A 114698-nucleotide genomic window follows, 5' to 3' on the forward strand; every position below is an offset into this window, starting at 1 on the left:
CACAAGGGTCGTCTATGTCGTCGACGAGACCCGGCGGGCCGGATTCGCCTACGGCACACTCGCCGGTCACCCGGAATCCGGGGAGGAGTCGTTCGTGGTCGAACACCGATCCGATGACTCCGTCGTCTTCGCCGTTCGCGCCTTCTCGCGGCCCGGCAGCCTGCTCACCCGGGTCGCCGGTCCGCTGGGGCCCGTCGCCCAACATCTCGTCGCCGGGCGGTACCTGCGGGCCGTCGCCGGTCTGCCCGACTGATCGCGACGCATCCTCGCGCGGCGGCCACGCGACTGCATAGGGTCTGCGCATGACTGTGACGCGAACCGATGTGGGCTTCACCTCCGCAGGCGAACGATGCGCGGGCTGGCTCTACCGGCCCGACCGCCACGACTCCGCATCGGGGCCGGTGCCGATCGTCGTCCTCGGCCACGGGCTGGGTGCGGTGAAGGAGATGCGACTCGACGCCTTCGCCGAGCGCTTCGTCGATGCCGGCTACGCCGCGCTGGTCTTCGACTACCGCCACTTCGGCGACAGCGAGGGCACCCCGCGCCAACTGCTCGACATCGACAAGCAGCGCGCCGACTGGCATGCCGCGATCGCCTACGCCCGGGGACTCGACGGGATCGATCCCGATCGCGTCGTCCTGTTCGGTACGTCCTTCGGCGGCGGTCACGTCCTGGCCGTCGCGGCCCGGGACCCGCGGGTCGCCGCGGTCATCTCCCAGTGTCCCTTCACCTCCGGCATCGCCTCGGCGCTCACGCTCGGCGTCGGGCCGTCGATCCGCGTGACCGCGTTGGGCCTGCGCGACGCCATCGCGCACCTCACGCGCCGGTCGCGGGTGATGGTGCCGCTCGCCGGTCGCCCCGGTGAGGCGGCACTGATGAACTCCCACGACGCGCTCGGCGGATACCTCGGCATCGTCCCCGACGGCAACGACGACTTCGCCAACGCCGTCGCCGCCACCATCGGGCTGCAGATCCCGATGCAGCGGCCCGGGAGGTACGCCGCCGACATCGAGGTCCCGGTGCTGTTCGCGGTGTGCGAGAAGGACACCGTCGCACCGTCGGGGCCGACCCTGAAGTTCGCGGCGAAGGCCCCCCGGGGCGTGATCAAGCGGTATCCCGTCGGCCATTTTGACATCTACGTCGGCGAACCCTTCGAGATCGCCGTGGCCGATTACGTGCAGTTCCTGCGCGAGGCCCTCCCCGTCTGAGGCGGTGGCCCGCGTACCGTGGACCGCGCCGAGGGGCGTCACGCCGACTCGGCCCGGTAGCACTCGGCACCACGCGGTGTCGACACACAGGTAGGAGTTCGACGCGGTGGGAAAGCTCTCGAACAGGATGTGGCGGGCTCTGGGCGCGCAGTCGTCGCGCAACCAGTCGAAGTCGGTCGCACTGATCAAGCGGTCGACCGAACACGACTCGTGGGCGGCCGGCCTCGACGACGCCGAGTTCGCCGCGGCCGCCGAGAAGCTCGACATCACCGATCCCGCGGGCACCGATCGCGCGAAGTTCCTCGCCCTGGCCCGCGAGGCCGGCGACCGGGCCCTCGATCTGCGCCCCTTCGACGTGCAGCTCCAGGGTGCGCTGCGTCTGCTCGAGGGCGACGTCGTCGAGATGGCCACCGGTGAGGGCAAGACCCTCGCCGGCGCGATCGCCGCCGTCGGCTACGTCCTGCAGGGACGCCGCGTGCACGTCATCTCGGTCAACGACTACCTCGCCACCCGCGACGCGGAGTGGATGAAGCCGCTGTTCACCCTCTTCGACATCACCTCCGGTGCCGTGTCGGAGTCCTCGACCCGCGACGAGCGCAAGTCCGCCTACGACGCCGACATCACCTACGGCTCGGTGAACGAGGTCGGCTTCGACGTGCTGCGCGATCAGCTCGTCACCCACGCCGACGAACTGGTGTCCCCGCGGCCCGATGTCGCCATCATCGACGAGGCCGACTCGGTGCTCGTCGACGAGGCCCTCGTCCCGCTGATCCTGGCCGGCGCCACCACCGGCGAGGTCCCCGACCGCGTCATCCACGACGTCGTCGGCAAGCTCAAGAAGAACCACTACGAGATCGACACCGAGGGACGCAACGTGTTCCTCACCGACGAGGGCGCGCAGTTCGTCGAGGCCGAACTCGGCGACATCAACCTCTACGACGAGGAACACGTCGGCACCACGCTGGTGCACGTCAACATCGCGATGCACGCGCACATCCTCGTCGAGCGCGACGTGCACTACATCGTGCGCAACGGCGAGGTCCACCTCATCAACGCCTCACGCGGTCGCGTCGCGCAGCTGCAGCGCTGGCCCGATGGTCTGCAGGCCGCGGTGGAGATGAAAGAGGGCCTCGCGCAGACCGATTCGGGTGAGGTCATCGACACGATGACCGTGCAGGCCCTCATCGGCCGGTACCCCACGGTGTGCGGCATGACCGGTACCGCGCTGGCCGCGGGCGAGCAGTTCCGTCAGTTCTACGAACTCGCCGTCTCACAGATCCCGCCGAACGCCGACAACATCCGCATCGACGAGCCCGACCGCGTCTTCGACAGCAAGCACAACAAGTCCGAGGCCGTCGTCGCGTTCGTCAAGGAGATCCACGAGACCGGGCAGCCGGTCCTCATCGGCACCCACGACGTCGCCGAGTCCGAGGAGCTGGTCTACCTTCTCGAGCGGGCGGGCGTGACCAGTGTCGTGCTCAACGCCAAGAACGACGCGCAGGAGGCGGCGATCATCGCCGAGGCCGGTGCGCTCAACGCGGTCACCGTCTCCACCCAGATGGCCGGTCGCGGCACCGACATCAAGCTCGGTGGCTCACGGGGCGAGAAGGACGGGCGGTCCACCGGCGCGCGCGATCAGATCGTCGAGCTCGGCGGGCTGTGCGTCATCGGCACCGGTCGACACGACACCGAACGCCTCGACAACCAGCTGCGCGGTCGCGCCGGCCGTCAGGGCGACCCCGGCCGGTCGGTCTTCTTCTCCAGCCTGCAGGACCCGGTCGTCACCAAGAACCTCTCGTTCAAGCGTGACCCGGAGTCGGAGGAGGAGGACGGCTCGATGGGGGAGAAGGGGATCGAACTCATCGAGCAGGCCCAGCGCGTCGCCGAGGGCATCATGCTCGAGCTGCACGCCAACACCTGGCGCTACAACAAGCTGGTCAACCAGCAACGCGACATCGTCGTCAAACGGCGCATGGAGCTGCTGACCACCGAGGTGGCGCTCGACGAGTTCACCGAGTCCGAACCCGACCGCGTCGCGGAGCTGACCGGTACGGCAGCCTCGAAGAGCAGCGGTCGACACGGCGCCGCGTCGACCGAGGAGACCGACGACGCGGGGGAGAAGGCGGCGGGCACGGTGGCCGTACGCACCGAACCGGTGCCGCACGAGGTGCTGGTGCAGGCGGCGCGGGAGATCGCGCTGTTCCACCTCGATCGCGCCTGGGCCGACCATCTCGCGTTCGTCGCCGACGTCCGGGCCAGCATCCACCTGCGCTCGATCGGCCGGGAGAGCCCGCTCGACGAGTTCCACAAGCTCATCCTCGACGAGTTCTCGCGGCTGCCCGGCGACGCGGTCGAGAAGTCGCGCACCACCTTCCGCGAGGCGACGATCACCGCCGACGGTGTCGACCTCGACGCCGCCGATCTGCGTCGGTCGACCACGACGTGGACCTACATGGTCCACGACAACCCGTTCGCGGGCGGCGGCGCGAAGACGCTGCAGGGCATCATCGGCATCTTCCGGTGACCGGTGTCGCGGCGCTGTCTGTGACAGTCTGAGCGCATGGATCCCGACGGGCCCCTCGCCACCACCGACACCCCGTCGGATCGCATCCTGACCGTCCCGAACCTGCTGAGCTTCCTGCGCCTGCTGTTGGTGCCGGTGTTCGTGTGGTTGCTGTTGTTCGTCGAGGCCGACGGCTGGGCGTTCGTGGTGCTGCTGGTGTCCGGGTTCTCCGACTGGGCCGACGGCAAACTCGCGCGTCTGCTCAACCAGTCGTCACGCCTGGGCGCGCTGCTCGATCCGGCAGCCGACCGGCTGTACATGATCGTGATCCCCATCGGCCTGGGCATCCGCGACATCGTGCCGTGGTGGATGATCGCCATCCTGCTGGCGCGCGACCTGTTGTTGCTCGCCAGCGTGCCGTTGCTGCGCACCCGCGGCATGACGGCCCTGCCGGTCACCTACGTCGGCAAGGCGGCGACGTTCTCGCTGATGTACGGGTTCCCGTTCGTGCTCGGCGGCGAGCTCGACGGACTGTTCGGCGACATCATGCATCCCATCGGCTGGGCGTTCCTGGTGTGGGGGATCGGCATGTACCTGTGGTCGTTCGCGCAGTACTGGTGGCAAACGGTGCTCGTGCTCAGACAAATGCCACGGGTGGGGAGTCAGATGCCACGGGTGGGGGGATGACGGACCGCGATCCACGCTAAGGTTCTCCGCGTGAGTGAGACTGAGGTTCCCGAAAACCTGCGCTACACCGTGGAACACGAGTGGATCGAGCAGGTCCGCCCCGGCGTCGTGCGTGTGGGCATCACCGCCTACGCCCAGGACCAGCTCGGCGACGTCGTCTTCGTGCAGCTCCCCGCCGTCGACGATGCCGTCGACTCCGGTGAGTCCTTCGCCGAGGTCGAGTCGACCAAGAGTGTGTCCGACATCTACGGCCCGCTCGCGGGCACCATCGCCGCGGTGAACGACGACCTCGACGCGACCCCCGAACTGGTCAACTCCGACCCGTACGGCGCGGGGTGGCTCGTCGAGATCGCGGTCGCCGAGGACACCGATCTGAGCGTGATCCTGGAGGATCTGCTCGACGCCGACGGGTACCGCACCGCCATCGAGGACTGACCTCGGCGCCACGTCGGCGGTGTCGTTCCGAGGCACCTCGGTGCGGTTAGGATCGACCCGACGGGCGGGCCTCATCCGGCGTGACAACAGTGTTGACCGAACCCCACCGGGGCCGGACACCAGAAGAGCTTAAGGAGAAGTGGTGAGCGACAACGAGAAGGACCTCGACGCCCCCGTGGAGACGACGTCGGTCTTCCGCGCCGATTTCATCAAGGAACTCGACGCGAACAGCGGGTCCACCACCGAGTCCGCCGAGACCGCGGTCGAGCGGCTCTCGGCCGGCACCGCGCTGCTGGTCGTCAAGCGCGGCCCCAACGCCGGGTCGCGGTTCCTCCTCGATCAGACCACCACGTCGGCCGGGCGGCATCCCGACAGCGACATCTTCCTCGACGACGTGACCGTGAGCCGTCGTCACGCCGAATTCCGTCTGGGCGACAACGAGTTCCAGGTCGTCGACGTGGGCAGCCTCAACGGCACCTACGTCAACCGTGAGCCCGTGGACTCCGCGGTGCTGGCCAACGGGGACGAGGTGCAGATCGGCAAGTTCCGGCTCGTCTTCCTCAGCGGTCCGCACGCCGACGGGTCCTCGGCCAACGGGTAACGCGTGACCTCGCCGTCCTCGGGTCCGGGACCGAAGAACTCAGCAGACCGATCACCGGCCGAGGGCTCCATGTCCATCGGTTCGGTGCTCGATCAGCTGCGCGGCGATTTCCCGGACGTGACCATCTCGAAGATCCGGTTCCTCGAATCGGAGGGGCTGATCACCCCGCAGCGTTCGCCGTCGGGATACCGGCGCTTCAGCACCGGCGACTGTGAACGCCTGCGTTTCGTCCTCACTGCCCAGCGGGACCGGTACCTGCCGCTCAAGGTGATCAAGGAACAACTCGAGGCCATCGATCGCGGCGAGCGGATCGATCCGGGTACCCCGCGGCTGCTGTCCTCGGCGCGGTCGTGGGTGGCCCCCGCGGTCGATTTCGAACGCTCCGGTGGCCGCATCTCCCGCGAGACCCTCATCGAACGCACCGGCGCCGATACCGCGTTCGTCGCCGAACTCCAACGCAGCGGGCTGTTGACGCCCGGTGCGGGCGGGTTCTTCGACGAGGACGCCGTGCGCCTCGTCGAGGCCGCCTCGGCGCTGGCCGACTACGGACTCGAGGCCCGGCACCTGCGGGCGTTCAAGGTCTCCGCCGATCGGGAGGCCGGGCTGGTCGCCCAGATCGCCAACCCGATCGCGAAGGGCAAGGGCGCCGGTGCCCGCGACCGCGCCGAGGAACTGATCCGCGAGGTCGCCGCTCTCTCGGTCACCCTGCACACCCAACTGGTGAAGGCCGCCGTCCGCGACGCGCTGGACTGAAACGCCCGACGTCGCGGTACCGACGAACTGTGCACGCGCGCACGACCATTCTGATCAAGGCCTGCGCATGCGCAAGGTGGGCGCGTGCACGCCGGTGAGGTGTAGCGTCGAATCCGAGGTCAGGCGATATTCGATGCCGTTGGGAGAAGCGCATGGGTCAGATGCAGGTCGTGGGGATCCGGGTGGAGCCGCCCCAGGGACAACCCGTGCTGCTGCTGCGCGAGGTCGACGGCGAGCGCTACCTGCCGATCTGGATCGGACAGAGCGAGGCCGCGTCGATCGCCCTCAAGCAGAAGGGTGTCGAGCCCCCGCGTCCGCTCACCCATGACCTGATCGTCAACCTCGTCGCGGCGTTCGGCCAGGAACTCGTCGAGGTCCGCATCGTGGACATGCAGGAGGGCACCTTCTACGCCGAGCTCGTCTTCACCGGCGATCTCCGGGTGTCGGCCCGGCCGTCGGACTCGGTCGCCGTCGCCATGCGCGCCGAGGTGCCGATCATCGCCGACGAGGGTGTGCTCGCCGAGGCGGGTCTGTTGATCCCCGACGAGGACTCCGCAGACGGCGACGAGGTCAAGGAAGACGAGGTCGAGAAGTTCAAGGAGTTCCTCGACACCATCTCGCCGGACGACTTCAAGGCCTCAGGCGGAGCCTGATCGGTGTGACAGGGGAGTTGCCGCCCGAGGTCACGGTTGGGCCTCTGCCGGATCACAGTTGACCCTCAAGCTGACGTTGAGGTTGAGCCGCCCGCGAGTCGCATTGAAACCACGTGTCGGCGCACCTACCGTTCACCACGACGCCCGCGACGAGCGGGACGGCACCCAGGGTCGGGTAGACGGCGTAATCTGAGTGACATCGATGGTGTTCGCACCATCATTCCTCGGGTTGCCGGGGACTCCCCCGAGCATTCGAGGAGAACTCAGTGGGCGACGAGCCGACCACCCGCGACGATGCGGACACCGCTGCCGACGCGACCGACGCCGGGGCAGTGGCCTCGGTGCAGCAGGCCCGGCAGGGCACCCTCGACGACATCGCGCCGGGACTGTTCCCCAACGACACCGTGCCCGACGAACTCGTCGGCTACCGCGTACCGAGTGCCTGCCAGATCGCCGGCATCACCTACCGCCAGCTCGACTACTGGGCGCGCACCTCGCTGGTCGTGCCGTCGATCCGCGGCGCCGCAGGCAGCGGAAGCCAGCGGCTGTACTCGTTCAAGGACATCCTGGTCCTCAAGATCGTGAAGCGACTCCTCGACACCGGGATCTCGTTGCAGAACATCCGCGTCGCCGTCGATCACCTGCGCAAACGCGGTGTCGAGGATCTCGCACGCATCACCCTGTTCTCCGACGGCACCACCGTGTACGAGTGCACGTCGGCCGAAGAGGTCGTCGACCTGTTGCAGGGCGGTCAGGGTGTGTTCGGTATCGCCGTCGCCGGCGCGATGCGTGAGCTGTCGGGCACCATCGCCGACTTCCCGGGTGAGCGCGCCGACGGCGCCGTCGCCGAGACCGCCCCCGAGGACGAGCTCGCGGCTCGCCGCAAGACCCGCGCACGCCGTACCGGCTAGACTCTTCCTACGTCGCCGCGACACGGGAGAGCGTCGTGACCCGCGAGGGTCCCGGCCGCCGAAGGAGCAACACCTCTCCGCCAATCTCTCAGGCACAAGGACCGTGTCGTACGCCGGCGTCTCTGGAAAGTGGTGACCGAGTCACCCGCCCACGGTGAAAGGCCGCTCACGCGGTTGAATCTCTCAGGCGCCCGAGCCGACGCACGTCGTCGGTGACGGCAGGACAGAGGGGGAGGACCCACCTCAGTCCGGCGTGCCGCCGGACTCGGCGCAAAGGTTCTCCCGTGACCGAGCTGTTCTCCGATGTCTTCGCCGATCGCCATGTCGGACCTGATTCCGACGACCTCGCCCGCATCCTGTCGGTGCTCGAGATCTCCTCCCTCGACGACCTCGCCGACCGCGTCGTGCCCGCCTCGATCGCCGATCCGGCCGACGCCAACGGGCTGCAGACGCTGCCGCCCGCCGCCACCGAGGTCGAGGCGCTCGCCGAGCTCGCCGCACTGGCCGCGCAGAACACCGTGGCCACGTCGATGATCGGACTCGGCTACTACGGCACCCACACCCCGGCGGTGCTGCGGCGCTCCATCATCGAGAACCCCGCCTGGTACACCGCGTACACCCCGTACCAGCCCGAGATCAGCCAGGGACGCCTCGAGGCCCTCCTCAACTTCCAGACGATGGTGTCGGACCTGACCGGCATGGATGTCGCGAACGCGTCGATGCTCGACGAGTCGACCGCCGCGGCGGAGGCGATGACGCTGCTCCGCCGTGCGAACAAGAGCAAGTCGCCGCGCTTCCTCGTCGACACCGACGTGTTCCCCCAGACCGCCGCGGTCATCGCCACCCGCGCGGAGCCGCTCGGCATCGAGGTCGTCCGTGCCGATCTCACCGCCGGCCTGCCCGACGGCGAGTTCTTCGGGGTGCTGCTGCAGGTGCCCGCGGCCTCGGGCGCCGTCATCGACGCCGCCCCGATCATCGCCGCGGCCCACGAGCGTGGCGCCCTCGTGGCCGTCGGCGCCGATCTGCTGGCCCTGACGCTCATCACCGCTCCCGGCGACCAGGGCGCCGACGCGTGCTTCGGCACCACACAGCGTTTCGGTGTGCCGATGGGCTTCGGTGGCCCGCATGCCGGCTACCTCTCGGTGCACACCGCCCACGCCCGTCAGCTGCCCGGCCGTCTGGTCGGGGTGTCGAAGGACGCCGACGGCAACCTCGCGTACCGGTTGTCGTTGCAGACCCGCGAGCAGCACATCCGCCGCGACAAGGCGACCAGCAACATCTGCACCGCCCAGGTGCTCCTCGCCGTCCTCGCCGCCATGTACGCGAGCTATCACGGACCGCGGGGGCTGACTGGCATCGCGCAGCGCGTGCACGCCCGCGCGGCGTCGATCGCCACGGCACTGACCGCCGGCGGGGTCGACGTCGTGAAGGACAACTACTTCGACACCCTGCTGGTGTCGGTGCCCGGCCGCGCCGCCGAGGTCGTGTCCGCGGCGAAGAACGACGCGGGCATCAACCTGCGTCTCGTCGACGCCGACCACGTCGGTGTCGCCTGCGACGAGACGACCACCCCCGAGCATGTCGCCGCGGTGGTCTCCGCGTTCGGCGTCGCTCCCGCGGGCGACACCGAGTCGGCGGCGATCAGTCCGGCACGCACCTCGGAGTTCCTGACCCACCCCGCCTTCAGCCGCTACCACACCGAGACGGCCATGCTGCGCTACCTGCGGCGACTGTCCGACAAGGACATCGCGCTCGACCGCAGCATGATCCCGCTCGGCTCGTGCACGATGAAACTCAACGCGGCCGCGGAGATGGAGCCGATCACCTGGCCCGAGATCGCCGGGCTGCATCCGTTCGCACCAAAGTCCGACGTGGCCGGTATGCGGACCATGATCACCCGCCTCGAGAAGTGGCTGGCCGACATCACCGGCTACGACCGGATCAGCCTGCAGCCCAACGCGGGATCGCAGGGCGAGTACGCGGGCCTGCTCGCGATCCGCAAGTACCACCTGAGCCGGGGTGACGAGTCACGCGACATCTGCCTGATCCCGTCGAGTGCGCACGGCACCAACGCCGCGTCGGCGGTGATGGCGGGCATGCGCGTCGTTGTCGTCGCCTGCCGCGCCAACGGCGACGTCGACACCGCCGACCTCAAGGAGAAGATCGCCACCCACGCCGAGACACTGGCCGCGATCATGATCACCTACCCGTCGACCCACGGCGTCTTCGAACACGAGGTCCGCGAGATCTGCTCGGCCGTCCACGACGCCGGCGGTCAGGTCTACGTCGACGGCGCGAACCTCAACGCCCTGGTCGGCGTGGCCCGTCCGGGTCAGTTCGGCGGCGACGTGAGCCACCTGAACCTGCACAAGACGTTCTGCATCCCGCACGGCGGCGGCGGACCGGGTGTCGGGCCGATCGGCGTCCGCGAGCACCTCGCGGAGTTCCTGCCGGGTCACCCGCTCGACGACGACCTGCCCGGCGACATCACCATCTCCGGAGCCCCGTACGGGTCGGCATCGATCCTGCCGATCACCTACGCCTACATCCTGATGATGGGGGCCGAGGGTCTGCGGCGGGCCACGCTCACCGCGATCGCGTCGGCCAACTACATCGCCCGTCGCCTCGCCGACCACTACCCGGTGCTCTACACCGGCGCGAACGGCACCGTGGCCCACGAGTGCATCCTCGACCTGCGACCGATCACGAAGGCGACCGGCGTCACGGTCGACGATGTCGCGAAGCGGCTCGCCGACTACGGCTTCCACGCCCCGACGATGAGTTTCCCGGTGTCGGGGACCCTCATGGTCGAGCCGACCGAGAGCGAGAACCTCGACGAGATCGACGCCTTCATCGACGCGATGGTCGCCATCAAGGCGGAGATCGACAAGGTCGGGGACGGGACCTGGGCTCTGGACGACAACCCTCTGCGGGGTGCTCCGCACACCTCCGAGTGCCTGGTCGCCGAGTGGGATCACCCCTACTCGCGCGAGGAGGCGGCGTTCCCGAACGGGCGTCCGAGCGCCGGGGCCCGCGACAAGGTGTGGCCCTCGGTCCGTCGGATCGACGGCGTCTACGGCGACCGCAACCTGGTCTGCAGCTGCCCGCCCATCGAGGCGTTCAGCGAGCCCGTCGAGGCCTGAGAGGCGTCAACCACCCAGGACGAGCTGCGCGATCGCGGCGCCGGCGGCCGGTTCGGGCGCCGGCATCGGGGTCCGGGTGACGCCGAACGAGACCGCCGCGGTCCGCGCGGGAAGCGATGCGCCTCCGCGGAATCCGAGTGCGGTGATGGTCTGCAGCTGCTCCGGGGTCCGCGCGAACCGGAAGAACGCCCCCACCGCCTCGGCCTGTGTGGCGTTCACCTGCGGCCCGGTCAGGTCGACGACGGGATGATCGGCGACCGGTGTCGTGCCGTTCGGCCGTAGCTCGACGACCGACGGCTGCGCGCTGTCCTTGGTGGCGGCGTAGAGGGCCTGCTCGGTGATCGGTACGGCGTGGATCGCGGCCCCGGCGGGATCGCCGTCGCCCGCGATCGTCGTCACCGTCCGCGCCGCGCTCCCGTCGGTCGCGACGGGGGATCGTCGACGCAGGTCCTGGAGTGTCGAGGTCACCTGTGGTGACCGGGCGTCGGCCACGGTGAGCCCGTCGGCCGTCGCCCGACCCACCTCGGTGGCCACGGCCTGCGAGGCCAGCACGGTGGCGTCGCTGCCCGGTCCCGACGCCCGGGCCATCCGCAACGAGCCCCAACCCCGCAACCCGAACTCGGCGAGGCTGTCGTCGTTGCGTTGCAGGGTGGGCACCTCGATCCACGACACCCGGCCCGCGGCGGCACGCGCGAGCTCCGGCGCCACGGCCAGGACCACCGGCGACGACACGAGCGATTCCGGATCGCCGTCGACCACCGACGACCGCGCGGCCAGGAGCTGCGCACTCCACACCGACGACTCGGGCACCCACGCCGCGGGGAACTCGCCCATCGACGCGACGTCCCAGGTGCCGGTCAGTCCCTCGAGCGTGGTCTTGGGATCCGACGGCCGCACCGTCACCGTGACGCACGCATCGCGCACGACGGGCCGTGTCGCCGAGAAGGCCTGTGCGATCGCGGCGAGCGGTGTGGCGATGTCGGCGTCGGCGAGAACGGTGACCGTCTGCTGCCCCTCCACGCAGGTACGCGCGGCGGCATCACCGTCGTCGGAGAGACGCTCGCCCAGCAGGTTCCATCCCACGACGAGCGCCACCACCACGATCACGGCCAGGATCGTCAGCCACAGGCCTCGGCTGATGCCGCGTCGGCGGCTCTCGTCGGTGCGGTGCTGGCCCATAGGCGACGAGGATAGCCGCGCCGATCAGCCCTGCGCGGCCTTGTACTCCCGGCGACGGCGATGCAGGATCGGCTCGGTGTAACCGCTGGGCTGCGACGTCCCCGACAGGATCAGTTCCTTCGCGGCGGCGAACGCGATGTTCGACCCGAAATCGGCGGCCATCGGGTGGTAGGTGGGGTCGTTCTCGTTCTGGCGGTCGACGACCGGCGCCATCCGCTCGAGCGACGCGACGATCTCGTCCTCGGTGACCACGCCGTGGTGCAGCCAGTTGGCGAGCAGCTGGCTGGAGATGCGCAGGGTGGCGCGGTCCTCCATCAGCGCGACGTCGTGGATGTCGGGGACCTTCGAACACCCGACACCGTGGTCGATCCACCGGACGACGTAGCCGAGGATCGACTGGCAGTTGTTGTCGAGCTCCTGCTGCTTCTCCTCGTCGCTCCAGTCGGTGTTCGGGGCGAGCGGGATGGTGAGGATGTCGTCGACCGAGGCGGGCTCGCGCTTGGCGATCTCGTCCTGACGTTCGAACACATCGACCTGGTGGTAGTGCAGTGCGTGCAGGGTCGCGGCGGTCGGGGAGGGGACCCACGCGGTGTTGGCGCCGGCCTTGGGGTGGCCGATCTTCTGCTCGAGCATGTCGGCCATGAGGTCGGGCATCGCCCACATGCCCTTGCCGATCTGCGCGTGGTGCTGCAGACCCGCGTGCAGGCCGGTGTCGACGTTGAAGTCCTCGTAGGCCTTGATCCAGGTCTGCGACTTCATCTCGGCCTTGCGCACGACCGCGCCGGCCTCCATCGAGGTGTGGATCTCGTCGCCGGTGCGGTCGAGGAACCCGGTGTTGATGAAGACGACGCGCTCCGACGCCGCGGCGATGCAGGCCTTGAGGTTGACCGTGGTGCGGCGTTCCTCGTCCATGATGCCGACCTTGATGGTGTTCTCGGGCAGGCCGAGGAGCTTCTCGACGCGGCCGAACAGTTCGACGGTGAACGCGACCTCGTCGGGGCCGTGCATCTTCGGCTTGACGATGTAGATCGACCCGGTGCGGGAGTTCTGCTGGCCCTCGGGGCTCATACCGTGCACGCCGATGAGCGAGGTGAAGATCGCGTCGAGGATGCCCTCGGGGACCTCGGATCCGTCGGCGGTGACGACCGCGTCGTTGGTCATGAGATGGCCGACGTTGCGGACGAACAGCAGCGAACGACCGGGCAGGGTCAGATCGCCGCCGCCGGGCGCGGTGTAGACGCGGTCGGGGTTGAGGACGCGGGTGAACGTCTTCCCGCCCTTGCTGACCTCCTCGGCCAGGTCACCCTTGTTGAGTCCCAACCAGTTCCGGTAGCCGAGCACCTTGTCGTCGGCGTCGACCGCGGCGACGGAGTCCTCGAAGTCCATGATCGTGGTGATCGCCGACTCGACCAGGACGTCCTTGATGCCCGCGGGATCGGTGGAGCCGATGGGCGAGCTGGGATCGATTTGCACCTCGAGGTGCAGACCGTTGTGGCGCAGCAGGATCCCGGTGGGTGCCGAGGCCTCGCCGGTGAACCCGACGAACGCGGCCGGGTCGGCGAGTGCGGTGGTAGTGCCGCCCTCGAGGGTGATCGCGAGGACGGTGCCGTCGATCGCGAGGCCGGTCACCGACGTCCATGAGCCGCCCTCGAGCGCGACCGCACCGTCGAGGACGTTCTTGGCGTAGGCGATGACCTTGTCACCACGGACCTTGTTGTACGAGCTGCCCTTCTCGGCGCCATCGGTCTCGGGGATGGCGTCGGTGCCGTAGAGAGCGTCGTAGAGCGAGCCCCAGCGCGCGTTCGACGCGTTGAGCGCGAACCGGGCGTTGAGGACCGGGACGACGAGCTGTGGGCCCGCGGTGCTGGTGATCTCGGTGTCGACGCCGGCGGTGGTGATCTGGAAGTCCGCGGGCACCTCGACGAGGTAGCCGATCTCCTGCAGGAACGTCTTGTAGGCGCCGGCCTCGAAGGTGTTGTCGCGGTGCCATGCGTCGATCTGCTGCTGCAGCGAGTCGCGGACGTCGAGCAGTTCCCGGTTGCGGGGCGCGAGGTCGGTGATGATCTGCGCGACGCCGTTCCAGAACGCGTCGGTGTCCACACCGGTGCCGGGCAGGGCCTCGGAGGTGATGAAGTCGTGCAGAACGGACGCGACCTGCACGTTGTTCCCGCCTTCTCCGACTGTGACCCGCTCGGTCATGACTGCCTCGCTTCTCCTGGTGTGGACGTGTGCTCGGCGACCAGGTTACTCGGCGGTAGGCAGGCGTCGTCGCTCAGGTTGGGCTGATCAGCGCTGCACAACGGTCGATGAGACGCCGACGCAGCACCGCCGCCCGTCGGGCCGACGCCGCCTGCAGGCGTACGTATTCGGCGCGACCACGGGCCGACTCGATCTCGATCGGCGCGAACCCGAGCGCAGCGAGGTCGTAGGGGCTCGCGCGCATGTCGAGCTCGCGCAACGCGAAGGCGAGTTCGAGGGCATCGACGACGGTCTCGGAGTCGATGAGGGGCACCAACTTGTGGGCCCACTTGTAGAGATCCATCCCGGCGTGCACGCACCCGGGCTGCTCGGTCTCGACCTGGGTCGACCGCGACAGTGCCTCGACGTTGCGCCCGGTGGCGTCGTCGGTGAAGAAGCGGAACGCGTCGAAATGCGTGCAGCGGAGATCGGCGGCCTCCACGACGGCGTCGGTGTCGCTGTCGGACAGCCGCAGCGGTGCGAGGTGTCGCCGGTCGTCCTGCGAGCGGTAGACCATCGCCCACTCGTGGAGCCCGAAACAGTTCAGCCGGGGCGCGCGGGACTCGGTCGCCGCGAGCAGACGGTGCACGAACCCGACGGTGGTGAGCCGATCGGCGAGGTGGGCGGGGTCGACCGTCGTGTGGCCGGTGTCGGTGACCACGTAGTGCGGGTACTTCCGGTGCGGAGGGTCGCCGAGGAGTGCGACGCCGAATCCGGGGTGCCAGCGACGCAGGTGCGCCGGTTTGTGGCTGTAGTAGCGGAACAGGAATTGCCACACCGGGTGCGCCTCGCCCGCCGCCGTCTGCTGGGGGTGCGCCGCGAGCAGGGCGTCGACGCGGTCGCGGTGGGTTGCTGCGCGCTGTGCCCAGTCCTGCGGTGTGAGCACGCGGGCGGTGTCGGTGATCGACACGGTCACACCCGGTGGGTCTCGTCGCGCACGGTGCCGACGAACTCCTCCACGAGATCCTCGAGTGCGACGACCCCGATGGTGCGGCCGTTGCCGTCGACGACCGCGCCGAGGTGGGCGCTGGTGCGGCGGAGGTGCGCGGTGGCCTCGTCGAGCGAGGTGTCGCCGGAGATCACCGGCAGCGGACGGATCTTGTCGACACCGATGACCGATTCCTGGCCCACCTGGTCGTCGAGGATCTCGTCGAGGACGTCCTTGAGGTGCAGGTAGCCGGTGTAGACACCGTCGACGCCGCGGACCGGGAAGCGCGAGAAACCGGTGTCGGACACCGCCTTCTCGATCGATCCGAGCGTGGGACCGGACCGGCCGGTCCCCGCCTCGACGGTCACCTGCACGCTGCGGAGTTCGTCGAGGCCGATCGCCACCTCCGACACCGTGCGGCCGGTGGTGCGCAGGGCGCGGGTCAGGCGGTCGTGTTCCTCGGCGTCGATGAGGCCCTCCTCGCGGGACTCGCCGATCATCTCGGCCAGTTCGCCGGCCGACACCGTCGCGTCGAGCTCGTCCTTGGGTTCCACGCGCATCGCCCGCAGCGACAGGTTCGCTGCGAGGTTGTAGAACGCGATCAGCGGGTGGGCGACCCGGATGAACGCGAGGTGCGCGGGGACGAGCAGCATGGCCGAGCGTTCCGGGCCGGCGAGCGCGATGTTCTTCGGCACCATCTCGCCGAGCAGGATGTGCAGGATCACCACGAGTATCAGGGCGATGGTGAACCCGATGGGGTGCAGGAACGCGTCGGGGACACCGGCGAGATCCATCGGCTTCTCGATGAGGTGCGCGACGGCGGGTTCGCCGACACGGCCGAGGAGGATCGAGCAGATGGTGATGCCCAGTTGGGCGCCGGCGAGCATCAGAGACAGTTCCTGGCCGGCGCGGATCACCGTCGTCGCGCGGCGCTTGCCCTGATCGGCCAGCGCCTCGAGTCGGTCGCGGCGCGCCGAGATCAATGAGAACTCCGCGCCGACGAAGAACGCGTTGCCCGCGAGCAGCGCGACGGCGAACAGCACGCCGAGGATGTCGTTCACGACTGCGCCTCCCCGGACTCGGGGATCGGGGTCAACGACACGACGTCGATGCGCCGACCGTCCATGCGGACCACGCGTGCGCGCCACCGCGGGGCGACCGGCATGGGGTCACCGCCGGAGTCCTCGTCGTCGGCCCGGTCGCGTTCGGGCAGGTCGACCTCGTCGCCCTCGGCGGCGAGACGGCCCAGGGTCTGCATCACCAGGCCGCCCAGGGTGTCGTAGTCACCCTCGGGCGCGCGGTACCCGGTCGCCTCGGTGAGTTCGTCGATGCGCAACAGGCCGGCACAGGTGTAGCCGGCGCCGTCGGGTGCGACATCGGCCTGCTCGTCGTCGTGTTCGTCGGTGACGTCGCCGACGATCTCCTCGATGAGGTCCTCGGTCGTCACGATCCCGGCGGTGCCGCCGTATTCGTCGACGACGATGGCGACCTGCATCCCATCCGCGCGGATACGACCCATCAGGGCATCGCCGTCGAGACTGGCCGGCACGACCGGTACCGCGCGCGCCAGCACACCCAGTGTGGTGGTCTCGCGGTCGGCGAGCGGGACGGTGAACGCCTGCTTGATGTGGACGAAGCCGCGGATGTTGTCGAGATCGCCCTCGACGACGATCGGGAACCGGGAGAACCCCGTCTCGGACGCCGCGACGATGAGGTCGCGCACATTGGCGTCCTGATCGAGCGCGTCGACGGTGACCCGGGGGGTCATCAACTCCTCCGCGGTGCGTTCGCCGAACTGCAACGAGCGGCTGACCAGCAGGGCGGTGCCCTTGTCGAGTGCGCCCTCGCGGGCGGAGTTGCGGACGAGGGATCCGAGTTCCTGGGGCGAGCGTGCCGATCGCAGCTCTTCGGCGGGCTCGATGCCCAGCCGACGCACCAGCATGTTCGCGCTGCCGTTGAGGCCGTTGATCGCCCATTTGAAGGTCGTCGAGAACGCGGTCATCGGTCCCGCGGTACCCCGGGCGGTGGGCAGGGGTCGCGCGATGGCGTAGTTCTTCGGGATCAGTTCGCCGAGGATCATCGACAGCGACGTCGCGATGACCAGCGCCAGCACGATTGAGACGATCGAACTCACCTCATCGGAGGCTCCGACGGCGTCGAGCGCGGGCGAGAACAACTGCGCAAGCACCGGCTCAGCGATGTAACCGGTCACCAGGGTCGTGATGGTGATGCCCAGCTGGGCGCCGGAGAGCTGGAACGACAGGGTGCGGTGGGCGCGCGCGACCTGCCGCGCCCGCCGGTCGTCGCGACGACGGAGGTCGGATTCGACCGCGGAACGCTCCAGCGCGGTCAGGGAGAACTCGGCCGCGACGAACAGTGCGGTGCCCAGGGTGAGGGCGATGAAACCGAGGAGGCTCCCGACGAGGATCAGTGCCTGCACGAGCAGTTGTCCTCCATGAGCGCCGCGGGGTGGGATCGACCGGGCGCAGATCGATGCGATGTCTGTCGATCATCGTATCGGGTGACCGCGCTCACAGGTCAGACGAGCGGGGGCTCACCATCCGCTCGGCAGTGGCCGTCCCTCCGCGAAGCCCGCCGCCGACTGCACGCCGAGGACCACCTTCTCGTGCAGTTCGTCGAGGGTGCGCGCACCCACGTAGGTCGCGGTGCTCCGCACACCCGAACAGATGTGGTCGAGGAGGTCCTCCACGCCGGGGCGTTGCGGGTCGACGAGGATCCGCGAACTCGAGATGCCCTCCTCGAACAGTCCCTTACGTGCCCGGTCGAAGGCGCTGTCGGTGGCGGTGCGCGCGGCAACCGCTCGTTTCGACGCCATGCCGAAGCTCTCCTTGTACGGCCGGCCGGAGGGATCGTGCTGCAGGTCCCCGGGGGATTCGAAGGTGCCCGCGAACCACGAACCGATCATCACGTTCGACGCGCCCGCCGCGACCGCGAGAGCGACGTCACGCGGGTGTCGGACGCCGCCGTCGGCCCAGACGTGGGCGCCGCGTGCGCGCGCCACCGCCGCGCACTCGGCGACGGCGGAGAACTGCGGACGCCCGACGCCGGTCATCATGCGGGTGGTGCACATGGCGCCGGGGCCGACACCGACCTTCACGATCGAGGCCCCCGCGTCGAGCAGATCGGTGGTGCCCTGACCGGACACCACGTTGCCCGCGGCCAACGGCACCCCGAGCGAGGCCTCGGAGATGGCACGGACGGCGGCGATCATCTTCTCCTGGTGACCGTGCGCGGTGTCGACGACGAGGACATCGGCGCCGGCGGTCACGAGCGCTGTCGCCTTGCCCACGACATCGCCGTTGATCCCGACCGCCGCGGCCACCCGCAGGCGGCCCTGCGCGTCGGTGTTGGGCTGGTAGATGCTGGTGCGCAGCGCGCCGGTGCGGGTCAGGACGCCGGTGAGCTGGCCGTCGGTCCCGGTGAGGATCGCGACACCGAGATGGTGGTCGGTGAGCGCGTCGAACACCGCACGCGGATCGGAGTCGACGGGCATCGACACCACCGTGGTGTCGAGCACCTCACGCAGGCGTGCGAAGCGGTCGACGCCCGCGCATGCCGACTCGGTGACGATCCCCAGCGGTCGACGGTTCCCGTCGAGTACGACCACCGCTCCGTGCGACCGCTTCGGCAGCAGTGCCATCGCGTCCGAGACCGAGTCGTCGGGACCGAGGGTCACCGGGGTGTCGGCCACGAGATGGCGGCTCTTCACCGCCGCGATCGACGCGGCCGCGGCCTCGGCGGGCAGATCCTGGGGGAGCACCACCACCCCGCCGCGGCGGGCGACCGTCTCGGCCATCCGCTTGCCCGCGACCGCGGTCATGTTCGCCACCACGATCGGGATCGTCGTGCCTGTGCCGTCGCGGCTGGTCAGATCGACGTCGAAGCGCGAGGCGACATCGCTGCGGCCGGGGACGACGAAGACGTCGTCATAGGTGAGGTCGGTGGTCGGGATCTGTCCGTCGAGGAACCGCAAGGGATCAGGCCTCGACCTCGGACCGGTCCTCGCTCCACAGCGTGTGGAACGTGCCCTCCTTGTCGACGCGCTGGTAGGTGTGCGCGCCGAAGAAGTCACGCAGCCCCTGGGTGAGCGCGGCCGGGAGACGGTCGGCCCGCAGGGCGTCGTAGTACGACAGCGACGACGCGAACGCGGGCACCGGGATGCCCATCTGCGTGGCGGTCACCACGACACGACGCCAGCTGTCGACGGCCTTCTCGACCGCGTCGCGGAAGTACGGCGCCAGCAGCAGGCTGGGCAGGTCGGCGTTCTCGTCGTAGGCCTCGACGATGCGGTTGAGGAACTGCGCCCGGATGATGCAGCCGCCACGCCAGATGGTGGCCATCGCGCCGGGATGGAGATTCCAGTCGTATTCCTTGCTGCCCGCGGCGATCTGGTCGAAGCCCTGCGCGTAGGCGACGACCTTCGAGGCGTAGAGCGCCGAACGGATGTCGTCGATGAACTGCTCGGTGTCGGTCGGGGCGCTTCCGAGCTCACCCGACTCCAGCCCGTTGGCCGCCTTGCGCTGGTCGAGGGCGCTCGACAGGGCGCGGGAGAACACGGCCTCGCCGATGCCGGTGGTCGGGACGCCGAGGTCGAGGGCGGACTTCACCGTCCAGCGGCCGGTGCCCTTCTGTCCGGCGGCGTCGACGATCACATCGACGAGCGGCTTGCCGGTGTCGGCGTCGGTCTGGGAGAGCACCTCGGCGGTGATCTCGATGAGGTAGCTCTCGAGGTCGCTGGAGTTCCACTCGCGGAACACGTCGGCGATCTTGTCGACCGGGAGGTCGAGGGCCTTGCGCAGCAGGTCGTAGGCCTCGCCGATGAGCTGCATGTCGGCGTACTCGATGCCGTTGTGCACCATCTTCACGAAATGGCCCGACCCGTCGGGTCCGATGTGGGTGCAGCACGGGGTGCCGTCGACGTGCGCGGAGATCGACTCCAGCAGCGGGCCGAGCGACTCGTAGGCCTCCTTCGGGCCGCCGGGCATGATCGATGGGCCCTCGAGCGCGCCGACCTCACCACCGGAGATGCCCGCGCCGACGAAGTTCAACCCGCGGTCACTCATCTCCTTCTCACGCCGGATGGTGTCGGTGTAGAGGGAGTTACCGCCGTCGATGATGACGTCGCCCTCCTCCATGGCGTCGGCGAGTTCGCCGATCACCGCGTCGGTGGCGTCGCCGGCCTTCACCATGATCAGCACCCGGCGCGGCTTCTCCAGCGCGGCGATGAACTCCTCGATGGTCTCGGTGCGGACGAAGTCGCCCTCCGAACCGTGCTTGTCGATGAGTGCGTCGGTCTTGGCGATGCTGCGGTTGTGCAGCGCGACCGTGTGCCCGTGACGGGCGAAGTTGCGGGCGATGTTGGAGCCCATGACGGCCAGACCGGTGACACCGATCTGTGCGCGTGCAGTGCCCGAGGAGGTGTCGGCCGATGTGCTCTGTGTCATGTGACCCAGCCTATTCCGTCGCGCCGGGGACACGCCTCGCGAGGGTCAGGCCGTGAGCAGACGACTCAGCTCGGTGAGCCACGGGATGGCGACCGCGAGGGTGGGCAGCACCAGGATGCCGACGGCGCACACATAGGCGGCGAGGGCAGCGGCGCGGGCCGGCTCGTCGTGGGTGAGACGGCGGACGCGGGTCAGCGTGGTGGGGCCGCCGACGGCCAGGGCCCCGCGCGGGGCGACGGAATCGGCGCAGGCCACCAGGGCCCGGCCCAGCGGGGTCGGACCGGTGGCCCGGACGGCGTGGTCGTCGGCGAGGACCTCCACCAGCAACTGCACCGCGCCCAGCGCGGACTTGCTGCGGATGAAGCGGGGGAACGCGGCGTGGACGGCGATGAACGCCTCGAGGATCAGGTCGTGCCGGGCGCGCAGATGCGCACGCTCGTGGGTGATGACGGCCTCGAGTTCGTCGGGCCCCAGGCGCGCGATGACACCCTCGCTGAGCACGACGCGCTGCCGCAGTCCGGGCAGGCAGTAGGCGATGGGCTGCTCGACCTCGAGCATGCGGACATCGCGGGCCAGCAGTCGCCGATCACAGCGGCTGCGGTCGACGCAGTCGAGCAGATCGATCAGTTGGCGGTGCGCCGAACGACGCGCCCGGGTGCGCACGCCCACCCGCACGATCGTGTACATCAGGCGTGCGCCGATGACCAGGGTGAGGACGAAGACGCCGACGTAGACGAGCCACAGGGTGATGCCGAGCGAGTCGATCTCGTCGAGCGGGTTGGTCGTCGGGCGACCATCGGGTCCGACAACGAGGAGGTTGGAGGCGATGGCCAGCCCGCAACTGAAGGCGGAGAGCACCGCGGCCACGGCGACGGCCTGCCAGAGGGTCATCGCCGCACGTGGGGCGCGCAGTGTCCATCGAGCCCGGGAGAGCCACTCGGCAACCGGCCCTGTGAGGATCAGGGCGAAGAGCCCGAATACCAAGGCGGTCATCTGTGAGTCCTACGGGTGGCGGTGCGGGGCGGGTGACACCACGATTCTACCCGGGAGAACAGGCCTTCCAGGCACACATGCGCCGGTCCGATCAGCGGCTTCCGGAGTCGGGTCGGGCGGCCTCGAGCTCGTCGAGCGCGCGTCGCAGTGCGTCGGCCTCGTCGGCGCCCACCCGTCCGACGAAGGAGACCAGTGCCGCGTGCCGCGAGGTCGACTCGTCGGCCTCGCTGAGGGCGTCGACCATCAGGCTGGCGACGAGGTGCTCGCGCGGATGGGTGGGGGAGTACTGGTGGGCACGGTCGTCGCGGATCTGCGTGACCAGGTTCTTCTTGGCGAGGCGCTGCAACACGGTCATGACGGTGGTGTAGGCCAACTCGCGATCCCGCGAGAGCGCGGCATGCACCTGCCGCACCGTCTGCGGGCGGTCACTGGACCAGAGATTGTCCATGACCGCGCGTTCCAGATCACCCAAACCGCTCATCCTCCCGAGTTTACCGATGTACACGGCATGAGGCGTCACCGCAGGCCTCGCGATCGCGATACTGGCCGCCGCGTCCAGTTGGTCGGTCCGCTTGACGTGTCGAATAAGGGTAGCCTATCTTAAACGCAACGTCGGACCGCGCGAGCGTCCTGAGGGCTGCAGAGACCCCCGGTCCACGCCACGGCAGGCCCCACACCCCCCGGTGTGGGGCCTGTCGGTTTTCTCCCCCGATTCGTCGCCGCGGGCGTGGCATAGGGTCACGTCATCCGACCCTCGAAGGAGTTCCCGTGGCAGACGAACTGTCGATGACCGACATGGTGAGCAGCGGACTCGACGCCACTCTCGGCTTCGACTACTCGACGATCAGCGGTGACGGTTCCGTGGCCAGTTTCGAGGCCGGCGCCGTCCACCATCAGCCCTACGGGATCGTCCACGGCGGCACCTACTGCGCGCTCGTGGAGTCGTTGGCGTCGGTGTCGGCGGCGAAGTGGTTGCAGGACAAGGGCCTGCCGGTGAGCGTCGTGGGGGTCAACAACTCCACCGACTTCCTCAAGGCCGTCCGTACCGGGACGGTGACCGGCCGGGCGGTGCCCATCCACCGCGGACGCTCGCAGCAGCTGTGGCAGGTCGACATCACCGATGCCGACGACCGGTTGGTCGCCCAGGGACGCGTCCGCCTGCAGAATCTCGACACCCGACCCTCCTGAGGTGACGCCGATGTCCGGCCTGACCGATCGCGCCGCGGCGCGGATGGACGCGATCCTCGGCCCCGTCGACGCGCGGCTCGAGGCGATGTACCCCGATGTCCGGGTCGACGAGCAACCCGTACACACCGTCTACGTGGGCGCTGACGTCGTCGAGATCGACACCGTCGCGCAGTGGGCGGCTGCGGCAGCCTCGATCGCCGAGGCGAACCGGGACGTGCTCGTGGAACTGTCCGGCGACGCCGCGGTCGATGCCGCGATCGCCCGACTCCGCCGCGCCCCCGTCGACGACCTGCGCATCGACCTCGAGGACGGGTACGGCAACCGACCCGATGACGTCGAGGACGCCCACGCCCGCGCGGCGGGCGAGGTCCTGGCCCACTGGTCGCGCACCGGCACCGGCCCACGGCTGTCCTCGGGAGTGCGCTGCAAGGGGCTCGGACCGGCCGAACGTCGTCGTGGGCTGCGCAGCATGGAGGCGGTGCTCAGCGGTGCGGGAGGGGTGCCCGACGGTTTCGTGTTCACGGTGCCCAAGCTGCGCGCGGTCGAACAGGTCGACGCCGTCGTGGCCCTCTGCGAGGAGATCGAACACGCCCACGGACTGCGCGAGCACACCGTCCGATTCGAGCTGCAGATCGAGAGCCCGCAGGCGGTCATCGGATTCGACGGTGTCGCCACCGTGGCCGCCGCGATCCACCGGTCCGGTCCGCGACTGAGCGGATTGCACTACGGCACCTACGATTACAGCGCCGCGATGGGGGTGGTGTCCGCGCATCAGTCGCTCGAACACCCGGTCGCCGATCATGCCAAGGCGGTCATGCTCGCGGCAGCGGCGCAGACCGGGGTGTGGGTCAGCGACGGATCGACCCAGGTCGTCCCGACCGGTGATCCCGACCGCGTCGCCTCGGCCCTGCGGCGCCATCACCGGTTGGTGCGGCGTTCTCTCGAGCGCGGCATCTACCAGGGCTGGGACGTGCACCCGGGACACCTGGTGACCCGGTGGCTGGCCGTGCAGACCTTCTTCGCCGAGGCGATGCCGGCCGCCGTGGCCCGCCTCGGTGCGCACCTCGAACGCCTCGTCGGTGCCGACGCGCCTGCCCCGGGCGCCGAGAGCGGGGTGCTCGACGAGCCGGCCACCGCCCGGGCGATGGCCACCGTGTTGGCGCGGGGATGGGCGTGCGGTGCCTTCGACCACGACGACGTCGCGGCGCTCGCACCGGCGGTCACCGCGGCCCGTGTGGCCGCACTGGTCTCGGGCCGTCGGCCGGAGTGAGGCCACGCTCGTCACCGCGCCGGGCCGCGGGACGCGTGGCACTATGAGGTCTCCCCGGCCGGTGGGATCGGACGTGCCGGGGAGATAACCGACGTCGGTGAGGAGGGCACGTGCGCCTGTCGCTGCACGAGCAGGAACGGCTGATGATCTCCTACGCAGCTGAATTGGCGCGTCGGCGCCAGGGTCGTGGACTGCTCCTCAACCACCCCGAGTCGATCGCGATCATCACCGACCACGTGCTCGAGGGGGCCCGTGACGGCCGCTCGGTCGCGGAGCTGATGGCGTCGGGCCGCGAGGTGCTCACCCGCGACCAGGTGATGGACGGTGTGCCGGAGATGCTCCACGACGTGCAGGTGGAGGCCACGTTCCCGGACGGGACGAAACTCGTCACCGTCCACGACCCGATCTCATGACCGCCCACCCGATGGCAGGCGACGGCGTGATCCCCGGCGAGATCCTGTGTGACGACGGCGAGATCGAGATCAACGCCGGAGCGCCGGTCACACAGGTCGTCGTCGTCAACACCGGTGACCGTCCCGTCCAGGTCGGCAGTCATTTCCACTTCGCGCAGTGCAACCCGGCGTTGTCGTTCCCCCGGGACGAGGCACACGGTCGCCGCCTCGACATCCCCGCGGGCACCGCGGTGCGCTTCGAACCGGGCATCGAGATGACCGTCGATCTCATCCCGATCGGCGGGGCCCGGGTGGTCCCGGGCCTCTCCCTCGACCCGCCGGGAAGGCTGGACTGACATGGCCTCACTGCACCGGTCCCGGTACGCGGAACTCTTCGGCCCCACCGCCGGTGACCGCATCCGACTGGCCGACACCGACCTGCTCATCGAGGTCACCGAGGACCGCTGCGGCGGGCCGGGCCTGGCCGGCGACGAGGCGGTGTTCGGCGGCGGGAAGGTGATCCGGGAATCGATGGGTCAGGGCCGCGCCACCCGCGCCGAGGGTGCTCCCGACACCGTCATCACCGGCGTCGTGGTCCTCGACCACTGGGGGATCATCAAGGCGGACCTGGGAATCCGCGACGGCCGCATCGTCGCACTGGGCAAGGCCGGCAACCCCGACACCATGGACGGTGTGCACCCCGACCTCGTCATCGGGCCGTCGACGGAGATCATCGCCGGCAACGGCAAGATCCTGACCGCGGGCGGCATCGACTGCCACGTCCACTTCATAGCGCCGCAGATCATGGACGAGGCCCTCGGCAACGGCATCACGACGCTCATCGGCGGCGGCACCGGTCCGGCCGAGGGCAGCAAGGCCACCACCGTGACACCGGGTGCGTGGCACCTGGCGTCGATGATCGCCGCCACCGACCACTGGCCGATGAACATCGCGCTCCTGGGCAAGGGCAACACGGTCGGTGCCGACTCCATGCGCGAGCAGATCCTCGCCGGCGCTTCGGGATTCAAGGTCCACGAGGACTGGGGGAGCACCCCGGCGGCCATCGACGCCTGTCTGCGGATCGCCGACGAGACCGGTGTCCAGGTGGCCCTGCACTCCGACACCCTCAACGAGGCCGGGTTCGTCGAGCACACGCTCGGGGCCATCGCCGGTCGAGGCATCCACGCGTATCACACCGAGGGCGCCGGCGGCGGGCACGCACCCGACATCATCACCGTCGCAAGTCATCCCAACGTCCTGCCGAGTTCGACCAACCCCACGCGCCCGCACACCGTCAACACCCTCGACGAACACCTCGACATGCTGATGGTCTGCCACCACCTCAACCCCAGCGTGCCCGAGGACCTCGCCTTCGCCGAGAGCCGCATCCGTCCGTCGACCATCGCCGCCGAGGACCTGCTCCACGACCTCGGCGCGATCTCGATGATCGGCTCCGACGCCCAGGCCATGGGGCGGGTCGGCGAGGTGGTGCTGCGCACCTGGCAGACCGCACACGTCATGAAGTCCCGGCGGGGTTCGCTGGCCGGTGACTCCCGCGCCGACAACCACCGCGCCCGGCGCTATGTCGCGAAGTACACGATCTGTCCCGCGGTGGCCCACGGCCTCGACCACGAGATCGGGTCGGTCGAGGTGGGCAAGCTCGCCGATCTCGTCCTGTGGGAGCCTGCCTTCTTCGGCATACGGCCGCATGTGGTGGTCAAGGGCGGCGCGATCGCCTGGGCGGCGATGGGTGACGCCAACGCCTCGATCCCGACGCCCCAGCCGGTGCTGCCCCGGCCCATGTTCGGCGCCGCGGCACCCGTCGCGGCCGACACCTCCCTCACCTTCGTGACCCACCAGGCCCTCGACGACGGTCTGGCCGACCGTCTCGGTGTACGACGGCGTCTCGCACCGGTCGGTAACGTTCGCGCCGTGGGCAAGGCCGACATGCCGCTCAACGACGCCACTCCCGACATCGTCGTCGATCCCGACACCTTCACCGTCCGCATCGACGGAGAGGTGTGGGAGGAGCAACCGGCGACGTCGCTGCCGATGGCCCAGCGCTACTTCCTGTTCTGATGGCCACCGTGATCCCCCTGGCGATGATGCTGACCCTGGCCGACTCCCGTCTGCCCGTCGGCGGTCACGTGCACTCGGCCGGCGTCGAGCAGGCGGTGGCCGATCGACTCGTGACAGACGTCGCGAGCCTGCGCGCCCACCTCGAACACCGCGTACGCACCGGTGGGCTCGTCGCCGCGTCGATCGCCGCCGCCGTCGCCGACGAGCGGATCGACGTGATGCGGGCGCAACACGAGACCGACGCCCGGACACCGTCGGCCGCGGCGCGTGCGGCCTCGGTGACACAGGGGCGGGGCATGCTGCGCCTGGCCCGCAGACGGTGGCCCGACCACGACTTCACCCCGCACGTCGGCCGGACACACCTGCCGGTGATCTCCGGGACGGTGGGGCGGCTGTGTGGTCTCGACGCGCGACAGACGGCGCTGGTGTCGCTGTACACGGCGATGACCGGCTCGGCGACCGCCGGACAGAGGCTGCTCGCCCTCGACCCCGCCGACGTCGCGATGATCACGATGGATCTCGCCGGGGTGTGCGAGGACACCGCCGACCTCGCCGCGCGCGAGCTCGCCGACCTCTCCGACCCCCTCTTCGACGTCCTCGCTGAACGACACGAGCGGCGCGACATGCCCCTGTTCGCATCCTGACCCCCGACGACCCACCCACCCACACACACGAGGACGGTGACCATGCCCCCGCATCTGATCGACGGCGAACCCCACACCCACCACGACCGCCCGCGGCGGGTGCGCGTGCCCGGTGAGGCCCTGCGGATCGGCATCGGCGGGCCCGTCGGATCGGGCAAGACCGCACTCGTGGCGGCGTTGTGTCGGCAACTGCGCGAGGAACTCTCGGTCGCCGTGCTCACCAACGACATCTACACCACCGAGGACGCGGACTTCCTGCGTCGCAACGCGGTCCTGCCCGACGAGCGGATCACCGCGGTGCAGACCGGGGGGTGCCCGCACACCGCGATCCGCGACGACATCACCGCGAATCTCGATGCGATCGACGACCTGGTGGCGGCCAACCCGCCCCTGGACCTGATCCTCGTCGAGTCGGGCGGGGACAACCTCACCGCGACGTTCTCGACAGGACTGATCGATGTGCAGATCTTCGTCATCGACGTCGCCGGTGGCGACAAGGTTCCGCGGAAAGGTGGTCCGGGCGTGACGTTCTCGGACCTGCTCGTCGTGAACAAGACCGACCTGGCCCCGTTGGTCGGCGCCGATCTCGACGTGATGGCGGGCGATGCCGAGCGTGTGCGTGAGGGCCGCCCCACCGCCCTGATCTCCCTCACCGACGACCCGGCGGCGAGCGACGTCCTCGCGTGGGTCCGTACGCAGCTCGCCGAGGTGGCCGGCGTCGCGACCTGATGCACACCGACGTCCGCATCATCGCGCGCAGGGGCCGGGCCCCGGTGATCCGAGCCACGGGCGGACTCGCCGTGCGTCAGACCGGTGTCGACAGGGTGCACCTGATCTCGACCGCGGCGACCCCGCTGGGCGGCGATCGCATCAGCGTGAGCGTGCAGGTGCAGGCCGGCGCGCGGCTGCACCTGCACACCGTCGCGGCCACCATCGCCCTTCCCGCACGCGACGAGACGCTCTCCCACGCGGCGTGGACGTTCGATGTCGCCGACGACGCCGAACTCGTGGTGGACCCGCTACCCACGATTGTGGCCGCCGACGCCGACCACCGGACGCGGACCATCGTCACCGCGGCGTCGACCGCGTCGGTGACGATCGGGGAGGCCGTGCAGATCGGACGCCACACCGAGGACGCGGGCCGATGGTCGGGCGGCCTGCACGTCGACATCGACGGCGCCGCCGCCCTACGACACCGACTCGAACTCGACCGATCGCGACGCGCGCTGATCAGCCGGTTCGTCTACCCCGACCCACGTCCGTCGGCGGTCTCGGCGACCGCTGTCGCGGCACGCCTGGATCTGCGCTGCGGGGCCACGCTCACGACCGTCGTGTCGCCGTCACTGTCCGCTGCGACAACCGCTCTGGCCGCCCTCGAGTCGACCCCTGCGCTCGCCGCGCTCTAGCCGGCGTCGGCACGCTCCTTGCGGACCACCTCGGGGTCGGCCACGTTCTTCTCCGCCTCGGCCTGCGCGTCGGTCGTGCCCTGGGGCTCCTGACCGTCGGTGTCGGGAGTGGATGTCGCGGCGGGGGGAGTGGGTGACTCGGCGGCGGGGATGCCCGACGACTCGTCCACCTTGTTCTCGGCCTCGAGATGGTGCAGGTGGTCCATCGCCGTACGCGCGTAGACCTGCTGTTCGGTGACGGTCAGCTGCGACCGGTTGCGCGTGGTGAACGACACCGCCCAGTCGATGATGGTGCTCAGGCGACTGCGGAACCCGACGATGTAGACCAGGTGCAGGGCCAGCCAGCCCAGCCACGCGAAGAAGCCCTCGGTCTCGAATCGCTTGGAGGTGAACGGGATCGGCACACTCATCACGGCGCTGAACCGCGACACCGTCGCCATCGACCCCTTGTCGTGGTACTTGAACGGGGTGCGGTCCTCGGGCTTCTGGCCGTTGAGGCCCGCCTTGATCGCGTCCGCCGCGTACCGGCCGCCCTGGATGGCGCCCTGCGCCATGCCGGGGACGTCGTCGATGGACATCATGTCGCCGACGACGAACACGTTCGGGTGTCCGGTGATCGACAGGTCCGGCTGCACCTTCACCCGACCGGCGCGGTCGAGTTCCACACCGCTCTGATCGGCGAGCTGCTTGCCGAGCGGGCTGGCCGCGACACCGGCCGACCACACCTTGCACTGCGACTCGATGCGACGGGTGGTCCCGTCCTTGTCCTTGACCGTGAGCCCGTTGTAGTCGAGGTCGACGACCATGGCGTTGAGCTGGATCTCGACGCCCATGCCCTCGAGTCGCTTGGCGGCCTTGGTGCCGAGGTTCTCACCCATCGGCGGCAGTACCGCGGGCGCCGCGTCGAGCAGGATCACCCGTGCGCTCGTGGGATCGATGTTGCGGAACGTGTCCTTGAGGGTCTTGTCCGACATCTCCGCGATCTGGCCCGCGAGTTCGACACCGGTCGGGCCCGCGCCGACCACGACGAAGGTGAGCAGCCGGGCCCGTTCCTCGGGATCCTGCGACAGCTCGGCCTGTTCGAAGGCGCCGAGGATGCGGCCGCGCAGCTCGAGCGCATCGTCGATGGTCTTCATGCCCGGGGCGAACTCGGCGAACTGGTCGTTGCCGAAGTACGACTGCGCGGCACCGGCGGCGACGATGAGGCTGTCGAACGGCGTCTCGGTGAGACGCGTCAGCAGCCGGGAGGTCACGACCTTGCGCTCGAGGTCGATCGACTCCACGTCGCCGAGCAGCACGCGTGCGTTGTCCTGTTTGCGCAGGATGACGCGGGTGGCGGGGGCGATCTCGCCCTCGGACACGATGCCGGTGGCGACCTGGTAGAGCATCGGCTGAAAGAGGTGGTGGGTGGTGCGGGCGATCAGGGTGACCTCGACATCGGCCTTGCGCAGGCGCTGTGTGCCGAACAGTCCACCGAATCCCGAGCCGATCACCACGACGCGGTGTGGGTGTCGTCCGTCCGTCGTAGCGCTCATGGGCTTCTCCTGTCAGTCGACGTGCGGTGGGGCTGCCGCAAACGATGGTCACGCGTGGGCTCGACCGAGTGGGGGAGATCCGACCGATCGGGTCGGTCTCCGCGACCGTGCTCGACGCCAACGGTAGTCAATCCGTCCGACTCGCACGCGACAAGGCTCACACGACTGCGTCGACACCGGTGGGTGGCCGCGGCGGCCAGGGGTCGGTCAGGTTCGGGTGACCCGGGAGCGACGAGCGCGGTAGGCGGCCACGCTGGCGCGGTTCCCACAGTTGCGCTCGGCGCAGAAGCGCCGAGAACGATTGCGCGACATGTCGATCAACACACAGTGGCAGTCTTCGGCCACGCACGTGCGCAGCCGGTCGAATTCATCGGCGCGGATGAGGTCGACGAACGCCATGGCGGTCTCGGCCGCGATGCGGTCGGCGAGGGGATCGTGCGAGTCGGTGACGTGGATGTGCCAGTCGGCGGTGTCGTGGCGCGTCACGAACGGCCGGGCGCCCGATTCGCGCAGTATGCGGTTCACCTCCTCGGCCGCGGCGTCGCGGTCGAGGTCCCAGAACCGGGCGAGGCGCTCGCGCAGGGCGTGCACCGCCTGCAGTTCGGCGTCGTCGCCGTCGTGTCGCCCGGTGTAGCCGTGGGTGCCGAGGAAGTCGCGGAGATCGCCGGTGGTGGCCAGCGTGTCGGTGTCGGTGCGCGCGGAGTTGACCAGCGCGGTCACCGCGAGCAGCGCCGGCTCGGTGTCATGAGTGAAACGCATCTTGACTCCTGACGTGTGGTGCCGTTTCCTTGTCATCAGCATAAGCCGTCGACACTCATGACATACGGCTCTCGCGACAGATCGGACGCCACGGCGGACGAGGAAGGGGGACCGATGTCGCGTGCAGACGGCGCATCGCGGACCGGACCCGGATCGGTGACGTCCGGTGTGGCGCTCGCCGTCGTCTCGGCGGTGTCGTTCGGCATGTCGGGGCCGCTGGCCTCGGCGCTGATCGACGCCGGGTGGTCCTCGACGGCGGCAACCCTCCTCCGACTGGGCGTCGGTGCGATGGTCCTGGTGATCCCGACCGCGATCATCGGACGGCACCGTCTCGCCACCATCGCGCGCGCACCCTGGTCGGTGCTCGCCTACGGCGTGATGGGGGTGGCGATGGTGCAGCTGTGCTTCTTCCACGCCGTCGAACATCTCGACGTCGCCGTCGCTCTGCTCATCGAGTACAGCGCGCCGGTGCTGGTGCTGGTCTACCGCCGGGTCGTCGGCGGACATCGCGCCGAACGCGTGACGCTCCTCGGTGCCGCCATCGCGATCACCGGTCTGGTGACCGTCGTCGTCGGCGGCGCCGAGGGGTGGTCGATCGACCCGATCGGTGTCGCCTGGGCGGCCGCCGCCGCGGTCGGACTGGCCGGGTACTTCCTGATCGCCGGCCCGAGCGCGCGGGTCGACGAAGACGGGAGACCGCGCGGCGACGTCGACCCGGTCGCACTGACCTGCGGTGGACTCGTGGTCGGGGCGGTTCTCGTCGCCGTGGCCGGCGCCGTCGGGCTGCTGCCGATGACGGCGAGCAACGCCGATGTCACCCTCGCCGGGGGAGACCTGCCGTGGTGGACCGCCGCGGTCGCCGTCGCCGTGATCTCGACCGCGATCGCCTACGTCACCGGGATCGCGGCCGTCCGTCACCTCGGTCCGACCCTGGCGTCGTTCGTCGCACTCATGGAGGTGGTCACCTCGGCGACGGCGTCGTGGATCCTGGTGGGCCAGTCGATGTCACCGGCGCAGATGGCGGGCGCGGTGGTGATGCTCGGCGGCATCGTGGCCGTGCGCCTGGGTACTGACCGCGACGAGACCGCCCGGACCGCTCAGGCCGTCAAGCCGGTGGCCGACCGGCGGACATCCCACGCGAAGCGTGCGCTCTCCCAGTCGGATCGGCGCAATTCGTACTCGACCTCACCGCGCTCGTAACCGTCGGTCTCGGCGTCGTCGCCGAGATGCAGTGCGGTCAAGCGCATCCCGGACTTCTCCATCACCCGCCGCGACGCGGAGTTCACCGCCATGGTGCCGGCGAAGACCCGTCCGGTGTCGGGGGCGTCGAACGCGACGCCCATCAAGGTCCGCGACCCCTCCGTCGCCAGTCCGCGGCCCCATGCCGCGCGCCGAAGGCGGTACGTCAGTTCGAGTTCGGGTTGTGTGCCGTGGCGGGGCGCCCGGAGCGAGAACCAGCCCACGAACTCGCCGCTCGATCGGTCGAGTGCAGCCCACATGCCGCCGCCCCGACGCGACGACATCTCGGCCACCGCGCGGGGCACCACCCATTCCTCGATCACCGCACGCGGGGTCGGGGCGCCGCCCGACACGTAGCGCATCACGGCCGGGTCGCTGTCGAGTTCCACCAGCGCCGACACGTCGTTCGCACCGACGGGCCGCAGGATCAACTGGGGCGTCTCGACGATCAACGCGCTCCTCGTTCTCCGCGGTCACGGTGGTCACCCGACTGGTCGTGACCACCGGCCGCCGGCCGGGCGAGTGCCCATGCCCGGCACCCGAAGTGCGCTCATGATACGGCCTGCGTGCTCACTTTCCGCACTGATGGGCCAACGCGTCGGCGAGTCGTGGCATCCGGAACTCGTGACCCAGGCGCTCGAGTTCGGTGGGGACCACGCGCTGGTCGGCCAGCGCCAACGAGTCGGCGCCGGTCTCGGTGAGCAACAGCTTCGGGGCGAACTCCGGGACGCGGAAGAACGTGGGGCGGTGCAGGACCGATCCCATCGTCGAGGTGAACTCGGCGTTGCGTACCGGTTCGGGCGACACGGCGTTGACCGGTCCGCTCACGCGCTCGTCCAACGCGGCGCGGTAGAACACGTCGCAGATGTCCTCGAGGCCGATCCAGGCCAACCACTGGCGTCCGTTGCCGATCGGCCCGCCGAGTCCGGCCGAGAAGAGCGGGCGCAGCAGCTTGAGCATCCCTCCCGCCGCGGACTGCACCACGCCGGTGCGGATGTTGGCCACCCGCAGCCCTGCGTCGCGTGCCGGGTCGCACGCGGCCTCCCAGTCGCGCACGATGTCGGCCACCACACCGGTTCCGGGCGCACTGGACTCGGTGAGTCGCTCATCACCGCGGCTGTCGCCGTAGATGCCGATCGCCGAACCCGCGACGAACACCGAGGGGCCGGTGCCGCGGGCGTGGGCCGCGGCCGCCACCGACGCCAGTGCCTGTGTGGGCCCGACGCGGCTGTCGCGCACCGAGGCCACGTGGGAGTCGGTGAAACGACCGGCGATCGACGCGCCGGCGAGATGGACGACGACGTCGACGCCGTCGAGCAGGTCTGCCGCGGGATGCGCGGTGTCCCACCGTCGTTCGTCGGGACCGGTGGGCTCACGACGGACCAGGGAGATGACCCGGTGGCCGCCGGTCGTCGCCAGCGCGGCGAGCGCGGTGCCGATCGTGCCGGAGACGCCGGTCATCGCGAAGGTGATGGGTGTCGGCTGCAGGGCGCGTGCCCACTTCTGGGTGACGATGTCGTCGGCGAGCTGGCGGTGACGGAAGTCGAACATCGACGACAGGACGAACCCGGGCACGCGGGTGTCGACCGTGTCGGTGATGCGGGTGCGGTCGTCGCCGACAGCGTCGAAGCGGTGGGTGTGGGTCCACGGCGTCACGAACTTCAACGGCACCGAGGTGAGGGTGTCGACGAACTGATGTGGCGGGTGATACCCCGACGGGACGTGTGTCGCCTTCCATGGCAGTCCACCCGGCAGGGCGAGAACGGCCTGCCCGTCGGAGATCGAGGTGGCCTCCGACCGCAGTGACATCGGGGCGAACGGCGGTGACAACCGATGGAAGGCCCCGGGTCGGGTGTGCCAGGCGAAGACCTCGTCGATGGTGTCGTCGACGACCGACGACCGCGTGATGCTCATGCCCCGAGAGTAGGCACACCACGCGGTGACCCTCCCCGGACCGACCCCGCCCGTGGGCCCGGTGACGTCCGATTGCGCTGTGAGCCGAACCGGGCGCGCCCATCCGCCGCGCGGGAGACAACGAATCATGGTGGAGACGCCGATGAGGCGATAATGATCGCGCGCCGGGCACCGACACCGGGCGCGCACGATTCGAGCCCAGGATCCGAGGTGAGACATGGTGATGGACGCCGCACGCCCGTCGATGCCGTCTGTCGCGGTGATCGGCTCGGGGGTCGCCGGACTCACCGCCGCCCATGTGCTGCGGCGCAGCCACGCGGTGACGCTCTACGAGGCCGACGAGCGGTTGGGTGGGCATGCTCACACCCACTCGGTCCCCGACGGCGACCGGACCCACCGCATCGACACCGGGTTCATCGTCCACAACACCGAGACCTACCCGTTGCTGCGACGGATGTTCACCGAGTTGGGCGTGGCCACACAGCCCACCGAGATGAGCATGAGCATCAGCGACCCGGCCGGTCGTTTCCAGTACGCCGGTGGGCGGGGCATGGGCGGGATCCTGGCTCAGCCCTGGCGACTCGGCGACCCGCGCTTCCTCGGGATGCTCGTCCAGATCAAGCAGTTCCACCGCGCGGCCGCCGCGTTCCTCGACAGCGCCGACGACGAGGACCTCACCACCTACGGCGAATTCCTCTCGGGCCACCGCTTCGGGGCGTTCTTCCGCAAGCACTACGCCGTCCCCCTGGTGTCGTGCGTGTGGTCCTCCGGTGCGCAGACCTCGCTGGACTACCCCGCGCGGTACCTGTTCGCGTTCCTGCGCAACCACGGCATGCTCTCGGTGACCGGATCACCGCAGTGGTACACGGTGACCGGCGGGTCGCACGAGTATGTCGACCGCATCGCCGCGACACTCGACGACATCCGCCTGAGTACGCCGGTCGTCGAGATCACGCGCACCGACGGCGGAGTCACCGTCGTCGACGCCCACGGCGGTCGCGACCGTTTCGACAAGATCGTCGTGGCCACCCATCCCGACCAGGCGCTGTCGATGCTGGCCGATCCGTCCGAGGCCGAGAAGACGCTGCTGTCGGCCTTCCACTACTCGCCGAACGAGGCGGTGCTGCACACGGATTCGTCGCTGTTGCCCCGCTCGCCGCGGGCGCGGGCGTCGTGGAACTACCGCACCCCCGAGACCTCCGACGGGCCTGCCGGCGACACCGATCGCGACGAGCTGCCGGTGGTGACGTACTGGATGAACCGGCTGCAGGACATCGACAGCGACACCGACTTCCTGGTGACCCTCAACGCGCGCCACCTCATCGACCCCGACTCGATCATCGAGGTCATGGACTACGCGCATCCGGTGTACACACGTGCCGCGGTGGCCGCGCAGTCGATGCTGCCGACCCTCACCTCCGCGACGACCGCTTTCGCGGGCGCCTATCACGGATGGGGATTTCACGAGGACGGCTGCCGATCCGGCGTCGCCGCGGCCGAAGGACTCGGCGCCACATGGTGACCGGCGATCCGGTGCGCCGATGACCACCGCCCTCGACCTCCCCCCGCTGCCCGCGATCGTCGCCGGCGACGTGGCGCACAGGCGGCGCGGCGCCACCGCGCACCGGTTCCGCCACCGCGTCTACCAGTGGCTGATCGACCTCGACGCGCCGCCGCGACTGCCCCGCCCGCTGCGCCCCTTCGCCCGGTTCTCCGCGCGAGACCACCTCGGTTCACTCGACGCCGACGACACCGGTGCGATCAAACGCAACGTGGAGACGTTCCTGCACGCGAACGGTGTCGACACCGGCCCCGGCTCCCGGATCCTCATGCTCGCCAACGCGCGCGTGCTGGGCTACGTCTTCGATCCGCTGTCGGTGTACTGGTGCCTCGACGCCTCCGGAGCCGTCACCTGCGTGGTCGCCGAGGTGCACAACACCTACGGCGAACGGACGGCCTATCTTCTCCACCCCGACCGCGACGGTCACGCCGAGGCCGACAAGCATTTCTACGTCTCGCCGTTCAACGACGTGTCGGGGCGTTACCGCATGACGTTCCGTCTCGACGCCGACCGCGTCGGGGTCACGATCATCCTCGATCGCGCGGGCATGGAACCGTTCACCGCGACGTTCACCGGCGTCCCACAACCGGCGACCCCCCGTCGGGTCGCCCGCTCGATACTGACCATGCCCCTGATGCCCCAACGGGTCTCACTGCTCATCGCCGTCCACGGGATCTGGCTGTGGGCACGACGCCTCCGCGTCGTCCCCCGGCCCCCGCACACACCACCCCAGGAGGTCTGACATGACAGGAGTCGCAGATCCGTTCGCCGTCCGCCGACCCGTGCTGAGCGGGACGTGGTTCAAGACGCCGATCACGAAACGTCTGGTCGACTACGCGATCACCAAGGCACCCGTCGCCGTGCGCTTCCCCGACGGCACGGTGCGCGGGCACGGGGGCGAGGGCGCTCCCGAACTCGAGATCGTCCGCCCCAAGGTGTTCTACGACCGACTGAGCCACAACCCGAAGATCGGCCTGGGCGAGGCGTACATGGCGGGGGACTGGCGTGCTGCGCCGGGCAGTGATCTCGGAGCCGCCCTCACCCCGTTCGCCGAGCGCCTCACGACCCTCATCCCGGAGCGGCTGTGGAAGATGCGTGCCGTGGTCGACAAGCGGATCCCGGAGAGCCAGCGCAACTCGATCGAGGGGTCGAAGCGCAACATCGGTTCGCACTACGACCTGAGCAACGAGATGTTCGCGGCGTTCCTCGACCCCACGATGTCCTACAGTTCGGCGATGTTCGATCCCGCCACCGATTTCGCCGGCCAGGATCTCGAGGCCGCGCAGTACCGCAAGATCGACTCGATCCTCGACATGGCCCACGTCGGGTCGGGCAGTCGCGTGCTGGAGATCGGCAGCGGTTGGGGCGCCCTGGCGATCCGGGCGGCGCAGCGTGGCGCGCACGTCACGACCGTGACGCTGTCGGCCGAGCAGCGCGAACTCGCCCTGGGCCGCATCGCCGAGGCCGGGCTGGGTGATCGCATCGACATCCGCCTGCAGGACTACCGCGACGTGCGCGGTGAGTTCGACGCCATAGTGAGCGTGGAGATGATCGAGGCCGTCGGCGAGGAGTACTGGCCGACGTACTTCGGGGCGCTTGACTCGCTGCTCGCACCGGGCGGGACCGTCGCCATCCAGGCGATCCTGATGTCGCACGCCCGGATGCTCGCGACGCGCCATTCGTGGGGCTGGATCCAGAAGTACATCTTCCCCGGTGGACTCATCCCGTCGCTGCAGGCGATCGACGACTCGCTCGCCGAGCACACCTCGCTGGTCCGTTCGGACCGTCTGGAGCTCGGCCAGCACTACGCCGAGACGCTGCGGCGGTGGCGTCACCGGTTCAACGAGACCTGGACGACGGTGTCACACAGGGGCTTCGACGAGACCTTCCGCAGGATGTGGGAGTACTACCTGGCCTACTGCGAGGCCGGTTTCGCGTCGGGCTATCTCGAGGTCAGCCAGCTGCAGTTCACCCGTCGACCCTCCTGAGGGCCCCGCACGCCCGCACTCCGATGCGCGTCGGTACCGGTCGATAGCATGACCGGCATGTCTGATCACGTGGTGACGGTCTCGCTGCAGCTGCGGTGGGGCGACATGGATGTGAACAACCACATCAACAACGTCGCCATCGCGCGTCTGTTCGAGGAGTCCCGCGTGCGGGCGGGGATGGCGCTGCTCATCGCCTCGGGTGCGCCGCCCTCGGAGGACGGTGCGCTGATCGACGGCGGACTGGTGGTCGTCCGACAGGAGATCGAATACCTCGCGTCGATCCCCTACACCGGTGACGACATCACCTCGCGGGTCTGGCTCAGCCGCGTGGGCACCTCGTCGTTCGATTTCGGGTGTGTACTGACCGATCCCGGTGGCACCCCCTTCGCGCAGGCCGAGACCACCCTGGTCTGTGTCGATCCGTCCGGACGGCCGGTCGGTCTGGGCGCGAGTGTCGCAGAGGCGATGCGAGATCGTGTGGAGGCGCCGGTGGCCCTGCGCAGTCGGCGATCGTGACCGCGTGACGCACCTCAGCCGGGCCCGCAGATGCTGACGGCCCATCGCGCCGAGCGCACCGACGTGTTGGCCGCGGCGTTGGCCGACATCCTGGCCGAGCCCCTCGCCGACCCGTTCACACCGGAGATCGTCGCCGTCCCGGCCAAGGGCGTCGAACGGTGGCTCGCGCAGACGCTCTCCGCGCGTCTGGGTACGTCGCCGGGGGAGTCCACATCCGACGCGTCCCACGACTCCGACGGGATCGCCGCCAACATCGACTTCGCGTCGCCCGCCGAGCTGACCGAGCGGGTCCTCGCCGCCGTGCGAGGGCACCTTCGCCGCGACGACCCGTGGTCGGCGGCGCGCATGCAATGGCTGCTGATCGACGTCCTCGACGCGTGCGCCGACGATCCCGCCTGTGCGGTCCTCGCCCGCCATCTCGGTGTCGCCGGGTCTCGTCCGGACCCCCACCGGGTCGGTCGGCGATGGTCGACGGCGACCGATCTCGCCCGGCTCTTCGGGTCCTACGCCTCGGCGCGGCCCACCATGATCGCCGACTGGGCCGCCGGCCGCGACACCGACGGCCACGGAGCGGCCCTCCCCGAGGACATGCTGTGGCAGGTCGTCGTGTGGCGTGCGCTGCGTGATCGCATCGGGTCACCGAGCCCCGCGGAACGGTTGCCGACGCTGTGCGAGCAGATCGCGGCCGAGTCCGATGCCCTCGACCTGCCACCGCGGTTGTCGCTGTTCGGCCCGACCCGCCTCACCACCGAGCAGATCGCCGTGATCCGCGCGGTCGCCGTCCACCGCGACGTCCACCTGTTCCTCCCGCATCCCAGCGATCGCCTGTGGTCGTCGCCACCGGAATCGGCCGAGGTGGTCCGGCGTCGCGACCTGCCGCGCACCGGGGTGTCGAACCCGTTGTTGGCCGGGCTCTCCCGCGAGATCCGCGAGACGCGCCTGCGCCTCGCCCCGCACCTGGACCGCGACGTCCACCACGCCGTCCCCGATGCCCTCGGGCGAGGGGACACGGTGCTCACGCGGCTGCAACGCGCGATCCGCGACGACACCGCCCCGGTCGACCTCCCGGTCGGGCCGGTCGACGACTCCGTCGCGGTGCACGCATGCCACGGCCCGGCACGACAGGTCGAGGTCATGCGCGACGTCCTCGCCCGGATCTTCTGCGAGACGCCGGATCTGGAGCCGCGCGACGTCATCGTCATGTGCCCCGACATCGAGGCGTATGCACCGCTGATCCGGGCCGCCTTCGGCCGCGACGGCAGCGGTCACCCCGCCCACGGACTGCGGGTACGTCTCGCCGACCGGAGCATGGCCGCGACCAACACCGTCCTCGACGCCCTGGTCGCCGTCGTCGGGTTCGCCGGGGGACGCGCGACCTCCGGGGAGATCCTCGACCTCGCCGCCCGTGAACCCGTCCGCGCGCGTTTCGGTTTCGGCGACGACGACCTCGAGACCATCGGGGAGTGGATCTCCGAGGCCGGTGTGCGGTGGGGAATCGGCGACGCGCAACGTGCGGCGTTCGGTCTGCGCGGGTACGAGCAGAACACGATGTCGGCCGGCCTCGACCGGATCGCCCTCGGCGTGGTGGCCGATGAATCGTCGATCGGATGGATCCATCGGGCGCTGCCGCTGAGCGGTATCGACAGCGCCGACATCGATCTCGTCGGCCGCTTCGCGGAGTTCGTCGACCGACTCGACCGTTGCCTCACCGCCATGTCGGGCGGTCGCACGGTGCAGGAATGGGGTACGGCACTGCTCGCGGTGATCGACGACCTCACCGACGTCCGCCGCACCGACACCTGGCAGCGGGCACAGGCCGTCGACGTCGTCGGCGCCGCCCTCGAGCACGGCGACCCCACCACGGTGCTCCGTCGTGGCGACGTGGTCGCCCTGCTCGACGACGTCGTCGCCGCACGGCCCACCCGTGCGAACTTCCGCACCGGCGAGCTCACCGTGTGCACGATGGTCCCGATGCGGGCGGTACCCCACCGCGTGGTCGTCCTCATCGGTCTCGACGACGACACCTACCCCCGGGCCACCCGCGACGACGGCGACGACATCACCCGCCGCGATCCCTGTGTGGGCGAACGTGACCCGCGGAGCGAGGACCGACAGCTGCTGCTCGACACCATCATGTCCGTCCGTGAGCGCCTGGTCATCTGCTACAGCGGCGCCGACCCGGTATCGGGACTGCGCCGGCCGCCGTCGGTGCCGGTGAGCGAGATCGTCGACGCCGTCGCCGCGATCGTCGGCAGCGACGACCCGACCTCGCTGGTACACCGCCACCCGCTCCACGCCTTCGACCCGGGGAACTTCGCCGGGGCCGACCCGTTCTCGTTCGACGTCGCCGCACTCGCCGGCGCACGCGCACTCACGCGGCCGCCGGACCACCGCATCGAGTTCGACCGTCACCCGCTGACACCCGTCCCACGCGACGACATCGACGTGGCCGACCTCATCACGTTCTTCGATCACCCGGTGCGCGGATTCTGCCGCCAGCGACTGGGATTCGTCGTCCCCGACACCGACGACGTGCCCGCCGACCAGCTGGACGCGGCACTGGATCCGTTGGACCGCTGGGGGATCGGCGATCGCCTGCTGCGGCGCCGCCTGTCCGGCGAGTCCATCGAGGCACTCCGTGCGACCGAACTGCGCCGTGGGACGCTGCCACCCTTCGCGCTCGGACAGGTCGCGCTGGCCGACGTGCTCGACGATGTCGAGCGGCTCGCGGTCGCGGCGCAGCCGATGCTCGACCGGTCCGTCGAGACCGTGGACATCGACGTGACCCTCACCGACGGCCGCCGTCTCGTCGGCAGCGTCGGCGGCGTGCACGCCGACCCGAACGCGCTGACGGTGTTCCGCGCGCACTACTCGCGCCTCGGGTCCAAACACCGACTGCAGAACTGGATCGCCCTGCTCGCCGTCGCCGCGTCGCGTCCCGGACCGGTCGAGGCCGTCGCCATCGGTCGCGCCGGCCGCGGGTCACGACTCGCGCGGTCGACCGTGCAGGCGCCGACGGACCCGGTAGCCGCGCTGGGAGCGTTGATCGCCCTGCGCGACAACGGGTTGTCGCAGCCGTTGCCGCTGCCCGCGAGTGCGGCCGCCGTCTACGCCGACCGCCGCCACGGCGGAAGCGATCATGACGACGGGATCGAGGCCGCACGCAAGGACTTCGGTGACCGGTTCGGCGACGTCCACGACCGTCACCTGCGCCTGGTGTTCGCCGACGGCTTCGACGAGATCCTCGCGACGACCGAGCCCGTGGGATTCGCCCGGGCCGCGGCCACGATCTGGCGACCGCTGCTCACCGCCGAGAGGATCGACACGCCGCGATGACACCCCGCCCCCGCACGATCGTCGCCGCCACGTTCGACGTCACCGCACCGCCGCCCTCGGGTACCACCGTGCTCGAGGCGAGTGCCGGCACCGGCAAGACCTACGCCATCGTGGCGCTGGCCGCACGACACATCGCCGACGGTGTCGACATCGATCGTCTGTTGCTGGTCACCTTCTCGCGGATGGCCACCGCCGAGCTGCGTGAGCGCACCCGCACCCGGTTGACGACCCTCGCAGCAGGTCTCGCCGATCCGGGGTCGTTCGGCGACGACGCCCTCGTACAGGTGCTGGCGGCGGCCGAGCCCGAACTGGTGTCCCTGCGGCGTCGGCGGGTGCTCGCCGCGCTGTCGGATTTCGACGCGTCCACGGTGAGCACCACCCACACCTTCTGCTCGCGCATGCTCGACGCGCTCGGGATCGCCGGGGAACGCGATCACGGCATCACGCTGGTCGAGGAGGTCGACGACCTCGTCACCGAGGTCGCCAGGGATGTCTACATCGCACGATTCAGCGGAGGCCACGCACCGTTCTCCTTCGCCGACGCCGACGAGATCGCCCGCGCCGGCGTCCGCCACCAGCAGGCGACCCTCGTGCCCCGTGACGCCGCCGAGAACTCCGCGGCCGCAGCACGTGTCGACTTCGTCGCCACCGTGCGCCGCGAGGTCACGCGACGCAAACGGATCATGCGGATCCGCGACTACGACGAACTGCAGTCACTCCTGCGCGATGTCGTCGCCGATCCCGAGCACGGTGCGGCCGCCCGCGCCCGCATCCGACAGTTCTTCGACGTGGTGCTCGTCGACGAGTTCCAGGACACCGACCCGGTGCAGTGGGACATCCTGCGCCTGTGTTTCCACGGTGCCGCCGATCTCGTGCTCGTCGGTGACCCGAAACAGTCGATCTACGCGTTCCGCGGAGCCGAGGTCCTCAGCTACCTCGACGCCGCGGTGGTCGCCGACAACCACCAGGTCCTCGGCACCAACTGGCGCAGCGATTCCGGACTCGTCACCGCGCTCGACCATCTCTACGGGGAGGCGGCGCTGGGCCATCCCGACATCGTCGTGCGACCGGTCGACGCCTCCCACACCACTTCACGCCTCTCGGGCCGCACGCCCCTGCGACTGCGGTATCTGGCGCGCACCGGTCTCGGTCCGTTGGGCGACAACGGGTTCCCCACGGTCGCAGCTGTGCGCAGTGCGGTGATCGACGACGTCGCCGCCGACATCGCGCAGCTGCTGGGGGATCCACCTGATCTCGACGACGCCGACGGCGTGCGTCCGCTGCTGCCGTCGGACATCGTGATCCTGCTGCGCACCCGCGCCACGATCGCACCGATGCAACGCGCCCTGCGGGAGATGGGTGTCGCGTCGGTGGTCGGTGCCGGATCGAGTGTGTTCGCGACCGACTCCGCGCGCGACTGGTTCCACGTCCTGCGTGCCCTCGAACAGCCCACCCGATCCGATCGTGCGGCGCTGGCCGCCATCACGCCGCTGCTCGGACGCACCCCGGCCGACCTCGACACCCCCGACGGCGACGTGGCCGCCGACGTCGGGGACCTGTTGGTCGACCTGTCACAGACCCTCGTCCGGGCGGGGTTCGCGGCCATGTTCGACCAGCTCGCCGAGCGCACCGATCTCGCGGGGCGCATCCTCTCGGCGGTCGACGGCGAACGGATCATGACCGACCTCGTGCACCTGGCCTCCCTGTGCAACCGGGTGATGGTGGGGGAGTCGCGTGGTGTCACCGGACTCTTGCGGTGGTTCGCCGATCGCCTCGACGACCCCACGGTCGGCGACCAGACCGAACAGAGCCGTCGGCTCGACCGTGACGCGCAGGCCGTGTCGATCATGACCGTCCACGGCAGCAAGGGGCTCGAGTTCCCGGTGGTGTACGTGCCTTTCGGGTGGGACTCGGCGCGCAACCCGTCGCCGTCGACGGTGCATCTCCACGACGCCGACGGGCGGCGCATCCTCGATGTCGGCGGGAAGAACGATCCCGGTTTCGACACCAACGTCCGCGCGGCACAGGACGAGGACGCCGGCGAGGAACTGCGTCTGTTCTACGTGTCGGTCACCCGCGCCCGATCGCAGGTGGTCCTGTGGTGGGCCCCGGCCACCACCGCGCGGCGGTCACCCCTGCACCGACTGCTGTTCGCGTGCAACGCGTCGGCGGCGACGACCAACTCGCCCGACCCCGCCGGGTCGGCGAACGTCCCCGCAGACGCGACCGCGGCGACCGCGCTGCAGGAGTGGGGACGGTCGATGGGCGAACTCATCTCGGTGGAACACGTCGACGGGACGGCGCCGGCGTCCGTCCCCGCCGCCGAGGAATCGGAGAGCCATATCGACCTGCGGGCGGCAGCGTTCGACGCGGTGATCGACGACGACTGGCGCCGCACCTCGTACTCGGCGCTGGTCGCCGACCACCATCTCGATGCCGTCGCACTCGGCTCCGACGCCCCGGCCACCGACGCTCCGGCCACCGACGGAGCCGGTCCGGGCGCGGCCGAACCCGAGGCCGTCGGCACCGTCGACGAACCCGACGTGGTCACCGCCGTCTCGGGCGGCGGCGGCGCCGCGTCGCTGATGAACACGCTCCCCGCGGGCGCGGCATTCGGCACCGTGGTGCACGCCGTCCTCGAGGAGATCGACACCGACGCCGACGATCTGACCCTCGAGATCGCCGACCGCTGCCGCCACGCGGCCGCGGTGTCCGGGCTCGAGATGGACGCCGACGTACTCGCGACCGCGATCACCGGCGTGCTCACCACACCGCTGCGACTCGACGATCACCCTGCGGACCACACGACCGGCGACCTCGCCGGACTGGGGATGCCGAACAGACTGTCCGAACTGGACTTCGAGTTCCCGCTGGCCGCGACCGGCGGACCCACCATCGTGGCGATCGCCGATCTCCTGGACCAGCACCTCGCCCCCGACGACCCGCTGCGGACCTACCCCGACCACCTCCGCGACATCGGCGGATCGACCCTGCGGGGATTCCTCACCGGCAGCATCGATCTCGTCGCGCGCGTGGGCGCGGGATCGGGACACGAGAGGTACGTGATCGCCGATTACAAGACCAACCGGCTGGGGCTCGGTGACCTGGGTGTCGAGGACTATCGGCCCGAGGCCATGGCGCAGGAGATGATCCGTTCGCACTATCCGTTGCAGGCCCTGCTGTATTCGGTGGCGCTGCACCGCTATCTGCGGTGGCGGCTCGCCGACTACGACCCGCACCGCCATCTCGGTCCGGTCTGCTACCTGTTCGTGCGCGCCATGATCGGCCCCGACACGCCGCCCGGGTGCGGGGTGTTCACCTGGCATCTGCCGCCGGCCGTGGTCACCGATCTCTCCGACGTGCTGGCAGGCCGCTGATGGGGACCGATGCGCGTATCGCCGCCCGGGCACAGGGGCTGCTGGCCACGTTCAACGCCGCCGGCGTCCTCGGCGTCGCCGACGTCCACGTCGCGACCCGACTGGCCGCGGTCACCGCGGTCGAGATCGACCCCGAGGTGTTGCTCGCCACCGCCCTCACCGTGCGTGCGGTCCGGGCCGGATCGGTGTGCATCGACCTCGCCCGCCTGCGCGACATCCCGCCCGACTCCGAGATCCCGATCGGCCGCGAGCCCGCCGGTGCCCCCGCGGTCGATCTCGATGCGCTGGCCTGGCCCGACCCGACCACCCTCGTCGAGAAGGTGCGCAGCAGCCCCCTCAACGGCTCCACACCGGCGTCACCCCTGCAGCCGCTGCGGTCCGTGACCACCGACGACGGCGTCGACCTCCTCTATCTCGACCGCTATTTCCGGCAGGAGCAGCGGGTGCGCGATGTGCTCGCGGCCCGCGCGCAGGTCGCCCCGACGGTCGACCTCGCCGCCGTGACCGCACACCTCGATCAGCTGTTCCCCGCCGCGACAGCCGATTCCGATGCCGGGATCGACCGTCAACGGTTGGCCGCCGCTGTCGCCGCGACGCGACCGACCACAGTCCTCGCCGGCGGCCCGGGCACCGGCAAGACCCACACTGCGGCGCGCATCATCGCGCTGCTGTCGACGCTGCACGGCCCCGGGATCCGGGTCGGACTGTGCGCACCGACCGGTCGGGCGGCGGCGTCGCTGCAGGAGGCGGTGCTCGCGCAGTCGGTCGATCTCGACCTGCCCGAGGTGACCGCGGTGACCCTGCACCGACTGCTCGGTTCCACGCGGCGCGGCAGCGGTCGCTTCCGTCACGACGCCGGTCATCGTCTCCCGCACGACGTGGTCATCGTCGACGAGGCGTCCATGGTGTCTCTCACGATGATGTTCCACCTGCTCGACGCGCTGCGGCCGCAGACGCGGCTGATACTGATCGGCGACCCCGACCAGTTGGCGTCGGTCGACGCCGGTGCGGTGCTCGCCGACCTCGTGCACCGTCGACACGACACCCCTCTCGAAGGGCCGTTGGGCAGCATCGTCGACGCCGTCGCGACCGACGACGAGCCGGACCCCGCCGACCGCGCGGCGATCGCCGACGGGGTCATCTCCCTGCGACGACGTCGACGGTTCGGAGCCGACATCGGACGTCTCGCGGACGCGGTCCGCGACGGTGACGCCGACACCGCCCTGGATCTGCTCGCCGCCGGATCACCGTCGGTGTCGCTCGTCGCGCCCGACGAGCTCGACCCGGTCCGTGGCGAGGTGACCGCGTGGGTCACGGCCATGTCCGACGCGGCGGTCGGCGGTGACGCCGACGCCGCTCTCGCCGCCCTCGCGGGCCATCGCGTGCTGTGCGCGCACCGCGAGGGGCCGGCCGGCGTGGCCGTGTGGGCGCGCCTGGTGACCGCGTGGTCGGCGCCCTCGGCGGCGGTCGGGCCCGACCGGCTCTGGTACCCCGGTCGCCCGGTGCTGCTCACCGAGACCGACCACCGCGCGCAGCTCTACAACGGCGACACCGGCGTCGTCGTCGCCGAGGCCGACCGGCTCATGGTCGCCTTCGGTCGTGGCAGCCTCACACGCCTGGTCCACCCGCAGCGCCTGCGTGGGGTGATGTCGGCCCACGCCATGACCATCCACCGCAGCCAGGGCAGCCAGTACCGGTCGGTGTCGGTGGTGGTCCCGCCGCCGGAATCGGCGCTGCTCACCCGGGAACTGCTCTACACCGCGATCACGCGGGCCACCGACCGCGTGGTCCTCATCGGCACCCCGGAGGGCCTCCGGTCCGGGATCGAACGAAAGGTGCTGCGCGCCAGCGGCCTGCGGTCGACGCTGACGGGATCGTGATCAGGCGTCGCTGAGGTCGACGCCGCCGTCGACGAGGTCGCGGCGGAGGAACCACTCGGTGCCGAGCAGTGCGGTCCGCTGCTCCACGTCGAGGCCGACCAACACCTTCAGCGCGGTACTGCGCTCGACCTCGGAGGCGTGGGCGTTGATCGCCTCCCACTTCCGGTCGAGCCACGGTGTGACGTCGACGCGGGTGTCGATCAGGTGATCGGGGGTTCCCGGCGCGGCCGCGTCGTCGGTGGCCGGCGCGGTGCCGTTCACCCGCAGTCCGATCGCCTTCATCAGTGGTGAGGGAACGGTCGAGAGATACAGCGACGACACCTGCCACGCCGCCCCGAGTTCGGGGTGGACCGGCCCGCATGCGGCCGCCTCGACGGCGGCGACGGCCAGTCGGTGGGCGTGGATGTGGTCGGGGTGTCCGTAGATGCCGAAGGCGTCGTAGGTGACGACGACCGCGGGTCGACGGCTGCGGATCTCGGCGACGATCTGCGTGACGGCCTCGTCGAAGGAGCAGTCACACAGCCGGGCGCGGCCGGGGGCGGAATCGGGGATCTTGTCGTCGGCCCAGCCCAGCATCACCGGTTCGGCCGCTCCGAGCGCGTGCAGTGCCGTCACGAGCTCGGTGTGCCGGTGGGTCCCCGGCGACCACGTACAGGTGATCACCGACGTGGGAGCCCCCGCGGCGACGGACCGGGCGATGACGCCCCCGGTCCACAGCGACTCGTCGTCGGGATGAGCGTGGACGAACATGACGCTGGGATACGGCACGGGCCTCCTACCGTCGTCGACGTTGCCCACGCCAGCGTAGTCAGTGCGCGAAATGCTTCCGCTGCGGCAGCTCGCCTGTGGCCCGCACCTGGGTGAGGCCGGCGACGGCGGTGCGGAGGTTGTCGGCGAGGTGGCGGGCCATGTCGGCCGAGAAGCCCTCTCGGACAACGATGCGCAGCACCGCGACGTCGGTGGCGTCGTCGGGCATCGTGTAGGCGGGGACCTGCCAGCCGAACGCGGCGAGTGCACGGGACACGTCGAACACGGTGAAGCCGTGGTCGCCGGACATCTCGAACGCGATCACCGGTATCGCCCTGCCGTCGGTCACCACCGAGAACTCGTCCATCGCGTCGATCTCGTGGGCCAGCCACTGTGCGGTCTCCGACAGGCACGCCATGATCGACCGGTAGCCGGCGAACCCGAGGCGCAGGAAGTTGTAGTACTGGCCGATGACCTGGTTGCCCGGACGCGAGAAGTTCAGCGTGAACGTCGGCATGTCCCCGCCGAGATAGTTGACGTGGAACACGAGGTCGGAGGGCAGATCCTCCGCCGTCCGCCACACCGCGAAGCCGATGCCGGGATAGGTGAGCCCGTACTTGTGGCCGCTGGCGTTGATCGACTTCACGCGGGGGAGACGGAAGTCCCATTCGAGGTCGGGATCGAGGAACGGCACGACGAATCCGCCGCTGGCCGCGTCGACGTGCACCGGTACGTCCGGGCCGCCGGAGTCGGCGAGGGCATCGAGCGCCGCGACGATCTCGGCCACCGGCTCGAGCTCACCGGTGAACGTGGTGCCGAGGATCGCGACGACACCGATCGTGTTCTCGTCGACCGCCTCGGTGACCTGCTCGGGGGTGATCACGTACCGACCACGCTCGACCGGCAGGTACTTCGCCTCGACGTCGAAGTAGCGACAGAACTTCTCCCACACCACCTGCACGTTCGACCCGAGGACCAGGTTGGGCGTGCCGCTGCCGGCGCCGCGGGCGCGCCAGCGCCATTTCAGGGCGAGCCCGGCGAGCATCACCGCCTCGCTCGACCCGATGGTGCTCACACCGACGGCGCTCGACGGGTCGGCCGGGTCGAGGTCGGGCGCATGGAACAGGTCGGCGACCATCGACACACACCGCGACTCGATCGCCGATGTCGCCGGGTACTCGTCCTTGTCGATCATGTTCTTGTCGAACGTCTCGGCCATCAATCGCTCGGCCTGGGGATCCATCCACGTCGTGACGAAGGTGGCCAGGTTCATCCGCGACGCGCCGTCGAACATCATCTCGTCGTGGATGAACCGGTACGCGGCGTCGGGATCCATCGAGTCCTCGGGCATTCGCAGGGCCGGTACCCGTTGCATCGACAGGCGTCCGGTGTACGCCGGGGCCAGGTGGGTGTCGACCGGCGTCCCCGCCGCGGGGTGACGGTGTGAGGGTTCTGTGGTGTCAGCCATGACACCGGCATACACGACGCGTCTGCGGTATCCGGGTCGTTCCAGGTCGATCCGAACCAATCGCTGAAATCACCCTCGCTAAAATCACCGCCATGAGCACACCTGTCGAAGAACGCGAATTCCAGGCCGAGACGCGCCAGCTGCTCGACCTGATGGTCCACTCCGTCTACTCCAACAAGGACAGCTTCCTGCGCGAGCTGGTGTCCAACGCCTCCGACGCCCTCGACAAGCTGCGCCTGCAGGCGTTCACGGACAAAGACCTCCAGGTCGACACCTCCGATCTGCACATCACCATCGAGCGCGACACCGATGCGCGCACCCTGACCATCCGCGACAACGGCATCGGCATGTCGCGCGAGGACGTCGTCGGGCTCATCGGCACCCTGGCGCGGTCGGGGACGGCCGAGCTGCGCAAGAAGCTCGCCGACGCCCAGGACTCGGCCGCCTCGGCCGACCTCATCGGCCAGTTCGGCATCGGTTTCTATTCGACCTTCATGGTCGCCGACACCGTCACACTGCTGACCCGCAAGGCGGGGGAGTCCGAGGGCACGCGTTGGCGTTCGTCGGGCGAGGGCACCTACACCATCGAGACCGTCGCCGACGCGCCGCAGGGGACGTCGGTCACCCTCGAGCTCAAGCCCGCCGACACCGACGACCACCTCTTCGACTACACCTCCGAGTCGAAGATCCGCGAGCTCGTCAAGCGCTACTCCGACTTCATCGCCTGGCCGATCCGGATGGATGTCGAGCGGACCGAGAAGGTCGAACCCGAGGGGGAGGACGACACCGCCGAACCGACCGAGCGGACCGTCGTCACCACCGAGACGCTCAACTCGATGAAGGCGCTGTGGGCACGGTCGAAGGACGAGGTGACCGAGGAGGAATACACCGAGTTCTACCGTCACGTCAGCCACGCGTGGGACGACCCGCTCGAGACCATCTCGCTCAAGGCCGAGGGCACCTTCGAATACCAAGCGCTGCTGTTCATCCCGTCTCAGGCGCCGTTCGACCTGTTCATGCGTGAGCGTTCGGGGGGTATCTCGCTGTACGTGAAGCGGGTCTTCATCATGGACGACTGCGAAGAACTGATGCCGGAGTACCTGCGGTTCGTGAAGGGCGTCGTCGACGCGGCCGACCTGTCGCTCAACGTCTCCCGCGAGATCCTGCAGCAGGACCGGCAGATCCGGGCGATCCGTCGTCGACTCACCAAGAAGGTGCTGTCGACGATCTCCGACATCAAGTCCTCGCGCCCCGACGACTACGACACCCTGTGGGCGCAGTTCGGTCGAGCGCTCAAGGAGGGCCTGCTCTCCGATCAGGACAATCGTGATGCGCTGCTGAAGATCTCGTCGTTCGCCTCGACGAACGATCCCGAGAAGCTCACCAGCCTCTCCGATTACGTCACCCGGATGAAGCCCGGACAGTCGGAGATCTACTACATCACCGGTGAGACCCGTCAGGCCATGGAGAACTCGCCGCACATGGAGGCGTTCCGGGCCCGGGGCATCGAGGTGCTCCTCCTCGGCGATCCTGTCGACGAGATGTGGGTCGGATCGGTTCCCGAGTTCGACGGCAAGCCGTTGCGGTCGATCGCCAAGGGCGAGGTCGACCTCGACGACGACGCCGGGAAATCCGACGACGAGAAGAAGGAGGCCGAGGCGGAGAAGGCCGAACGCGACAAGACCTTCGCGGATCTGACGGCCTGGCTGACCACGACTCTCGACGAGAACGTCAAGGAGACCCGGCTGTCGACCCGACTGACCGATTCTCCCGCGTGCCTGGTCGGCGACACCTTCAGTTTCTCGCCGCAGATGGAGAAGCTCTACCGCGCCTCCGGCCAGATCCTGCCGCCGAGCAAGCGCATCCTCGAGCTCAACCCCGACCATCCGCTCGTCGTCGCACTGCAGAAGGCTCGGGCGGAGAAGGGCGACGACCAGTCCCTCGTCGACACCGCGCACCTGCTGTACGGGATGGCGGTGATCGCCGAGGGCAGCGAACTGAACGATCCGGCGAGGTTCGCGAAGCTGCTCGCCGAGCGGTTGGCCCAGACGGTGTGACGGGCGGGTGACGACGCACTGCTAACTTTGCTCTCGCCCCGAATCGACCGGTCGCGGGTCGAGTAGCAGAGGAGCTCGCCAGTGTCGTACCCGATCGTCGGTACCCCCGACGCGGCCAATACCGCGTGGGTCATGGTCAGTGCGGCACTCGTGCTGGTGATGACGCCCGCGCTGGCGTTCTTCTACGGCGGCATGGTGCGCGCGAAGAGCGTGCTGAACATGATGATGATGTGCATGTCGGCCGTCGGCGTCGTGTGGGTGCTGTGGTTGCTCTTCGGGTACTCGTTGGCCTTCGGCGACGACATCGGCGGTGTGATCGGCGATCCCACCCAGTTCGCCGGGCTGGACGGACTCTTCGGCGGCAACTACTCCGCCGGCGACCCGGCCGGGGCGTCGATCCCGCTCGTGGGAACCATTCCCGCGCTGGTGTTCGTGATGTTCCAGGCCGGTTTCGCGATGGTGACCGTCGCGCTGATCGCCGGTGCGGTGGCCGACCGGATGAAGTTCGTCGCCTGGCTGGCCTTCGCCGCACTCTGGGCGACGCTCGTCTATTTCCCGGTGGCGCACTGGGTGTTCGCCATCGACGGCCTGGCGGCGGAGTCGGGCGGCTGGATCGCGAATCGGCTGGGGGCCATCGACTTCGCGGGTGGCACCGCCGTCGAGGTCAACTCCGGTGCGTCGGCACTGGTACTGGCACTCATCGTCGGCAAGCGCCGCGGGTGGCCACGCGATCCGATGCGGCCCCACAATCTTCCGGCGGTCATGCTCGGAGCCGGACTGCTGTGGTTGGGCTGGTTCGGGTTCAACGCCGGTTCGGCGCTGGCCGCCGACGGGACCGCGGCCATGGCCCTGGTGAACACCCTCGGCGCGGGTGCGGTCTCGCTGCTGAGCTGGCTGGTCGTGGAACGCATCCGACACGGCAAGCCGACCTCGTTCGGTGCCGCGTCCGGCGTCGTCGCGGGACTGGTGGCGATCACCCCGTCGTGCGCGTCGGTGACACCCATCGGGGCCATCGCGATCGGCATCGTCGCCGGGGCGGTCAGCTCCCTGGCGATCGAGCTCAAATACCGCCTCGGCTACGACGATTCGCTCGACGTCGTCGGCGTCCACCTCGTCGCCGGGGTCGTGGGCACCGTGATGATCGGACTCGTCGCCAGCAGCGCGGCACCGGCAGGTGTCGACGGGCTGTTCTACGGCGGTGGCGTCGATCAACTCTGGCGACAGGTCGTGGCCGTCCTCGCGGTGGGCGCCTACGCCATGGTCGTCACCGCCCTCATCGGGCTGGGGCTGCGGGCCACCATCGGCGTGCGCGCCGAGCCGCAGGACGAACTCGACGGCATCGACGACGCCGAACACGCCGAGACCGCCTACGATCTCGCGGCCTCGCGGGGCGGGCGCCTCGACATCTAGACGGCCGTTCTGGCCTGATCTCCACCAACTGACCCTGCTGTCCGTGACGATGTCCAGCCAACGGCGGGTGAACTCGACCCCTCCGTTATGTGGCCGAAATCATTAGCGACACTTGAGATTACGGTTTGACCGTTTCCGTGACGAGATCTCGTGGGCATTCACGTCCACGGCGCTGTCATGTCATCGAAACCGTGGTGTGTGTTCACCGGATGTTCTCCTGACTCGATCAGGCTTCACCCCGATCGACGCGCCACGTGGGTGTCGTCAATCCAGTCATGTCAGACGCAGATGTCCCGAGCGTGCTCGGGGTCCTGATCGCCCGAAAGAGGAACAGATGAGCAAGAACTCCACCGCATTGCGGCGAGCTGCATCGCTGGGGACGATGGCCGTGGTCGGTGCCACCGCCGTCGGCCTGATGTCGCAGGGCGCCGCGAGCGCCGACACCTTCCAGAAGCTCCCCAACGGTGCGGCCCGTGGCGACAACCTGCTGATCACCCGCAGCGGTGAGTCGGTCCAGGTCTCGCCGTCGCTGGCGGCCAACGGCGCCGGCCGCAACGCCTGGGTCTCCGCCGACATCACCCTGTACGCCCCGAAGCTCAAGGCCAAGAAGGCCGGCCCCAACCGCGGCCCCGCGGGCGAGACCGCGCTGCCCGGCACCAACGGTGTCGAGACCAACGGCGCGTCGGCGACCCTGTCGGCCGGCTACATCGTCGGATGCCAGGTCGGTATCGGTGGCCTCACCCTCGGTGGCGGTGCCAACCTCGGTGGCATCGGCGGCGCCGCGCCGACCCTCGGACTCAACGGCTCGTTCGCCCTGCCGCTGGTTCCCGGCCAGGTGAGCTTCGTCCTCCTCAACTACAAGAACATCGAGAAGGCCGGCACCTACTACCTGTCCTACGACCGCGCGCAGCTGCAGGTCCAGGGCTGCGGCGGCTACGCCCAGGCCCGCTCGTACTCGGTGGTCGAGACCACCGGTGACGACCACCAGAAGGTGACCCTGTACGGCAAGCCCTTCTCCATCGGCTGACCTGACCTCCATGACTCGCACACAGACACAAAGGGATTCGATGAACACCTCCACCAAGTCCTCCCGGCGGGCGGTCGGCGTCGCCGGCACCAGCGCCGTCATCGCGGTCGCGGCCGCTCTGCTCTCCCAGGGCACCGCGAACGCCGACGTCTTCATCAAGCTGCCGTCGCAGACCGACGTGCAGACGCTGCCCGACGGCACCAAGGTGACCATCGTGCGCACCAACGAGAACGCGGTCGTCGCGCCCTCGCTCGGTGGCACACCGCTGCACCGCGCCGCGCAGGTGTCGGCCAAGTACACGGTCACCACCAGCAAGAAGGCGAAGATCCGCATCGCGGCCGGCTACATCGTCGGTTGCCAGGTGTCGATCACCGGCGCCAACAGCGGCACCACGGGCACGTCGTCGCAGAACACCGTCACCAGCGCCGCCACCCAGGGCGCCGGTGCCACCCAGACCCTGACCCTCGGGCCGGGCCAGGCCGCGGTGTACTACGTGAACAACGTCGAGAAGGCCGACGACTTCGGCAGCCAGCAGCAGACGCAGAACGTCGATTACGAGACCAAGAAGGCCTCGAACAGCTACACCAACGAGCAGCTGCAGCTCACCGGGTGCGCGGGATACGCCCAGGCGCGTTCCTACGCCCAGATCCGTATCCGCACGTCGAACGTCGACAAGCAGATCTCCACCTACGGACGGCCGTTCAGCATCGGCTGATCTGCGCCATCGCAGTCTGACAACGACACCCCCGTCACCGGTTCCCGGTGGCGGGGGTGTCGTCGTCGTGTCGGAACGCCGTCGGGGAGACGACGAGAAGCGTCAGCGGGGGAGCAGATCGGCGGGGATCAGCTGCAGCGAACTCGCGGCACCCGGCGCGCTCCCGGTGACCGCCACGATCCCGGTGACCGGGTCCATGGCCACCGAATTGGGTTGCTGCACCGTGGGCACGTCGCCGCGGACACGGGGTCTCGACGGATCCGACATGTCGACGAGGCGCAGGGTGTTCGTGGAACCGAGGGTCACCAGCAGCGTCTTGGTGCGATCGTCGTAGCTGAGCCCGTAGGGCTTGCCCGGGGCGTCGATACGCGAGACGTCGACCACCTGCGGGGTGATCCGTTCGACGAGCACCGCCCCACCGTCGGTGTCGGCGAAGGCGACGAGCCCGCCGCCGAGTGCGTGTGCGTGGGTCAGGCGGGTGCCGATCTTCTTCTGCGCGACCTCGGTCATGGTGGTCCCGTCGTAGACGAAGACGCCGTTGCCCTGGACATCGGCCATCGCGGCGTATCGCCCGACGGCCGCGACGCCGCCGGGCTGCGGGGGGCCGGCGGGAAGCGACTTCACCACCTTGCCGTCACGCAGGAACAGCGCGCCGCCCCCGTGCTCGTTGGTGCCCACGAGTGTTCCGTCGGAGGTACGGACCGCATCGTGGGGGAGATCGCCGACACCGGTGGCGATCGGACCGAAGGTGCCGTCGAACGACATCTCGGTCACCGTGTTGCTCGTCTCCAGTGGCACGATCACCGGACCGTTCGGGCCGGCGACTTCCAGATGTCGTGGTGCGCCCCGCGTCTCGACGGTGCGGATCACGCGCCCCGCCCGCACGTCGACGAGGGTGAGTCCGTCGGGTCGACGCACGCCGACCGCGGCGATCCCCGCCGTGCCGATCACGACGCCCTCGGGCTCGTTGCCGACCTCCAGGGTCGTACCGATCGGCGGTGTCGTCGGGGCGGGCGCCACGGCGGGCTCGGCGGCCACCGGGGTGCTCGACGGAGCGGCCCGATCGGTCGGCGTGTCCGACCCGCACGCGGCGATCAGGACGACGGATACGGCTGCGGTGGCGGTAAGAACGACAGACCTCATCGGTTCAGTGTGCACGCGTAGTGTCGTGCGTGGGGCAGATGCACACATGGCAACGCGGCTATTGGGCCGCAGGAGAAGGGGAATCAGCATGACGATCGCCGCAACCGACTACCACCACGTTCGGCTCACCGTCCGCGACATCGCCGTGTCACGGAAGTTCTATGACGACGTGTTCGGTTTCGACGTCGCCTTCGAGGTGCCCGAGGGCGCCGACGAGCAGACCCGCGAGCAGTTGGCGTTCCTGTACGGCGGAGTGATCTACCAGTTCGGTGGGGGCCTTCTCGGTCTGCGCCCCGTCGCACCCGGTGACGACTCGTTCACCGAGGACCGGTCCGGCCTCGACCACGTGAGCTTCTCGGTCGCGTCCCTGGCCGACCTGAACGACGCGAGTGCCCATCTCGACTCGCTGGGCATCGAGCACGAGCCGATCAAGGATCTCGGCGACGCCGGGATCGCGATCCTCGAGTTCCGCGATCCCGACAACATCGCGCTCGAGGTCTCCGCGCCGAACTCCTGAGCCGGCTGTTCGCTGTGCGGTGTGGTCGTGTCAGCAGGCCACACCGCGCAGCGGCGGATCGTCGAGCGCGGCCACCGGAGAGGGCATCCCGCGGGTGACGTCGACGAGTTCGGTGCCACGCTCGCTCCAGGCCCGCACCAGGTGCTCGTCGGGGTGATCGACACACAGGATCCGGCGTGGCCCGACCCATCCGGGCGACGCCCACCTGCTGCAGGCCGTCATCGCCCGCAGGGTGTCGGCCCGAAGCGCCGTCACCGCGGACCGGCCGTCGATGAGATCGTCGAGCACACCCGCCACCGACGTGGACCCGGTGATCAGCAGGTGCGCCCCGCGCGACAGTGCCGCAGCGCCCAACCAGCCCGACCACGGGTGGGTGTGCGCGTGTGTGGCGACCAGGATCGAGTCTCGTTCGTCGATGTCGAGCATGGTGGCCATCTCGCTCACGTTGTGGGCGACCATGCCGTGGTCGAAGGCCACCGGAGCCGCGCCCGTCGGGTGCGCGGGCATGAGGACACCCGGATCCCCGGGCGAGGGACTGCGTTCGTGACCGTGGACGGTGCCCGTGGCCAGGAACGCTTCGTAGTCGAGCGGCTCGCAGAGTGCGACCGGGATGGGGCCGGAGGTCAACACGATCTGGCGGCGGCTCAACAAGGCGATGTGGTCGTGATGCGCAGGATCGACGACCACCGCGATCATCGACGTGTCCTCGGCGATGGTCGTGATCATGACCGGTGACATGTCCGGATCGAGAGGAACGTGGCTGGCTCCGAGCGCCAGTGACGCGTAGAACGTCTCGATGGCGTGGGTTGTGGTGGGGCCGAGATAGGCGATCCGATCGCCTCTTCGCACCCCCACCTGGGTGAACGCGTTGCGCAGAGCGGTCACGCGTGCGGCCAGGTCGGCGTAGGTGGTGCGCACCCCCGACGCGCTGATGGCCACCGATCCCGGCCGGCCCCGTGGCCCCACGGGTGCCCATGAGCCATCATTCGACGTGATCACGTCTGCCTCCCTCCCCCGGATGGATGACGTCCTCACTGACATCCGAGGGTGGCAGAGGTCGAGGTCGAATGCGAGGGTGTCGTCGGCGGAGCGTCGCGCGTCGGCGCCCCGCCCGCAGCTGCGCCGAGAGCCGTGTCGTCCCTGTTCATCGGACAGGTTCGACGGCTCGTCGAACAGCGCGTTGTCAATGCGTGCGCGTCCGTGATGTGATCGGGTCAACCGAAACGTAGGTGCACTTATGTGTACGGAGGAGGCGCTGTGGCCGTCGATCGTCTGTTGCCGTCGGATGAGGCGCGGGAGCTGATCGGGCTCACGCGAGACATCGCCGGTCGCGTGCTCGACCCCATCGTCGACGAGTACGAGCGCGCCGAGAAGTACCCCGACGGCGTGTTCGCGACGCTGGGAGAGGCGGGCCTGCTGAGCCTGCCGTACCCCGAGGAGTGGGGTGGGGGTGGCCAGCCGTACGAGGTCTACCTCCAGGTCCTCGAGGAGCTCGCGATCTCCTGGGCGTCGGTCGCCGTCGCCACCAGCGTGCACGGCCTCGCCTCGTTCCCGCTCAGTGTGTACGGCACCGACGAGCAGAGACAACGCTGGCTGGCCGAGATGCTCAGTGGACGCACGATCGGCGCCTACAGCCTGTCCGAGGCGCAGGCGGGTTCGGATGCGGCTGCGCTGGCCTGTCGGGCGACCGCGCAGGGCGACGACTATGTGATCAACGGGTCGAAGGCGTGGATCACGCACGGCGGGGTCGCCGACTTCTACAACCTCTTCGCGCGCACCGGCGAGGGATCGAAGGGCGTCACGTGTTTCCTCGTCGCGAAGGACACGCCGGGGCTCTCGTTCGGCAAGCCCGAGGAGAAGCTCGGTCTCCACGCGATCCCGACCACGTCGGCCTTCTACGACAACGCCGTCGTCGAGGGGTCGCGACGGATCGGGGAGGAGGGACAGGGGCTGCCGATCGCGTTCAGCGCGCTCGATTCCGGTCGACTCGGTATCGCGGCGATCGCCGTGGGGATCGCGCAGGCCGCACTCGACGACGCCGTCGACTACGCCCAGGAGCGCCGGGCGTTCGGCCGCAAGATCATCGATCACCAGGGCCTGGGGTTCCTGCTCGCCGACATGGCCGCCGCGGTCGATTCCGCGAGGGCGACCTACCTCGACGCCGCACGGCGACGCGACGCCGGTCTGCCGTATTCGCGCAACGCCTCGGTGGCCAAGCTCGTCGCCACCGACGCGGCCATGAAGGTGACCACCGACGCGGTGCAGGTGTTCGGCGGCTACGGCTACACGCGTGACTATCGGGTGGAGCGGTACATGCGCGACGCGAAGATCACCCAGATCTTCGAGGGCACCAACCAGATCCAACGCCTGGTGATCAGCCGCTCGCTCGCACGCTGAATCCCCCTTCGAACGGTCAGGTCGGGGTGGGGTGCGTGCGGTCGGCGTGGCGGATGATCGCCTGCGCCAGCTCGTCGGGCCTCTCGTCGGGAATCCAGTGACTGACCCTGGTGACGGCGAGGAACTCGAACCCGCCGACCGCGTGACGTGACGTCGCCTCCACCGTGGAGCGGCGAATCGCGATGTCGCCGTCGCTCCAGACCTGCAGCACGGGAACGGTGGTCGTGGCGGGGGCGGCCTCGCGGGACAGGATGAACCCGCGATACCAGTTGATGCCGCCATGGAGCACTCCCGGCGCTGCGGCCGCGCGGGCGTCACGGGCGGCGAGCTCCGGGGTCTGACCGGACCGGATGAGAAAGCGGGCCAACATGTTCCGGCGAGACAGGATCAGCTCGGGGATCACCGGTAGCTGGAACACGAGCATGTACCACGAGCTCAGGATCTGTCGGCTGTGCGACAGGGCCCGCGCGAAGGTCGCGGGGTGCGGCACCGACACCGCCGTGACGGTGGTCAGCAGATCGGGCCGACGGCACGCCACGGTCCAGGCGAGTGCGGCGCCCCAGTCGTGGCCGACGAGATGTACCGGTGCGCCGACGTCGGCGATGATCGCCTCCACGTCGGCACAGAGCAGGTGGGGTCGATAGCACAGGCGTGAGCGGGGTGTCGCGCCGACCGCGGCCCCGCGCAGGGATGGCACGACGGTCGTGAAACCGGCGTCGTGGAGTATCGGCACCACCCTGTCCCAGCCGCGCGCGTTCTGCGGCCATCCGTGCAGCAGTACGACGGGTACGCCGTCGGTGGGACCGCTGTGTTCGACGGGGAGAACCACGCCGCCGGTCGTGACCTCGCGGATGGTGACGTCGGGCGGCGGGGTCACGACGGCTGACCCGACGATCGCGGGGTGTCGCGGACACCGCCGTAGATGCCGCGGCGGACCACGAGCGGTTGCAGCACCTTGTCGGTGGACCAGCGCGGTATCCGGGTCGCTCGTCCGTTCGGGGCGAAGACCTGCAGCCCGTCGGGTTGCACGCCGAGCACCGACCCCCACCGCCGACGCCGCGGGTGATAACTGTGCGGGCGGCGGCCGTCCAGCACGCCCATCACGTTGCGGGCGACGAGTTTGTCGGCCCGGTTGCGCGCGGACCCGCGCAGCGGATCGCTCGCCGCGACGTCGCCGACGGCGAAGACCTCGGGATGGTCGGGCAGTTGCAGGTAGCGGTTGACGCGGACGAAGCCGTCGGCGTCGAGCACGTCCGACGGCAACCACCCGGTGTTCGGCCGGACCCGACCGATGGCCCAGATGATCGCGTCGGCCGTGGAGGTGGCCTGTTCGGTCTGCCAGCGCACCGCGCCGGAGGTGATCCGGTCGCAGTCGAAATCGGGTGGCACGACCGCGCGGTGCCCGGGGTGGAGGGTGACGCCGGCCTCGAGGAGGCGCCGTCGCACGGTCTTCCACGTCCGCGGATGATGCTGGGGGAGCGCGCGTTCGCCGGAAAAGTACAGATCTACGCGCTTGTCCGGCCATCGCAGGGCGATGTTGGCCGCGGTGCTCACGGCCGCCGCACCACCGCCGACGACCATCACCCGCGCCGCGCGGGCGACCCGTTCGTGGTGCGACGTGAGGTCGGCGGCGACCTCCTCGGCGGACTGCAGGTCCGGCGACCGCCAGAACCCGTTGGTCACACCGGTCGAGATCACCAGCGCGTCGAAGGTCTCGGTGACCGGCTCGCCGTTCTCCACCCAGGTGACGGTCTTCGCGTCGAGATCGGTGGCGATGAGCGACGCGTGCACGGTGCGCACGGTGTCGAGCCCCCGGTACTGCCCGAAGTCGAGCGAGTAGTTGCGCGACCACTCCTCGGGTCGGCTCAGCCGCGATCCCAGCTCCTGCCCGCTGACCAGGCCGGGTTTCGAGGAGACACCGATGACGTCGGCATGTTTGGCGAGGTGGATCGCGGTCAGCAGTCCGCTGTCGCCCAGACCGGCGACGATCACCCGGGGGGTGTTCATGTGGCGACCCTCCGTGGGGGACGCGGGACGAACTGCGACACCCGATCGACGACGTCCTGGTAGGACGCGCGGCTCTCGAGACTGCGCGCTTCCATCATCGGGATGCTCGCACCCAGGAACATCGCGAGCATCGCGATCGCGCCGATGACCAACCACCACGCGTCCCCGGGTGACACGGCCACGCCGAACAACGCCAACGCCACCCAGAAACTGAACTCGCCGAAGTAGTTCGGGTGCCTCGACCACGCCCACAGGCCGCGGTCCATCGTCTGGCCGGGCTGCTTGGTCGCCATGAAGCGCCGTAGTTGTTCGTCGGCGACGTACTCGAGCGTCACCGCGCCGAAGCCGACCACGGTGGCCGCGAGCACGAGCCAGGGGAGTGCGTCGTCGGGACGCGTCACCGCCACGTAGACCGGCAGCATCCCGAGGAACACCTGGCCCGTGGGGATGAGGTGGATGGCGACGAGATCGACCACGAACTCCCAGCGGCCGGCGCCGTCACGAAGATTGCCGTACCGCCAGTCCTCGTGGTGCAGCCCGGGGAAGCCGCGCGCCCAGTTCACGGTGAGACGTACCGCCCACACGATCACGACGACGGTCACCAGCCACGCGACCACACTGTCGGCCCCGACGTCTCCGCGTGCCCACCAGAAGATCGTCAGCAGCGGCGGTATGACGCTCCAGAACGCGTCGTAGAAGCTCGAGTTCCCGTAGAACCGACTGAAGGCGAAGACGACCAGGGTCGCGAGGACGTCGGCGACGAGTGCGTCGAGCCACAGGTGCTCGGTCCGCGGCCCGAACACCACCCACGCGAGTGCGACGGCGATGGCGATGGCGTACGCGACGCCGACCCTGAGGAACGAATCTGTTCTGCTCACGGTCTCCGATGGTGCCAGTTCGTCCCGGGCGATCCGACGTGTTCGCTACAGGAGCCCCTTGAGGATCCCGTACCAGTAGACGAGGGGAAGCCCGTACCGGTCGAACGCCCAGGCCGAGCGCCGCGCCGCGAGGGGATCGAGGAACGACGGCAGCGACGACGTGATCTCGCCCGTCCGGTCGAACTCGGCGGCGATGAGTTGGTGCATGTCGACCGGGATGGGCGCGACGGTGTACCCGTCGTATCGGGTGAGTGACCGACCGGAGCGGGCCGCGATCATGTTGTCGACCAGGATCTTCGACTGCTGACGCAGAGCGCCACCGGAGGGATCGGTGTCGATCGCGGCACCGTCGCCGAGGCCCCACACCGTCGGGTGGCTCGTGTGACGGAACGTCGTCGGGTCGATGTCGACGACACCGGTGGTGTGGTCGCCGGCGAGCCCCGACGCCGCCACCAGGGGAACCCCCCGGAACGGAGGGACGAGGTGGAGCATGTCGTAGTGCAGGGTGGTCGGCTCCCCGTCGGGACCGGTGGCGACGAGGGATCGGTGACCGGGGTCGAGAGCGGTCACGGCGGTGCGACGGAGGACGTTCACGCCGAGGTCGGCGAGGTGTCGTTCGAGACGCGCGTCGAGTCGGGGCACCCCGACGAGTCCGTCGCGGTCGACGACGAGGGTGATGTCGACGTCGTTGAGGATTCCGCGACGGCGCCACACGCCGGCGGCGAGGAACAGCGGTTTGATGGTGGTGCCGGTGCAGCTGACCGGAGGCCGCGGGACGGTGAACACCGCGTGGCCACCCGCGTGCATCCCGCGGACAGCATCCCGGGTCTGCTCGGCCGCGTCGACGTAGTTGCTGCCCACCGTCGGGGTGGCCAGCGCATCGGCGACACCGGGGAGCGCCTCGTCGTCGGGGACGAGTCCCGTCGCCACCACGAGGTCGCGGTAGGTGACCAGGCGTCCCGAGGCGCACCGGACGGTGTGGGCGTCGGCATCGATCGATTCCACGGTCTCGTCGATCCAGGTGGCGTCACCGGGGGTGACCGATCGCTGGGTGCGCTCGGCGGAGGCGAGCGACGCCTGACCGGAGCCGACGTAGGACAGTAGGGGACGGTAGGTGTGGACACGTTGCGGTTCGATGACCGCGACGTCGGTGATCCCGCGGCGACACAGCCGGGCCGCGGTGGCGACACCCGCGTTGCCGCCTCCGATCACGATGACGTCGAAGGAACGATCGGGCGTGAGGCCATGTGGATGCATTACGTTCCGTTGTACGCCCGAATGTCCCGGCCCCCCGGGGTCCATCGCCCTCTCGTGATCGGACGATCTCATGACCGATGTGCTCATCTCGGCGCGCGAGCTCGCCGCCCGACTGGCCGACACCGATGCCCCGGTGGTCCTCGACGTGCGCTGGCAACTCGGTGATCCGCATGGCGAGGAGCACTACCGCCGAGCCCATGTCCCCGGTGCGATCTATGTGGACCTCCACACCGAGCTGGCCGCCGAGCCGTCGGCCGGGGCGGGGCGTCATCCGTTGCCGGACGCCGATGCCTTCGGCCGGGCGGCGCGGTCCTGGGGTGTCGGCGCGGAGTCCTCGGTGGTCGTCTACGACGACACCGGGGGCATGGCGGCGGCGCGACTGTGGTGGCTGCTGCGCTGGGCGGGTCACAGTCGGGTCCTCATCCTCGACGGAGGACTGGGCGCGTGGCGCGACGCCGGTGGCGCTCTTGCTGCGGGCTCGGAGACACCCTCCGCGCCGGGGGATCTCGTCGTCTCGCCCGGGAACATGCCGACGGTCGACATCGATGAGATCGCCGACATCGGTGGGACACTCCTCGACGCCCGGGCGCCCGAACGGTTCCGTGGCGAGACCGAGCCCATCGACCCCCGCGCCGGACACATACCCGGTGCGGTCAGCGCGCCCACCGCGGCGAACCTCGACGCGTCGGGACGATTCCTCGAACCGGCGGCACTGCGAGATCGGTTCGCGCGACTGGGCGTCGACCCCGAGGCGGCGGTGACCGTCTACTGCGGCTCGGGCGTCACCGCCGCGCATGAGATCGCCGCGCTCGCCGTCGCGGGTGTCGACGCGGCGCTGTACCCGGGATCGTGGTCGCAGTGGTCCGCCGATCCCGACCGGCCCGCGGCCCGCGGCGAGTGATCCGGCGCCGCTGACGGCTCGTCGGCGCGACGAACACGACGCCGACCTCAACGTCTGTTGTTATGCGTCATACCCATACCGTGCCGCATCGTACGTTCGGCCGAACGGGGCATGGTCGACGCGCGGCGGTGTCCGAAATGGCCCATGATGAGGCGGTCCCACCACGCTCAATTCGGGAGTCTCTCTTGTTCTTCAGCCCACGGCGACGACATCTGTTCGTCGTCCTCACCGTCATGCTCGGCGGCGCCCTCGCATTCGGGACGGTGGGTACCGCGGTCGCGGCTCCACCGCCGGTGCCGGTGCTCCCGGCACTCCCGGGCGTGACGACCCCGCCTCTGCCGACGAACATCGGTCCCTCGGTGTCCGACCCGGGTTCGCTCTACCGGCATCCGGCCGACCTCGCGTCCATGGCGCCCGGTGACGTCATCCGGGCGGTCAAACGACCCAACCCGTTCCGGACGATCCCGTCGGAGGCGTGGCAGATCGCGTTCCGCACCAACAATTCCCACGGCAAGCCGATGGTTGGTGTGACGATGGTCCTGGTGCCCTTCAACCACAGGGCCGACATCCCGGTGCTGTCCTACCAGATGATCATCAACGCGATGGGTATGCGCTGCCAGCCGTCGCAGAGCGTGTACACGACCACCGACTGGATCGCCTCGCCGGTCGACCCATGGGGGTTCAATTTCGCCCTGGCCCGCGGCTGGGGCATCGCGATCCCCGATCACCTCGGTGAGAAGACCGCGTACGCCGCGGTCCGGATGAGCGGGCAGGTCGTGCTCGACGGCATCCGCGCGACCACCCGCTTCTCACCCCTGCGGCTGCGGAAATCGAAGTTCGCGCTGTCGGGGTACTCCGGTGGCGGAATGGCCACCGGTGCCGCGTCGACCCTGCAGGCCACCTACGCGCCGGAGGTGAACATCGTCGGCAGCGTGTGGGGTGGAGTTCCCACCAACCTCACGCAGATGGCGGAGGTCATCGGCACCGACAACTCGCACCCGGCCTTCGGGCTGGCGATGGCGGCGTCGTTGGGACTCGAACGCGAATACCCGAAGGAGCTGCCGATCAGCAGTCACCTCAACTGGCTGGGACTGCAGACCCGCGCCCAGATGGCGAACGCGTGCACCAACGAGATCCTCGCGGTCGGCTTCGGTAAGTCGGCGCAAATGGTGGCCAAGAACTTCGACATGCTCAACGCGCCAGAGACGCGAAAAGTATTGGCGCTCAACAGCATCGCGAGCATGCCCGAGATCGCGAAAGCGCCGGTCTTCGAGTTCCACAGCCCCACCGATCCGCTGATCTCGGTGAAGTCTCTCGACGCGACGATGAAGCGGTACTGCCGCGCCGGGACGAAGGTCTACCAGCTCTCGACGCCGGCGCCGGAGCACCTCAGCGCCGCCGCCGTCGGGTTCTTCCCCGCCTACGAGTGGATGGCCGATCGCTTCGCGGGCAAGCCCGTCCCCTCGAACTGTCGAGGCTGACAGGGCGGACGGGTTTGGGCGGGGCCCTAGGGGGTACGCGTCACGCGGACGCCCGCGACCGGTGGGCGATCGCAGGTGGGAGGAACGTGTCCATGAGTGGGACCGCAGACGCTGTCGCCGAGGTGTGGGACGAGTGGAACGATGCCGTGAACATGACCGCGAAGGAGTTGGACGACTTCCTCGACTCCGATGAGTCGAAGTCGGTGGGGGACAGCAAGTCCGGGCACGAGTCCACGGGCCACGCGTCGGGACGGCGGATCGTCGAGATCCTGCGCACGAAGAAGGCCGATCTGAGCGACGACGATGCAGCTCACATGCGCAAGGTGGTCGGTTATGTCCACAGGCACAGCGCACAGCGCCCGAAAGGCGACGTCGAGGACACCGCGTGGCGCTACTCGTTGATGAACTGGGGCCACGACCCGATCAAGTGACTTCCCCCGGCCGTCAGCCGCGGCGGGTTCGCAGGATCTCCTGCCAATCCGACGGCACCCGCTCACGCGGTCCTGGCGCGGTCTGTTCCCGCGGATGTCCATCGGGCGGCGCGAGCGCGGGGCCGGTGAACATCGCACCGGAGGTGTAGTCGTAGAACCATTCCTCGCCCGGTTCGAAGCTCCGCACGACCGGATGCCCCGAGGTGGTCGCGTGCTCCGTCGCGTGGGCGCCCAGAGAGTCGTCGCAACACCCGATGTGGCCGCACTGCGCGCATCGACGCAGATGGAACCACCATCCGTTCTGCGCCTCGCACTCGACGCAACCCACGCCGCTCGGAGTGCTCGACGAGTCGATGCCGATGATCTCGTTCATGTGACCTCCCTGATCGTGGGAACCACGATCGACTCTCCCACAGCGCAACACGTGGCGTGGGTCGATCGCGAGCGTGGTCGTCACCGGGGAGGTCACCGTCCGGCGACGCGATCCCGTCGCCGACGTGAGAGTCGGGTCACGGCGTACAACGCGAGCCCGATCAGAAGCAGCGCTCCACCGCGCAGCCACGTCGAGGCACTCTGTTGCGTCATCAGGACGACGCAGGTCCCCAGCGCCAGTAGCGGGAACACCGTGGGGGTCCGGAAATGGTCGGCGTCGTGTTCGCGATCGCGTCGCAGCACGAGAACCGCGAAGTTGGTGCTGACGAACACGAAGAGCAGTAGCAACACCACCGTCTCGGCCAGTGCGGCAACCGATCCCGTGGCCGAGAGGACCATCGCCACGGCGGTGGTCGCGACGATGGCGGCCCACGGCGTCTTGCGACCGGGCAACACGCGCGCCAGCGGTGACGGCAACAGACCATCCCTTGCCAGACCGAAGGTCAACCGCGACGCCATGATCATCGTCAACAGCGCGCCGTTGGCGACGGCCACCAGGGCGATGATGGAGAACAGTCGTTCGGGCACACCGACATCGGCGATGGCCACCACGTCGAGCAACGGCCCCGACGAGGCGGCGAGCCGGTCTGAGGGCGCCACGATCGACACCGCGAGTCCCACCAGCACGTATACGAGCCCTGCGGTCAGCAGCGCGCCGAACAGGGCTCGGGGGTAGACGCGGCGCACATCGCGGACCTCCTCCGCAACGTTCGCCGACGTCTCGAAACCGACGAACGAGTAGAAGGCGAGCAACGCTGCCCCGAGGACCGCGAGCGCCGGTGTCGTGTCGGCGTCGAACTCCAGCACACGACCGACGTCGCCGTCACCGCGTCCCAGGACGATGCCCGCCAACACCACCACCAACACCAGGCCGGACACCTCCACCGCGGTCATGACGACGTTGGCGCGCAGTGACTCCTGGATCCCGCGTGCATTCAGGCAGGCGACCACGGCGAGGAAGACGAGTGCGGCGGTGGTGGTGGGTATGTCGACGAGAGCGCGGAGATAGTCGCCGGCGAAGGCCAGCGCGAGACCGGCGGCACTGGTGACGCCGGCGGCGAGCATGCAGAAGCCGACCATGAACGACACCAGTGGCGACCGGTAGGCCTTGCGTGCGAACACTGCCGCGCCGCCGGCACGCGGGTACGTGGTGACCAGTTCGGCGTAGGAGGCCGCGGTCAGCAACGCCATCAAAAGGGCGACGACCAGCGGGACCCAGACCGCCCCACCGACGTCGCCGGCGATCTCGCCGACCAGTGCATAGATCCCGGCGCCGAGGACGTCCCCGAGGATGAAGACGAACAACAATTTCCCGGTGATGGCCCGTCGTAGGGGAGTGGTGTCCTCGATAGGCCTCGTCATCCCGCCCTCATCGGCGGCGTTCTGCACGGTCATCCCGTGCTGGTACCCAGCGGGCGGGCGGAACAACCCCCGGATCGGGTATGGGTTCCGTACGCGGAACCGGACGGCTCAGAAGCGGGTTGCGGTGAACACGTCGACCGGATGGGGGACGCGGGGCTCGCCGTCTGTCCCGGGCACCGAGACCGCATCGAGGTAGGCCCGGACGGGTTCGCGCAGTTCCGAGGTCAGCCGGGCCTGCACCGCGAAGTCGAGGACGTCATCGCTCGAGGAGGCGAGGTCGACGAGGGCATCGAGGGTGACGACGACATCGAGAACGATCCCGGTGTCGGTGAACGCCGCGTCGACATCGGCGCTGAACCATTGCGGGTGGTCCTCGAGCGGCGGAGCGAGCACGTCGACCAAGGCGTTCAGAGCGGCACGGGGGGCGTTGAGGACCCAGAGTTCACCGCCGGGCCGCAACAGTGCCAGTGCGGCACGTAAGGTTTTCCCCACGTCGGCGACGTAATAAATCGAGTGCACGAACACCACGACGTCGAAGGTCTCCTCGACGACGGCGTCGTCGAAGGACGCGACGTGCACCTCGACACTGAGCTCACGGTATTCGAGCGCGGCCATCTCCGCGGTGAACATGGCCGCGCTCCCGGACCAGGGCTCGACGCCCACGTAGCGAACGGGACGGCCGGGCACCGCCCTCACCAGCCCGGCCGCCAGCCGCACATCGAGGGAACCATCGCCACACCCCACCGACAGCACCGAGATCGGGCCGTCGCCCCTGCCGGCCAACCGTGCGGCGAGATGTTCGGCGATCAGGCCGCGCTGGTCGGAGAGCAGTTCGAACGCTGCGTGGTCGCGCGCGTAGGAGTCGGGTTCCAGACCGGGCAGGGCCACGGCTCCATGCCTGCGCCTCCGCAACTGGTCGAGGAGTACGGCGGCGGTATCGGTCGACGGGGTCGGGACTAGGCTCGTCACCAGGTCGAGTCAACCACGACGCCTCGATCCGGGGGTCCGTTATGGCTTCCGATGAGCAGACGAGGAGTGGTGTGAGCAGCAAAGACACGGCGGAACGAAGCCTCGAGCACTGGAGTGAGGCCGGGCGCACCGGTATGGAGGCGTTCTACGCCCTCGCCACCGAGGACTACCGCCAGCTGGCGAAGGCCGCCGACTGGCCCGGCCTTCTCGCCGAGCGGGCGCACGAGGGCTGGTCGCTCCTCGACGTCGCCTGCGGCAGCGGGAAATTCCCGACCGCACTCCGTCGCGACACGGATCTCTCCGGGCTCCCCGAGCTGGCGTACGACCTGCTCGACCCGTCGGAGTTCTCGGTCGCCGAGGCCCGCGGCGTGCTGGGGCCGCCGTTCACGGCTCGCCACGATCTGGTGATGACCCTGCAGGATCTCCCCGACGACTACGCGGGCTACGACATCGTGTGGGCGACCCACGCGCTCTACGCCCTGCCTCCCGCAGAGCTCGACGCGGCGGCCGAACGGTTCGTCGCCGCGCTCGCCCCCGGTGGCCTGGGGCTGATCGCGCAGGCCACTGCGGCATCGCACTACCTTGCCTTCTACGACGCATTCCGTGCAGGGGTGCGCGAGGCGACGCCGTACACGACGGCCGAGCAGGTGCGCGACGCTCTGATCCGCGCCGGCGCCGACGTCCGCGACCAGCGCGTCACCTACACGACGGGAACGTCGGATCGCGCTGTCGCCGAGGGCTTCCTGCAGCGCTGTGCCTTCGACGACTCCGTCTCCCTGGAGGAGATGGAGGCTGCACCCGTGCTGGGGGACTACCTGGCATCGTGTCGCGACGCATCCGGTTCCTACACCTTCTCCCACGAGGCGGCCCTGCTGTGGCTCTGAACAACCCGACCGTCAACGAGCGGCTGCCCGAGCAGAATCGGGACGGCGGTATCGAACAGGACTGGGCAGGCGACGACCAGGACTGGTGGGATTGGTACGTGACTCTCGCGGCCAACGACGCGGTGCCCACCGAGTTGGTGGACGGGCCGGGTCTGCCCGACGTCGAGGCGGCCACCGATGAGCAACTCGAGCGCGAGTTGTCCGAGCCCTACGACCTCGACCCTGCTGCGGTCGAGGCGTTCGCTCGCGAGGCGTTCGTGCGACTACCCGCCGTGCTGTCGCCTGCCGTCGTCCGACGTCTGGCCGAGCGTCTCGACGAGCTGCTGCGTGCCGAGCACGGTGAGGACGTCGCCGGTCGCTTCACCGCGCTGGAGCAGATGTGGCGCCACGACGACCTGATGCGCGCCGTCGCCCTGTCACCCCGGATCGGCGGCCTCGCCGCGGCGCTGCTCGACGAGCCCGGTGTCCGGCTCTACCACGACAACGCCCTGTCGAAGGAGCCCGGTTGCGGCCGCACACCGTGGCACCACGACGCCGAGCACTTCCCGTTGCAGACCGTCCAGGCGGTCACCGCGTGGATGCCGATGTCGGCCATCCCCGGGCGCATGGGTCCGCTGTCGTTCGCGCGCGGACGCGAGGTGCTGGGGGAGGTGTCCGACCTCGAGTTCGACAAGGTCGGTACCTCGTACGACGAGGCCGTCAGTCGGCGATTCTCCGATCGCGGCGTCGCGGTCGAATCGGGCCCGTTCCACGTCGGTGACGTGTCGTTCCATTCGGCGCTGTGCTTCCACACCGCGGGCCCCAACCTCACCACGCAGCCGCGGCGGGCGTTGGCCACCACCTACTTCGCCGACGGGGCGAGGGTGGTCGATTCGCCGACGCTCATCAGCGGTACCTGGCGCGAATTCCTGCCCGGGGTCGAACCCGGTGGCCTCGCCGCGTCCGATCTCAATCCTGTCGTCGGCCGACGCGGCTGAGGTCAATCCGTCGTGGGCTGATGCCTCATCGCGACGGCGCGGACTGTGAACGCGACGTGGTGCGGTCGTACGACAACGGGTAGTTGTGCGTAACAAATGAACGAATGCGCGCGATGGTACTGCCATGGACCAGACACGCAGAACCTCCATCATGGCGGCCCTTGTCGTCGCGGCGACGTCGACCGTTCTCGGTGCCGGGATCTCGCACGCCGACACCGCGACCGATCCGTCCTACCGGCAGGATGACGGGCCGACGTGTGTCGGCACGAACCCGAACATCGTCGACCTCCCGTTCACCATCAAGGTGACCGCGTATCAGAATGAGCTTCGCTCGCAACACAATCGGCTACAGGTGACCACGACGATGCTGGGATCGGTCGCTGCGCCCTACACCGTCGATCTCTCCCTGCGCGCGACGAATACGCGTACGCGCGCGACCGTGAGTGCCACACTCACCACTCGGGTCGACAAGATCGGCTTCCTCACGCCGTTCTACAGCGTCGCCTATCTCGATGACCGGCCGTATGACGGGTACATCCACCCCGGAATCGGACCGGTCGACATCACCGTCGTCGCCCAGCCGCACGGTCGGGTCCCCGTCGGACCTGTGACCTGCCGCGTAAACACCGTCGTGAGCTAATGCTGCCGGGGTGTCATGACGACTTCGGGCGAGTTGCCGAGAAGGCGACGGTCACCTCGTCGACGACCTTCATCGCGCCCAGCATCTGCGAGTAGGGCTTGATACCGAAATCCGATTGCCGCACCTCGGATTCCGCGGACAGACGCCAGAGGTGGTCCTGGTCTTCCACCCGCACATCGACGGAGTGATCACGACTCACGCCGTGGATCTCCAGCGACCCGTCGAGTCGGTACCCGGCATCGGTGGCGACGATGTCGCTCGCTCGAAACGCGATGCGCGGGAAGTGTTTCGACTCGAAAGTCTTCAGCGCGTTCAGGCGCGCGACCACCTTTTCCGGCCCCAGGAGCGGCGTGATCCCGCCCTGCCCGTCGACGACGTCGATCGAGTCGACCTCGGCGCTCAGTTCCAGCGATGTCGGATCATCGCCGGCCCATTCGACGGTCGCCTGCCAGCGCGTCACCGCGATGGTGAGACGGTGCCCCATCTTGGCGGCCTTGCCCGTGACCCCGGTCTGGATTTCGAGAACTGCGTCGTCTGACGGACCGACTGTCCACTGCGCGTCACCCATCACTCCACGGTACGGCGGCGTCAGGATCGTCTCGTCGTTCCGGTGTCGGGGGCGGCGGGGGGCGGCTGCCCGGGACCGGGTGACACGGGGGTGACGCGGATGAGGCCTTGTGCGAGGTCTCCTGGCAGAGCTGCCCGCACGTGGACCGTGGTCGTCATCCAGTCGGTGTCGGCGAACCTGACCCGGACGTCGAAGGTGGCGTCAGGCGCCACACCGGTTGCCACGATCTCGAGTTGTTCGTCGAACAGCCCCTGATCCGCGTCGTGGAACACCGCGTTCTCGCTTGCCCATCGGTCCAGTGGCGCAGGCGGTTCGTGGAACCACTCGGTGATGACCTTGGCGGGAAAATTGAGATGACCGATGCCCGAGTTCTCGGGCGGGTCGGCCACGGTGAACGCCGTACGCACCAATGCGGCATTGAAGCCCGCGGATGCCGATGGGGGCCGGACGTCGCTGATGTCGTGCACCACGCCACGCATCAGCCACGGGTCCGACCCACGGGAAACTGCGCGGAAGGTCATGTATGCGCTTCGTTGCCTGCCGTCGACGCCGGTCATCAGCAGGTCGCTGTCGAAGGTGTCGTCGTCGGTGACGGCGCGGCTGCCCATCTCGGCGATGAACGCCCCCAGCTCGGCCATCTTCGGGAACTCGTCGAAGTGCTTGAAGATCTCCGGGCTGACTCGTTCCACCTGAGGATCGTCGATGACGCCCAGGATCTCGGTCTCGATCGTGGGTCCGTGATAGGTGATCTGGTTGATCGGGTCCCATTCGAACGCGCCGACGGCTCGCTTGCCGAGGACCACCTGCTCCACGTCGTCGTCGGGGCTCACGAGGACCTGCACCGCGAAGACACGGTCGTCGGGCCCGAAGACAGGTAGCCCGAACAGGTACGTCCTCGGAGCGCTCTTCGGGTGAACCGCACGCATTCCCGGCTGCCGGCCAATCCTGACCTCTTCGACCAACTCACGGAGCGCGGCGCCCACCACATCGCCCTGGTGGTGCCGACGACGGTTGATCGACCCGAAATTCTTGGTCCGATCGGTGTCGAACACCAGGGTGGGTGTCCGCGAGCCCATCGTCTCGACGACGATCCAGGACGAGCGGGTGTCGGCTTTGGTCACGTGATGCTGTCCCTATCTCGCGGCACCTCCGAGTACCGGACTCGCGGCGCTGCGCCTCGAACTGGTGGCGATCGCGTGAGCACGACATCCGCTGTGCGCCGAGCCGGCGCCCACCGTGGCGTCCCGCACCGGTGCAGGAGTGTGTGCACGGGCGTCCATGATCCCACCTCGGTGCATCGCGGCGTCGCCGGCCTGGATGCGGTTCGACGTAGGCGGCAAAAGGTACGAAACGCACCGTTAGTTAGCCGTGCGACATATATGCTCCAAAACGAGATGGTCACGCCTGGTGATCACAGGGGTTCCGAGCGGTTCGGGGGAGATGGCATGTCGACGACCGTCTGGACGATCGCTGCGACCGTCCTGTATCTCAATTTCGCGATTCTGCTGTGGGTCGCATTCCGCAACATCCCCACGAGCGTCGGCGGCGACGTCGCGGTGCAGCAGGAAGCGTTCGCGCGAGCGTTGGGTGAATAGTCCCGAGGGCGGCTGACACTGCGCCGGGTCGAGTGAGACGGTCGTCCGAGCAGGCAAGTGGTTCTGACCCAGACAATCCCGGGCGAGTCGGCATCGACACCGAGGTGAATCCGGCCCGCAGCATCGACGCCCTGAAAGGGCAATAACGGTCGACACGACGTCGTCGGGAATTGGCGGCCCGAGTATTGCGGCCATCGCAGGGATGACTACCTCCGGGCGACCCCCTCCCGAGGACATCTCGTGTCTACTTGGAGCCGAATACTGCTGTGCAGCAACGCGAAACGCCCCGGAATGCACATGCGCAACGACAAACTCGGGACATTGCAACAAGCAATGCCACGCGTGTGGTGTCGAGCAGGAAGTCGGCGGCGAACGGATTGATGTTCTCGGCCTGTGGTGCAGAAGTCGGCCTAGTTCCGTTGATCGGGTCGCTGTCAAGGAGATTCGAATCCGCGGCCCGAGGCGCTACCCTCGGCGGCATGTCGCATGTCATCGTCGACGCCGCGTCGGTACCCGCGGGGCACGGACCGCACCCCGCGGCCAGTCCGTTCGACCGGCGTATCAGCGAGGCCCTGAACATCAGTACATTTGAGGTCTACCAGGTCGATCTGCCGCCAACGGCTGAGACGGTGCCGCATGATCATCTCGACGACCGCAACGACGACGTCTACGCAATCATCGCAGGCAGCGGGTGGGTCGTCATCGACGGCCAATCCACACCCGTCAAACCCGGTCAGTTCATATCTGTTGAACTCCATCATCGACGACACCTACGCGCCGGATCCGATGGTCTGACCATCATTGCCATCTGTGCCGAACGGCGCATTTAAACACCCAGACTCGTTGGTGCACACTGCGCAGTTAACACCGAGACTGGGACAACCCGCAGATGTTGCGGTGACCCATGAGGGCTGTGGGAGGTGTTCGGTCCGATCGCGCAGACTGGTGGCCATGACAGTCAGACCGCGGATGTCATTCCTGACCGATCCGGAGTACGCGGCGGCAGGCCGGCGATACTGCGCCGAGGACATCTATCTTGCCGGCCGGCTCGGCGATGACTTCGCGGTCGCGTCGACGCATCCCGACCACGCGACCGACCTCATGGAGCACTTCGACATCGTCGTTGTCCGCAACACCGGGCCGGTGACCCGTCACCAGGAGTCCTACGACCGATACCGGGCGCGCGCGAGCGGGCTGGGTATCCCGGTGTTCACCGAACTGTCGGGTCGCGCCGATCAGGCAGGCAAGCAGTACCTGGTCGATCTCTGGGCGCAGGGCTATCCGGTCATGGCCACGGTCGACTCGGTGAGCGATCTCGAGAAGCTCCCGGAGGTCGAGACCTATGTGGTGAAGCCGAAGTTCGGTGCCGACTCGGTCGGGATGCGGTTCGTGTCACGCGCGGAGGTGGGCGATCTCGGAGGCGGCGAGTGGCTGATCCAGCCGAAGGTGGACTTCGAGTACGAGGTCTCGTTCTACTTCGTGGACCACGACTTCCAGTACGCGCTCTACGCACCGTCGACGGCGCATCGCTGGGAGCTGGAACCTTATGAGCCCAGCGATACGGATCTCGCCTTTTCGCAGCGCATCGTCGACTGGAACACCATCGAACACGGGATTCAGCGGGTCGATGCGTGCCGCGCGGTCGACGGGACACTGCAGCTGGTGGAACTCGAAGACCTCAATCCGTACCTGTCTCTGGACCGCGTCACACTCGAAGCGCGAAATGGTCTGGTGGACGCCGTTATTCGATCCGTTCGAGGGATGCTGGGTCTGTGAAACGAAAGCCTACGGACTACGCCGATCACGGGAGATTTCGGGCGATGCAGAGTGTCCGTGGCGGAGTTACGTGGATCTGTTGATCCGGGTGAGCAGCGACATCTTGGTCGCTTCCCATTCGTGGTCGAGGATCGAGTAGACGATGGTGTCGCGGTACGTGCCGTCTCTGCGTCGGGCGTGTTGGCGTAGGCGGCCTTCCTCAGTCGCGCCGAGTGCGAGGACCGCCGCGCGTGACGGGCCGTTCTGGTTGTCGACGTACAGGCAGAGCCTGTGTGCGCCCCATGTCTCGAAAAGCCACTCGAAGAGCGCCAACTTACAACGCTGATTGATCCCTGACCGGTGTACGGCTCTTGAAAACCAGGTGTAACCGACCGTGACCTGTTTCGCGTCGTCAGCAATGTCGTACAGCGAGGTCGACCCGACCACCGTGCGCTGGTCTGCCGTTCTGACAGTCAATGGCAGTCGCCCCGGATCACTCAATGCTGCTGCGACACTGCCGTCTTTCGGGGGTAGTGACCGGACGCCGCTGGGGAAGTACGTGAAAAGAGAGTCATCGTCGTATGCATCATGGAGTCGTTCAGTGTCGAAGTCTGTTGTGGGGGAGAGGAGCACGCCGTAGCGAGCGATTACGGGTACGTCGAGCATGCATTCTTCCTTTCCGACGTCGGTCGCGGCTCGTCCTAGTGCCGCTGTGTCAGGCGATAGGCGCCACACAGCGCGGCCGTGACCAGGAGTGCGCTGAGAATCCCCACTACGGGAAACCAGAGGCCGATAGGGGTCCACTCGCGGTCCCATTGGCCGTCCGTCAGCGGGGTCTCGCTGGGTCCTACCGCGGATGCCTTCTCGCCTATTCGCACGAGCACAGCTGGACGGCGCTCCTGGGTGAGTAGGAGGGTGGCGATGGCAACGCCAGCGCCGGTCAGCACCGCGGTTGTCGCGAGGGTGAGCCATGTCGCCCAGGCGGCAGACTTTGATCTGAGGGTGAACCAGCAGAGCAGTCCGACTGCCGTCGCAATGACGATTCCTGTTGCCGGCAACAGGAGTAGGCCGGGCCACCAGCGCGGTCCTGCGACGGTGTTGAGCGTGTCGAAGGTGAACATGAAGCCTTTGCTGCCCGGTGTGGTGGGTGGCGGGTTGTCTATCACCACGAGCCGTCGGGTGGCGTATCGCCATCCGAGCGCTCCGAGCAAGCCGACCGTCATTCCGATGACGGCGAAGAAGCCCATGAGCGTTCGGGTCGTGAGCTTCACTGGGACAGGCTATCTGACACTGGCGTATCCCTTCCGTTCAGCTTGGTCGGCGGGGTGTGGACACCTAGCCGGTTGACCGCCGCCAGTGAGGGCTATTGCCCTTCGTTTCGTCACTAGTGACGAAACGAAGGGCAATAGGGTGTGGGTGTAGGGCGAGCGGAAGAGTGAACATGGCTGGCGCGCAGATCTTTACGTTGAATCGGCGATTGTCGGCAGCGTCTGGGCGGTTGGGAAATTGATCGTCATCAATGGGGTGATGACGAGTCGCGCGACTGATGAACACGGTGACCTACAGGTCGAGGGCGAACGCAGGCAGCGATTGCGAATACTCGCAGCGGGTGGCGACAATGTCAGGTTCGGGCAGGCGGCGTCTAGCGGCGGGATCTCGCCCCGTCAGCCACGTCGCCGTGATGCCGATAAGATACATTATGTCAATTTGATCCTGGCTTTTTCGCAATTTCTGCAATAACTCGTTCATCCCACCATGCAGGTGCAACCCCCACTGATCCCCGAAGAGCGGGTCGACGCGGCGATCACCGCGGACATCGCGCCATGCGCCGGCCTTCCGGCGTTGTCCGTCCCGGGAGGACTGTCTCCACAGGGTCTCCCGGTCGGATTCGATCTACTGGGCAGACCGTTCAGCGACAGCCTTCTGATGAACCTCGCGTACTCATTCGAGAGGGACCACCGACCCCGCGTTGTACCGCGCCACACCCCATCACTGAGGTAGCTCCTGTGCAGCTTACGAACAGCACCCAGATCTGGACACGTCGCTGAACGCATGAGGTCAGCCACCATCGCCATCGGTGACGTTCTGGACTCCGCCACGAAGAATGGCCTCGTATGGTCGCGCGAGTCAACCTGTCCGAGAACGCGCGGTCCGACTATGGGCAAGCACGTCGGTCAGAGTTTGTTCGCGAGCACGTCGAGGTAGCTGATCTCGGGCGGCACAGAGAAGAGTTCGTCGGCGCGTTCGCCAAGGGCTTTGCCCACTGGGCCGTTGAGGTGAACATCACGGGCGGCTTCGTCGGGGAACGCGTCGATGATGCCGTAGGACGAGGGGCCGAACTGCACGGCGAACCAGGGCTTCGTGCCTGGCTCTTGTTCGACGAGCGGGAGCGCCGACCGTAGGAAATCCTCGACCGCGCCCTCCTTGCCGGGCTTGGCTTCGAGTCGGACCAATAGCGCTTTCTCGGCCATGTCAGATCTCCTGTTCGGGGTTGTGTACATGGTCAAGCATCACACCAATGACCGGTTGAAGGAAGGCGTTCGAGCCCCGAATTCCAACAGGTTTGCCTCGGATCTGGTAACTGCCGGGCAGAAAGAGGAGACTGCGTGGTACCGGGAAGAGGCGTGCCCTATCGCGCTTGCCGTAACAAGAGTTGCGCCCGAAAATTACGCGTACATCACAGCTTCTCGTTTCACGTGCCGCGGCAGTGCTGGTCGCTGCCATAGGTGGCTTCGACACATTCGGCGCCACGGAATTCGCCGCAGCAGCCCACCCGCCGACGAGACTGCGTGGATTGCCCGCACAGCCCACGGTTCCCGCACGAGTAGTCGCCTCATCTGTACTAACCACTCGCTTTTGCGACACGCTCGCGGACACGTTCTGCGCCGGGACCGCACAGCGCCGCGGTCGCAACCGGACGACCGGTCACAGCCAGCAATATGTCCATCGCCGCCCCGGACAGCGTCAGACCGTGGCCACGGACGAAGTCGGCGTCGGTGGCTTCGAGTCTGACGCCATCGACAAGTGCTTTGCTGCCGCCCATCGACGCCGACGTTCGGCACTGATAATCCAGACCGGCCACGACAGCGGCCGGCGGGTACTCGCCCGTCAAACCCAGAGGTCGTCGGATGTCCTCGCCATGGACAAAGGCCTCCACAAGCCGCGTCGCAAGCGGCGCGGGTGGTGTCCTGGTCAGCGAGACCACTCTGGCCAGCTCGGCGACCGTGGCCTGAGGATCAGCGCGGCGCTCACGTGCGATCCCCGCGGCATTGGCCCGATCGAATCCCCCACGCGCCCGCGCCATCGCGACGATGAATCGCAGGCGCGAGGTCTTCGCAGTGTCGATGAGGTGAGCGAGTACATCGTGGACATCCCACCCTTCACACAGAGATCCGACGGCGAAAGACTCTGCTGGTAGCAGCCGCAGTTCCTCGACCAGCCGCATTCGCTCCTGCTCGACCACATCCCACACCTTCACCGTTGCCAACCCGTTCTCCTTCTCGATGTGCGAATACCGTCTGGACCTTTCCGGTAGACAGACCAGGCGAGAAGTCACAATTCATCGATCAGTCGGCAACCGGCGCGCTTCCGGTTCCGACACAGCAGCCGTTCGAGTGTCGGTGGCTCCTGCTCCCCCGACTATCGGCTCAAAGAGTGCGCGATCGCTGCCAATGCCTTCACAGCGGAGGCGGCGTCGGAGTGTTGAGCGTGCACGATCGCTCCGTCGACCGCGACACCGAGAGCTTGCGCGGTTCGAGTCCGGTGTGGTCCCGGAGGCAACGTCGCCCTGATGCACTCCACCATCTCGGCCTTGTGTCGAGTTGCGATGCTCCGTGTCTCGGGGAGTTCGGCGCCGATCTCGTTGACGCTGTTGATGAAGGCGCAACCACGGAACGTGTCTGCGGTGAGCCATTCCTCCACGGCGGAGACGACGGGAATCCGCCCGCGTCGCGGTGGCGAATGACGCTCGAGCGCATCGCGGAACCAGCGTATCCACCGCTCGTGGCGAACCTCGAGGTAGGTGACGATCAGTAGGTCCTTGCTCGCGAAGTGGCGATAGAAGGTCACCTTCGTGACGTGTGCTTCGGCGATCACCCTGTCGATGCCGGTCGCTCGGATCCCGTCGCGGTAGAACAGTCGGTAGGCGGTACTCAGAATCCGTTCGCGCGCAGGAAGGGTGTCGATATCGACCTCGGCGTCGAGGCTCACGGAGGCGTTCACGACGTCATTGTAGACAGGACTGTCCACCGAATTCGGCAGTGTGGACAAATCTGTCTACCCCGGCTAGATTCCTGATGTGTAGACAGACTTGTCCACATTCATCGAGCCGTCGCCCCGAAAGGTGAAGAAACCCATGGCCGACAACGCACCTGCGCCTGTGAAACCGCCCGTCCCCCCGTTCACCGATGAATCGGCTGCGCTCAAGGCCCGACGCGCAGAAGACGCCTGGAACACCTGCGACCCGCAAGCCGTGTCCATGGCCTACTCCCCCGACAGCCGTTGGCGAAACCGGTCGGAGTTCGTCACCGGCCGTGATGAGATAGTCGACTTTCTCACCGGAAAATGGTCCCGCGAACACGAATACAGACTGATCAAGGAAGTCTGGGCTCATACGGGCAGTCGAATTGCTGTTCGCTTCGCGTACGAGTACCGCAACGACTCCGGTGAGTGGTTCCGTGCCTACGGAAACGAGAACTGGCAGTTCGACGACTCGGGCCTCATGACCGAGCGCCACGCCAGCATCAACGACGTGCCGATTCGCGACGAGGACCGCAAGTTCTTCTGGGACCGGAGCGGACCTCGCCCCGCCGACCATCCCGGGCTGTCGGACCTCGGCCTGTAGATCAGCGTGGTCATTCGCTCATTGCCACAGGGTGGGTGGACACTACAGCGTGGCCCTTTCTGCAACGGTGTTCAAAGTCGAGCTCGGCGTCTCCGACGTCGAGCACAACTACTACGGCGATCACACGTTGACCGTGGCCCGACACCCCAGCGAAACCGACGAGCGCATGGTGGTGCGACTGTTGGCATTCGGTCTGCGTGCGCACCGATTGAACGATGTCGACGGTGAGTTGACGTTCGGCGCCGGCCTGTCGACTCCTGGTGTACCGGACCTGCGGCTCGCCGACTACACGGGGCGAATCCTCGAGTGGATAACTGTCGGCCAGCCGGACGAACGAGCGTTGAGCAAGGCGGCCGGCCAGGCCGACCAGGTGGTCCTGTATCCGTTCGCCGCCGGCGCGGCGACCTGGTGGCGCACCGTGGGCCCCAAAGTCGTCGGTGTGCCCAACCTCTCGGTGGTGCAGATTCCGCACGCGCCCGTCGCGCAACTGGCACAGACCATCGATCGGCGTGTCTCGGCGCAGGTGATGATGATCGAAGGTGAGGTGACCATGACCGTGGGCGGTGTCGACGTCACCTTCACGCCGGAGACTCTGCAGTGATCCCGGAGGTGACCGCGGTCGGCGGCCTCATCATGGTGTCGGGATGGCGTCGAACCAGTGGCCCTCGCGCATCCGTTCACGGTCGGCGTCCACGAAAATCCGCAGCAGGTTCGACAGCGCGCCGTTCGCCGAACCGTGGTCGAGATCGGTGAGGAACGCCTCCACCACCGCCGGTTCGGCGAGCAGGATCGTGTCGAGGTATTCACTGAGACGATCTGCGCTCAAACGGGTCTCGGTCAACTGATACGGGTCGTGCAGCGCGGTGAACAGAAACCAGTACCGCTTGGCGTCGGTGCGCAGGACCTGCGCGTGACGTTCGGAGATGGGAAGACGCTCCACCCGGTCGGCGTGACCGCTGGCGATATAGATCTCGTACACGAGCTCGCCACCCGCGCGGAGGACACTCGGACCATAGGGTCCCAGCGGTTCGACGACCACCTCGACTGAATCTGCCATCGGATGATCGTCTCAGCCTAGGAGGTGGATTCGCTCGCGTCCTCGGACAGCCCGCGACTCGGTCCGGGTCCCAGGGCCCAGCGGATCGCCGAGGTCATCGCGATGCCACTCCCCCGCACCGCTGTCGCCTCGGTGACGGGCAGATACGGCAGGCGCAGCGGGAACCGGCTCCACCACGGCATCATCGACACGGCCACCGAGGACAAGACCCCGTACGCGGGGCGCACGGGCAGCGGGATGGGCGGATTCAGCAGGATGAAGCGCGCGGTCCGCCGGGCGGCCGCGGTGCCGCGGAGCTCTGGCCGGTACGACGCGAGCACCTCGTCGAGTTCGGCGGTCGTCTCGGGAACGTCGACGGCGCCGAGACCTCGCGCCACGAAGGCGGTCTGCCGCACGTACTCGTCGCGCCCCGCGGCATCGAGCGGGCGAGCGCCGTAACGATCGTGCGCGCGCAGGAAGCTGTCGATCTCGGCCACGTGCACCCACCGGATGAGGTGCGGGTTCGAGGCCGCGTACGGGCGCCCGTCCGGCGCGGTCCCGGTGATGCGCTTGTGCACCGCGCGCACGATGCGAATCGCTCGGTCGGCGTCGTCGATCGTGCCGAACGTCGTCTCGGCGAGAAACGTGCTGGTCCGCTGGAGGCGCCCCCACGGATCACCGCGGTACCCGGAATGTTCGTCGACCGCGGCCATGGCGAGCGGATGCAACGACTGCAGCAGCAGGGCTCGCATCCCACCGATGAACATCGACGCGTCGCTGTGGACCCGATAGATCGCCGAGTCCGGGCCGTAGCGGCGCGGCCCTGTCGACAGATGGATTCGATCGCGTCGAGCGGGTCCCTCGTCGCCGGCGACGCGGTCGAAGATCATCTCGCCCACGCGCTGCTGGACAGCATTCAACGGGTTCATTCGTCCAGTCTGCGCCGCGACGACATAACCCCTGTTCAGGGCGATGTGGGTGAACAGTTCTGCGCCCAGCGGTCTGATGTGTGTCACCGGACATATCGGACGCCTCAGACCCCTACACTGATGTGAAGATTGAGGTTACGGTGACAAAGTGTCTCCTCGTCGGGTTCATCGTCACGCCTGTTCCATCGTCGTCGCGATCGCCGCGCTGACCATCGGCCTGGTCACCGCGATCGCGCCGGCCCACGCCGCTCCGGCGTTGTCGGTCAGTACCGTCGCCGCGGGTCTCGACAAACCGTGGGACATGGAAGTCGCTCCCGACGGCACCCTTGTCTCCGGCGAACGAAGTGGTCGTTTCGTCGCCATTCGGCCCGGGGGTTCGGTGCAGCCGATCCGTGCCGATCAATCGCGGTTGTTCGTCACCAACGAAGCCGGCCTCATGGGATTGGCGCTCGACCGAGCCTTCGGCGCGAATCGCACTCTCTACTCCTGTCAGGCAGAGAAGACATCCGGCTCCGGGGTCGGCACGGGGTCAGCGGGCAACCTGCCCCTCCCCTTCCCCAACACCGGACAGGTCATCAACGTGGTCGCGTGGCGCGTCGCGGACGACTGGTCCTCGCTCACCCGCACGCGCACCGTGCTCACCGACATCCCCGTGAACGCGGGTGGTCGCCACGCCGGGTGCGGATTGACCGCAGCGCCCGATGGAACGCTGTGGGTGGGCACCGGCGACAACGCGGTGCCGTCCTACCCGCAGAGCCGAAGCTCGTTGGGCGGCAAAGTTCTCCACATCACTACTGCCGGTGCCCCTGCAGGGGGCACGATATCGGGAACACCGATCTACTCACTCGGCCACCGCAACGTCCAGGGCGTGGCGGTGCAACCCGGGACAGGTCGCGTCTACTCCATCGAGCAGGGGACCTCGCGCGACGACGAACTGAACCTCCTCGCCCCCGGGGGCAACTACGGGTACCGCCCCGACCGCGCGCCTTTCATCTACGACGAATCGGTGCCGATGACGGACCCCCAGCGCGTACCGGGTGCGATCGGGGCGGTCTGGAGTTCCGGCGCACCGACGCTGGCGACGCCGGCTCTCGAATTCCTTCCCGCCGACGGCTGGGGCGAGCTCGATGGCGCAGTGGCGATCTCGACCCAACAGGGCAGACGACTGGTGTTCGTCACGCTGTCGGAGAACGGACGCGACACCCTTCGCACCACCGACGGCCTGCGCGACACGTACGGCCGCCTGCGCGGTCTGAAGGTCGATCGGGACGGGTCGCTGTTGGTCACCACCGACAACGGCGGAGGCAACGACCGGATCCTTCGCGTGCGAGCCGGGTGACGCCGCCTCCGTCACGATCCCTGCGACGATCGCGCGTCGGGCACCCCGTCGTAGTCCGGCACCTCGATGCCGTTGATCGCGCGTCCGACGAGTTCCATGAACCAGTCGCCGGTGAAGTCGGGTAGCGGCTCGGAATCCGGGCCGGGCACCTCGCGGGTGCGCGCGTTCAACCGCCCGATCTCCTGATTGGCCTCGACGAACGGACGCATCCGCTCCTCGTACCGCGCGAAAGCGGCGTCGGGATCCCACTCGGCGCAGGCCAATTCGCCGGCCATCACATACGCGCCGACCAGTGCGAGCCCGGTCCCCTGCCCGGACATCGGTGACGAACTGAACGCCGCGTCGCCCAGGAGCGCAACCCTCCCGTCTGACCACCGGTCCATCACGACCTGCGCGACCTGATCGAGGTAGAAGTCGGGTGCCGCATCGAGGTGCGCGAGGATCTGCGGGGTCAGCCAACCGAGTCCGGCCACGTGTTCCCGGAGCAACGATTTCTGGGCGGCGATGTCGCGAGGATCCACGTCGTAGCCAGGCGCGCCGAAATAGAACATGGCCATCGCTCGGTGCGCATCCTGGATGGGGCGCAGGAGCGCCGATCGCCCGGAGGCCTGATCCTGGTACTCGAGAAGATGTCGGTCGAGCCCGAACTCGTTGGGCACACTGAAGAACGCCAGCGCCTGACCGAGGGGCCGGAGATGGTGCTCGTCCGGCCCGAACACCATGGCGCGCAACGGTGAATGCAGCCCGTCCGCCCCGATCACCAGATCGAAACGCCGACCTCCGCCACCGGCGAACACGACGTCGACACCGTTCGCATCCTGCGCCAGTTCCGCGATCCGGTCGCCGAACACGTACTCCACGTCCTCGCGGGTGTCGTTGTAGAGCACCTGCGCGAGGTCGCCGCGCAGGATCTCGATGCCGGCGATGAACCCGTCGCCACCGTCGTCCTCGGCGTCGAACGTCTGCACGATCTGTCCGTCCGCGTCGACAGAGTGTGCACCCGCGGTGTCGGTGCAGGCCGCACGGATCGTCGAATCCAGCCCCATCCGGCCGATCACATCCCGGGCGACACCCCGTGCGTCGACCGCCTGGCCGCCGGGACGCAGACCCGGTGACCGTTCCACGACCGTGACCACCGCGCCGCGGCGGTGCAGCCAATGCGCCAGTGCGGGACCCGCGATACTCGCCCCCGCCACCAACACCCTTGGCGCGGTGCCGCTCCCCTGTTCGTCGATGCGCATGATCATCTCCCTCTCGGTCCCCGGTGGAACCGATCGCCGTCGAAGTCCTCCACCTCACAGACCACGTCCGCCGACGAAAGTCATCGGTCCCGAGGGCTCAGGTGATCCGGGTGACGACACCGCGATCACCGTCGACACGAACCCTGTCGCCGGTCGAGAGGGATCGCGTGGCGACAAGGGTGTTGACGACACAGGGCAGCCCGTATTCACGGGCGACCACCGCGCCGTGGGAGACCGAGCTGCCGATGTCGGTCACCAGTGCGGCGATGACGGTGAAATACGGGGTCCACCCCACGTCGGTGACCGGGGCGACCAGGATCTCGCCCCGCCTCACCTCCCGCGCCTCGGTGATCGATCGCGCCACGCGGACAAGACCTTCGACACATCCGCGGCCGGCGGGTCGGCCGATGATCTCGGCGTCGCCTGCATGGTCCGGCGGCCGTGCCACCACCGGCGTCGGACGGCCCACCGAGACGTCGTCGAACTCCAACGCCTCCTGGAACGGCAACGCCTCGCGGCGTCGGAGTGCGGCGCCCACCAGATCGGTGATGTCCTCGGTGCCCACGACGCGGTGCAACTCGGCGAGGTCGAGAAAGTACACGAGGTCGGCGTCGGGGAGCCGTCCGGAGCGTGCGAGCACCTTCCCCAGATGGGAGAAGCCGAGTTTGAGCGAATGCGCCATCGCCGCCAGCTTCGACTTCGTCTCCTCCCGTCCCCGCGCTCCCCCGCGTGCGAGGCGGGCGAGGAACCGGACGGGCGCCGGGATGACCGCCTCCTCGGAACGAGACACCGCTCGCCGTTCGGTGGGAGTCGACGCCGACCGCACCATCACCTGCAACATCGTCCCCAGCCCCTGAGGATCCTCCCCCCAGGACGGGTCGCGCATGCACAGCTCGCGGTATCCACGATGCCCGTGTCGGTGGAGGAATCCTCGAAGAGCCACGCCGGCAGGGCTGCTCGACGCACGGAGCCGGCCCACCGCGTCCTCGGGCTCGGCCGTGAGGAAATCCGCGCCCGACGAACCGGCGGCGATGGCGTGGGCCACCTCGTCGAGTTCGGCCAGCATCACCGCACTCTCGACGTCGGATGCCCCTGCCATCAACCGGCTCGCGGCGGCCCGGCCGTCGTCCTCGGAACCGCCGGCCGACACGGCCCTGCGGATCATGACGCTCTCGAGCACGTTCGCCGCGACCGCGGCACGCGACGAGGACCGGACGTGGGTGACCATCACCTCACAGAACAGACCGACCCCGTCGTCGAGCTGCTGCAACACTTCTCGGGGATCGCCCGAACCGGGGACGGCGAAACCCGCGATCTGGTCACCGAGTCGCCGGATGGCCGGTCCGGCCGACAACGCGAATCCGGTCAGCAGCACGGTGTTGACCAGTCGGCGGACGAACGGTTGCGGGGGCTGGGGTACCAGTTCCTCGACCACCCGGCCGCACACCGACATCGAGAACTGCTCCAGTGAGTTGCCCAGGATCCCCGAGCTGAGGGCCGTGCCCTCGGTCAGGTTGAGGAACATGTGACCCTGGAAGTAGCCGACCTGACGCCAGGGCCTCTCGTATCCCGGCTGAGCTCGCGCCACCACCTGGGTCATCTGCATCGCGTAGTCGATCGCGAAACCCGACACCGCCGCGGTCAGAGGGCAGTAGGCGCCCGGCATCATCTCGCCGATGTTGCAGCGCGTGTAGACGTGGTCGTCGCCGGCCAGCGGTGAATCCATCGCGTCGAGCGCGCCGGGCAGGGTGGTGATGGGACGCGCCTGGAGCCACCAGAGCCGACCGGATCGGTCGATGGCCCATTCGAGATCCATCGGTCTCCCCCAGTGCTCGGCGGCCCGCATCGTGCCCTGCCGGATCGCCTCCAGTTCCTCGGCCGAGACCACGGGATCCGCGCCGACCTCCCGGACGACGCAGTCGCCCTGCGCATCCAGGATCAGATGATCCGATGAGGCGGTGCCGTCGACGAGGGTGTCGCCCAGACCGGCGACCGCGTCGATCACCATCAGATCGCGTCGACCGGTCGCCGGATCCGCGGAGAACGCCACCCCGGCGGCGCGGGCGTCCACCATCTGCTGGACCACGAGGTGCATCGTGGCGACGTCACGACCGGCGTAGGCCGTTGCACGGTGCGATCCGGTCGACGCGGTGCACGTCTGCACGGCCCGCCGCAGGTCGCCCGCGGAGCCCACGCCCAGCACGGTGTCGTACTGACCGGCGAACGAGAGGTCGCCGCCGTCCTCCCCGACGGCCGACGACCGTACCGCCAGCGGCGTCGCCCCCGCGTCTCGCATCCTCGTGAACCACTGCTCGGCGACGTCATCGGTGATGCCGCCCGCGGGGTCGGCGACGACGAAACCCGTCGGGACCGGGAATCCGAGCCGCCGGAGTCGCGCCAGTCCGTGCGCCTTCCCGCCGAACCGGTCGTCGACGATGTCGTCGAACTCGACGGTGGTGGTCACGTCGACCCCGCCAGGGAATCGACGACCTCGGCGAGCGCACCGGCGTCGATCGGGGTGGGTTGGTAGAGGCAGATCCGCTCCGCGATGCCGTCGACGCGATCGCGGATGTGTGCGGCGACCTCGGCGGGGGTCCCGCAGGCGGCGATGGTGTGGAGGATCTCGTCGTCGATCAACCCGGCCATCTCGCTCCACCGCCCCTGCTTCGACATCGCGTTGAGTTCCGGCTGCAGGTCGCCCCACCCGTGTGCGTCGAGCACCGGCCGGTAGGCGGGCGTCGATCCGTAGAACGCAAGCAGCATGCGGGTCGAGGCATGGTCTCCCCCGCCGTCCCGGTCGGACTCGATCGAGACGATGACCTCGGGCACGACCTCGAAGTCGTCGCCCGAGCGGCCGGCCGCGGTGAGTCCGGCACGGACGGCGGGCATGGTCCCCTCGTGCAGGAAGCGCTTCGTCCCGAACGGCATCACCAGCAATCCGTCGGCCACCTCGGCGGTGGCGGCGGTGAGGCGCGGGCCGAGCGCGCCGAGGTAGATCGGCGGTGGGCCGAACGGGTTCGGACCCGGGACGAACGTCGGGGTCATGAGCGTGTGCCGGTGGTAGTCGCCACGGAAATCGAGTCGCTCACCGGTGTTCCACGTCGCGAAGATCGCCCGCAGCGCGCCGACCATCTCTTTCATGCGGTCGACGGGATGATCGAACTGCGCCCCGTAGCGCTTCTCGATCTGCGCTCTGATCTGGGTCCCGAGCCCGAGGATGAAGCGCCCCTCGCTGAGCAGCTGGAGGTCGTTCGCCTGATGAGCCAGCTGTATGGGGTTGCGCGGCAACGCGATCGCGACATTGGACATGAGATCGAGTCCCGGGACCGTCGACGCCAACACCAACGGCGTGAAGACGTCGAACGGCCCCTCGAAGGTGAACACTCCCGACGCCCCGGCCTCGCGCAACACCTCGGCGCGCCCGACGGCGTCGGTGGGGCCGAACAGCGCGGTCATGACCTTCATGGCCGCTGTGCCCGGCCCGCCACGTCGGTCCAGTCGGTGAAGCCCGACGGGTGGTGGGGACCGATGACCCCGTGCTCGAACAGTCCCGCACCGTGGTGCACGGTGCCGTCGGCGTCGGTGGCCACCGCGGAGCAGACGTGGTCGATGAGGCTGAACGCAGCGCGCGCCATCACCTCGGGATCGGTGAGGTCGAAGCCGACGCGTTCGGTGAATCCCTCGCCCTTCCATGTGCCGTGCGCCCACGTCGGGTCGCCGCCGTATCCGGCGCCGAATGCGATCGGCGCGAACAGCTTCGACTCCAGATCGAGTGCGGTGCGGTCGCCGGCGCGATTCATGAACTCGATGTGGGCGCCGCGGGGGATCCGCGTCCCGGGGACGTAGTCGATCTCGATACGCACGCCGTCGAGCTGTTCGACACGACCGTCGGCCCACCGGCGGGTGCAGTCGTACAGGCTCCGCTGTCCCTCGGCGTCCTCCTGGACGATCAGGAACAGTTGGTGGTCGTCGAAGGTCAACGGCAGGTACAGCCACCAGATGCCCTGCAGGGCATCGTCGGGGCGGCCCTGGGGTTCGGATTCGCCGACAGGCCGGATCCCCCAGGACCGATCGCGGCTGGCGACGCTGGTGTCGTGACCGACATCGAGTCGTTCACCGTCGACGTCGATCCAGCCCGACCACGTGCCGACCTGCGCGAAACGGCAGGCATCGAGGGTGACGCGGCGCCGGGAGAGCATCGAGTGCGGGCGCTCGAGCGCTGCGGGGAAGGCTCCGCGCCAGGTGAGGTCGGCGGACATTCCCTCGGTCGGTGCGAGCGTCAGGTGGATCTCCCGCAACGGATCGACGACGTCGACGCGGTAGCCGTTCACGTGGGGGTTGAGGCGGTCGTCGTCGATGGCGTCGCTCAGATGGACGGCGGTCTGGGTGTCCCCGCGGCGGACGACGAAGTAGGCGTCCTTGACGCCCAGTCGGGGGTAGTAACCGATCCCGGTGAGCGCCATGAACCGTCCGTCGCGGTCGAGCACGTTGAAGTACGACCGGTCGTAGAACTGTCGGTCCGAGGGTTGGGGCCAGGTGACGGGAGCCGGTGTCTGATGGATCGGATACTCGTCGAGCGGACTGAGAAGCACCGGACTCTCCCTCAAATACGATGTGTGCCGTATCGGAATTACTCTGGCGTCATGGCACCAGAAAGCCGGAGCGAAAACAAGGGGTCGACGTCGTCGGCCGCGGGGCGTCCGCGGGACTCGCGCATCGACGCCGCGATCATCGCGGCCACACGGGAGTTGATCGTCGAGACCGGTTACCCCGCGCTGTCGCTGTCGGCGATCGCCGCGCGTGCGGGTACGACCACGGCCGCGATCTACCGGCGGTGGTCGGGCAAGACCCAGCTGGTGCACGAGGCGGTGCTCTCTGCCGATGCCGTTCCCGCCGCGGTCGACGCCGACGACATCCACGGTGAGATCCGCGCGGTGGTCGAGACCGTACGAGCCATGTTCGACAAACCCTATGTGCGCGTGGCGTTGCCGGGACTCATCGCCGACACGGTCGCCGATCCCGAGCTGCACGCGTCGATGATCGCTCGACTCGCCGGCAACCTGACGGCATTCGAGTCGCGTTTCGGTCGGGGTCGGCGTCCCGACGACCGCCTACCGATGCTCGCCGAGGTGGTGGCCGGAACGGTCATCGTCCGTCTGATCATCCGGCAGGACGCCGTTCTCGACGACACATGGGTCGAGGAGATGACCCGTTTGATCACCGACCCCTGGACGGCCGAGTCTGTCTGACGGCCATCAGGCGTAGTGGCCGACCGCCCATGCCCGGGCGGCGTCGGTGGTGACCTTCTCGACCAGCTCGCCGTCCTGATACAGACCGGTCTCGACGACGAGCGACGTCTCGATCGCCTCACCCCACGCCTGCACCGGCCCTTCGCCGAACGGCTTGTGTGGGAGCAGGTCGTCGATCATGACCACCGAGTTCTGGTGGGCCAACCGCGCCATGTTGGCGATGTCGGCGGCAGCGACCTCGTAGGTGTGTCCGCCGTCGATGAACAGGACGTCGAACGTCTCCCCCGGGTGCTCGTCGGCGAACGCCGGGACGGTCTGCGTCGAGTCGCCGGTGATCAACGTGTGTCGGCCCGGGAACTCGTCGTCGATGCACTGCTTGGCCGTGGCCACGTACTCGTGGTCGCCGAGGTCGAACGACATCACCTCCACCTGCGGATCGGCGCGGAGGAATGCGTGACTGGAGAACCCGGCGTTGAACCCGATCTCGACGATCCGGCGGACATCTTCGCGGCGTGCCAGGGACTCGAGGAACTCCATCTCGGTGTCGCTCACCGATCCCTCGACGAACCATCCGTTGCTCCGCGCATCGTCGACATTCGCGAGAAGGCGCTCAAAACCCATGTGTCACCGCTTCGTTGCCCTGCGAGCCGTGGTCACGGCCCCGATGTGCCCATCCTAGGGGTCGGCAACACCGTGCCCTCATCCGCTCAGCGGACGACGCGGTACCGCAGGTGGGCCACCCCGGGGGCCTCGAGCACCCGGACGAGTTCCAGCTCCGGCCGGCCCGGCTCGAAACCCTCGAACAACCTCTCGCCGGAGCCGAGGATCTCGGGGCTGAGCTGGATGTCGATCTCGTCGACGATCCCGGCCGCGATCGCCTGGCGGGCGCACGATGCGCCACCGGCGATCGAGATCGGCCGTCCCGCCGCGACGTCGGTCGCCTGCGCGTAGGCCGAGTCGATCCCGTCGGTCACGAAGTGGAAGGTGGTGCCACCTTCGAGTTCGATCGGGTCGTGGGCGTGGTGGGTCAGGACGAAGACCGGGCAGTGGTACGGCGGTTCGTCACCCCACCAACCCGTCCAGTCCGAGGAACCCCACTCGCCGCGCACCGGTCCGAACATGTTGCGTCCCATGATGGTCGCACCCATGCCGTCGAGCATCTCCGACATCACCTGGCGGTTCACGGGGTGATCGAGTCCGGGACCCATGTGCCAGGCGTGGACACGGTGGCCGCCGATCCCGAGCGGGTTGTCGGCACTCTGCTCCGGGCCGGCCACGAAACCGTCCGCCGACATCGACATCGAGAGGTTGGTGTGGCTCATGGGGTCCCCGTTCGGTTGTCGGCTGCGTGCGGCCGGGGCTCGCGCCCGGCCAGCGCGAGAATACGGTGCAGCCGGTCGGCGTCGTCACCGATCGGCGTCACCGGACCGAACGGCCCCGCCCCGGTCTCGGGATCCGGGGGGAACATCGCGAAGAACAGCTCGACCTGGTCGAGGATCGCGTCGTCGACCCGGACGGTCTGATCGGTGGCATGCGCCAGATCCCATGCGTGCACGGTCAGTTCCTCGGCGGCCACGACGGCGTTGTGCGAGGCCGACATCTGACGCCACCGGCGCTCACGCGACCCTCCCAGGCGATCGGCTGCCCCCAGGCCTCGGCGAGATCGTCGAGCTGCGCCGGGATCGCCGTGCGCCAGTCCCCCACGAGACCGTCCGGTGGACGGATCGGGGCCTTGCGTGCGTTGTCGGTGAAGACGCTGCTGAACTGGTGGACGTGTGCGAGCAGATCGCGCACGGTCCAGTCGTCGCACGGGGTGCGACGGTCGAGATCGTGGTCGGAGACGGCGCCGACGATCCGGCTCATCTCCCGTGTCGCGGGACCCAGGTCGAACATCGCGTACCTCCATCGGTCGGTGTCGGTGGTGTAGACCTCGGTCGCGACGCGAACTCATCGGTGGCCTCGCGACCGTTTGATTCCCCTCGTCTCGGTTACCCGGGGAGGAGACCATCGACGAAAGGGACAGACATGGCCACCGGGAACACCACCGTCTGGGTACCGGTCCGCGACATGGACCGCGCGCTCGAGTTCTACCGTGACACCCTCGGACTGGCGGTGAAATCCACCGGTTCGGACTGGTCGGAGATCGACGCCGGAACCCTCACCATCGGACTCAACGGCCGCGAGGAGACCTCACCGCGTGGCGACGCGGGCGGCGCGGTCCTCACGTTCCAGCCGGACGGCACCATCGACGACGAGGTGTCCGCGCTGCGCGACAAGGGGGTCGAGTTCCCGGGCGGCATCAGCGACCACGAGTGGGGTCGTATCGCCCCGTTCGCCGACCCCGACGGCAACGACCTGCAGCTCTACGCGCCGCCCAGCTGACGAAACAGGTCCGGTCCGGCGCCGATCACGAGGACCGGCGCCGACGAGTCGCCGTCGATCAGGTCAGCACCGCACCCTCCGACGCCGAACCGACCAACTTGGTGTACTTCGCCAGCACACCGCGGGTGTAGCGCGGGGGCAGCGGCGCCCAATCCTGGCGGCGCGCCTCGAGTTCGAGCTCGTCGACGAGCAGATCGAGTGTGCCCTTGCCGACGTCGAGGCGGATGGTGTCGCCGTCGGCGACGAAAGCGATGGGGCCCGCGTCGACAGCCTCGGGCGCCACATGTCCGACGCAGAGCCCGGTGGTGCCGCCGGAGAACCGACCGTCGGTGAGCAACAGGACGTCCTTGCCGAGGCCGGCGCCCTTGATGGCGCCGGTGATGGCGAGCATCTCGCGCATCCCCGGACCACCCTTCGGGCCCTCGTACCGGATGACGACGACGTCGCCCGCCGCGATCGTCCCGTCCTCGAGTGCGTCCATCGCGGCGCGTTCGCGCTCGAAAACCCGTGCCGTGCCCTCGAACACGTCGGAGTCGAAGCCCGCCGACTTCACCACCGCACCCCCCGGCGCGAGGGATCCCTTGAGGATGGTGATGCCACCCGTGGGGTGGATCGGCTCGCTCATCGCGCGCAGCACCTTGCCGTCGGGGTCGGGCGGGGCGATGTGGGCGAGGTTCTCGGCCATGGTCTTCCCGGTGACGGTGAGACAGTCGCCGTGGACCAGTCCGGCGTCGAGCAGCGCCTTCATGACGACGGGGACGCCGCCGATCTTGTCGACGTCGGTCATGACGTGCTTGCCGAACGGCTTGACGTCGGCGAGGTGCGGCACCCGCGACCCGACACGGGTGAAGTCGTCGAGGGTGAGCTCGACCTCGGCCTCGTTGGCGATCGCGAGCAGGTGCAGCACGGCGTTGGTGGACCCGCCGAACGCCATGACGACGGCGATCGCGTTCTCGAAGGCCTCACGCGTGAGGATGTCGCGCGCGGTGATCCCACGGCGGAGCAGGTCGACGACGGCCTCACCGCTGGCGTGGGCGAACTGGTCGCGACGACGATCCGGCGCGGGCGGGGATGCGCTGCCCGGCAACGACATCCCGAGCGCCTCGGCGGCGCTGGCCATCGTGTTGGCGGTGTACATACCGCCGCAGGCGCCCTCGCCGGGGCAGATCGCGCGTTCGATGGTGTCGACGTCCTCCCGCGACATCAGTCCGCGGGAGCAGGCGCCGACGGCCTCGAACGCGTCGATGATCGTCACCTGGTGCTCACTGCCGTCGGACAGCTTCGCGAATCCCGGCAGGGTCGATCCGGCGTAGAGGAAGACGCTGGCGAGGTCGAGACGTGCTGCGGCCATGAGCATCCCGGGCAGCGACTTGTCGCAGCCGGCGAGCAGCACCGACCCGTCGAGGCGTTCGGCGCTCATCACGGTCTCGACGCTGTCGGCGATCACCTCGCGGGAGACCAGCGAGAAGTGCATGCCCTCGTGACCCATGGAGATGCCGTCGGACACCGAGATGGTGCCGAATTCGAGAGGGAAACCGCCGGCCGCGCTCACGCCGCCCTTCACGGCCTTGGCGAGACGTTCGAGCGACAGGTTGCACGGGGTGATCTCGTTCCACGACGACGCCACACCGATCTGCGACTTGCCCCAGTCCTGGTCGCCCATGCCGACCGCGCGCAGCATGCCGCGGGCGGCGGTCTTCTCCAGGCCGTCGGTGACGTCGCGGCTGCGGGGCTTGATGTCCGGGGATTCGTTCTCGGGCGACATGGCACTCCTGATCTGTGCGTGGGCGCGGTGGACGGGGCTGTCCGGCACCGATACCGCGAACTGAGCGGCTCGTCGAGAAGTATGCCCCCGGGCTACGCCCGATCGCCGTCGACTCGTGTCATGTCGCCGGTCTCGGGGATGTCCTCGACCCGTTCGTACCGCAGGTGCACGATGCCGCCCGGGCTCACCTCCGGTGACGCGACCAGACGGACCCTCCCGGGGGTGAGTGCGTCGGTGAACACCTTCTTGCCCGCGCCCAGCAGCACCGGATGCAGCCACAGGTCGATCCGATCGAACAGCCCCTCGGAGAGGAGTGTCTGCACGAGATCGAGGCTGCCGACCACCGTCACGTGGTCGTGTCGTTCCCCGATCGCGCGCACCTCGGCGGCGAGATCGGGACCCAGCAGGTTCGACCCCTCCCAGGACAGGTCGGGTGTGGCCCGCGAGGCGACATACTTGGGGATGGTGTTGAACAGGCGCGCGAAGTCGCCGGTCTCGTGGGGCCAGTAGGCGGCGAAGATGTCGTAGGTCCGCCGACCGAGCAAGAGGGCGTCGGTGCCTTCGTAGGCAGCGGTGACCTGCGCGCCGCTGACCTCGTCGACGAGCGGTGCCTGCCACCCGCCCCAGGCGAAACCGTCGGGATCCTCGTCGGGACCACCCGGGGCCTGACCGACGAGGTCGAGGGTGGCGAACAGTGCGATGTGGACTTGTCCCATGGTGGCTCTCCTGCTCGGCGTGTCTGCGGACACCGGTACAGACCGGCCTCGCCGCGATTGTTCATCGGCGGACCCGGCGACGGCGCTGGCACTCTCGCCGGTCGAGTGCTAGAAAAGTGTCGACAGTGCCCGATCGCCCCGAGGAGGTTTGTCATGGATCCACTGAGCAATCCCCTGCACAGCGCCGACGACGCCGATCTGATCGAGCAGTCCACCGAACTCGGCGCCGACCCGGCCGGTCTCGAGGAATACCCCCACACCGACCACGACGAACCGGACGTACCGGACGCGGTGTCGTGACCTGTTCGTGACCGGGGCATCGGTCGCGCACCGAAGTCCGTGAGGTCCTTTCGCCGACCGGTGCCCCGCAATAACGTCGACATCGTGAGTGAAAACGTCGTCAACCCCGCCCTGCCGATCGGCACACGCAAGTCGATCGCCGATCTCGTCGCCGAGGGCCGCACGTTGGCCGAAGTCGCTGCCACATTGGACATGTCGGTCATCGACGTCCTGCGGTGGTATTCCGAGATGGCCGCCGTACTCCACGTGCGAGAACTGTCGGCTCTGGCAAAGCGCCTGCGCGACATGGAATACGGCAACGCCACGGTCAGTCCGTGGCGTCGCGACATGTTCACCGCCGACGTCATCACGCCTGCGGCGCCCGAGGCGCCGGCCTCACTGGCGGGCTGACGCGGGACCTGTCGCCGTCGGTGTGCTCGCGGGGTCCGCACGTACGGTGGGCACATGGACCTGATCACGATCGACACGCCCGACGGAACCGCGCAAGCGCATCTCGCGACACCGCCCACGGGCACCGGTCCCGGAGTTCTGCTCTTCATGGACGCCATCGGACTCCGACCCCAGATCTTCTCGATGGCCGAGCGCATCGCATCGTGGGGATATGTCGTGTTGTCGCCCAACATCTTCTACCGCGACGGTGACGTCGAGACGTTGATGCCGGCGGTCGACCTCCGTGAGCCCGGCGCTCGCGAGGAGTTCTTCGCCGGAGTCGGCCCGCGTATGGCCGCCCTCACCACCGACAGGGCCGTGCGCGACATCGCGGCCTATCACTCGGCGCTCCTCGGGCTCGACGCCGTCACCGGCGACCGGGTGGGAACTGTGGGCTACTGCATGGGCGCCCGGCTCGTGACCCGCTACGCCGGACAGTTCCCGGACAACGTCGCGGCGGCGGCCGGATTCCACGGCGGCGGGCTCGTCACCGACGACGCCGACAGCCCACACCTCGCCGTGGCGTCGGCCCGCGCGGAATTCGTCTACGGCCACGCCGACAACGATCAGTCGATGGACGTCGACGCGGTGGCGGCGCTCGGCTCGGCGCTCGAGGCGGCCGGAATCACGGCCTCGAACGAGATCTACCCCGACGCGCCACACGGCTACTCCATGGCCGACACCTCGATGTACCAGGAAGCCGGCGCCGAACGCAGCTTCGACGAACTGCGCGCGCTTCTGTCCCGCACCCTGGACTGACCCCGCTAGGTGTTCCCACCGGTCACACATAGCGCTACTCTGACATCAGACAATGGCACTGTGTGTGATGGGAACGCGATGACGACGATCGACGATCGACCGACAACCCCGATGACGAGCACCCTCGACCAGGGCATGGAGGCGATCGCCCGACGTCTGGCCGACTCGTCGGTGGTGGCGTCTCGCAATGCGATGACCGAGATCGATTGGGACGCTCCGCTCGACCCGACGAAACACGGGTGCTCCCCCGAGTGGTCGACTCTCTACGGCACCGACTACTGGGACGAGCTGACCGAGGAGCAGCGGATCACCCTCACGCGCCACGAGTTCGCCTCGACCATGACGATCGGCATCTGGTTCGAGATGGCGTTGCAGGCGATGGTTCTCCGCGACCAGCGTTCCTCGTCTGTCCGGTCCGAGGAGTTCCGGTTCGCCCTGACCGAGGTCGTCGACGAGTGTCGGCATTCGCTCATGTTCGCCCTCGCGGCGCAGAAGATGGTGGGCACGTCCTATCGGCCCGGACCGCGGGTGGCCACACTCGGGCGCTTCTTCATGAACACGGCCGGGGGCGAGCTCGCCTACGGCGGCATCCTGGTGGCCGAGGAGATCCTCGACGTCATGCAGCGGGGCTCGCTGGGTGACCCGCGGGTGCTGCCGATGATCCAGACCATCAACGAGATCCATGTGCTCGAGGAGTCGCGGCACATGCGCTTCGCGCGGGAACAGGTCCGCGCGTCGATGGCCGGCGCCGGACGGTTACGCCGTGAGACCAGCGCCGTGTTGATCGCGTTGGGCGCCGAACTGATCATCTCCAGTCTCGTGCGCCCGCAGGCGTTCGCCGACGCCGGCCTCGACCGTCGTCGGGCCGTGGGGGCGATGCTCTCCAACGACCACCACCACCGGATGGTGCGCAGCGGCTCGGTGCATCTCATGGCGTTCCTCGACGAGGTCGGCCTGTTGACCCCGCGCGCGGCGAGGATCTACGCGCGCAACCACATGCTCTGACGCGAGGAGACGGGCGCCGATCGCGACAGGAGCGTACTGTCGGGTCATGACTGATTCGAACACAGGTTCGACACCTGACAACGCGTCCACCACCGGTTCCGATGTCATCGGGGCCGACGCCGGAAACACCACCGAGAAGGATCCCGAGGACTGGGTGACCGGCGACGAGCCGATGACCGGGGCACAGCGAAGCTACCTCGACACCCTCGCGCGCGATGCGGGCGAGACCCTGTCTGCCGACCTGACGAAGGCGCAGGCCTCGGAGGAGATCGAGCGGCTGCGCGCCGCGACCGATCGCAGCTGATCGACGGCGTCGGTGAGGCGCGCGGGCCCCGCGGTACGACATCGTCCGTAGCATCGAGGGATGAACGAAGCGATAGAGACCGCGGGGGTCTTCGCCCTCTCCGACGAGATCACCGTCACCCGGATGGGTTACGGCGCCATGCAATTGGCGGGCCCGCACGTGTTCGGGCCACCGGCCGACCGTGATGCCGCGGTCGCGGTGTTGCGCGCGGTGGTCGATGCCGGCATCACCCACATCGACACCAGCGATTTCTACGGTCCGCACGTCACGAACCAGATCATCCGTGAGGCACTGCACCCGTATGCCGACGACCTGCACATCGTCACGAAGGTGGGCGCGCGTCGGGACGACGAGGGCAACTGGCCGTCGGCGCTGTCGCGCGACGACCTGCGATCCGCGGTACGCGACAACCTGACCAACCTGGGTCTCGACGCCCTCGACGTCGTGAACCTGCGGGTCGGTGGGTTCGGCGAGGCCACGCCCGGTTCGTTGGCCGAGCCCTTCACGCATCTCGCCGAGATGCAGCAGGAGGGACTGATCAAGCACCTCGGCGTCAGCAACGTGAACGCCGAACAGGTGGCCGAGGCGCGCGCGATCGCGCCGATCGTCTGCGTGCAGAACAACTACAACGTGGCCCACCGCGTCGACGACACGCTCATCGACGATCTCGCGGCCGCCGGGATCGCGTTCGTGCCCTACTTCCCGCTCGGTGGGTTCTCGCCGTTGCAATCCCAGCGACTCGACGCGGTCGCCGCGCGCGTGCAGGCATCCCCGATGAGCGTGGCTCTGGCATGGTTGCTCGCCCGCTCCCCCAACATCCTGCTGATCCCCGGCACCTCCTCGCGGGAGCACCTGCGCGAGAACATCGCGGCCGCGGCGCTCGCGCTCCCTGCTGACGCGATGGCCGAACTCGACGCCCTCGGCTGATCGGGGTGACGATCGCGCCCGCCTGCTTCTGTGGAGATCTCCTGCCGGTGCGCAGGATGTGCTGCGCGCCACAGCCCGTGACGTAGGGTCTGACCCCAACCGGTTTCCAGCACGGGACCGCAGTCGTAGGGGGAACGATGAGGCTTCGAACGGTCGGATCGGGTGAGACGCGGTCGGTCGCCGCGTGGCACGACACGTCACAGCAGTGGGTCGACCTCGACGCCGCGGCACAGGCGATCGAGCCCGGTGCGCGCGGCGATCTGACCCGCGACATGCTCACGTTCCTCGCCTCCCGCGAGCGCGGCCGTGCCACTGCTGCGTCGCTGATGGATCGTGCGGTGGCCGACGGTGTCGCGGTGATCACGCCGACACCCACCCGTCCACTGCAACCGGCGTCGTTGCGCTGCTTCATGGGATGGGAACAGCACTGGAGCCAGGCCGCCCACCAACTGGTGCGCCGCAATCTCCCCGCCGCCATGCCGTTCATCCGCGGTGTGGAGATGGTGACCCGCAAGGATTTCCCGGCTCTGCGTCCGGGTGCGTCGTTCGCCGATCATCCGATGTACTACACGGGCAACCACCTGACCGTCCTCGCCGACGGCGCCGTGGTCCCCTGGCCCTCGTACTCCGATCTGCTCGATGTCGAGCTCGAGTTCGGGATGATCGTGGATCGACCGCTGCGCGACGCCACACCCGCGCAGGGTGCCGACGCCATCGGCGGGTTCGTCGTGTTCAACGATCTCAGCGCACGCGACACCCAGTGGGACGAACAACGCAACGGGTCGTTCGGACCGGTGGTGAAGACCAAGACGTTCGCCAGCTCGATGGGGTCGGTGATCGTGACCGCCGACGAGGTGCTGGGTCGACTCGACGACCTGTCGGCGTCGGTGGTGGTCGACGGCGAGACGTGGTCGTCCACCGGCACAGCGGGATTGCGGTACGGGCCGGGCGAGACCGTGGCCTACGCGAGCCGCGGCGAGGACGTGTACCCCGGCGAGATGATGACCTCGGGCACGCTCCCGTCGGGCTGCGGACTGGAACTCGACCGCTGGATCGCCCCGGGCAACACGGTGACCCTCTCGATCGACGTCATCGGCTCGGTCACCAACACCATCGGGTCGAAAGGCTGACGGTGGAACCGCCGTCAGGTCGTCCGGGCGGTGCGGATCACCCGGTCGATGATCTGCTCGATCACCGACTGATCGTCGTCGCCACGCGGCGCGTAGAGGAACAGATAGCTCTCGGGGAGACCGAGCCTGCCCGCCAACGGATGTCGCTCGCCCCAACCGCGGTCGATGATCTCGTGGACGTCGCCGGGCGCAGCCACCACATGCATCGATCCCTGCCCGTGCACGTGCGCGATCTCGCCGTGGGCGTGTCGCGCCCAGTCGGTGTCGGGATCCGAGCAGAACAGGGCGTCGCCGCGCTTCTCGAACCGGCTGCGCGCGAGATGGAATCCGTTGTGGTCGGCGGCATCTCGTAGACGTGCTTCCAGTGTCGCCACGCGCGCGGCGTCGGCGTCGGCCCCGGTCTCCCGATGGGGTATCGGATACGGCGCGATCGACGGCCGGCGTCCGGCGCGATCGGTCAGCTGCAGACGTCCCACGTGGTCGGAGGTCGGATCGTCGCCGCTGATGTCGAGCGGATCACGGCCCCACGGCCGCAGTGCGCTCGTGACGACCCAACCGATCGGGTTGGCGGGCAGACCGCCCGGCCCGAGGTCTTTCCATCCCCGATAGTTCTCGGCCAGTCGGTTCATCGGTGTCTCCGATCCGTGCAGGTGGCGGTGTCCCGGCGGCGCATGGGCACGCTCGCCCGCGCTTGTGCACACTTGTGCACAAAGAGCATCATGGCAGTGAGCCGTGTCACGCGTGCAGAAGGTGGGATGAGGATGAGTCGGGGCGACGCAGTACGGATGAGGTTGAGATGGTGTGCGATGCACGGGTTCCTCCGGTTCATCGCCGGCCGTGCCGCTGCCGCAGGTGATCTGCAGGCGCGGCTGATCGCCGATCCGGCGGCACGTGCGGATCCGACCGGGCTCTACCAGGAGATCCGCGACGCCGCCCCCGTGGTGCGGTCCCGCCTGGCGAGCGTGACCGTCGATCACGAGGTCGTCCACGCGACTCTGCGCTCCGACGACTTCCGGACGATCGTCCTCGGGTCCCGTCTCCCGGGTCCTCTGAAGTGGATCGAGCAGCGGACGCGGTCGGGCGCTCTGCACCCGTTGCGTCCGCCGTCGCTGCTCGCCACCGAGCCGCCCGAGCACACCGGGTACCGCAAACTGGTGTCGTCGGTGTTCACCGCGCGGGCCGTCGCGGCGTTGCGTGACAACGTGCAGGAGACGGCCGACCGGTTGCTCGACGGGCTGATGGACCAGAGCGGCCCGATCGACATCGTCGAACGGTATTGCGCGCAGTTGCCGGTCGCGGTCATCAGCGACATCCTCGGCGTCCCTGAGTCCGAGCGTGGACGTGTCCTCGAATTCGGTGAGCTCGCCGCTCCGAGCCTCGACATGGGTCTCACCTGGTCGCAGTTCACCCGCGTGGAGACCGGACTCCTCGGGTTCGATCAGTGGCTGTCGGATCACCTCGCGGCGTTGCGTCGCAATCCCGGCGACGACCTCATGAGTCAGCTGATCCGCGCGACCGAGGACGGGGTGTCACTCACCGACGACGAGCTGCGGGCCACCGCCGGACTGGTGCTGGCCGCGGGCTTCGAGACCACGGTGAACATCCTGGGCAGCGGTATCGATCTGCTCATCAAGCACCCCGAGCAGTTGGCGCTGCTGCAGGAGGACCCGTCGCTGTGGGCCAATGCGGCCGACGAGATGCTCCGTCTGCAGGCCCCGGTCCAGATCACCGCACGTGTCGCCCGTCGCGATGTCGAGGTCGGCGGCGAGCAGCTGACGAGGGGTGACCTGGTGGTGCTGGTGCTCGCCGGCGCCAACCGCGATCCCAAGGTGTTCACCGACCCCGAGCGTTTCGACGTGACACGGGAGAACGCCAACAAGCACCTGTCGTTCTCCGGGGGCCGGCACTTCTGTCTGGGCTCGGCTCTGGCCCGGGCCGAGACCGAGGTCGGGCTCAAGTCGCTGTTCGACCGTTTCCCGCAGATCGCCGCGGCGGGTCAGGGCACGAAGCGAGACACCCGCGTGCTCAACGGGTTCGCGCACCTGCCGGTGCTGCTGGCCCAGCGCAGCCGCGAGAGCGCCCACAGCCAGTAGCCGCGGGCGCCCTCGTGGTCCGGGTCAGCGGGAGGAACCCACCAACCCCAACGACCGCAGGTCGGCGACGTACTTCGCGATGAGTTCGGCACTGAGGTGCGGGATCTCGCCGTGGTCACCGATACCTGCCTCGGCCACCGCGGCGGCGAATCGGCGTGACGGGATCGCCGAACCGGCGATCGCGGTGTCGGGCTCGGCGAACGCGTGCAGCAGGGGCAGCAGCGACGCCCGCCGCTGCGCCTCGGGCAACGCCCGGATCGAGGTCTCGAAACGCGAGATCCACGACGCGTAGTCGTCGACACGGGTCACCGTGACGCCGCTGTCGATCAGCCAGTCGACGACGGTGTCGAGCGAGATGCCGTCGTCGTGCGGGTTCACCACGTTGAAGGTCTCGTACCCCTTCTGCACCGACGAACCGAGGTCGGTGATGGCGGTCGCGGTGAAGTCGGCGGGGAGACCGTCGTAGTGCGCTCGCGGCCGATCGGTCGACTCGTCGTCGCCGCGATAGAACGAGCGGGGAGCGACGCCGGTCGCGATCACGCTCAGGACGAGCCGCGTGAACATGTCCGGGACGTTGAGCTGGCCGCCGAATGTGCTGTGCGCCAGGATCATGTCCGATCGGAACACCGCCACCGGCACCTCGCAGAGATCGTGGGCCTCGCGGAGCAGGACCTCACCGGCCCACTTGCTGTTCCCGTAGCCGTTCGCGTAGGTCTCGTCGACCGAGCGACGAGCGCTCGCCGAACGGATGTCGAGGTCCTCCTCGAGGATCGACGGCCCGCCGTCGGCCGCGACACCGACCGTCGACAGGTAGGTGATCGGCTTCAACCGGCTGGTCAGTGCGAGCGCGATCAGCTCGGCCGTCCCGACCACGTTCGGTCCGAAGAGCTGGTCGTAGGGCAACACGTGGTTGACCAGGGCGGCCGGGTGGACGATGAGATCCACCTCGTCGGCCAGACGCTGCCACGTCGCGGTGTCCAGACCGAGATCGGTGTCGGCGATGTCGCCGGCGAGAACCTCCAGTCGTCGTCCCGCGAGTTCCCGGAATCGTGCCAACAGGTCGGGATCGCCGCTGTCGAAGGCGGATTCGAGTCGGGCGCGGGCATCCTCGGCGTAACGCCCGCGGATGATGCACACCAACCGACCGTCGGAGGCGTCGAGGCGCTCGAGCCATTCGAGGCACAGGAAACGGCCGAGGTAGCCGTTGGCCCCGGTCAACAGCACGGTCCCAGGCTTCTCCGGTGCCCGGGGCAGGGACGTTGCCGCCGAGAGGGTGTCGGCGTCGATGAACTTGTCGAGCGTGAGCTGCTCGGCGAACACCTCGGTGGCGCCCTTGCCGTGCACCGACGTGAAGGTGGGTCGGACGGCGCCCGCCCGTGCACGTTCGATGTGCTCGGCGATCGCGCTCAGGTCGGTCGCCGCACTCATCAGCACACCCACCGGGATCTCGACATCGAAGATGTCGGTCAGCAGGTTCGAGAACGTCAACGCCGACAGCGAATCGCCGCCCAGATCGGAGAACCGAACACTCCCCTCGACCTGACCCGAGCCACCCACCGTGGCCATCGCGGCGCGGGTCACCGTCTCGAGCACGGGACGGTCCCCGCCGTGACGGCGCAGGTCGCGCAGTTCGTCGTTCTGCCCGTCGGCAATCTGGGTGTACAACGCCTCGAGGCGGTCGCGGTAGTGCTCGGTGAGCGCCGGCCGCAGCAACTTCCCGACACCGGAGAGCAGACCCGACTCCCGGGTGAACGGCGACCGCTCGACGATGATGTCGCGCGGGATCTCGTAGGAGTTGAGTCCCGCGGTGCGAGCGGTGTCGCCGATCGCGTCGAGCAGGCGGGCACGCAACGCGTCGTCGTCGTTCACGTCGGCCGCCGCCTCGTCGGTGGGCACGACAACACCCAGCAGGAATGCGCGAGAGCTGTTGCCGTAGACGAAGATCTGCGCCACACCCTCGGCGGCGACGAAGATCGCCTCCAGCCGCGACACGGCCACGAACTCGCCCTGGGAGAGTTTGAGGACGTTCTTGCGGCGATCGAGGTACACGAGGTGGCCCGGCTCGGTCTCGGCCATGATGTCGCCGGTGAGGTAGAAGCCGTCGTCGTCGAAGACCTCGGCGGTGACCGCATCGCGCTTGTAGTAGCCGGGGAACATCGAATCCGACTTCAGGACGAGTTCGCCGCGCGGGTGCGGGGTGTCGCTGGTGTGGTAACCCAGCTCGGGGACGTCGATCAGCTTGTACTCGGTCACCGGCGGCTGGTTGATCACGCCGTTGATGAGCACCGGACCGGCCTCGGTGGAGCCGTAACCGTCGACCAGCGGAACGTCGGCGCAGGTGGTGATGAACTCGGCCATCTCCGGCGCCAGGGGCGCGGTGCCGCACATCGCCGACAGCACCCGACCGCCGAGCAACTCCTCGCGGAGCTCCACCTTCACCGCCTCCTCGACAGCCTCGGCGTCGGTCGCGTCGGCGCCGAGTCGGTGGTCGACCTCGCTGCGGAAGCGCTGGAAGATCATGTCGCACACGCGAGGGACGAGCATGAGCGCGGTCGGACGGACGAGGGCGAGGTCCTCGAGCAGCGTCGACAGGTCGCTCGCCGCGACGAAGTACGCGGTGCCGCCACTGCCGAGGGTCTTGGCGAGGACGGCGCGACCGGCGACGTGGCTCATCGGCATGTAGTTGACCGAGATCTCGGGGATCTCGCCGGTGTCGAACCAGAACGTGGTCCACAGGCGTGCGACGTTGCGTGTCGGGTACATCGCGCCCTTGGGCGTGCCGGTGCTCCCCGAGGTGTAGATCAGGGTCGCCAGCGCGTCGGCCCACGAATCCTGGGCGCCGGAGTCGGGCGTCCCGAACGCGGGCACGGCGGGCGCGGTGCGACCGCGTTCGATGACGTCGGCCAGGGTCTCGAACGCGGTGTCGGTGCCCGACAGGCGCTCTCGTGCCTGCGCGATGAGGTCGCGGTGGTCATCGTCGTCGGTGAAGTTGTCGAACACGACCAGTCGTGACGGTGCGAAACCGCTGGTGATGAGCTCGACGGCGTCGGTGAGGTGATCGATCGACACCGCGAACACGGTCGGCTCGGTCTCGGTGATGATCGGGGCGAGCGCCGCGGGGGTGGCACTGGTCTGCAGGGGGACGCTGACCGCGCCGAGATGTGCACAGGCGAGGTCGATGACGGCGTAGTCGACGCTCGTGAAGCCGAGGGTGGTCACGAACTGCCCGGGGCGCACGAACTCCGACCAGCCGGCGGCGACGGCGGAGATGCGGTCGGCGAGCTCGCGGTAGGTGACGGTGTCGAAGCGCGGGAGGAGCGTGCGGGTGGTGCGACCCGTGGACGCGTCGGTCGTGGTCTCGGTGGCTCGGGTGCCGAGAGCCGGCCGGTCGGCGTAGGCCTGCAGGACGGTGGAGATGATGACGGCGAGCGGTGTGTCGGGGTCGTGCGAGCCGGACAGGTCCGGGTTGGGAAGGGCTGCGGCGACCTGGGGGTCGTTCTCGGAGAGTCGGTGCAGACGCTCGGCGACATGGGCGTCGAGTCCGTCGCGCCGCGCGGTGTCGGCTGTGTCGTCCTGGGTGGGTGTGCTCATGTGATGCCCTCCTGTCGCACTCCCGCATCAGCGGGTGGCTCGGCCGTACGTCGAGCCTTAGTACCGCTAACGAAGGGCGGAGGTCGCGATATTTCCTCGTCGAGTGTGTCGAATGTCTCTCAGGAGGATTCGTCGTCGGAATAGGGCGATTCGCCCGTATCCAGCGGCAACGAGGGATCGGCGAGGTAGGCGATCGTCTCGTCGATGCGGGCCGCGATCACCGCGGGTGCCTGATAGACGAGGCGGCCCGGCAGTCGTTCCAGGGCCGAGATCGCGTCGGCGATCGGTGTCAGGGCGCCGTCGGGCGCGGTGCCGGTACCGAGTGCGACGAGACGGTCATCGAGGGCGAGCACCGCATCGTCGAGCCGGCCGAGGGAGGCCGCCGAGACGAGGTCGGAGCGCAGGGTGTGGTTCTCGTGGACCAGGGCGATCGCGTAGCGGAGACGGCGGTGCAGCAGGGGTGCGGGGTCGTCGGATGTCGCCCATTCGCGTGGTGCGTTGCCGGGTCGGCCGGGGAGCACGTCGACCGACCGCGCGAAACGGCGCACACGCAGCATCGAGTCGATCACGAACCATGCGACGCCGATGAGCACGGCCACCGCGAACACGATGGTGACGACGACGATGAGGAGCGACACGTCGTTCATTGTCGCCGCCGGGTCCGTCGGCGGACAACGCGCCCCGACCCGCGCGACCGATCGCGGCTCAGGATGCGGGCGCGACGGTGCCGCGGCGGTGCGACTTCTCCAGGTACATCGCGGCGTCGGCGCGTCGCCATGCGCCGTCGAGACCGTCGGCGGGTTCGTAGCGTCCGACGCCGATGGAGGCGGACACTTCGTTGCGCGACAACGTCTCCCGGATCGTCGCCACCACCTCGTCGACGACGCTCATCGGCGAGTTGCTGATCAGGATGCCGTATTCGTCGCCGCCGGTGCGCGCGACGACCGCGGGGACGTCCACCACCGACGTCACCAGCGCCGCCACCCGACGCAGGTGGTCGTCCCCGGCGTGGTGACCGTGGGTGTCGTTGGTGAGTTTGAGGTCGTCGAGGTCGATCACCACGACCGCGCCGGGGTCGCCGAAGCGGCGGAACCGTGCCTCCTCGACCGACAGCAGGTTCTCCCACCCGCGACGGTTGAGCAGTCCCGTCAGGGCGTCGGTGTCGGCATGACGGTGTGCCGCCTCGAGTGCGCGTGCCACCGACGTCGCCTGGAGGTCCGCCTCGAGAATCCGCGACAGCAACGACGCCAACAGGCGGATGAGGTCGGTGTGTGTGTCGGTGTCGAACGGCAACCGGTCACGACCGAAGCCGCAGATCGAGCCGAAGAGGGTGCCGTCGGAGTTCGCGAGAGGGAACCCGACATAGCTCGCGGCCGGCGATCCCGTCGTGTCGACGACGGCGGCGTACTCGGGCACCGCGCGCAGGTCACGGGCGATCAACGGTCCACCGTCGGGGGTCAGGTACTGGCACATCGCGTTCGACCAGGCCACCACCGAACCCGGTCGCACGCCCAGGTCGGTGTCGTCGACCGTGAGGTAGATCTGTCGCTCCCCGTCGAAGCGCGTGACCGTCCAGGTGCCGATCGGGAACACCTGTCGCAGATGGTCGAGAACGTCCTGGGAGGCCTCGTCGAAGCGCGGTTGCGACCGTTGCATCGGGGGTGCCGGATGCATCTGCGCTCCTTGATCCGGTGAACTCTCCCGCGTGGAGCGCTCGTTGCCAACGCACTGTTCTCGTTCGCCGTCACGATATCGTTACCGATCGACCGCGGGATGTCGGCAGATGTGTTGCGACTCCGCCCCGGCCGTTCGTCAGCGGCCGAGAAGACGTGGCAGGCGGTGCTGGATCCGCTTGGCTGTCACGAGCCGACTGGTGAACGCCACCGCGAGGGAGGCGAGGAGCATCGCGGCGCTGATGATCCAGGCGTCGGCGAACGACGTGCTGCGACCCACGGCGTTGCCGCTGAAGCCCAAGGTCACCCCGCTGAGCACCGCGGAGCCGAACGCGGGATACGACGCCTTCGTCTCCAGCTTGATCTTCCAGTCGACGGCATCGCGTCGTAGGTCGGCCACCGAACGCTCCGAGGGCCCGCCGCGCCGCGACTCCCGCCGTGCGGCCTCGATCGCGAGCTCGAGATCGGGGTCGTGCGGGGCGTTCCAGGCGCGGGTCAGCGACCAGATCCAGCCCAGAACGATCACGACATCGCAGATGGCGAAGGCCACCGTGCTGATGTTCGTCACACCGCCGATGGTAGGTCAGTACACGTCGCGCACGTATCGCTTGTCGGCGGCGAGGGCTTTCACATAGGCCTCGGCGCTGTGCGGGGCCAGGCGTCCGTACTGGGCCACCACGCCCTTCAGGGCCGCGTCGACGTCGCGGGCCATCCGTGTCGCGTCACCGCACACGAAGATCGACGCGCCCCGGTGCAGCCAGTCCCACATCTCGGCGCCGTGCTCGCGCATCCGGTCCTGCACGTAGACCTTGTCGGCCTGATCGCGTGAGAACGCGACGTCGAGTCGCGTCAGCACACCGTCGTCGAGCATCGTCGCCAGGTCGTCGCGGTAGTAGAAATCCGTGGCCTCGTGTTGCTCGCCGAAGAACAGCCAGTTGGGGCCGGTGTGGCCCCGTGCGCGCCGCTCCTGCAGGAACGCGCGGAAGGGCGCCACCCCGGTCCCCGGGCCGATCATGATCATCGGGGTGTCCGGGTCGGCGGGTGGACGGAAGTGGGTCGACTTCTGGACGAAGATCCCGATCTCGTCGTCGTCGGCGTGATCGGCGAGATAGGTAGAACACACGCCTCGGCGGGGTGTCCCGTGCAGGTTGTGGCGTACCGCCGACACCGTCAGCTGTACCTCGTCGGGATGGTCGAGGGGGCTCGACGAGATCGAGTAGAGCCGGGGCTGCATCGGTTTCAGCACGGCCAGCCACTCGTGGACATGCGCCCGCACCGGGTACGCGGCCAGCAGGTCGAGTGACTGCCTGCCCCACGTCCAGTCGTTCAGTCGATCGCGGTTCTCGGGCAGCATCATGGCCTCGAGGTCCACGTCGCCTGAGCGGCGCACCACGAAGCGCAGCAGGTCGGGGGTGATGCGGGCGATCTCGAGATCGTCGCGCAGCGCGTTGCGCAGGGGCCGCGGTGCATCGCCGGCGAGATCGACCGGGGTGTCGCCGTCGAGCCCCGTGAGCGTCAACCATTCGTCGACCAGGTGCGCGCTGTTGCGGGGCCACACGCCCAGGGCGTCGCCGGTCTCGTAGCTCAGGGTGTCGGGTGGGAGGTGAAAACCGAACTGCCGGACGTCTTTCGCCGATCCGGCACCCGAGAGCGGGGTGTTGCGGACGAGGCGTGTGCGCAGCGGTGACCGCCTGCTGTATCCGACGGACTCGGGTGCCGCGGGCGTCGGGGCGATCGGAGCGGACGGGGCCGGTGCGGCGGGCGCGAGGCGCGCGCTGACCGTGCGCAGCCAGCCTGTGGCGGTGTTCTCGAACTCGGGCTCACAATCGGCGCGGTCGGCGATGCGGTCGGCGCCGAGTTCGGCGAGCCGTGCGTCGAGTTTGCGGCCGTGGCCGCAGAAGTCGTCGTAGTTGGAGTCGCCGAACGCGAGTACCGAATACCGCACGCCGCGGAGGTCGGGCGCGTCCGGCGCGGTCACCTGATCCCAGAACGCGGCGCCGTTGTCGGGGGCGTCACCGTCTCCGGTGGTGCTGGTGATCATCAGAGCAGCGTCGTGGTGGGCGAGGTCGGCGACGGAGAAGTCGTCCATGGTGCGCAGGGTCACCCCGACGCCGGTGTCGGCGAGGTGGGCCGCGGCGGTGGCCGCGAACTCCTCCGCGGTTCCCGTCTGCGAGGCGCACAACACCACCGCCGTCGTCGTCGGCGTCGACCCGGCGTCGGGGTCGTCAACAGAGGTGTCGGACGGACCTGTGCGCGAGTAGATCCCGGCGAGGACACCGGCGACATATGCGCGTGCCGGGGGCGAGAGCGGCGCGTCGGCCGGAACGGCCGGTACTCCCCCGGTCGGGGCGTCACCGACCGGCGCGGCCTGCAGACCCGCGACGAGGCCGGCGACCCAGTTCCGTTCGGCGGCGGTCAATTCGACGATGTCCGACGTCGAGACCCCGAGGGCCCGACCGATCGGGCCCATCGCATCGGTGGTCTGTGGAGCCGGGGCCCCGCCGGGAGCAGGCACGACCGCCGCCGCTCCCACCCGGACGAGCCGTACCGCGCACGCCTTGAACTCGGGTTGCTGCGACACCGGATCGACGGCGTCGTTGGTGACGGCGTTGATGGCGAGGTCCTCACCGAACACGTCGTTCCAGTGGAACGGCGCGAAGCACCCACCCGGTCGGACGCGGTCGCTGAGCGTCGCGGGAAGGACGGCGGAGCCGCGACGCGAGGAGATCTCGACCCGATCGCCCGACGAGATGCCCAGGGACGCGGCGTCGTCGGGGTGGATCTCGACGAACGGCCCCGGGTTCAGTTTTGTCAACTTCGCCACCCGGCCGGTCTTGGTCATCGTGTGCCACTGGTGCGGAAGCCGCCCGGTGTTGAGGACGAACGGATGGTCGTCGTCGGGCATCTCCGCGGGATCCATGGCCGGGCGGGCGAAGAACTGGGCCCGACCGTTCGGGGTGGCGAAGGCCAGGCGGGGCGTGGACCCGTCGGGTCGGGTCAGCAGGGTCTGGCTGACGCCGTCGTTGACGTAGCGGATCGGGTGGCGTGGCTGTGTGGACCCCGGAGGGCAGGGCCATTGGGTCGGGGTCTCGCGCAGGCGTTCGTAGGTGACACCCCGCAGGTCGTATCCCGTCTTGGGGTTCGCGAAACCGACGATCTCGTCGAACACCTCCTCCGCGGAGGCGAAGTCGAACGCGTCGCCGTAACCCATTTCTCGCGCCATGAGCGCGATGAGCTGCCAGTCGGGCAGACAGTCGCCGGGTGCGGGCACGCCGGGCCGGAACAGGGTGAGTGTCCGCTCGGAATTGACCATCACTCCCTCGGACTCGGTCCACGACGTCGCGGGCAACACGACATCGGCGTAGGCATTGGTCTCGGTGTCGACGAACGTGTCCTGGGTGACGACCAACTCGGCGCGCTCGAGACCGGCGATCACCGTCGACCGGTTCGCCACGCTGGCAACGGGATTGGTGCAGATGATCCAGCAGGCCTTGATCTCGCCGTCGGCCATCCGGGAGAACATGTCGATCGTGCCCGCGCCCGCCTCGGTGCGCAGCGATCCCGCAGGCAGATCCCATGCGTTCTCGACGAACTCGCGATCGGCGTCGACGAGGACACTGCGCTGACCGGGCAGCCCCGGTCCCATGTAACCCATCTCGCGACCGCCCATTGCATTGGGCTGGCCGGTGAGCGAGAACGGTCCACTGCCGGTGCGGCAGATCGCACCGGTCGCGAGATGCAGGTTGCACAGCGCGTTGGTGTTCCACGTCCCATGGGTCGACTGGTTGAGGCCCATGGTCCAGCAGCTCATCCAGTCGTCGGCCTCGGCGATCCACTGCGCGGCGGTGCGCAGATCGGACTCGGCGATGTCGCACTTCCTGCTCACCACGGCCGGGGTGTAGTCGGCGAGGAAGTCGACCATCTGATCCCAGCCGTCGGTGAACTCGGCGATGAAGTCGTGATCGACCGCGTCGGCCTCGACGAGCAGGTGCAGCAGCCCGTTCATCAGCCACAGATCGGTGCCGGGGGTGATCTGCAGGTGCAGGTCGGCCTTGTCGGCGGTCGCGGTGCGGCGCGGGTCGACCACGATGAGCCGGGCACCGGACTTGATGCGGTCGAGCATCCGCAGATGCAGGATCGGGTGGCAGTCGGCCATGTTGGCGCCGCTCACGAAGAACAGGTCGGCGTGGTCGAAGTCGTCGTAGGAGCCGGGCGGTCCGTCGGCGCCGAGCGACTGCTTGTACCCGGTGCCGGCGCTGGCCATGCACAGTCGGGAGTTCGACTCGATGTACGCGGTCCGCAGGTAGCCCTTCGCGAGCTTGGTCGCGAGGTACTGCGCCTCGAGCGACATCTGCCCCGAGACGTAGATCGCGACCGCGTCGGGGCCGTGTTCGTCGACGATGGACCGCATCCGACCCGCGGCGAGTGCGATGGCGTCGGTCGTGGCGGTCGGAACCGGCGCGCTGCCGCGTTCGGCGCGGACCAGTGCGGTGTGCAGGCGTCCGGGTGCGGCGAGCATGTCGGCGGTGGTGGCGCCCTTCGTGCACAGGCGCCCGGCGTTGCTGGGATGTGCGGTGTCCCCCGAGGTCTTGGTGACGACGTCGACGCCGTCGGGACCGCTGCCGATCTGCAGGACCATGCCGCACCCCACACCGCAGTACGCGCACAGGGATCTGACCATGACCCCATGGTGTCGGCGCGGTCTCTCGCACCGATTACCCCGCTGTGTGTCGGAGGTGACGATCTCCTCACCGTCGCGCCCGCGCGGGGGTGAGCGCGTCCGCGGCCCCGATGGAGTTCGGCTAGTCTCCGGGGAGTGACCGATCACGAATTCGGGTTGCGTACCCGAGCGATTCACGCGGGGGCTCGCGTCGACCCGCACACCGGTGCCCGAGCCATCCCGATCTATCAGACCGCGAGCTACGTCTTCGCCGACTCCGACGATGCGGGTGACCTGTTCGCCCTGCAGAAGTACGGCAACATCTACAGCCGCATCGGCAATCCGACGGTCGCCGCGTTCGAGGAGCGGATGGCCAGCCTGGAGGGTGGGATCGGTGCGGTCGCGACCGCCAGCGGTCTGTCGGCCGAGTTCGCCGTCTTCGCGACGCTGGCCGGCGCGGGCGACCACATCGTCGCCGCGGCCGGTCTGTACGGCGGCACCGTGACCCAACTCGACGTGACCCTGCGTCGCTTCGGGATCGAGACGACGTTCGTCGGCGGCACCGACCCCGCCGACTACGCCGCGGCGATCACCGATCGCACCAAGCTCGTCTACGCCGAGGTGATCGGCAACCCGTCGGGCGAGATCGCCGACCTCGAGGGACTCGCGGCGGTGGCCCATGAGCACGGGCTCCCCCTCGTCGTCGACTCCACCATGGCCACGCCGTGGCTGTGCCGCCCGATCGAACACGGGGCCGACATCGTCGTGCATTCCGCGACAAAGTTCCTGGGCGGGCACGGCACCACCCTCGGCGGTGTGATCGTCGAATCCGGCCGGTTCGACTGGGGTTCGGGCCGATTCCCGGCCATGACCGAGCCGGTCGCCTCCTACGGCGGGCTCACCTGGTGGGGGAACTTCGGTGAGTACGGATTCCTCACCAAGGTCCGCAGTGAGCAGGTCCGTGACCTCGGGGCGAGCCTCGCCCCGACCTCGGCGTTCCAGCTGATCCAGGGCATCGAGACGCTGCCGCAGCGCATGGACGCGCACATGTCCAATGCGCGCGCCGTCGCCGAATGGCTCGACGCCGATCCCCGCGTCACCTACGTGCGCTGGGCGGGGCTCCCCGATCACCCGCACGCGCAACGCGCTGCGAAGTACCTCCCGGCCGGTCCGGGTGCGGTGTTCGCGTTCGGCATCACCGGCGGTCGCGACGCCGGTCGCGCCTTCGTCGAGAACGTGCGCCTCGCCAGCCACGTGGCGAACATCGGCGACGTGCGGACCCTCGTGATCCACCCCGGCAGCACCACACACCGGCAGCTCACCGCCGAACAACTCGAGGCCGCCGGCGTCCCCGACGACCTCATCCGCATCAGTGTCGGCATCGAGGACATCGAGGACATCCTCTGGGATCTCGATCAGGCGCTGGCTGCGGCGACCGCGACCGCCGAGGAGGCGACCACCGATGCCTGACACCGACAGCGGGACCAGGACCTGGGTGGGCCCCACGGCGGCACAGCGACGGGCCATCCTGACCGGGACACGGACCATCGCGATCGTCGGTGCCTCGAAGAATCCCGCGCGCGCCAGCTACTTCGTGAACAAGTACCTGTCGTCGACCTCGGACTACACCGTCTGGCTGGTCAACCCCACGATCGACGACATTGAGGGCACCACGGTGTACCCGACGCTCGCCGATCTGCCCGGCACCCCCGACCTCGTCGACGTGTTCCGCAGACACGACGACCTGCCGCAGGTGGCCGATGAGGCGATCGCCGTCGGCGCCAAGACGCTGTGGTTGCAGCTGGGTCTGTGGCACGAAGACGTCGCGCACCGGGCGGAGGAGGCCGGACTGCAGGTGGTGATGGACCGCTGCATCAAGATCGAACACGCCCGTTTCCACGGCGGTCTGCACCTCGCCGGGTTCGACACCGGCGTCATCGACTCGCGTCGTCGGTCAGGTCTCTGACCGGGTGATCCACCCCGTACTGCCAGTATGGGGAGTGTGACCCGCAACGACGCCACCACGCCCACGACCGACGACTCGGTCGACGGTTATCTCCCCATCGCCGATCACGGTGTGATCGGTGATCTGCGCACCGCGGCCCTGGTCGGCATCGACGGTCGTATCGACTGGTTCTGCTGTCCCCGATTCGACTCACCGAGCGTCTTCGGTTCGCTCCTCGACTCGTCGAAGGGTGGATCGTGGGATGTGTCGATGGTCGACGGCCTGGTCTCGACGAAGCAGTTCTACCTGCCCGACTCGAACGTCCTCGTCACCCGCTTCATGAGCGAGGACGGCGTCGCCGAGGTACAGGACCTCATGCCGCTGGCGAAGCCGCGCGATCCCGATCACCGCACCCGGATCGTGCGCCGCGTCGAATGCGTCCGCGGGCGCGTCACCATGACCATGCGACTCGACCCCGCCTTCGACTACGGGCGCGCCGAGCACACGGCGTCGGCTGTCGACGACACCCACGTCACGCTGTCCGGTGGTGACCTGACGCTGTACCTCGCGTCGGATGCACCCATGGAGGTCGACGACGGTGTCGTGACCTCCCGCGTCCGACTCGGTGTCGGTGAGGCGGCGACCTACACCCTCGGCGCCGACGAGATCCCCGACGACGAAAGCGATTCCGAGGCGTCGGAACTCATCATCCACGGCACGGTGCGATTCTGGCAGTCGTGGCTCGCGCAGTCGAACTACACCGGCCGCTGGCGCGAGATGGTGCACCGCTCGGCCCTGGCGCTGAAGCTGATGACGCACGAGCCGACCGGTGCCATCGTCGCCTCGGTCACCACCGCGCTGCCCGAGGAGATCGGCGGTGAACGCAACTGGGACTACCGCTACGTCTGGATCCGCGATGCGGCGTTCTCGCTCTACGGACTCCTGCGTCTCGGTTTCAACGACGAGGCGGCCGCGTTCATGGGCTGGCTCACAAGACGTTTCAGCGACGGCGGCGACTCCGACGGCCGCCCGCTACGCCTGATGTACACCATCGACGGTGACTCGCCACCCGACGAGAAGCCGCTCGAGCACTGGGAGGGCTACCGCGGATCGACCCCGGTCAACGTCGGCAATGGTGCGACCAATCAGATGCAACTCGACATCTACGGCGAGCTGATCGACTCGGTGTACCTGTTCAACAAGTACGGACCCGGTATCTCGTGGAACTCGTGGAATCAGTTGTGCGGGGTGATGTCCTGGCTGGTCGACAACTGGGACCAGTCCGACGAGAGTATCTGGGAGGTCCGCTCGGAGTCGCAGAACTTCGTGTACTCGCGCCTCATGTGTTGGGTCGCGTTCGAGCGCATGATCCGGATGAGTCGCCAGCGCGGTCTGCCGGGCGATGTGGCGACCTGGATGAAGACCCGTGACGAGATCTTCGACCAGATCATGACCAAGGGCTGGAACGAATCCCGGCAGTCGTTCACGCAGACCTTCGAATCCGACCGACTCGACGCGTCGCTGCTGCTCATCCCCGCGGTCAAGCTGCTCTCCCCCACCGATCCGCGATTCCTCGCGACGCTGGAGGCCATCGAGGGACAGTTGGTGAGCGATTCGCTGGTGTTCCGTTATGACGCAAGCGATCACGACGACGGTCTGAGCGGCACCGAGGGCACCTTCTCCCTCTGTTCGTTCTGGTACGTCGAGGCATTGACGCGCGTCGGTCGCCGCGCCGACGCCCGCCTGGCCATGGAGAAGATGTTCACCCACGCCAACCATCTCGGCCTCTACGCCGAGCAGGTCGGGCTGACCGGTGAGCAACTCGGCAACTTCCCCCAGGCCTTCACCCACCTCGCCCTGATCAGCGCTGCCTACAACCTCGATCGCGAACTCGGGGTGTGAGGGGCGGTCGGGCGAGGTGGTCGCCAAGACGTCGGTGGCGGTGAACGGTGTGACGGCCGGTGGTGTGCCGGTCGTCGAGCG

The 114698-nt window shown here is 68.6% G+C and carries 108 protein-coding genes and 1 riboswitch (2 of these 109 cut by a window edge); of the genes, 58 read left to right on the top strand and 50 right to left on the bottom strand.

The window, feature by feature from the left end; translation table 11 throughout:
• The 10 genes from ACQ7HM_RS17715 to gcvP all read left to right on the top strand — a co-directional run.
• Positions 1-253, top strand: partial view of a DUF1990 family protein gene (locus tag ACQ7HM_RS17715; protein ID WP_434217968.1) — the 3' portion only. Its footprint begins 299 nt before the window's first position; 253 of the gene's 552 nt are visible here — the last part of the coding sequence; its start codon lies off the left edge, out of view; it ends in the stop codon at positions 251-253.
• Between the two features lie 49 nt (positions 254-302).
• Positions 303-1208: an alpha/beta hydrolase gene (locus ACQ7HM_RS17720; protein ID WP_434217567.1), complete on the top strand. Its 906-nt coding sequence runs from the start codon at positions 303-305 to the stop codon at positions 1206-1208.
• 106 nt (positions 1209-1314) lie between these two features.
• Entirely contained in the window at positions 1315-3732 is a 2418-nt protein-coding gene (gene secA2 / locus ACQ7HM_RS17725; protein ID WP_434217568.1) for an accessory Sec system translocase SecA2, read from the top strand.
• A gap of 36 nt (positions 3733-3768) precedes the next feature.
• The gene (locus ACQ7HM_RS17730) at positions 3769-4398 is read left to right on the top strand and encodes a CDP-alcohol phosphatidyltransferase family protein (protein ID WP_434217569.1); all 630 of its coding nucleotides are present in this window, start codon (positions 3769-3771) and stop codon (positions 4396-4398) included.
• A gap of 30 nt (positions 4399-4428) precedes the next feature.
• On the top strand, positions 4429-4833 hold the full coding sequence (gene gcvH, locus ACQ7HM_RS17735) for a glycine cleavage system protein GcvH (protein WP_045822897.1): 405 nt from the start codon (positions 4429-4431) through the stop codon (positions 4831-4833).
• Between the two features lie 142 nt (positions 4834-4975).
• The gene (gene garA / locus ACQ7HM_RS17740) at positions 4976-5434 is read left to right on the top strand and encodes a glycogen accumulation regulator GarA (protein WP_200932756.1); all 459 of its coding nucleotides are present in this window, start codon (positions 4976-4978) and stop codon (positions 5432-5434) included.
• Between the two features lie 69 nt (positions 5435-5503).
• Positions 5504-6187, top strand: coding sequence for a transcriptional regulator FtsR (gene ftsR, locus ACQ7HM_RS17745; RefSeq protein WP_434217570.1), 684 nt, complete (start codon positions 5504-5506; stop codon positions 6185-6187).
• 152 nt (positions 6188-6339) lie between these two features.
• Positions 6340-6840 (top strand): bifunctional nuclease family protein, encoded by a 501-nt coding sequence (locus ACQ7HM_RS17750; RefSeq protein ID WP_434217571.1) that lies wholly within the window; start codon positions 6340-6342, stop codon positions 6838-6840.
• Positions 6841-7106: 266 nt separating this feature from the next.
• Positions 7107-7751, top strand: coding sequence for a MerR family transcriptional regulator (locus tag ACQ7HM_RS17755; RefSeq protein WP_434217572.1), 645 nt, complete (start codon positions 7107-7109; stop codon positions 7749-7751).
• Positions 7752-7764: 13 nt separating this feature from the next.
• Positions 7765-7865, top strand: a riboswitch (glycine riboswitch).
• A gap of 170 nt (positions 7866-8035) precedes the next feature.
• Complete coding sequence (gene gcvP, locus ACQ7HM_RS17760; protein WP_434217573.1) at positions 8036-10894, top strand: aminomethyl-transferring glycine dehydrogenase; 2859 nt, start codon at positions 8036-8038, stop codon at positions 10892-10894.
• 6 nt (positions 10895-10900) lie between these two features.
• On the opposite strand, the gene ACQ7HM_RS17765 is transcribed toward gcvP, so the two are convergent.
• From ACQ7HM_RS17765 to ACQ7HM_RS17805, 9 genes are all read right to left on the bottom strand, one after another.
• Positions 10901-12073 (bottom strand): substrate-binding domain-containing protein, encoded by a 1173-nt coding sequence (locus tag ACQ7HM_RS17765; RefSeq protein WP_434217574.1) that lies wholly within the window; start codon positions 12071-12073, stop codon positions 10901-10903.
• Positions 12074-12097: 24 nt separating this feature from the next.
• On the bottom strand, positions 12098-14272 hold the full coding sequence (locus ACQ7HM_RS17770) for a malate synthase G (protein ID WP_434217575.1): 2175 nt from the start codon (positions 14270-14272) through the stop codon (positions 12098-12100).
• A gap of 73 nt (positions 14273-14345) precedes the next feature.
• Positions 14346-15221: a 3-methyladenine DNA glycosylase gene (locus tag ACQ7HM_RS17775; protein ID WP_434217576.1), complete on the bottom strand. Its 876-nt coding sequence runs from the start codon at positions 15219-15221 to the stop codon at positions 14346-14348.
• 2 nt (positions 15222-15223) lie between these two features.
• Positions 15224-16300 (bottom strand): hemolysin family protein, encoded by a 1077-nt coding sequence (locus ACQ7HM_RS17780; RefSeq protein ID WP_434217577.1) that lies wholly within the window; start codon positions 16298-16300, stop codon positions 15224-15226.
• The gene (locus ACQ7HM_RS17785) at positions 16297-17679 is read right to left on the bottom strand and encodes a hemolysin family protein (protein ID WP_434217578.1); all 1383 of its coding nucleotides are present in this window, start codon (positions 17677-17679) and stop codon (positions 16297-16299) included. The genes ACQ7HM_RS17780 and ACQ7HM_RS17785 overlap by 4 nt, the downstream gene beginning before the upstream one ends.
• Positions 17680-17793: 114 nt before the next feature.
• The gene (locus tag ACQ7HM_RS17790) at positions 17794-19233 is read right to left on the bottom strand and encodes a GuaB1 family IMP dehydrogenase-related protein (RefSeq protein ID WP_434217579.1); all 1440 of its coding nucleotides are present in this window, start codon (positions 19231-19233) and stop codon (positions 17794-17796) included.
• 4 nt (positions 19234-19237) lie between these two features.
• Positions 19238-20704 (bottom strand): NADP-dependent phosphogluconate dehydrogenase, encoded by a 1467-nt coding sequence (gene gndA, locus ACQ7HM_RS17795; protein WP_434217580.1) that lies wholly within the window; start codon positions 20702-20704, stop codon positions 19238-19240.
• A 45-nt stretch (positions 20705-20749) separates the two neighbouring features.
• A complete protein-coding gene (locus tag ACQ7HM_RS17800) occupies positions 20750-21697 on the bottom strand; it encodes a M56 family metallopeptidase (RefSeq protein ID WP_434217581.1) in 948 nt (315 codons plus the stop codon).
• Between the two features lie 91 nt (positions 21698-21788).
• Complete coding sequence (locus ACQ7HM_RS17805) at positions 21789-22178, bottom strand: BlaI/MecI/CopY family transcriptional regulator (protein ID WP_045822885.1); 390 nt, start codon at positions 22176-22178, stop codon at positions 21789-21791.
• A gap of 287 nt (positions 22179-22465) precedes the next feature.
• Here ACQ7HM_RS17805 and ACQ7HM_RS17810 point away from each other — a divergent pair, with 287 nt between their 5' ends.
• The 8 genes from ACQ7HM_RS17810 to ACQ7HM_RS17845 all read left to right on the top strand — a co-directional run bounded on the left by ACQ7HM_RS17810 (position 22466) and on the right by ACQ7HM_RS17845 (position 28676).
• A complete protein-coding gene (locus ACQ7HM_RS17810; RefSeq protein WP_434217582.1) occupies positions 22466-22885 on the top strand; it encodes a PaaI family thioesterase in 420 nt (139 codons plus the stop codon).
• A gap of 10 nt (positions 22886-22895) precedes the next feature.
• Positions 22896-24155, top strand: a complete 1260-nt coding sequence (locus tag ACQ7HM_RS17815; protein WP_434217583.1) for a DUF6986 family protein — start codon at positions 22896-22898, stop codon at positions 24153-24155.
• 110 nt (positions 24156-24265) lie between these two features.
• Entirely contained in the window at positions 24266-24568 is a 303-nt protein-coding gene (locus ACQ7HM_RS17820; RefSeq protein WP_434217584.1) for an urease subunit gamma, read from the top strand.
• A complete protein-coding gene (locus ACQ7HM_RS17825; protein WP_434217585.1) occupies positions 24565-24903 on the top strand; it encodes an urease subunit beta in 339 nt (112 codons plus the stop codon). Before ACQ7HM_RS17820 ends, ACQ7HM_RS17825 begins: the two co-directional genes overlap by 4 nt.
• Position 24904: 1 nt before the next feature.
• Entirely contained in the window at positions 24905-26626 is a 1722-nt protein-coding gene (locus ACQ7HM_RS17830) for an urease subunit alpha (RefSeq protein ID WP_434217586.1), read from the top strand.
• Positions 26626-27270: an urease accessory protein UreF gene (locus tag ACQ7HM_RS17835; protein WP_434217587.1), complete on the top strand. Its 645-nt coding sequence runs from the start codon at positions 26626-26628 to the stop codon at positions 27268-27270. The genes ACQ7HM_RS17830 and ACQ7HM_RS17835 overlap by 1 nt, the downstream gene beginning before the upstream one ends.
• A gap of 42 nt (positions 27271-27312) precedes the next feature.
• Positions 27313-27999, top strand: a complete 687-nt coding sequence (gene ureG / locus ACQ7HM_RS17840) for an urease accessory protein UreG (RefSeq protein WP_434217588.1) — start codon at positions 27313-27315, stop codon at positions 27997-27999.
• The gene (locus ACQ7HM_RS17845) at positions 27999-28676 is read left to right on the top strand and encodes an urease accessory protein UreD (protein WP_434217589.1); all 678 of its coding nucleotides are present in this window, start codon (positions 27999-28001) and stop codon (positions 28674-28676) included. The genes ureG and ACQ7HM_RS17845 overlap by 1 nt, the downstream gene beginning before the upstream one ends.
• On the opposite strand, the gene ACQ7HM_RS17850 is transcribed toward ACQ7HM_RS17845, so the two are convergent.
• Both ACQ7HM_RS17850 and ACQ7HM_RS17855 read right to left on the bottom strand, forming a co-directional pair.
• Positions 28673-30211 carry an NAD(P)/FAD-dependent oxidoreductase gene (locus ACQ7HM_RS17850; RefSeq protein WP_434217590.1) on the bottom strand — a complete coding sequence of 513 codons (1539 nt, stop codon included), beginning with the start codon at positions 30209-30211 and terminating at the stop codon, positions 28673-28675. The two genes, ACQ7HM_RS17845 and ACQ7HM_RS17850, sit on opposite strands and share 4 nt — an antisense overlap.
• A gap of 207 nt (positions 30212-30418) precedes the next feature.
• The gene (locus tag ACQ7HM_RS17855) at positions 30419-30970 is read right to left on the bottom strand and encodes a CGNR zinc finger domain-containing protein (RefSeq protein WP_434217591.1); all 552 of its coding nucleotides are present in this window, start codon (positions 30968-30970) and stop codon (positions 30419-30421) included.
• A 114-nt stretch (positions 30971-31084) separates the two neighbouring features.
• Here ACQ7HM_RS17855 and ACQ7HM_RS17860 point away from each other — a divergent pair, with 114 nt between their 5' ends.
• The gene (locus ACQ7HM_RS17860; protein WP_434217592.1) at positions 31085-32170 is read left to right on the top strand and encodes an EamA family transporter; all 1086 of its coding nucleotides are present in this window, start codon (positions 31085-31087) and stop codon (positions 32168-32170) included.
• On the opposite strand, the gene ACQ7HM_RS17865 is transcribed toward ACQ7HM_RS17860, so the two are convergent.
• Both ACQ7HM_RS17865 and ACQ7HM_RS17870 read right to left on the bottom strand, forming a co-directional pair.
• Entirely contained in the window at positions 32068-32661 is a 594-nt protein-coding gene (locus tag ACQ7HM_RS17865) for a GNAT family N-acetyltransferase (RefSeq protein WP_434217593.1), read from the bottom strand. The genes ACQ7HM_RS17860 and ACQ7HM_RS17865 overlap by 103 nt on opposite strands.
• Before the next feature lie 118 nt (positions 32662-32779).
• Positions 32780-34123, bottom strand: coding sequence for a TIGR01777 family oxidoreductase (locus ACQ7HM_RS17870; RefSeq protein WP_434217594.1), 1344 nt, complete (start codon positions 34121-34123; stop codon positions 32780-32782).
• Between the two features lie 223 nt (positions 34124-34346).
• On the opposite strand from ACQ7HM_RS17870, the gene ACQ7HM_RS17875 reads away from it, so the two are divergent.
• Genes ACQ7HM_RS17875 through recD form a run of 7 tightly spaced genes read left to right on the top strand, consistent with a single transcriptional unit; the run spans position 34347 to position 46781 of the window.
• Positions 34347-35645, top strand: coding sequence for an NAD(P)/FAD-dependent oxidoreductase (locus ACQ7HM_RS17875; RefSeq protein ID WP_434217595.1), 1299 nt, complete (start codon positions 34347-34349; stop codon positions 35643-35645).
• 19 nt (positions 35646-35664) lie between these two features.
• Positions 35665-36426 carry a DUF1365 domain-containing protein gene (locus tag ACQ7HM_RS17880; RefSeq protein ID WP_434217596.1) on the top strand — a complete coding sequence of 254 codons (762 nt, stop codon included), beginning with the start codon at positions 35665-35667 and terminating at the stop codon, positions 36424-36426.
• Position 36427: 1 nt separating this feature from the next.
• The gene (locus tag ACQ7HM_RS17885; protein WP_434217597.1) at positions 36428-37672 is read left to right on the top strand and encodes a class I SAM-dependent methyltransferase; all 1245 of its coding nucleotides are present in this window, start codon (positions 36428-36430) and stop codon (positions 37670-37672) included.
• Between the two features lie 57 nt (positions 37673-37729).
• The gene (locus tag ACQ7HM_RS17890) at positions 37730-38188 is read left to right on the top strand and encodes an acyl-CoA thioesterase (RefSeq protein WP_434217598.1); all 459 of its coding nucleotides are present in this window, start codon (positions 37730-37732) and stop codon (positions 38186-38188) included.
• A 30-nt stretch (positions 38189-38218) separates the two neighbouring features.
• On the top strand, positions 38219-41524 hold the full coding sequence (recC, locus tag ACQ7HM_RS17895; protein ID WP_434217599.1) for an exodeoxyribonuclease V subunit gamma: 3306 nt from the start codon (positions 38219-38221) through the stop codon (positions 41522-41524).
• The gene (locus tag ACQ7HM_RS17900) at positions 41521-44901 is read left to right on the top strand and encodes a UvrD-helicase domain-containing protein (protein ID WP_434217600.1); all 3381 of its coding nucleotides are present in this window, start codon (positions 41521-41523) and stop codon (positions 44899-44901) included. The genes recC and ACQ7HM_RS17900 overlap by 4 nt, the downstream gene beginning before the upstream one ends.
• Positions 44901-46781 carry an exodeoxyribonuclease V subunit alpha gene (recD, locus tag ACQ7HM_RS17905; RefSeq protein ID WP_434217601.1) on the top strand — a complete coding sequence of 627 codons (1881 nt, stop codon included), beginning with the start codon at positions 44901-44903 and terminating at the stop codon, positions 46779-46781. Before ACQ7HM_RS17900 ends, recD begins: the two co-directional genes overlap by 1 nt.
• On the opposite strand, the gene ACQ7HM_RS17910 is transcribed toward recD, so the two are convergent.
• The gene (locus ACQ7HM_RS17910; protein WP_434217602.1) at positions 46782-47549 is read right to left on the bottom strand and encodes a PIG-L family deacetylase; all 768 of its coding nucleotides are present in this window, start codon (positions 47547-47549) and stop codon (positions 46782-46784) included. It lies immediately after the preceding gene.
• Positions 47550-47589: 40 nt separating this feature from the next.
• Positions 47590-48903, bottom strand: coding sequence for a glutamate decarboxylase (locus tag ACQ7HM_RS17915; RefSeq protein ID WP_434217969.1), 1314 nt, complete (start codon positions 48901-48903; stop codon positions 47590-47592).
• A 185-nt stretch (positions 48904-49088) separates the two neighbouring features.
• On the opposite strand from ACQ7HM_RS17915, the gene htpG reads away from it, so the two are divergent.
• The 4 genes from htpG (at position 49089) to ACQ7HM_RS17935 (ending at position 54205) form a co-directional block, all read left to right on the top strand.
• Positions 49089-51053: a molecular chaperone HtpG gene (htpG, locus tag ACQ7HM_RS17920; protein ID WP_434217603.1), complete on the top strand. Its 1965-nt coding sequence runs from the start codon at positions 49089-49091 to the stop codon at positions 51051-51053.
• Positions 51054-51134: 81 nt separating this feature from the next.
• Positions 51135-52463 (top strand): ammonium transporter, encoded by a 1329-nt coding sequence (locus ACQ7HM_RS17925; protein WP_434217604.1) that lies wholly within the window; start codon positions 51135-51137, stop codon positions 52461-52463.
• A gap of 334 nt (positions 52464-52797) precedes the next feature.
• Positions 52798-53490 (top strand): MspA family porin, encoded by a 693-nt coding sequence (locus ACQ7HM_RS17930; protein WP_434217605.1) that lies wholly within the window; start codon positions 52798-52800, stop codon positions 53488-53490.
• 40 nt (positions 53491-53530) lie between these two features.
• Positions 53531-54205: an MspA family porin gene (locus ACQ7HM_RS17935; protein ID WP_434217606.1), complete on the top strand. Its 675-nt coding sequence runs from the start codon at positions 53531-53533 to the stop codon at positions 54203-54205.
• A gap of 102 nt (positions 54206-54307) precedes the next feature.
• On the opposite strand, the gene ACQ7HM_RS17940 is transcribed toward ACQ7HM_RS17935, so the two are convergent.
• Positions 54308-55348 carry a YncE family protein gene (locus ACQ7HM_RS17940; RefSeq protein ID WP_434217607.1) on the bottom strand — a complete coding sequence of 347 codons (1041 nt, stop codon included), beginning with the start codon at positions 55346-55348 and terminating at the stop codon, positions 54308-54310.
• 88 nt (positions 55349-55436) lie between these two features.
• Here ACQ7HM_RS17940 and ACQ7HM_RS17945 point away from each other — a divergent pair, with 88 nt between their 5' ends.
• Positions 55437-55865 (top strand): VOC family protein, encoded by a 429-nt coding sequence (locus ACQ7HM_RS17945; RefSeq protein WP_434217608.1) that lies wholly within the window; start codon positions 55437-55439, stop codon positions 55863-55865.
• A gap of 30 nt (positions 55866-55895) precedes the next feature.
• Here the strand turns inward: ACQ7HM_RS17945 and ACQ7HM_RS17950 are convergent, their stop codons facing one another.
• A complete protein-coding gene (locus tag ACQ7HM_RS17950; RefSeq protein ID WP_434217609.1) occupies positions 55896-56906 on the bottom strand; it encodes an AMP-binding protein in 1011 nt (336 codons plus the stop codon).
• A gap of 216 nt (positions 56907-57122) precedes the next feature.
• Between ACQ7HM_RS17950 and ACQ7HM_RS17955 the strand changes: the two genes are divergently transcribed.
• A complete protein-coding gene (locus ACQ7HM_RS17955; RefSeq protein WP_434217610.1) occupies positions 57123-58262 on the top strand; it encodes an acyl-CoA dehydrogenase family protein in 1140 nt (379 codons plus the stop codon).
• 16 nt (positions 58263-58278) lie between these two features.
• On the opposite strand, the gene ACQ7HM_RS17960 is transcribed toward ACQ7HM_RS17955, so the two are convergent.
• From ACQ7HM_RS17960 to ACQ7HM_RS17975, 4 genes are read right to left on the bottom strand one after another with little or no spacing between them, the layout of a single operon-like run.
• Positions 58279-59139, bottom strand: coding sequence for an alpha/beta fold hydrolase (locus ACQ7HM_RS17960; RefSeq protein ID WP_434217611.1), 861 nt, complete (start codon positions 59137-59139; stop codon positions 58279-58281).
• Positions 59136-60269, bottom strand: a complete 1134-nt coding sequence (locus ACQ7HM_RS17965; RefSeq protein WP_434217612.1) for an FAD-dependent oxidoreductase — start codon at positions 60267-60269, stop codon at positions 59136-59138. The genes ACQ7HM_RS17960 and ACQ7HM_RS17965 overlap by 4 nt, the downstream gene beginning before the upstream one ends.
• The gene (locus ACQ7HM_RS17970) at positions 60266-61147 is read right to left on the bottom strand and encodes a DUF1295 domain-containing protein (RefSeq protein ID WP_434217613.1); all 882 of its coding nucleotides are present in this window, start codon (positions 61145-61147) and stop codon (positions 60266-60268) included. Before ACQ7HM_RS17970 ends, ACQ7HM_RS17965 begins: the two co-directional genes overlap by 4 nt.
• A 45-nt stretch (positions 61148-61192) precedes the next feature.
• Positions 61193-62404: an NAD(P)/FAD-dependent oxidoreductase gene (locus tag ACQ7HM_RS17975; RefSeq protein WP_434217614.1), complete on the bottom strand. Its 1212-nt coding sequence runs from the start codon at positions 62402-62404 to the stop codon at positions 61193-61195.
• Positions 62405-62474: 70 nt separating this feature from the next.
• Between ACQ7HM_RS17975 and ACQ7HM_RS17980 the strand changes: the two genes are divergently transcribed.
• From ACQ7HM_RS17980 to ACQ7HM_RS17990, 3 genes are all read left to right on the top strand, one after another.
• Positions 62475-63305: a sulfurtransferase gene (locus ACQ7HM_RS17980; protein ID WP_434217615.1), complete on the top strand. Its 831-nt coding sequence runs from the start codon at positions 62475-62477 to the stop codon at positions 63303-63305.
• 185 nt (positions 63306-63490) lie between these two features.
• Positions 63491-64786 carry a lipase family protein gene (locus tag ACQ7HM_RS17985; RefSeq protein ID WP_434217616.1) on the top strand — a complete coding sequence of 432 codons (1296 nt, stop codon included), beginning with the start codon at positions 63491-63493 and terminating at the stop codon, positions 64784-64786.
• A 92-nt stretch (positions 64787-64878) separates the two neighbouring features.
• Positions 64879-65217: a DUF3140 domain-containing protein gene (locus ACQ7HM_RS17990; protein WP_434217617.1), complete on the top strand. Its 339-nt coding sequence runs from the start codon at positions 64879-64881 to the stop codon at positions 65215-65217.
• A gap of 13 nt (positions 65218-65230) precedes the next feature.
• On the opposite strand, the gene ACQ7HM_RS17995 is transcribed toward ACQ7HM_RS17990, so the two are convergent.
• The 3 genes from ACQ7HM_RS17995 to ACQ7HM_RS18005 all read right to left on the bottom strand — a co-directional run bounded on the left by ACQ7HM_RS17995 (position 65231) and on the right by ACQ7HM_RS18005 (position 67980).
• Positions 65231-65590 (bottom strand): UBP-type zinc finger domain-containing protein, encoded by a 360-nt coding sequence (locus ACQ7HM_RS17995; protein WP_434217618.1) that lies wholly within the window; start codon positions 65588-65590, stop codon positions 65231-65233.
• Between the two features lie 92 nt (positions 65591-65682).
• A complete protein-coding gene (locus ACQ7HM_RS18000) occupies positions 65683-67044 on the bottom strand; it encodes an APC family permease (protein ID WP_434217619.1) in 1362 nt (453 codons plus the stop codon).
• Between the two features lie 75 nt (positions 67045-67119).
• Positions 67120-67980: a class I SAM-dependent methyltransferase gene (locus tag ACQ7HM_RS18005; protein ID WP_434217620.1), complete on the bottom strand. Its 861-nt coding sequence runs from the start codon at positions 67978-67980 to the stop codon at positions 67120-67122.
• Between the two features lie 71 nt (positions 67981-68051).
• Between ACQ7HM_RS18005 and ACQ7HM_RS18010 the strand changes: the two genes are divergently transcribed.
• The 3 genes from ACQ7HM_RS18010 to ACQ7HM_RS18020 all read left to right on the top strand — a co-directional run bounded on the left by ACQ7HM_RS18010 (position 68052) and on the right by ACQ7HM_RS18020 (position 70481).
• Positions 68052-68864, top strand: coding sequence for a class I SAM-dependent methyltransferase (locus ACQ7HM_RS18010; RefSeq protein ID WP_434217621.1), 813 nt, complete (start codon positions 68052-68054; stop codon positions 68862-68864).
• On the top strand, positions 68855-69841 hold the full coding sequence (locus ACQ7HM_RS18015; protein ID WP_434217622.1) for a phytanoyl-CoA dioxygenase family protein: 987 nt from the start codon (positions 68855-68857) through the stop codon (positions 69839-69841). The genes ACQ7HM_RS18010 and ACQ7HM_RS18015 overlap by 10 nt, the downstream gene beginning before the upstream one ends.
• Positions 69842-69965: 124 nt before the next feature.
• Positions 69966-70481: a hypothetical protein gene (locus ACQ7HM_RS18020; protein WP_434217623.1), complete on the top strand. Its 516-nt coding sequence runs from the start codon at positions 69966-69968 to the stop codon at positions 70479-70481.
• 13 nt (positions 70482-70494) lie between these two features.
• On the opposite strand, the gene ACQ7HM_RS18025 is transcribed toward ACQ7HM_RS18020, so the two are convergent.
• Both ACQ7HM_RS18025 and ACQ7HM_RS18030 read right to left on the bottom strand, forming a co-directional pair.
• The gene (locus ACQ7HM_RS18025; RefSeq protein WP_434217624.1) at positions 70495-71049 is read right to left on the bottom strand and encodes a YceI family protein; all 555 of its coding nucleotides are present in this window, start codon (positions 71047-71049) and stop codon (positions 70495-70497) included.
• A 20-nt stretch (positions 71050-71069) separates the two neighbouring features.
• Positions 71070-72170, bottom strand: a complete 1101-nt coding sequence (locus ACQ7HM_RS18030) for a GAF domain-containing protein (protein ID WP_434217625.1) — start codon at positions 72168-72170, stop codon at positions 71070-71072.
• Positions 72171-72494: 324 nt separating this feature from the next.
• On the opposite strand from ACQ7HM_RS18030, the gene ACQ7HM_RS18035 reads away from it, so the two are divergent.
• From ACQ7HM_RS18035 to ACQ7HM_RS18045, 3 genes are all read left to right on the top strand, one after another.
• Positions 72495-72644, top strand: coding sequence for a hypothetical protein (locus tag ACQ7HM_RS18035; protein WP_434217626.1), 150 nt, complete (start codon positions 72495-72497; stop codon positions 72642-72644).
• Positions 72645-73123: 479 nt separating this feature from the next.
• A complete protein-coding gene (locus ACQ7HM_RS18040) occupies positions 73124-73474 on the top strand; it encodes a cupin (protein WP_434217627.1) in 351 nt (116 codons plus the stop codon).
• Positions 73455-74420 carry a hypothetical protein gene (locus ACQ7HM_RS18045; protein WP_434217628.1) on the top strand — a complete coding sequence of 322 codons (966 nt, stop codon included), beginning with the start codon at positions 73455-73457 and terminating at the stop codon, positions 74418-74420. The genes ACQ7HM_RS18040 and ACQ7HM_RS18045 overlap by 20 nt, the downstream gene beginning before the upstream one ends.
• A gap of 66 nt (positions 74421-74486) precedes the next feature.
• Here ACQ7HM_RS18045 and ACQ7HM_RS18050 read toward each other — a convergent pair whose 3' ends face one another.
• The 6 genes from ACQ7HM_RS18050 to ACQ7HM_RS18075 all read right to left on the bottom strand — a co-directional run bounded on the left by ACQ7HM_RS18050 (position 74487) and on the right by ACQ7HM_RS18075 (position 78620).
• On the bottom strand, positions 74487-75065 hold the full coding sequence (locus ACQ7HM_RS18050; RefSeq protein WP_434217629.1) for a GNAT family N-acetyltransferase: 579 nt from the start codon (positions 75063-75065) through the stop codon (positions 74487-74489).
• A gap of 35 nt (positions 75066-75100) precedes the next feature.
• Entirely contained in the window at positions 75101-75670 is a 570-nt protein-coding gene (locus tag ACQ7HM_RS18055; RefSeq protein WP_434217630.1) for a hypothetical protein, read from the bottom strand.
• Between the two features lie 289 nt (positions 75671-75959).
• On the bottom strand, positions 75960-76148 hold the full coding sequence (locus ACQ7HM_RS18060; protein ID WP_434217631.1) for a hypothetical protein: 189 nt from the start codon (positions 76146-76148) through the stop codon (positions 75960-75962).
• A gap of 425 nt (positions 76149-76573) precedes the next feature.
• Complete coding sequence (locus ACQ7HM_RS18065; RefSeq protein WP_434217632.1) at positions 76574-76870, bottom strand: putative quinol monooxygenase; 297 nt, start codon at positions 76868-76870, stop codon at positions 76574-76576.
• A gap of 371 nt (positions 76871-77241) precedes the next feature.
• A complete protein-coding gene (locus tag ACQ7HM_RS18070) occupies positions 77242-77886 on the bottom strand; it encodes a maleylpyruvate isomerase family mycothiol-dependent enzyme (protein ID WP_434217633.1) in 645 nt (214 codons plus the stop codon).
• Between the two features lie 152 nt (positions 77887-78038).
• On the bottom strand, positions 78039-78620 hold the full coding sequence (locus ACQ7HM_RS18075; RefSeq protein ID WP_434217634.1) for a TetR/AcrR family transcriptional regulator: 582 nt from the start codon (positions 78618-78620) through the stop codon (positions 78039-78041).
• 133 nt (positions 78621-78753) lie between these two features.
• Here ACQ7HM_RS18075 and ACQ7HM_RS18080 point away from each other — a divergent pair, with 133 nt between their 5' ends.
• The gene (locus ACQ7HM_RS18080) at positions 78754-79242 is read left to right on the top strand and encodes a DUF1348 family protein (RefSeq protein ID WP_434217635.1); all 489 of its coding nucleotides are present in this window, start codon (positions 78754-78756) and stop codon (positions 79240-79242) included.
• Between the two features lie 49 nt (positions 79243-79291).
• Positions 79292-79843, top strand: coding sequence for a YaeQ family protein (locus ACQ7HM_RS18085; RefSeq protein ID WP_434217636.1), 552 nt, complete (start codon positions 79292-79294; stop codon positions 79841-79843).
• 30 nt (positions 79844-79873) lie between these two features.
• Here ACQ7HM_RS18085 and ACQ7HM_RS18090 read toward each other — a convergent pair whose 3' ends face one another.
• Both ACQ7HM_RS18090 and ACQ7HM_RS18095 read right to left on the bottom strand, forming a co-directional pair.
• Positions 79874-80299, bottom strand: coding sequence for a DUF6357 family protein (locus ACQ7HM_RS18090; protein ID WP_434217637.1), 426 nt, complete (start codon positions 80297-80299; stop codon positions 79874-79876).
• A gap of 17 nt (positions 80300-80316) precedes the next feature.
• On the bottom strand, positions 80317-81207 hold the full coding sequence (locus tag ACQ7HM_RS18095; protein WP_434217638.1) for an oxygenase MpaB family protein: 891 nt from the start codon (positions 81205-81207) through the stop codon (positions 80317-80319).
• 148 nt (positions 81208-81355) lie between these two features.
• Here ACQ7HM_RS18095 and ACQ7HM_RS18100 point away from each other — a divergent pair, with 148 nt between their 5' ends.
• On the top strand, positions 81356-82546 hold the full coding sequence (locus ACQ7HM_RS18100) for a PQQ-dependent sugar dehydrogenase (RefSeq protein WP_434217639.1): 1191 nt from the start codon (positions 81356-81358) through the stop codon (positions 82544-82546).
• Positions 82547-82557: 11 nt separating this feature from the next.
• Here ACQ7HM_RS18100 and ACQ7HM_RS18105 read toward each other — a convergent pair whose 3' ends face one another.
• The 4 genes from ACQ7HM_RS18105 to ACQ7HM_RS18120 all read right to left on the bottom strand — a co-directional run bounded on the left by ACQ7HM_RS18105 (position 82558) and on the right by ACQ7HM_RS18120 (position 88379).
• The gene (locus ACQ7HM_RS18105; RefSeq protein WP_434217640.1) at positions 82558-83787 is read right to left on the bottom strand and encodes an FAD-dependent monooxygenase; all 1230 of its coding nucleotides are present in this window, start codon (positions 83785-83787) and stop codon (positions 82558-82560) included.
• A 97-nt stretch (positions 83788-83884) separates the two neighbouring features.
• The gene (locus ACQ7HM_RS18110) at positions 83885-86251 is read right to left on the bottom strand and encodes a PEP/pyruvate-binding domain-containing protein (RefSeq protein ID WP_434217641.1); all 2367 of its coding nucleotides are present in this window, start codon (positions 86249-86251) and stop codon (positions 83885-83887) included.
• A complete protein-coding gene (locus ACQ7HM_RS18115; RefSeq protein WP_434217642.1) occupies positions 86248-87252 on the bottom strand; it encodes a TIGR03617 family F420-dependent LLM class oxidoreductase in 1005 nt (334 codons plus the stop codon). Before ACQ7HM_RS18115 ends, ACQ7HM_RS18110 begins: the two co-directional genes overlap by 4 nt.
• A complete protein-coding gene (locus ACQ7HM_RS18120) occupies positions 87249-88379 on the bottom strand; it encodes a hypothetical protein (protein ID WP_434217643.1) in 1131 nt (376 codons plus the stop codon). Before ACQ7HM_RS18120 ends, ACQ7HM_RS18115 begins: the two co-directional genes overlap by 4 nt.
• A gap of 51 nt (positions 88380-88430) precedes the next feature.
• Between ACQ7HM_RS18120 and ACQ7HM_RS18125 the strand changes: the two genes are divergently transcribed.
• Positions 88431-89036 (top strand): TetR-like C-terminal domain-containing protein, encoded by a 606-nt coding sequence (locus tag ACQ7HM_RS18125; RefSeq protein WP_434217644.1) that lies wholly within the window; start codon positions 88431-88433, stop codon positions 89034-89036.
• A gap of 6 nt (positions 89037-89042) precedes the next feature.
• On the opposite strand, the gene ACQ7HM_RS18130 is transcribed toward ACQ7HM_RS18125, so the two are convergent.
• From ACQ7HM_RS18130 to ACQ7HM_RS18145, 4 genes are all read right to left on the bottom strand, one after another.
• Positions 89043-89657, bottom strand: coding sequence for a class I SAM-dependent methyltransferase (locus ACQ7HM_RS18130; protein ID WP_434217645.1), 615 nt, complete (start codon positions 89655-89657; stop codon positions 89043-89045).
• 86 nt (positions 89658-89743) lie between these two features.
• Entirely contained in the window at positions 89744-90358 is a 615-nt protein-coding gene (locus ACQ7HM_RS18135; RefSeq protein ID WP_434217646.1) for a dihydrofolate reductase family protein, read from the bottom strand.
• Positions 90355-90636 (bottom strand): hypothetical protein, encoded by a 282-nt coding sequence (locus tag ACQ7HM_RS18140; RefSeq protein WP_434217647.1) that lies wholly within the window; start codon positions 90634-90636, stop codon positions 90355-90357. The genes ACQ7HM_RS18135 and ACQ7HM_RS18140 overlap by 4 nt, the downstream gene beginning before the upstream one ends.
• Positions 90594-90929 (bottom strand): maleylpyruvate isomerase N-terminal domain-containing protein, encoded by a 336-nt coding sequence (locus tag ACQ7HM_RS18145; protein WP_434217648.1) that lies wholly within the window; start codon positions 90927-90929, stop codon positions 90594-90596. Before ACQ7HM_RS18145 ends, ACQ7HM_RS18140 begins: the two co-directional genes overlap by 43 nt.
• A 132-nt stretch (positions 90930-91061) precedes the next feature.
• Here ACQ7HM_RS18145 and ACQ7HM_RS18150 point away from each other — a divergent pair, with 132 nt between their 5' ends.
• Complete coding sequence (locus tag ACQ7HM_RS18150; protein ID WP_434217649.1) at positions 91062-91418, top strand: VOC family protein; 357 nt, start codon at positions 91062-91064, stop codon at positions 91416-91418.
• A gap of 58 nt (positions 91419-91476) precedes the next feature.
• Here ACQ7HM_RS18150 and ilvD read toward each other — a convergent pair whose 3' ends face one another.
• Positions 91477-93183, bottom strand: a complete 1707-nt coding sequence (gene ilvD, locus ACQ7HM_RS18155; RefSeq protein ID WP_434217650.1) for a dihydroxy-acid dehydratase — start codon at positions 93181-93183, stop codon at positions 91477-91479.
• Positions 93184-93275: 92 nt separating this feature from the next.
• The gene (locus ACQ7HM_RS18160; protein ID WP_434217651.1) at positions 93276-93899 is read right to left on the bottom strand and encodes a dihydrofolate reductase family protein; all 624 of its coding nucleotides are present in this window, start codon (positions 93897-93899) and stop codon (positions 93276-93278) included.
• Between the two features lie 153 nt (positions 93900-94052).
• On the opposite strand from ACQ7HM_RS18160, the gene ACQ7HM_RS18165 reads away from it, so the two are divergent.
• The 7 genes from ACQ7HM_RS18165 (at position 94053) to ACQ7HM_RS18195 (ending at position 98753) form a co-directional block, all read left to right on the top strand.
• Positions 94053-94199 carry a hypothetical protein gene (locus tag ACQ7HM_RS18165; protein ID WP_434217652.1) on the top strand — a complete coding sequence of 49 codons (147 nt, stop codon included), beginning with the start codon at positions 94053-94055 and terminating at the stop codon, positions 94197-94199.
• 84 nt (positions 94200-94283) lie between these two features.
• Positions 94284-94589, top strand: a complete 306-nt coding sequence (locus ACQ7HM_RS18170) for a hypothetical protein (protein WP_434217653.1) — start codon at positions 94284-94286, stop codon at positions 94587-94589.
• A gap of 54 nt (positions 94590-94643) precedes the next feature.
• The gene (locus ACQ7HM_RS18175; RefSeq protein WP_434217654.1) at positions 94644-95387 is read left to right on the top strand and encodes a dienelactone hydrolase family protein; all 744 of its coding nucleotides are present in this window, start codon (positions 94644-94646) and stop codon (positions 95385-95387) included.
• 78 nt (positions 95388-95465) lie between these two features.
• A complete protein-coding gene (locus ACQ7HM_RS18180) occupies positions 95466-96392 on the top strand; it encodes an AurF N-oxygenase family protein (RefSeq protein ID WP_434217655.1) in 927 nt (308 codons plus the stop codon).
• 46 nt (positions 96393-96438) lie between these two features.
• Positions 96439-96696, top strand: coding sequence for a DUF3072 domain-containing protein (locus tag ACQ7HM_RS18185; protein WP_434217656.1), 258 nt, complete (start codon positions 96439-96441; stop codon positions 96694-96696).
• A gap of 60 nt (positions 96697-96756) precedes the next feature.
• Positions 96757-97623, top strand: coding sequence for an oxidoreductase (locus tag ACQ7HM_RS18190; protein WP_434217657.1), 867 nt, complete (start codon positions 96757-96759; stop codon positions 97621-97623).
• Positions 97624-97760: 137 nt separating this feature from the next.
• Positions 97761-98753 (top strand): fumarylacetoacetate hydrolase family protein, encoded by a 993-nt coding sequence (locus ACQ7HM_RS18195; protein ID WP_434217658.1) that lies wholly within the window; start codon positions 97761-97763, stop codon positions 98751-98753.
• Between the two features lie 14 nt (positions 98754-98767).
• Here ACQ7HM_RS18195 and ACQ7HM_RS18200 read toward each other — a convergent pair whose 3' ends face one another.
• Complete coding sequence (locus ACQ7HM_RS18200) at positions 98768-99382, bottom strand: hypothetical protein (protein ID WP_434217659.1); 615 nt, start codon at positions 99380-99382, stop codon at positions 98768-98770.
• 177 nt (positions 99383-99559) lie between these two features.
• Here ACQ7HM_RS18200 and ACQ7HM_RS18205 point away from each other — a divergent pair, with 177 nt between their 5' ends.
• Positions 99560-100846 carry a cytochrome P450 gene (locus tag ACQ7HM_RS18205; RefSeq protein WP_434217660.1) on the top strand — a complete coding sequence of 429 codons (1287 nt, stop codon included), beginning with the start codon at positions 99560-99562 and terminating at the stop codon, positions 100844-100846.
• Positions 100847-100870: 24 nt separating this feature from the next.
• Here the strand turns inward: ACQ7HM_RS18205 and car are convergent, their stop codons facing one another.
• The 5 genes from car to ACQ7HM_RS18230 form a co-directional block, all read right to left on the bottom strand.
• The gene (gene car, locus ACQ7HM_RS18210) at positions 100871-104437 is read right to left on the bottom strand and encodes a carboxylic acid reductase (protein ID WP_434217661.1); all 3567 of its coding nucleotides are present in this window, start codon (positions 104435-104437) and stop codon (positions 100871-100873) included.
• A 119-nt stretch (positions 104438-104556) separates the two neighbouring features.
• Positions 104557-105075, bottom strand: coding sequence for a hypothetical protein (locus ACQ7HM_RS18215; RefSeq protein WP_434217662.1), 519 nt, complete (start codon positions 105073-105075; stop codon positions 104557-104559).
• Positions 105076-105142: 67 nt separating this feature from the next.
• A complete protein-coding gene (locus ACQ7HM_RS18220; RefSeq protein ID WP_434217663.1) occupies positions 105143-106111 on the bottom strand; it encodes a sensor domain-containing diguanylate cyclase in 969 nt (322 codons plus the stop codon).
• 138 nt (positions 106112-106249) lie between these two features.
• The gene (locus tag ACQ7HM_RS18225) at positions 106250-106678 is read right to left on the bottom strand and encodes a hypothetical protein (protein WP_434217664.1); all 429 of its coding nucleotides are present in this window, start codon (positions 106676-106678) and stop codon (positions 106250-106252) included.
• A 15-nt stretch (positions 106679-106693) separates the two neighbouring features.
• On the bottom strand, positions 106694-110791 hold the full coding sequence (locus ACQ7HM_RS18230) for a molybdopterin-dependent oxidoreductase (RefSeq protein WP_434217665.1): 4098 nt from the start codon (positions 110789-110791) through the stop codon (positions 106694-106696).
• 135 nt (positions 110792-110926) lie between these two features.
• Here ACQ7HM_RS18230 and ACQ7HM_RS18235 point away from each other — a divergent pair, with 135 nt between their 5' ends.
• The 4 genes in view from ACQ7HM_RS18235 to ACQ7HM_RS18250 are tightly spaced (at most 36 nt apart) and all read left to right on the top strand, a layout consistent with a single transcriptional unit that may run on beyond the window.
• On the top strand, positions 110927-112240 hold the full coding sequence (locus tag ACQ7HM_RS18235) for an O-acetylhomoserine aminocarboxypropyltransferase/cysteine synthase family protein (RefSeq protein WP_434217666.1): 1314 nt from the start codon (positions 110927-110929) through the stop codon (positions 112238-112240).
• Positions 112233-112736: a CoA-binding protein gene (locus tag ACQ7HM_RS18240; RefSeq protein ID WP_434217667.1), complete on the top strand. Its 504-nt coding sequence runs from the start codon at positions 112233-112235 to the stop codon at positions 112734-112736. Before ACQ7HM_RS18235 ends, ACQ7HM_RS18240 begins: the two co-directional genes overlap by 8 nt.
• A gap of 36 nt (positions 112737-112772) precedes the next feature.
• Positions 112773-114617, top strand: a complete 1845-nt coding sequence (locus ACQ7HM_RS18245; RefSeq protein WP_434217668.1) for a glycoside hydrolase family 15 protein — start codon at positions 112773-112775, stop codon at positions 114615-114617.
• Between the two features lie 16 nt (positions 114618-114633).
• On the top strand, positions 114634-114698 hold the beginning of the coding sequence (locus ACQ7HM_RS18250) for a GNAT family N-acetyltransferase (RefSeq protein WP_434217669.1). 1048 nt of this gene lie beyond the right edge of the window; the window shows 65 of its 1113 coding nt (coding positions 1-65); it begins with the start codon at positions 114634-114636; the stop codon falls past the right edge of the window.

The sequence above is a fragment of the Williamsia sp. MIQD14 genome, assembly GCF_051025635.1.
In the GTDB taxonomy this organism is placed as follows: Bacteria; Actinomycetota; Actinomycetes; order Mycobacteriales; family Mycobacteriaceae; genus Williamsia_A.

What these genes read in the sequence shown, in the direction of transcription:
- ACQ7HM_RS17930 (WP_434217605.1), top strand. Translation starts at nt 52,798, where the DNA reads ATGAGCAAGAACTCCACCGCATTGCGGCGAGCTGCATCGCTGGGGACG.
- ACQ7HM_RS18040 (WP_434217627.1), top strand. Translation starts at nt 73,124, where the DNA reads ATGTCGCATGTCATCGTCGACGCCGCGTCGGTACCCGCGGGGCACGGA.
- recC (WP_434217599.1), top strand. Translation starts at nt 38,219, where the DNA reads ATGCTGACGGCCCATCGCGCCGAGCGCACCGACGTGTTGGCCGCGGCG.
- ACQ7HM_RS18060 (WP_434217631.1), bottom strand. Translation starts at nt 76,148, where the DNA reads ATGAACGAGTTATTGCAGAAATTGCGAAAAAGCCAGGATCAAATTGAC.
- ACQ7HM_RS17770 (WP_434217575.1), bottom strand. Translation starts at nt 14,272, where the DNA reads ATGACCGAGCGGGTCACAGTCGGAGAAGGCGGGAACAACGTGCAGGTC.
- ACQ7HM_RS18020 (WP_434217623.1), top strand. Translation starts at nt 69,966, where the DNA reads ATGGACCAGACACGCAGAACCTCCATCATGGCGGCCCTTGTCGTCGCG.
- ACQ7HM_RS17800 (WP_434217581.1), bottom strand. Translation starts at nt 21,697, where the DNA reads ATGACCGCCTTGGTATTCGGGCTCTTCGCCCTGATCCTCACAGGGCCG.
- ACQ7HM_RS18105 (WP_434217640.1), bottom strand. Translation starts at nt 83,787, where the DNA reads ATGCGCATCGACGAACAGGGGAGCGGCACCGCGCCAAGGGTGTTGGTG.
- ACQ7HM_RS17720 (WP_434217567.1), top strand. Translation starts at nt 303, where the DNA reads ATGACTGTGACGCGAACCGATGTGGGCTTCACCTCCGCAGGCGAACGA.
- ACQ7HM_RS17765 (WP_434217574.1), bottom strand. Translation starts at nt 12,073, where the DNA reads ATGGGCCAGCACCGCACCGACGAGAGCCGCCGACGCGGCATCAGCCGA.
- ACQ7HM_RS18165 (WP_434217652.1), top strand. Translation starts at nt 94,053, where the DNA reads ATGGATCCACTGAGCAATCCCCTGCACAGCGCCGACGACGCCGATCTG.
- ACQ7HM_RS17990 (WP_434217617.1), top strand. Translation starts at nt 64,879, where the DNA reads ATGAGTGGGACCGCAGACGCTGTCGCCGAGGTGTGGGACGAGTGGAAC.
- ACQ7HM_RS18195 (WP_434217658.1), top strand. Translation starts at nt 97,761, where the DNA reads ATGAGGCTTCGAACGGTCGGATCGGGTGAGACGCGGTCGGTCGCCGCG.
- ACQ7HM_RS17880 (WP_434217596.1), top strand. Translation starts at nt 35,665, where the DNA reads ATGACCACCGCCCTCGACCTCCCCCCGCTGCCCGCGATCGTCGCCGGC.
- ACQ7HM_RS18035 (WP_434217626.1), top strand. Translation starts at nt 72,495, where the DNA reads ATGTCGACGACCGTCTGGACGATCGCTGCGACCGTCCTGTATCTCAAT.
- ACQ7HM_RS18220 (WP_434217663.1), bottom strand. Translation starts at nt 106,111, where the DNA reads ATGCATCCGGCACCCCCGATGCAACGGTCGCAACCGCGCTTCGACGAG.
- ACQ7HM_RS18205 (WP_434217660.1), top strand. Translation starts at nt 99,560, where the DNA reads ATGCACGGGTTCCTCCGGTTCATCGCCGGCCGTGCCGCTGCCGCAGGT.
- ACQ7HM_RS17950 (WP_434217609.1), bottom strand. Translation starts at nt 56,906, where the DNA reads ATGTCAGTGAGGACGTCATCCATCCGGGGGAGGGAGGCAGACGTGATC.
- ACQ7HM_RS18145 (WP_434217648.1), bottom strand. Translation starts at nt 90,929, where the DNA reads ATGTTCGACCTGGGTCCCGCGACACGGGAGATGAGCCGGATCGTCGGC.
- ACQ7HM_RS18180 (WP_434217655.1), top strand. Translation starts at nt 95,466, where the DNA reads ATGACGACGATCGACGATCGACCGACAACCCCGATGACGAGCACCCTC.
- ACQ7HM_RS18065 (WP_434217632.1), bottom strand. Translation starts at nt 76,870, where the DNA reads ATGGCCGAGAAAGCGCTATTGGTCCGACTCGAAGCCAAGCCCGGCAAG.
- car (WP_434217661.1), bottom strand. Translation starts at nt 104,437, where the DNA reads ATGAGCACACCCACCCAGGACGACACAGCCGACACCGCGCGGCGCGAC.
- ACQ7HM_RS17890 (WP_434217598.1), top strand. Translation starts at nt 37,730, where the DNA reads ATGTCTGATCACGTGGTGACGGTCTCGCTGCAGCTGCGGTGGGGCGAC.
- ACQ7HM_RS18200 (WP_434217659.1), bottom strand. Translation starts at nt 99,382, where the DNA reads ATGAACCGACTGGCCGAGAACTATCGGGGATGGAAAGACCTCGGGCCG.
- ACQ7HM_RS17935 (WP_434217606.1), top strand. Translation starts at nt 53,531, where the DNA reads ATGAACACCTCCACCAAGTCCTCCCGGCGGGCGGTCGGCGTCGCCGGC.
- ACQ7HM_RS17855 (WP_434217591.1), bottom strand. Translation starts at nt 30,970, where the DNA reads ATGCGTTTCACTCATGACACCGAGCCGGCGCTGCTCGCGGTGACCGCG.
- ACQ7HM_RS18095 (WP_434217638.1), bottom strand. Translation starts at nt 81,207, where the DNA reads ATGAACCCGTTGAATGCTGTCCAGCAGCGCGTGGGCGAGATGATCTTC.
- ACQ7HM_RS18090 (WP_434217637.1), bottom strand. Translation starts at nt 80,299, where the DNA reads ATGGCAGATTCAGTCGAGGTGGTCGTCGAACCGCTGGGACCCTATGGT.
- htpG (WP_434217603.1), top strand. Translation starts at nt 49,089, where the DNA reads ATGAGCACACCTGTCGAAGAACGCGAATTCCAGGCCGAGACGCGCCAG.
- ACQ7HM_RS17940 (WP_434217607.1), bottom strand. Translation starts at nt 55,348, where the DNA reads ATGAGGTCTGTCGTTCTTACCGCCACCGCAGCCGTATCCGTCGTCCTG.
- ACQ7HM_RS18240 (WP_434217667.1), top strand. Translation starts at nt 112,233, where the DNA reads ATGCCTGACACCGACAGCGGGACCAGGACCTGGGTGGGCCCCACGGCG.
- ACQ7HM_RS17825 (WP_434217585.1), top strand. Translation starts at nt 24,565, where the DNA reads ATGACCGCCCACCCGATGGCAGGCGACGGCGTGATCCCCGGCGAGATC.
- ACQ7HM_RS17900 (WP_434217600.1), top strand. Translation starts at nt 41,521, where the DNA reads ATGACACCCCGCCCCCGCACGATCGTCGCCGCCACGTTCGACGTCACC.
- ACQ7HM_RS18080 (WP_434217635.1), top strand. Translation starts at nt 78,754, where the DNA reads ATGGCCGACAACGCACCTGCGCCTGTGAAACCGCCCGTCCCCCCGTTC.
- ftsR (WP_434217570.1), top strand. Translation starts at nt 5,504, where the DNA reads ATGTCCATCGGTTCGGTGCTCGATCAGCTGCGCGGCGATTTCCCGGAC.
- ACQ7HM_RS17975 (WP_434217614.1), bottom strand. Translation starts at nt 62,404, where the DNA reads ATGCATCCACATGGCCTCACGCCCGATCGTTCCTTCGACGTCATCGTG.
- ACQ7HM_RS18230 (WP_434217665.1), bottom strand. Translation starts at nt 110,791, where the DNA reads ATGGTCAGATCCCTGTGCGCGTACTGCGGTGTGGGGTGCGGCATGGTC.
- ACQ7HM_RS17945 (WP_434217608.1), top strand. Translation starts at nt 55,437, where the DNA reads ATGACGATCGCCGCAACCGACTACCACCACGTTCGGCTCACCGTCCGC.
- ACQ7HM_RS18135 (WP_434217646.1), bottom strand. Translation starts at nt 90,358, where the DNA reads ATGAGCCACACCAACCTCTCGATGTCGATGTCGGCGGACGGTTTCGTG.
- ACQ7HM_RS17995 (WP_434217618.1), bottom strand. Translation starts at nt 65,590, where the DNA reads ATGAACGAGATCATCGGCATCGACTCGTCGAGCACTCCGAGCGGCGTG.
- ACQ7HM_RS17860 (WP_434217592.1), top strand. Translation starts at nt 31,085, where the DNA reads ATGTCGCGTGCAGACGGCGCATCGCGGACCGGACCCGGATCGGTGACG.
- ACQ7HM_RS17730 (WP_434217569.1), top strand. Translation starts at nt 3,769, where the DNA reads ATGGATCCCGACGGGCCCCTCGCCACCACCGACACCCCGTCGGATCGC.
- ACQ7HM_RS18130 (WP_434217645.1), bottom strand. Translation starts at nt 89,657, where the DNA reads ATGGGTTTTGAGCGCCTTCTCGCGAATGTCGACGATGCGCGGAGCAAC.
- ACQ7HM_RS18185 (WP_434217656.1), top strand. Translation starts at nt 96,439, where the DNA reads ATGACTGATTCGAACACAGGTTCGACACCTGACAACGCGTCCACCACC.
- gndA (WP_434217580.1), bottom strand. Translation starts at nt 20,704, where the DNA reads ATGACACAGAGCACATCGGCCGACACCTCCTCGGGCACTGCACGCGCA.
- ACQ7HM_RS18125 (WP_434217644.1), top strand. Translation starts at nt 88,431, where the DNA reads ATGGCACCAGAAAGCCGGAGCGAAAACAAGGGGTCGACGTCGTCGGCC.
- ACQ7HM_RS18175 (WP_434217654.1), top strand. Translation starts at nt 94,644, where the DNA reads ATGGACCTGATCACGATCGACACGCCCGACGGAACCGCGCAAGCGCAT.
- ilvD (WP_434217650.1), bottom strand. Translation starts at nt 93,183, where the DNA reads ATGTCGCCCGAGAACGAATCCCCGGACATCAAGCCCCGCAGCCGCGAC.
- ACQ7HM_RS17915 (WP_434217969.1), bottom strand. Translation starts at nt 48,903, where the DNA reads ATGCAACGGGTACCGGCCCTGCGAATGCCCGAGGACTCGATGGATCCC.
- ACQ7HM_RS18115 (WP_434217642.1), bottom strand. Translation starts at nt 87,252, where the DNA reads ATGAAGGTCATGACCGCGCTGTTCGGCCCCACCGACGCCGTCGGGCGC.
- ACQ7HM_RS17980 (WP_434217615.1), top strand. Translation starts at nt 62,475, where the DNA reads ATGACCGATGTGCTCATCTCGGCGCGCGAGCTCGCCGCCCGACTGGCC.
- ACQ7HM_RS17830 (WP_434217586.1), top strand. Translation starts at nt 24,905, where the DNA reads ATGGCCTCACTGCACCGGTCCCGGTACGCGGAACTCTTCGGCCCCACC.
- ACQ7HM_RS18050 (WP_434217629.1), bottom strand. Translation starts at nt 75,065, where the DNA reads ATGCTCGACGTACCCGTAATCGCTCGCTACGGCGTGCTCCTCTCCCCC.
- ACQ7HM_RS18190 (WP_434217657.1), top strand. Translation starts at nt 96,757, where the DNA reads ATGAACGAAGCGATAGAGACCGCGGGGGTCTTCGCCCTCTCCGACGAG.
- ACQ7HM_RS18160 (WP_434217651.1), bottom strand. Translation starts at nt 93,899, where the DNA reads ATGGGACAAGTCCACATCGCACTGTTCGCCACCCTCGACCTCGTCGGT.
- ACQ7HM_RS17805 (WP_045822885.1), bottom strand. Translation starts at nt 22,178, where the DNA reads ATGAGCGGTTTGGGTGATCTGGAACGCGCGGTCATGGACAATCTCTGG.
- ACQ7HM_RS17850 (WP_434217590.1), bottom strand. Translation starts at nt 30,211, where the DNA reads ATGAGCGCTACGACGGACGGACGACACCCACACCGCGTCGTGGTGATC.
- ACQ7HM_RS17835 (WP_434217587.1), top strand. Translation starts at nt 26,626, where the DNA reads ATGGCCACCGTGATCCCCCTGGCGATGATGCTGACCCTGGCCGACTCC.
- ACQ7HM_RS18140 (WP_434217647.1), bottom strand. Translation starts at nt 90,636, where the DNA reads ATGTCGGCCTCGCACAACGCCGTCGTGGCCGCCGAGGAACTGACCGTG.
- recD (WP_434217601.1), top strand. Translation starts at nt 44,901, where the DNA reads ATGGGGACCGATGCGCGTATCGCCGCCCGGGCACAGGGGCTGCTGGCC.
- ACQ7HM_RS17750 (WP_434217571.1), top strand. Translation starts at nt 6,340, where the DNA reads ATGGGTCAGATGCAGGTCGTGGGGATCCGGGTGGAGCCGCCCCAGGGA.
- ACQ7HM_RS17815 (WP_434217583.1), top strand. Translation starts at nt 22,896, where the DNA reads ATGTCCGGCCTGACCGATCGCGCCGCGGCGCGGATGGACGCGATCCTC.
- ACQ7HM_RS17875 (WP_434217595.1), top strand. Translation starts at nt 34,347, where the DNA reads ATGGACGCCGCACGCCCGTCGATGCCGTCTGTCGCGGTGATCGGCTCG.
- ACQ7HM_RS17885 (WP_434217597.1), top strand. Translation starts at nt 36,428, where the DNA reads ATGACAGGAGTCGCAGATCCGTTCGCCGTCCGCCGACCCGTGCTGAGC.
- ACQ7HM_RS17965 (WP_434217612.1), bottom strand. Translation starts at nt 60,269, where the DNA reads ATGAACACCCCCCGGGTGATCGTCGCCGGTCTGGGCGACAGCGGACTG.
- ureG (WP_434217588.1), top strand. Translation starts at nt 27,313, where the DNA reads ATGCCCCCGCATCTGATCGACGGCGAACCCCACACCCACCACGACCGC.
- ACQ7HM_RS17845 (WP_434217589.1), top strand. Translation starts at nt 27,999, where the DNA reads ATGCACACCGACGTCCGCATCATCGCGCGCAGGGGCCGGGCCCCGGTG.
- ACQ7HM_RS18150 (WP_434217649.1), top strand. Translation starts at nt 91,062, where the DNA reads ATGGCCACCGGGAACACCACCGTCTGGGTACCGGTCCGCGACATGGAC.
- ACQ7HM_RS18000 (WP_434217619.1), bottom strand. Translation starts at nt 67,044, where the DNA reads ATGACCGTGCAGAACGCCGCCGATGAGGGCGGGATGACGAGGCCTATC.
- ACQ7HM_RS17870 (WP_434217594.1), bottom strand. Translation starts at nt 34,123, where the DNA reads ATGAGCATCACGCGGTCGTCGGTCGTCGACGACACCATCGACGAGGTC.
- ACQ7HM_RS18025 (WP_434217624.1), bottom strand. Translation starts at nt 71,049, where the DNA reads ATGGGTGACGCGCAGTGGACAGTCGGTCCGTCAGACGACGCAGTTCTC.